The organism is Pseudomonas sp. NA-150 (genome assembly GCF_044336365.1).
GTDB lineage: Bacteria > Pseudomonadota > Gammaproteobacteria > Pseudomonadales > Pseudomonadaceae > Aquipseudomonas.
This window is the reverse complement of record NZ_CP172305.1, coordinates 3,591,590-3,698,773: the sequence shown is the minus strand read 5'-3', so window position 1 is coordinate 3,698,773 and position 107,184 is coordinate 3,591,590. Positions and strand designations below refer to the sequence as shown.

At 58.1% G+C, this 107,184-nt stretch carries 122 protein-coding genes, 1 tRNA gene, 5 pseudogenes and 1 riboswitch (1 of these 129 running past the window's edge); of the genes and pseudogenes, 84 read left to right on the top strand and 44 right to left on the bottom strand.

What is annotated here, in order from left to right; genetic code table 11:
* The first annotated feature begins 50 nt into the window (after positions 1 to 50).
* Complete coding sequence (locus ACF0H7_RS17520; protein WP_397448168.1) at positions 51 to 371, top strand: DUF1654 domain-containing protein; 321 nt, start codon at positions 51 to 53, stop codon at positions 369 to 371.
* A gap of 47 nt (positions 372 to 418) precedes the next feature.
* Here the strand turns inward: ACF0H7_RS17520 and ACF0H7_RS17515 are convergent, their stop codons facing one another.
* The 7 genes from ACF0H7_RS17515 to ACF0H7_RS17485 form a co-directional block, all read right to left on the bottom strand.
* Positions 419 to 997 (bottom strand): hypothetical protein, encoded by a 579-nt coding sequence (locus ACF0H7_RS17515; RefSeq protein WP_397448167.1) that lies wholly within the window; start codon positions 995 to 997, stop codon positions 419 to 421.
* A gap of 417 nt (positions 998 to 1,414) precedes the next feature.
* A complete protein-coding gene (locus tag ACF0H7_RS17510) occupies positions 1,415 to 1,786 on the bottom strand; it encodes an NUDIX hydrolase (protein ID WP_397448166.1) in 372 nt (123 codons plus the stop codon).
* Between the two features lie 698 nt (positions 1,787 to 2,484).
* Complete coding sequence (locus ACF0H7_RS17505) at positions 2,485 to 2,751, bottom strand: hypothetical protein (RefSeq protein WP_397448165.1); 267 nt, start codon at positions 2,749 to 2,751, stop codon at positions 2,485 to 2,487.
* 81 nt (positions 2,752 to 2,832) lie between these two features.
* Entirely contained in the window at positions 2,833 to 3,060 is a 228-nt protein-coding gene (locus ACF0H7_RS17500; protein WP_397448164.1) for a hypothetical protein, read from the bottom strand.
* Positions 3,061 to 3,108: 48 nt separating this feature from the next.
* Positions 3,109 to 3,348 carry a hypothetical protein gene (locus ACF0H7_RS17495; protein WP_397448163.1) on the bottom strand — a complete coding sequence of 80 codons (240 nt, stop codon included), beginning with the start codon at positions 3,346 to 3,348 and terminating at the stop codon, positions 3,109 to 3,111.
* Between the two features lie 26 nt (positions 3,349 to 3,374).
* Positions 3,375 to 3,845: an outer membrane protein assembly factor BamE gene (gene bamE, locus ACF0H7_RS17490; protein ID WP_397448162.1), complete on the bottom strand. Its 471-nt coding sequence runs from the start codon at positions 3,843 to 3,845 to the stop codon at positions 3,375 to 3,377.
* A 73-nt stretch (positions 3,846 to 3,918) separates the two neighbouring features.
* Complete coding sequence (locus tag ACF0H7_RS17485) at positions 3,919 to 4,794, bottom strand: S24 family peptidase (RefSeq protein WP_397453930.1); 876 nt, start codon at positions 4,792 to 4,794, stop codon at positions 3,919 to 3,921.
* A gap of 83 nt (positions 4,795 to 4,877) precedes the next feature.
* Between ACF0H7_RS17485 and ACF0H7_RS17480 the strand changes: the two genes are divergently transcribed.
* The 12 genes and pseudogenes from ACF0H7_RS17480 (at position 4,878) to ACF0H7_RS17425 (ending at position 11,321) form a co-directional block, all read left to right on the top strand.
* Positions 4,878 to 5,117 (top strand): hypothetical protein, encoded by a 240-nt coding sequence (locus ACF0H7_RS17480; protein WP_397448161.1) that lies wholly within the window; start codon positions 4,878 to 4,880, stop codon positions 5,115 to 5,117.
* Between the two features lie 29 nt (positions 5,118 to 5,146).
* Positions 5,147 to 5,350 (top strand): hypothetical protein, encoded by a 204-nt coding sequence (locus ACF0H7_RS17475; RefSeq protein ID WP_397448160.1) that lies wholly within the window; start codon positions 5,147 to 5,149, stop codon positions 5,348 to 5,350.
* 27 nt (positions 5,351 to 5,377) lie between these two features.
* Positions 5,378 to 5,620, top strand: a complete 243-nt coding sequence (locus ACF0H7_RS17470) for a hypothetical protein (protein WP_397448159.1) — start codon at positions 5,378 to 5,380, stop codon at positions 5,618 to 5,620.
* A 167-nt stretch (positions 5,621 to 5,787) separates the two neighbouring features.
* Positions 5,788 to 6,219 carry a phage regulatory CII family protein gene (locus ACF0H7_RS17465; protein ID WP_397448158.1) on the top strand — a complete coding sequence of 144 codons (432 nt, stop codon included), beginning with the start codon at positions 5,788 to 5,790 and terminating at the stop codon, positions 6,217 to 6,219.
* A 65-nt stretch (positions 6,220 to 6,284) separates the two neighbouring features.
* On the top strand, positions 6,285 to 7,088 hold the full coding sequence (locus ACF0H7_RS17460) for a phage antirepressor KilAC domain-containing protein (RefSeq protein WP_397448157.1): 804 nt from the start codon (positions 6,285 to 6,287) through the stop codon (positions 7,086 to 7,088).
* Positions 7,088 to 7,884: pseudogene (locus ACF0H7_RS17455) on the top strand (Pyocin large subunit-like protein). The gene ACF0H7_RS17460 and the pseudogene ACF0H7_RS17455 overlap by 1 nt, the downstream one beginning before the upstream one ends.
* Entirely contained in the window at positions 7,884 to 8,630 is a 747-nt protein-coding gene (locus ACF0H7_RS17450) for a replication protein P (RefSeq protein WP_397448156.1), read from the top strand. Before ACF0H7_RS17455 ends, ACF0H7_RS17450 begins: the two are co-directional and overlap by 1 nt.
* Positions 8,631 to 8,742: 112 nt before the next feature.
* Complete coding sequence (locus ACF0H7_RS17445; protein ID WP_397448155.1) at positions 8,743 to 9,207, top strand: hypothetical protein; 465 nt, start codon at positions 8,743 to 8,745, stop codon at positions 9,205 to 9,207.
* Entirely contained in the window at positions 9,197 to 9,667 is a 471-nt protein-coding gene (locus tag ACF0H7_RS17440; RefSeq protein WP_397448154.1) for a hypothetical protein, read from the top strand. The genes ACF0H7_RS17445 and ACF0H7_RS17440 overlap by 11 nt, the downstream gene beginning before the upstream one ends.
* Positions 9,667 to 10,266 (top strand): recombination protein NinG, encoded by a 600-nt coding sequence (locus ACF0H7_RS17435; protein ID WP_397453928.1) that lies wholly within the window; start codon positions 9,667 to 9,669, stop codon positions 10,264 to 10,266. Before ACF0H7_RS17440 ends, ACF0H7_RS17435 begins: the two co-directional genes overlap by 1 nt.
* The gene (locus ACF0H7_RS17430) at positions 10,263 to 10,808 is read left to right on the top strand and encodes a hypothetical protein (RefSeq protein ID WP_397448153.1); all 546 of its coding nucleotides are present in this window, start codon (positions 10,263 to 10,265) and stop codon (positions 10,806 to 10,808) included. Before ACF0H7_RS17435 ends, ACF0H7_RS17430 begins: the two co-directional genes overlap by 4 nt.
* Positions 10,809 to 10,985: 177 nt before the next feature.
* Complete coding sequence (locus tag ACF0H7_RS17425; RefSeq protein WP_397448152.1) at positions 10,986 to 11,321, top strand: hypothetical protein; 336 nt, start codon at positions 10,986 to 10,988, stop codon at positions 11,319 to 11,321.
* 228 nt (positions 11,322 to 11,549) lie between these two features.
* Here the strand turns inward: ACF0H7_RS17425 and ACF0H7_RS17420 are convergent, their stop codons facing one another.
* Complete coding sequence (locus ACF0H7_RS17420) at positions 11,550 to 11,837, bottom strand: DUF6555 family protein (RefSeq protein ID WP_397448151.1); 288 nt, start codon at positions 11,835 to 11,837, stop codon at positions 11,550 to 11,552.
* A 195-nt stretch (positions 11,838 to 12,032) separates the two neighbouring features.
* Here ACF0H7_RS17420 and ACF0H7_RS17415 point away from each other — a divergent pair, with 195 nt between their 5' ends.
* The 7 genes from ACF0H7_RS17415 to ACF0H7_RS17385 all read left to right on the top strand — a co-directional run bounded on the left by ACF0H7_RS17415 (position 12,033) and on the right by ACF0H7_RS17385 (position 14,220).
* Positions 12,033 to 12,323: a hypothetical protein gene (locus tag ACF0H7_RS17415; protein ID WP_397448150.1), complete on the top strand. Its 291-nt coding sequence runs from the start codon at positions 12,033 to 12,035 to the stop codon at positions 12,321 to 12,323.
* 202 nt (positions 12,324 to 12,525) lie between these two features.
* Positions 12,526 to 12,837 (top strand): peptidase M48, Ste24p, encoded by a 312-nt coding sequence (locus tag ACF0H7_RS17410; RefSeq protein ID WP_397448149.1) that lies wholly within the window; start codon positions 12,526 to 12,528, stop codon positions 12,835 to 12,837.
* Positions 12,837 to 13,097, top strand: coding sequence for a hypothetical protein (locus tag ACF0H7_RS17405; RefSeq protein ID WP_397448148.1), 261 nt, complete (start codon positions 12,837 to 12,839; stop codon positions 13,095 to 13,097). Before ACF0H7_RS17410 ends, ACF0H7_RS17405 begins: the two co-directional genes overlap by 1 nt.
* A gap of 55 nt (positions 13,098 to 13,152) precedes the next feature.
* Complete coding sequence (locus ACF0H7_RS17400) at positions 13,153 to 13,500, top strand: crAss001_48 related protein (protein WP_397448147.1); 348 nt, start codon at positions 13,153 to 13,155, stop codon at positions 13,498 to 13,500.
* A gap of 12 nt (positions 13,501 to 13,512) precedes the next feature.
* Positions 13,513 to 13,635 (top strand): hypothetical protein, encoded by a 123-nt coding sequence (locus tag ACF0H7_RS17395; RefSeq protein WP_397448146.1) that lies wholly within the window; start codon positions 13,513 to 13,515, stop codon positions 13,633 to 13,635.
* Positions 13,632 to 13,763 carry a hypothetical protein gene (locus ACF0H7_RS17390; protein ID WP_397448145.1) on the top strand — a complete coding sequence of 44 codons (132 nt, stop codon included), beginning with the start codon at positions 13,632 to 13,634 and terminating at the stop codon, positions 13,761 to 13,763. The genes ACF0H7_RS17395 and ACF0H7_RS17390 overlap by 4 nt, the downstream gene beginning before the upstream one ends.
* 13 nt (positions 13,764 to 13,776) lie before the next feature.
* On the top strand, positions 13,777 to 14,220 hold the full coding sequence (locus tag ACF0H7_RS17385) for a proteasome subunit beta (protein ID WP_397448144.1): 444 nt from the start codon (positions 13,777 to 13,779) through the stop codon (positions 14,218 to 14,220).
* A gap of 41 nt (positions 14,221 to 14,261) precedes the next feature.
* Here ACF0H7_RS17385 and ACF0H7_RS17380 read toward each other — a convergent pair whose 3' ends face one another.
* Complete coding sequence (locus ACF0H7_RS17380; RefSeq protein WP_397448143.1) at positions 14,262 to 14,651, bottom strand: DUF1413 domain-containing protein; 390 nt, start codon at positions 14,649 to 14,651, stop codon at positions 14,262 to 14,264.
* 89 nt (positions 14,652 to 14,740) lie between these two features.
* Here ACF0H7_RS17380 and ACF0H7_RS17375 point away from each other — a divergent pair, with 89 nt between their 5' ends.
* From ACF0H7_RS17375 to ACF0H7_RS17275, 21 genes and pseudogenes are all read left to right on the top strand, one after another.
* Complete coding sequence (locus ACF0H7_RS17375) at positions 14,741 to 15,364, top strand: putative metallopeptidase (RefSeq protein WP_397448142.1); 624 nt, start codon at positions 14,741 to 14,743, stop codon at positions 15,362 to 15,364.
* Positions 15,365 to 15,396: 32 nt separating this feature from the next.
* The gene (locus tag ACF0H7_RS17370) at positions 15,397 to 15,858 is read left to right on the top strand and encodes a DUF2280 domain-containing protein (RefSeq protein WP_397448141.1); all 462 of its coding nucleotides are present in this window, start codon (positions 15,397 to 15,399) and stop codon (positions 15,856 to 15,858) included.
* Entirely contained in the window at positions 15,845 to 17,143 is a 1,299-nt protein-coding gene (locus ACF0H7_RS17365) for a terminase large subunit domain-containing protein (protein WP_397448140.1), read from the top strand. The genes ACF0H7_RS17370 and ACF0H7_RS17365 overlap by 14 nt, the downstream gene beginning before the upstream one ends.
* Positions 17,143 to 18,606 carry a DUF4055 domain-containing protein gene (locus ACF0H7_RS17360; RefSeq protein ID WP_397448139.1) on the top strand — a complete coding sequence of 488 codons (1,464 nt, stop codon included), beginning with the start codon at positions 17,143 to 17,145 and terminating at the stop codon, positions 18,604 to 18,606. The genes ACF0H7_RS17365 and ACF0H7_RS17360 overlap by 1 nt, the downstream gene beginning before the upstream one ends.
* Entirely contained in the window at positions 18,581 to 19,669 is a 1,089-nt protein-coding gene (locus tag ACF0H7_RS17355) for a minor capsid protein (RefSeq protein ID WP_397448138.1), read from the top strand. Before ACF0H7_RS17360 ends, ACF0H7_RS17355 begins: the two co-directional genes overlap by 26 nt.
* 36 nt (positions 19,670 to 19,705) lie before the next feature.
* Positions 19,706 to 20,424, top strand: a pseudogene (locus tag ACF0H7_RS17350) (hypothetical protein).
* Positions 20,425 to 20,435: 11 nt separating this feature from the next.
* A complete protein-coding gene (locus ACF0H7_RS17345) occupies positions 20,436 to 21,404 on the top strand; it encodes a major capsid protein (protein ID WP_397448137.1) in 969 nt (322 codons plus the stop codon).
* A 43-nt stretch (positions 21,405 to 21,447) separates the two neighbouring features.
* The gene (locus ACF0H7_RS17340; protein ID WP_397448136.1) at positions 21,448 to 22,017 is read left to right on the top strand and encodes a hypothetical protein; all 570 of its coding nucleotides are present in this window, start codon (positions 21,448 to 21,450) and stop codon (positions 22,015 to 22,017) included.
* A gap of 28 nt (positions 22,018 to 22,045) precedes the next feature.
* Complete coding sequence (locus ACF0H7_RS17335; RefSeq protein WP_397448135.1) at positions 22,046 to 22,549, top strand: DnaT-like ssDNA-binding protein; 504 nt, start codon at positions 22,046 to 22,048, stop codon at positions 22,547 to 22,549.
* Between the two features lie 37 nt (positions 22,550 to 22,586).
* Positions 22,587 to 22,787 (top strand): hypothetical protein, encoded by a 201-nt coding sequence (locus ACF0H7_RS17330; RefSeq protein ID WP_397448134.1) that lies wholly within the window; start codon positions 22,587 to 22,589, stop codon positions 22,785 to 22,787.
* A 46-nt stretch (positions 22,788 to 22,833) separates the two neighbouring features.
* The gene (locus tag ACF0H7_RS17325; protein WP_397448133.1) at positions 22,834 to 23,202 is read left to right on the top strand and encodes a hypothetical protein; all 369 of its coding nucleotides are present in this window, start codon (positions 22,834 to 22,836) and stop codon (positions 23,200 to 23,202) included.
* Positions 23,199 to 23,855 (top strand): hypothetical protein, encoded by a 657-nt coding sequence (locus ACF0H7_RS17320; protein WP_397448132.1) that lies wholly within the window; start codon positions 23,199 to 23,201, stop codon positions 23,853 to 23,855. The genes ACF0H7_RS17325 and ACF0H7_RS17320 overlap by 4 nt, the downstream gene beginning before the upstream one ends.
* Positions 23,852 to 24,268 (top strand): phage tail terminator-like protein, encoded by a 417-nt coding sequence (locus tag ACF0H7_RS17315; protein WP_397448131.1) that lies wholly within the window; start codon positions 23,852 to 23,854, stop codon positions 24,266 to 24,268. Before ACF0H7_RS17320 ends, ACF0H7_RS17315 begins: the two co-directional genes overlap by 4 nt.
* Before the next feature lie 69 nt (positions 24,269 to 24,337).
* Positions 24,338 to 24,985, top strand: coding sequence for a phage tail protein (locus ACF0H7_RS17310; protein ID WP_397448130.1), 648 nt, complete (start codon positions 24,338 to 24,340; stop codon positions 24,983 to 24,985).
* A gap of 9 nt (positions 24,986 to 24,994) precedes the next feature.
* Positions 24,995 to 25,387 (top strand): phage tail assembly chaperone, encoded by a 393-nt coding sequence (locus ACF0H7_RS17305; protein WP_397448129.1) that lies wholly within the window; start codon positions 24,995 to 24,997, stop codon positions 25,385 to 25,387.
* Between the two features lie 17 nt (positions 25,388 to 25,404).
* Entirely contained in the window at positions 25,405 to 25,695 is a 291-nt protein-coding gene (locus ACF0H7_RS17300; protein ID WP_397453927.1) for a DUF1799 domain-containing protein, read from the top strand.
* Positions 25,696 to 25,705: 10 nt separating this feature from the next.
* Positions 25,706 to 28,909 (top strand): phage tail tape measure protein, encoded by a 3,204-nt coding sequence (locus ACF0H7_RS17295; RefSeq protein WP_397448128.1) that lies wholly within the window; start codon positions 25,706 to 25,708, stop codon positions 28,907 to 28,909.
* Between the two features lie 3 nt (positions 28,910 to 28,912).
* Positions 28,913 to 29,251, top strand: a complete 339-nt coding sequence (locus ACF0H7_RS17290) for a phage tail protein (protein ID WP_397448127.1) — start codon at positions 28,913 to 28,915, stop codon at positions 29,249 to 29,251.
* A gap of 11 nt (positions 29,252 to 29,262) precedes the next feature.
* The gene (locus ACF0H7_RS17285; RefSeq protein ID WP_397448126.1) at positions 29,263 to 30,018 is read left to right on the top strand and encodes a phage minor tail protein L; all 756 of its coding nucleotides are present in this window, start codon (positions 29,263 to 29,265) and stop codon (positions 30,016 to 30,018) included.
* 2 nt (positions 30,019 to 30,020) lie between these two features.
* Positions 30,021 to 30,776, top strand: coding sequence for a C40 family peptidase (locus ACF0H7_RS17280; RefSeq protein WP_397448125.1), 756 nt, complete (start codon positions 30,021 to 30,023; stop codon positions 30,774 to 30,776).
* Positions 30,777 to 31,366: 590 nt separating this feature from the next.
* Positions 31,367 to 31,696, top strand: a complete 330-nt coding sequence (locus ACF0H7_RS17275; RefSeq protein ID WP_397448124.1) for a helix-turn-helix domain-containing protein — start codon at positions 31,367 to 31,369, stop codon at positions 31,694 to 31,696.
* Between the two features lie 94 nt (positions 31,697 to 31,790).
* On the opposite strand, the gene ACF0H7_RS17270 is transcribed toward ACF0H7_RS17275, so the two are convergent.
* A complete protein-coding gene (locus tag ACF0H7_RS17270; RefSeq protein WP_397448123.1) occupies positions 31,791 to 32,528 on the bottom strand; it encodes an HIRAN domain-containing protein in 738 nt (245 codons plus the stop codon).
* Between the two features lie 44 nt (positions 32,529 to 32,572).
* Positions 32,573 to 32,941, bottom strand: coding sequence for an Arc family DNA-binding protein (locus tag ACF0H7_RS17265; protein ID WP_397448122.1), 369 nt, complete (start codon positions 32,939 to 32,941; stop codon positions 32,573 to 32,575).
* A gap of 121 nt (positions 32,942 to 33,062) precedes the next feature.
* Here ACF0H7_RS17265 and ACF0H7_RS17260 point away from each other — a divergent pair, with 121 nt between their 5' ends.
* The 13 genes from ACF0H7_RS17260 to ACF0H7_RS17200 all read left to right on the top strand — a co-directional run bounded on the left by ACF0H7_RS17260 (position 33,063) and on the right by ACF0H7_RS17200 (position 44,986).
* The gene (locus ACF0H7_RS17260; RefSeq protein ID WP_397448121.1) at positions 33,063 to 33,233 is read left to right on the top strand and encodes an Arc family DNA-binding protein; all 171 of its coding nucleotides are present in this window, start codon (positions 33,063 to 33,065) and stop codon (positions 33,231 to 33,233) included.
* A 65-nt stretch (positions 33,234 to 33,298) separates the two neighbouring features.
* The gene (locus tag ACF0H7_RS17255; RefSeq protein ID WP_397448120.1) at positions 33,299 to 34,165 is read left to right on the top strand and encodes a Rha family transcriptional regulator; all 867 of its coding nucleotides are present in this window, start codon (positions 33,299 to 33,301) and stop codon (positions 34,163 to 34,165) included.
* Entirely contained in the window at positions 34,162 to 34,662 is a 501-nt protein-coding gene (locus ACF0H7_RS17250; protein WP_397448119.1) for a KilA-N domain-containing protein, read from the top strand. The genes ACF0H7_RS17255 and ACF0H7_RS17250 overlap by 4 nt, the downstream gene beginning before the upstream one ends.
* Positions 34,663 to 35,176: 514 nt before the next feature.
* Entirely contained in the window at positions 35,177 to 35,788 is a 612-nt protein-coding gene (locus tag ACF0H7_RS17245; RefSeq protein WP_397448118.1) for a tail assembly protein, read from the top strand.
* A 57-nt stretch (positions 35,789 to 35,845) separates the two neighbouring features.
* Entirely contained in the window at positions 35,846 to 39,412 is a 3,567-nt protein-coding gene (locus ACF0H7_RS17240) for a host specificity protein J (protein WP_397448117.1), read from the top strand.
* On the top strand, positions 39,409 to 39,738 hold the full coding sequence (locus ACF0H7_RS17235; RefSeq protein WP_397448116.1) for a hypothetical protein: 330 nt from the start codon (positions 39,409 to 39,411) through the stop codon (positions 39,736 to 39,738). The genes ACF0H7_RS17240 and ACF0H7_RS17235 overlap by 4 nt, the downstream gene beginning before the upstream one ends.
* The gene (locus ACF0H7_RS17230; protein WP_397448115.1) at positions 39,738 to 40,415 is read left to right on the top strand and encodes a hypothetical protein; all 678 of its coding nucleotides are present in this window, start codon (positions 39,738 to 39,740) and stop codon (positions 40,413 to 40,415) included. Before ACF0H7_RS17235 ends, ACF0H7_RS17230 begins: the two co-directional genes overlap by 1 nt.
* A gap of 64 nt (positions 40,416 to 40,479) precedes the next feature.
* Positions 40,480 to 41,745 carry a hypothetical protein gene (locus ACF0H7_RS17225; protein ID WP_397448114.1) on the top strand — a complete coding sequence of 422 codons (1,266 nt, stop codon included), beginning with the start codon at positions 40,480 to 40,482 and terminating at the stop codon, positions 41,743 to 41,745.
* Positions 41,745 to 42,086, top strand: coding sequence for a hypothetical protein (locus tag ACF0H7_RS17220; protein WP_397448113.1), 342 nt, complete (start codon positions 41,745 to 41,747; stop codon positions 42,084 to 42,086). Before ACF0H7_RS17225 ends, ACF0H7_RS17220 begins: the two co-directional genes overlap by 1 nt.
* Positions 42,083 to 42,451, top strand: a complete 369-nt coding sequence (locus ACF0H7_RS17215; RefSeq protein ID WP_397448112.1) for a phage tail protein — start codon at positions 42,083 to 42,085, stop codon at positions 42,449 to 42,451. The genes ACF0H7_RS17220 and ACF0H7_RS17215 overlap by 4 nt, the downstream gene beginning before the upstream one ends.
* 58 nt (positions 42,452 to 42,509) lie before the next feature.
* Entirely contained in the window at positions 42,510 to 43,043 is a 534-nt protein-coding gene (locus ACF0H7_RS17210) for a glycoside hydrolase family 19 protein (protein ID WP_397448111.1), read from the top strand.
* Positions 43,040 to 43,585, top strand: a complete 546-nt coding sequence (locus tag ACF0H7_RS17205; protein ID WP_397448110.1) for a DUF2514 family protein — start codon at positions 43,040 to 43,042, stop codon at positions 43,583 to 43,585. The genes ACF0H7_RS17210 and ACF0H7_RS17205 overlap by 4 nt, the downstream gene beginning before the upstream one ends.
* A gap of 225 nt (positions 43,586 to 43,810) precedes the next feature.
* On the top strand, positions 43,811 to 44,986 hold the full coding sequence (locus tag ACF0H7_RS17200) for an EpsG family protein (RefSeq protein ID WP_397448109.1): 1,176 nt from the start codon (positions 43,811 to 43,813) through the stop codon (positions 44,984 to 44,986).
* A 135-nt stretch (positions 44,987 to 45,121) separates the two neighbouring features.
* Here ACF0H7_RS17200 and ACF0H7_RS17195 read toward each other — a convergent pair whose 3' ends face one another.
* Both ACF0H7_RS17195 and ACF0H7_RS17190 read right to left on the bottom strand, forming a co-directional pair.
* A complete protein-coding gene (locus ACF0H7_RS17195) occupies positions 45,122 to 45,352 on the bottom strand; it encodes a hypothetical protein (RefSeq protein WP_397448108.1) in 231 nt (76 codons plus the stop codon).
* A gap of 18 nt (positions 45,353 to 45,370) precedes the next feature.
* The gene (locus tag ACF0H7_RS17190; RefSeq protein ID WP_397448107.1) at positions 45,371 to 46,051 is read right to left on the bottom strand and encodes an SOS response-associated peptidase family protein; all 681 of its coding nucleotides are present in this window, start codon (positions 46,049 to 46,051) and stop codon (positions 45,371 to 45,373) included.
* A 90-nt stretch (positions 46,052 to 46,141) separates the two neighbouring features.
* Between ACF0H7_RS17190 and ACF0H7_RS17185 the strand changes: the two genes are divergently transcribed.
* Positions 46,142 to 46,438, top strand: a complete 297-nt coding sequence (locus tag ACF0H7_RS17185) for a hypothetical protein (protein ID WP_397448106.1) — start codon at positions 46,142 to 46,144, stop codon at positions 46,436 to 46,438.
* Positions 46,439 to 46,576: 138 nt separating this feature from the next.
* Here ACF0H7_RS17185 and ACF0H7_RS17180 read toward each other — a convergent pair.
* Together ACF0H7_RS17180 and ACF0H7_RS17175 are read right to left on the bottom strand one after the other, a co-directional pair.
* Positions 46,577 to 46,663 (bottom strand) — tRNA-Leu (locus ACF0H7_RS17180).
* A 277-nt stretch (positions 46,664 to 46,940) separates the two neighbouring features.
* Complete coding sequence (locus ACF0H7_RS17175; protein ID WP_397448105.1) at positions 46,941 to 47,276, bottom strand: helix-turn-helix domain-containing protein; 336 nt, start codon at positions 47,274 to 47,276, stop codon at positions 46,941 to 46,943.
* A 484-nt stretch (positions 47,277 to 47,760) separates the two neighbouring features.
* On the opposite strand from ACF0H7_RS17175, the gene ACF0H7_RS17170 reads away from it, so the two are divergent.
* Complete coding sequence (locus ACF0H7_RS17170) at positions 47,761 to 48,069, top strand: hypothetical protein (protein ID WP_397448104.1); 309 nt, start codon at positions 47,761 to 47,763, stop codon at positions 48,067 to 48,069.
* Positions 48,070 to 48,223: 154 nt separating this feature from the next.
* Positions 48,224 to 48,679 carry a carboxypeptidase regulatory-like domain-containing protein gene (locus ACF0H7_RS17165; RefSeq protein WP_397448103.1) on the top strand — a complete coding sequence of 152 codons (456 nt, stop codon included), beginning with the start codon at positions 48,224 to 48,226 and terminating at the stop codon, positions 48,677 to 48,679.
* An 11-nt stretch (positions 48,680 to 48,690) separates the two neighbouring features.
* Here the strand turns inward: ACF0H7_RS17165 and ACF0H7_RS17160 are convergent, their stop codons facing one another.
* The 3 genes from ACF0H7_RS17160 to ACF0H7_RS17150 all read right to left on the bottom strand — a co-directional run bounded on the left by ACF0H7_RS17160 (position 48,691) and on the right by ACF0H7_RS17150 (position 52,207).
* Positions 48,691 to 49,656 (bottom strand): GlxA family transcriptional regulator, encoded by a 966-nt coding sequence (locus ACF0H7_RS17160; RefSeq protein WP_397448102.1) that lies wholly within the window; start codon positions 49,654 to 49,656, stop codon positions 48,691 to 48,693.
* 173 nt (positions 49,657 to 49,829) lie between these two features.
* The gene (locus tag ACF0H7_RS17155; RefSeq protein ID WP_397448101.1) at positions 49,830 to 51,149 is read right to left on the bottom strand and encodes a voltage-gated chloride channel family protein; all 1,320 of its coding nucleotides are present in this window, start codon (positions 51,147 to 51,149) and stop codon (positions 49,830 to 49,832) included.
* Positions 51,150 to 51,232: 83 nt separating this feature from the next.
* Positions 51,233 to 51,301: riboswitch (Fluoride riboswitch) on the bottom strand.
* Positions 51,302 to 51,361: 60 nt separating this feature from the next.
* The gene (locus ACF0H7_RS17150) at positions 51,362 to 52,207 is read right to left on the bottom strand and encodes an oxidoreductase (protein WP_397448100.1); all 846 of its coding nucleotides are present in this window, start codon (positions 52,205 to 52,207) and stop codon (positions 51,362 to 51,364) included.
* A gap of 153 nt (positions 52,208 to 52,360) precedes the next feature.
* Here ACF0H7_RS17150 and ACF0H7_RS17145 point away from each other — a divergent pair, with 153 nt between their 5' ends.
* The 6 genes from ACF0H7_RS17145 (at position 52,361) to ada (ending at position 58,606) form a co-directional block, all read left to right on the top strand.
* A complete protein-coding gene (locus ACF0H7_RS17145) occupies positions 52,361 to 53,308 on the top strand; it encodes a LysR family transcriptional regulator (protein WP_397448099.1) in 948 nt (315 codons plus the stop codon).
* A 170-nt stretch (positions 53,309 to 53,478) separates the two neighbouring features.
* Positions 53,479 to 54,885, top strand: a complete 1,407-nt coding sequence (locus ACF0H7_RS17140; protein ID WP_397448098.1) for a nitrogen regulation protein NR(II) — start codon at positions 53,479 to 53,481, stop codon at positions 54,883 to 54,885.
* Entirely contained in the window at positions 54,882 to 55,517 is a 636-nt protein-coding gene (locus ACF0H7_RS17135; RefSeq protein WP_397448097.1) for a response regulator transcription factor, read from the top strand. The genes ACF0H7_RS17140 and ACF0H7_RS17135 overlap by 4 nt, the downstream gene beginning before the upstream one ends.
* 117 nt (positions 55,518 to 55,634) lie before the next feature.
* Positions 55,635 to 56,009 (top strand): response regulator transcription factor, encoded by a 375-nt coding sequence (locus ACF0H7_RS17130; protein WP_397448096.1) that lies wholly within the window; start codon positions 55,635 to 55,637, stop codon positions 56,007 to 56,009.
* 255 nt (positions 56,010 to 56,264) lie between these two features.
* Complete coding sequence (locus ACF0H7_RS17125) at positions 56,265 to 56,981, top strand: LysR substrate-binding domain-containing protein (protein WP_397448095.1); 717 nt, start codon at positions 56,265 to 56,267, stop codon at positions 56,979 to 56,981.
* A gap of 536 nt (positions 56,982 to 57,517) precedes the next feature.
* Positions 57,518 to 58,606, top strand: coding sequence for a bifunctional DNA-binding transcriptional regulator/O6-methylguanine-DNA methyltransferase Ada (ada, locus tag ACF0H7_RS17120; protein WP_397448094.1), 1,089 nt, complete (start codon positions 57,518 to 57,520; stop codon positions 58,604 to 58,606).
* A 28-nt stretch (positions 58,607 to 58,634) separates the two neighbouring features.
* Here the strand turns inward: ada and ACF0H7_RS17115 are convergent, their stop codons facing one another.
* Entirely contained in the window at positions 58,635 to 59,582 is a 948-nt protein-coding gene (locus ACF0H7_RS17115) for a diguanylate cyclase domain-containing protein (protein ID WP_397448093.1), read from the bottom strand.
* A 66-nt stretch (positions 59,583 to 59,648) separates the two neighbouring features.
* Positions 59,649 to 60,227: a DUF4337 domain-containing protein gene (locus tag ACF0H7_RS17110; RefSeq protein ID WP_397448092.1), complete on the bottom strand. Its 579-nt coding sequence runs from the start codon at positions 60,225 to 60,227 to the stop codon at positions 59,649 to 59,651.
* 206 nt (positions 60,228 to 60,433) lie between these two features.
* Here ACF0H7_RS17110 and ACF0H7_RS17105 point away from each other — a divergent pair, with 206 nt between their 5' ends.
* The gene (locus tag ACF0H7_RS17105; RefSeq protein WP_397448091.1) at positions 60,434 to 60,631 is read left to right on the top strand and encodes a hypothetical protein; all 198 of its coding nucleotides are present in this window, start codon (positions 60,434 to 60,436) and stop codon (positions 60,629 to 60,631) included.
* A 4-nt stretch (positions 60,632 to 60,635) separates the two neighbouring features.
* Here ACF0H7_RS17105 and ACF0H7_RS17100 read toward each other — a convergent pair whose 3' ends face one another.
* The 6 genes from ACF0H7_RS17100 to modA form a co-directional block, all read right to left on the bottom strand.
* Positions 60,636 to 60,875, bottom strand: a complete 240-nt coding sequence (locus ACF0H7_RS17100; protein ID WP_397448090.1) for a hypothetical protein — start codon at positions 60,873 to 60,875, stop codon at positions 60,636 to 60,638.
* A gap of 98 nt (positions 60,876 to 60,973) precedes the next feature.
* Positions 60,974 to 63,616 carry an excinuclease ABC subunit A gene (locus tag ACF0H7_RS17095; protein ID WP_397448089.1) on the bottom strand — a complete coding sequence of 881 codons (2,643 nt, stop codon included), beginning with the start codon at positions 63,614 to 63,616 and terminating at the stop codon, positions 60,974 to 60,976.
* A gap of 129 nt (positions 63,617 to 63,745) precedes the next feature.
* Positions 63,746 to 64,789 carry a DNA topoisomerase IB gene (locus tag ACF0H7_RS17090; protein WP_397448088.1) on the bottom strand — a complete coding sequence of 348 codons (1,044 nt, stop codon included), beginning with the start codon at positions 64,787 to 64,789 and terminating at the stop codon, positions 63,746 to 63,748.
* A gap of 65 nt (positions 64,790 to 64,854) precedes the next feature.
* Entirely contained in the window at positions 64,855 to 65,943 is a 1,089-nt protein-coding gene (gene modC, locus ACF0H7_RS17085; RefSeq protein WP_397448087.1) for a molybdenum ABC transporter ATP-binding protein, read from the bottom strand.
* A gap of 4 nt (positions 65,944 to 65,947) precedes the next feature.
* Positions 65,948 to 66,628: a molybdate ABC transporter permease subunit gene (gene modB, locus ACF0H7_RS17080; RefSeq protein ID WP_397448086.1), complete on the bottom strand. Its 681-nt coding sequence runs from the start codon at positions 66,626 to 66,628 to the stop codon at positions 65,948 to 65,950.
* Positions 66,629 to 67,396, bottom strand: coding sequence for a molybdate ABC transporter substrate-binding protein (gene modA, locus ACF0H7_RS17075; RefSeq protein ID WP_397448085.1), 768 nt, complete (start codon positions 67,394 to 67,396; stop codon positions 66,629 to 66,631).
* A gap of 297 nt (positions 67,397 to 67,693) precedes the next feature.
* Between modA and ACF0H7_RS17070 the strand changes: the two genes are divergently transcribed.
* The gene (locus tag ACF0H7_RS17070; protein ID WP_397448084.1) at positions 67,694 to 68,434 is read left to right on the top strand and encodes an SDR family NAD(P)-dependent oxidoreductase; all 741 of its coding nucleotides are present in this window, start codon (positions 67,694 to 67,696) and stop codon (positions 68,432 to 68,434) included.
* Positions 68,435 to 68,480: 46 nt separating this feature from the next.
* Entirely contained in the window at positions 68,481 to 68,687 is a 207-nt protein-coding gene (locus tag ACF0H7_RS17065) for a 4-oxalocrotonate tautomerase family protein (protein WP_397448083.1), read from the top strand.
* 99 nt (positions 68,688 to 68,786) lie between these two features.
* On the opposite strand, the gene ACF0H7_RS17060 is transcribed toward ACF0H7_RS17065, so the two are convergent.
* The gene (locus ACF0H7_RS17060; RefSeq protein ID WP_397448082.1) at positions 68,787 to 69,863 is read right to left on the bottom strand and encodes an NAD(P)H-dependent flavin oxidoreductase; all 1,077 of its coding nucleotides are present in this window, start codon (positions 69,861 to 69,863) and stop codon (positions 68,787 to 68,789) included.
* Positions 69,864 to 70,074: 211 nt separating this feature from the next.
* Between ACF0H7_RS17060 and ACF0H7_RS17055 the strand changes: the two genes are divergently transcribed.
* A complete protein-coding gene (locus ACF0H7_RS17055) occupies positions 70,075 to 71,058 on the top strand; it encodes an MDR family oxidoreductase (RefSeq protein ID WP_397448081.1) in 984 nt (327 codons plus the stop codon).
* Positions 71,059 to 71,083: 25 nt separating this feature from the next.
* Here ACF0H7_RS17055 and ACF0H7_RS17050 read toward each other — a convergent pair whose 3' ends face one another.
* The 9 genes and pseudogenes from ACF0H7_RS17050 to ACF0H7_RS17010 form a co-directional block, all read right to left on the bottom strand.
* A complete protein-coding gene (locus ACF0H7_RS17050) occupies positions 71,084 to 71,551 on the bottom strand; it encodes an RES family NAD+ phosphorylase (protein WP_397448080.1) in 468 nt (155 codons plus the stop codon).
* Complete coding sequence (locus ACF0H7_RS17045; protein WP_397448079.1) at positions 71,551 to 72,006, bottom strand: antitoxin Xre/MbcA/ParS toxin-binding domain-containing protein; 456 nt, start codon at positions 72,004 to 72,006, stop codon at positions 71,551 to 71,553. Before ACF0H7_RS17045 ends, ACF0H7_RS17050 begins: the two co-directional genes overlap by 1 nt.
* Positions 72,007 to 72,232: 226 nt before the next feature.
* Positions 72,233 to 73,108 (bottom strand): copper homeostasis membrane protein CopD, encoded by an 876-nt coding sequence (gene copD / locus ACF0H7_RS17040; RefSeq protein WP_397448078.1) that lies wholly within the window; start codon positions 73,106 to 73,108, stop codon positions 72,233 to 72,235.
* A 4-nt stretch (positions 73,109 to 73,112) separates the two neighbouring features.
* Entirely contained in the window at positions 73,113 to 73,490 is a 378-nt protein-coding gene (gene copC, locus ACF0H7_RS17035; RefSeq protein ID WP_397448077.1) for a copper homeostasis periplasmic binding protein CopC, read from the bottom strand.
* A gap of 121 nt (positions 73,491 to 73,611) precedes the next feature.
* Complete coding sequence (locus ACF0H7_RS17030; RefSeq protein WP_397448076.1) at positions 73,612 to 74,397, bottom strand: anti-sigma factor family protein; 786 nt, start codon at positions 74,395 to 74,397, stop codon at positions 73,612 to 73,614.
* Positions 74,394 to 74,879, bottom strand: a complete 486-nt coding sequence (locus ACF0H7_RS17025) for an RNA polymerase sigma factor (protein WP_397453926.1) — start codon at positions 74,877 to 74,879, stop codon at positions 74,394 to 74,396. Before ACF0H7_RS17025 ends, ACF0H7_RS17030 begins: the two co-directional genes overlap by 4 nt.
* Positions 74,880 to 74,989: 110 nt before the next feature.
* Positions 74,990 to 75,553 (bottom strand): tetratricopeptide repeat protein, encoded by a 564-nt coding sequence (locus ACF0H7_RS17020; protein WP_397448075.1) that lies wholly within the window; start codon positions 75,551 to 75,553, stop codon positions 74,990 to 74,992.
* 162 nt (positions 75,554 to 75,715) lie between these two features.
* Positions 75,716 to 76,303, bottom strand: coding sequence for a methyl-accepting chemotaxis protein (locus ACF0H7_RS17015; RefSeq protein ID WP_397453924.1), 588 nt, complete (start codon positions 76,301 to 76,303; stop codon positions 75,716 to 75,718).
* A gap of 549 nt (positions 76,304 to 76,852) precedes the next feature.
* A pseudogene (locus ACF0H7_RS17010) lies at positions 76,853 to 77,353 on the bottom strand (MCP four helix bundle domain-containing protein); the annotation flags it as partial.
* Positions 77,354 to 77,570: 217 nt separating this feature from the next.
* Between ACF0H7_RS17010 and ACF0H7_RS17005 the strand changes: the two are divergent.
* From ACF0H7_RS17005 to ACF0H7_RS16980, 6 genes are all read left to right on the top strand, one after another.
* Positions 77,571 to 78,173 (top strand): NADPH-dependent F420 reductase, encoded by a 603-nt coding sequence (locus ACF0H7_RS17005; protein WP_397448074.1) that lies wholly within the window; start codon positions 77,571 to 77,573, stop codon positions 78,171 to 78,173.
* A gap of 88 nt (positions 78,174 to 78,261) precedes the next feature.
* Entirely contained in the window at positions 78,262 to 79,179 is a 918-nt protein-coding gene (xerC, locus tag ACF0H7_RS17000) for a tyrosine recombinase XerC (RefSeq protein ID WP_397453923.1), read from the top strand.
* 256 nt (positions 79,180 to 79,435) lie between these two features.
* Positions 79,436 to 81,439, top strand: coding sequence for an aminotransferase class I/II-fold pyridoxal phosphate-dependent enzyme (locus ACF0H7_RS16995; RefSeq protein ID WP_397448073.1), 2,004 nt, complete (start codon positions 79,436 to 79,438; stop codon positions 81,437 to 81,439).
* Positions 81,440 to 81,544: 105 nt separating this feature from the next.
* A complete protein-coding gene (locus ACF0H7_RS16990; protein WP_397448072.1) occupies positions 81,545 to 82,333 on the top strand; it encodes a transporter substrate-binding domain-containing protein in 789 nt (262 codons plus the stop codon).
* Positions 82,334 to 82,380: 47 nt separating this feature from the next.
* On the top strand, positions 82,381 to 83,091 hold the full coding sequence (locus ACF0H7_RS16985; protein WP_397448071.1) for an ABC transporter permease: 711 nt from the start codon (positions 82,381 to 82,383) through the stop codon (positions 83,089 to 83,091).
* Positions 83,092 to 83,101: 10 nt separating this feature from the next.
* On the top strand, positions 83,102 to 83,803 hold the full coding sequence (locus ACF0H7_RS16980; protein ID WP_397453922.1) for an ABC transporter permease: 702 nt from the start codon (positions 83,102 to 83,104) through the stop codon (positions 83,801 to 83,803).
* 116 nt (positions 83,804 to 83,919) lie between these two features.
* On the opposite strand, the gene ACF0H7_RS16975 is transcribed toward ACF0H7_RS16980, so the two are convergent.
* Positions 83,920 to 84,555, bottom strand: a complete 636-nt coding sequence (locus tag ACF0H7_RS16975; RefSeq protein ID WP_397448070.1) for a TetR/AcrR family transcriptional regulator — start codon at positions 84,553 to 84,555, stop codon at positions 83,920 to 83,922.
* A 118-nt stretch (positions 84,556 to 84,673) separates the two neighbouring features.
* Here ACF0H7_RS16975 and ACF0H7_RS16970 point away from each other — a divergent pair, with 118 nt between their 5' ends.
* A complete protein-coding gene (locus ACF0H7_RS16970; protein ID WP_397448069.1) occupies positions 84,674 to 85,693 on the top strand; it encodes a succinylglutamate desuccinylase/aspartoacylase family protein in 1,020 nt (339 codons plus the stop codon).
* A gap of 79 nt (positions 85,694 to 85,772) precedes the next feature.
* On the opposite strand, the pseudogene ACF0H7_RS16965 reads toward ACF0H7_RS16970, so the two are convergent.
* Positions 85,773 to 85,856, bottom strand: a pseudogene (locus ACF0H7_RS16965) (oxidoreductase); the annotation flags it as partial.
* Positions 85,857 to 86,374: 518 nt separating this feature from the next.
* Here ACF0H7_RS16965 and ACF0H7_RS16960 point away from each other — a divergent pair.
* From ACF0H7_RS16960 to ACF0H7_RS16950, 3 genes are all read left to right on the top strand, one after another.
* Entirely contained in the window at positions 86,375 to 87,703 is a 1,329-nt protein-coding gene (locus tag ACF0H7_RS16960) for an OprD family porin (protein WP_397448068.1), read from the top strand.
* Positions 87,704 to 88,083: 380 nt separating this feature from the next.
* Positions 88,084 to 89,721 carry a 5-guanidino-2-oxopentanoate decarboxylase gene (locus ACF0H7_RS16955; protein ID WP_397448067.1) on the top strand — a complete coding sequence of 546 codons (1,638 nt, stop codon included), beginning with the start codon at positions 88,084 to 88,086 and terminating at the stop codon, positions 89,719 to 89,721.
* A gap of 10 nt (positions 89,722 to 89,731) precedes the next feature.
* The gene (locus tag ACF0H7_RS16950; protein ID WP_397448066.1) at positions 89,732 to 90,433 is read left to right on the top strand and encodes an NAD(P)H-dependent oxidoreductase; all 702 of its coding nucleotides are present in this window, start codon (positions 89,732 to 89,734) and stop codon (positions 90,431 to 90,433) included.
* Positions 90,434 to 90,435: 2 nt separating this feature from the next.
* On the opposite strand, the gene ACF0H7_RS16945 is transcribed toward ACF0H7_RS16950, so the two are convergent.
* The 4 genes from ACF0H7_RS16945 to ACF0H7_RS16930 all read right to left on the bottom strand — a co-directional run bounded on the left by ACF0H7_RS16945 (position 90,436) and on the right by ACF0H7_RS16930 (position 94,357).
* Entirely contained in the window at positions 90,436 to 91,260 is an 825-nt protein-coding gene (locus ACF0H7_RS16945) for a cupin domain-containing protein (protein ID WP_397448065.1), read from the bottom strand.
* A 67-nt stretch (positions 91,261 to 91,327) separates the two neighbouring features.
* A complete protein-coding gene (locus tag ACF0H7_RS16940) occupies positions 91,328 to 92,209 on the bottom strand; it encodes a LysR family transcriptional regulator (protein ID WP_397448064.1) in 882 nt (293 codons plus the stop codon).
* 52 nt (positions 92,210 to 92,261) lie between these two features.
* Positions 92,262 to 93,014 (bottom strand): Asp/Glu racemase, encoded by a 753-nt coding sequence (locus ACF0H7_RS16935; RefSeq protein ID WP_397448063.1) that lies wholly within the window; start codon positions 93,012 to 93,014, stop codon positions 92,262 to 92,264.
* A gap of 23 nt (positions 93,015 to 93,037) precedes the next feature.
* Positions 93,038 to 94,357 carry an MFS transporter gene (locus tag ACF0H7_RS16930; protein ID WP_397448062.1) on the bottom strand — a complete coding sequence of 440 codons (1,320 nt, stop codon included), beginning with the start codon at positions 94,355 to 94,357 and terminating at the stop codon, positions 93,038 to 93,040.
* Positions 94,358 to 94,718: 361 nt separating this feature from the next.
* Here ACF0H7_RS16930 and ACF0H7_RS16925 point away from each other — a divergent pair, with 361 nt between their 5' ends.
* From ACF0H7_RS16925 to pgm, 3 genes are all read left to right on the top strand, one after another.
* Complete coding sequence (locus tag ACF0H7_RS16925; protein ID WP_397448061.1) at positions 94,719 to 95,402, top strand: hypothetical protein; 684 nt, start codon at positions 94,719 to 94,721, stop codon at positions 95,400 to 95,402.
* A 192-nt stretch (positions 95,403 to 95,594) separates the two neighbouring features.
* Positions 95,595 to 97,871, top strand: coding sequence for a helicase C-terminal domain-containing protein (locus ACF0H7_RS16920; protein ID WP_397448060.1), 2,277 nt, complete (start codon positions 95,595 to 95,597; stop codon positions 97,869 to 97,871).
* Between the two features lie 135 nt (positions 97,872 to 98,006).
* Positions 98,007 to 99,653 carry a phosphoglucomutase (alpha-D-glucose-1,6-bisphosphate-dependent) gene (gene pgm / locus ACF0H7_RS16915; protein ID WP_397448059.1) on the top strand — a complete coding sequence of 549 codons (1,647 nt, stop codon included), beginning with the start codon at positions 98,007 to 98,009 and terminating at the stop codon, positions 99,651 to 99,653.
* Positions 99,654 to 99,729: 76 nt separating this feature from the next.
* On the opposite strand, the gene ACF0H7_RS16910 is transcribed toward pgm, so the two are convergent.
* On the bottom strand, positions 99,730 to 100,425 hold the full coding sequence (locus ACF0H7_RS16910; protein ID WP_397448058.1) for a pirin family protein: 696 nt from the start codon (positions 100,423 to 100,425) through the stop codon (positions 99,730 to 99,732).
* Between the two features lie 288 nt (positions 100,426 to 100,713).
* Between ACF0H7_RS16910 and ACF0H7_RS16905 the strand changes: the two genes are divergently transcribed.
* Complete coding sequence (locus ACF0H7_RS16905) at positions 100,714 to 103,203, top strand: UvrD-helicase domain-containing protein (protein WP_397448057.1); 2,490 nt, start codon at positions 100,714 to 100,716, stop codon at positions 103,201 to 103,203.
* 35 nt (positions 103,204 to 103,238) lie between these two features.
* Here the strand turns inward: ACF0H7_RS16905 and ACF0H7_RS16900 are convergent, their stop codons facing one another.
* Complete coding sequence (locus ACF0H7_RS16900; protein ID WP_397448056.1) at positions 103,239 to 103,496, bottom strand: DUF1652 domain-containing protein; 258 nt, start codon at positions 103,494 to 103,496, stop codon at positions 103,239 to 103,241.
* A gap of 419 nt (positions 103,497 to 103,915) precedes the next feature.
* On the opposite strand from ACF0H7_RS16900, the gene ACF0H7_RS16895 reads away from it, so the two are divergent.
* The 3 genes and pseudogenes from ACF0H7_RS16895 to ACF0H7_RS16885 form a co-directional block, all read left to right on the top strand.
* Positions 103,916 to 105,541, top strand: a complete 1,626-nt coding sequence (locus tag ACF0H7_RS16895) for a methyl-accepting chemotaxis protein (protein ID WP_397448055.1) — start codon at positions 103,916 to 103,918, stop codon at positions 105,539 to 105,541.
* A 132-nt stretch (positions 105,542 to 105,673) separates the two neighbouring features.
* A pseudogene (locus ACF0H7_RS16890) lies at positions 105,674 to 106,441 on the top strand (MCP four helix bundle domain-containing protein); the annotation flags it as partial.
* Positions 106,436 to 107,184, top strand: the 5' portion of a protein-coding gene (locus ACF0H7_RS16885) for a methyl-accepting chemotaxis protein (RefSeq protein WP_397453921.1). Its footprint extends 115 nt past the window's final position; only the first 749 of its 864 coding nucleotides appear in the window; its start codon is at positions 106,436 to 106,438; its stop codon lies beyond the right edge, outside the window. The pseudogene ACF0H7_RS16890 and the gene ACF0H7_RS16885, both read left to right, overlap by 6 nt.

Here is a 107,184-nt window from a genome sequence, read left to right as displayed (position 1 = left end):
TTATGCTCGACAAATAACTGTATATATATACAGCTTACATGGAGCGCAGTATGGGTAAGCAGCAGAGAGTGCCAAAGCAGCAGGAGAGGGTGGAGCTGTCCGGGATAGAGCGGCTAAATCTGCGTGTTTCGGGAATGATCAACCACCCGATCGCTCAGCTTCAACGATGGGTGACGATCCATCGCCTGGATACGGATGGCGACCGCGAGTGGGATGAGGTGATGGGGCTGCTAGCCGAAACGGACGGCCTGGAAACGTCGTTCAACGACGACGAATCGGTGACCGTCAGGTGGGAGAAGCTTGAGGATGATGATCGCGTGACAGAGGCAGCGGACGCGTTCGAGCGGGAAGAAGAGGAGGCGCCTTTCTGACAGGCACAAAAAAGCCCGCTCAGTGGCGGGCCCTTAGCTTGATGCAATCAGGCTGCCGGAGGTGGCATCCAGTAAGGGTCACCTTCTATACCTAGAGTGTCACGTATCCTTCCCGAGACATCTACCGCCGCCCTTTCGTTAGCGAAAGGTCCTGTGATCACGGTGTCCTTTTCCATCCCAATAATCGGCATTCCTAGCGTCACAAGCTGCTGCCGTATTTCGGCAAGCGCTTGAACGCCGGTAGATACGCGTACGGTCCAGCCGTGCCCAAGGGTCTGATCGATGGCTTCGTAGGTCGCAGGCGTGAAAACGACTGGCTCAACATCAGCGCCGCAGTGCCTGCACTTTATGGCTGCGTTTTTTATGATCTCGGCGCAGATGGGGCAGGGGCGCGAATCTCGAACTGGTTGATCGACAGCGGAGCTTTGCGCTTTCCCGCCGAAGATCACCATCAGCAGGCCGGCTATAACCGCCATGCCTGCGACCATAGTGAAGTTCTGTCGTTCTGACATCAGCCCGAGATTATTTACTCGGCCCACTCCAGTTGAAACCGATACATCCATGCTCAGCGCGCCGACTACTGCGATCAGCCCGATAACAAGTACGAAAATTCCAAATCCACGCACGCGTATCCCCTCCATAGTTGAGCGCTGATTCTACCTTGCCATCATTCTGGCGCCCAACAAAAAGCCCGCACATGGCGAGGGACATGGCGGGCGTTCTGCATTTCAGGTGTAGCTGATCCTTCAGCCCGGCCGATAGTAGGGCAGTTGATGCTGGTGCGATAGCGCAAAACCGCAGCGTGTCGGTACTAGCTACGGGGTACTCACCAGCGACAGTTAAGGTGGGTGAGGGTGTGACAAACAAAAGCCCGCCGAAGCGGGCTGGTGCCAAACCGAAGGGGAGCGGTTCGACCGGGTGAGCATAGACCAGATACGAAAAGCCCGGCGCTGGGCCGGGCTGATGCCGAACCTTTGGGGGGGCGATCCGACCAGATGAGCATAGACCAGATACATAAAGACCTGCTAACTGGCTCAATGGGATCAGCCTGGGAGCTTAACGCCAGCAAACGCGCCCACAATCGCTTTTGTAGCTGGGCTTGAATCCATATCACGAAACCTTTTACAGGGCCGCCACGTGCAAGCAGCGATTTCATTTGCAGGCAACGGCTTTCCGCGATCAGGAACAGAGGTGATGAACACGAAATGCGTCGTGTCACCCATCTCGAAACGAGCGAGGAAAATGAGGTCGTCCGCGAGCAGTCCGGTTTCCTCCTCGAGTTCCCGTACAGCGGCCTCGAATGGCGTTTCGCCTATTTCAATTTTACCGCCGGGCAACGTCCATTTTGACTTTGGTTTGCGCACGTAAAGGATTCGATCGTCCTTTCGGCATATCACTGTGGCCCTGGCCTTCATGCTGACCTCCGCTGCCCAGTAGTTCAAAATATGGCGATCTCAACAGGAGCCGCATACCTGTGAGACTTCTGTACCGACAAAACGTCACAATTAATGACCTGGCGAAGTACCCATCAGAATAGAGGGCGGGCGTGGCGGGGAAGGATGAGCCAGATACGAAAAGCCCGGCGCTGGGCCGGGCTCTAGTACGCAGGCGTTCTAATGTGCTCGCGCGTCATTTCTGACGTGAGTCGCAACTGTCGCCACATCACTGTAAAGCGAAGACGCGCTCGGGATAGACTTTAATCTGTTGGACACAATGCCAATGATTGTTAGTACCGCTACCAGCACCACGCAGATTGGCATGCATAGCAAAGACGTGATCGGGTTTTTTGCCACATACATCCTGACGGCAGACTCAATGATTTCGGAATGCCGAGCGGAAGCTTTTTTAGGAACGTACCCCGAACCTCGGAGGACGATACTCACAGCCAGCCAAATCGGCACCAGAATCGTCATGATTGGCATGAAGAACCAGGACCTAGCAAAACGATAGGTCCAATACGCTCCGTCCTTATCTTCTTCGGATACGCTTGAGTCAAGGAAGTAGGCTTCTAAGAGCTCAGACACCTTAATCTGATGTCTCAGTGCAGCGCGCCTGCAAATCACCCAATACAGGACGAGGGCGCCCGCAGCAAAAATTGATAGAGCGGTAGAAATCATCGCTTTTTACCTCCAGGGTTGCCCTTTATCCGCTTCTTAGCTGCTTTTCTTGAGCCTTGGATCCTTTTATCAATAGCTCTTTCGGGCTTATTGGCAATCATCCAGGTAAAAGCGATCCAGAAAGGTAGCAGCATCCCCATAACAATAACAAAAGATCCAAGGAACGGCGATTTGTCCCAAACAACCAGAAACAAATTTGATAAAGAGTCGAGGACCTTTTCGATACCCTCGAGCGATATAAATTTTCCTTCCTGTGATGCCATACTACTCCAATTCCTAGATTTTTCGATTCAATCAGACCCGTGGCTCTCGGGTGACAACCTAGGCTGGGATCGGCCAAAACATCAACCAACCATCCCCCGCACAATCCGCCCATCCTTCACTTCATCCGCCAGGGCCGCTATTCGATCCGCATCGTCGTAGAGCTTCGCAATCAGCTTTAGGACGGCTGCTACCTCGACACCTCGGCAGTCCTTTGTGATGTTGAGCACCTCGCTTGCGGCTTGCTCCAGGCCAAGCGATAAATCTGTGAGTTCGCGCCTCAGGTCTTGATTCGGTTTGGTGAGCCCCACGATAACCTCCTGACAGTCCGCGTTACGCCAGATGCCGCTACGGCACGCTCACTCAGACCTTAGTCGAATGATCTGCCCGGTATCCACCTCTGCGGCATACGCTGTCAGCCGATCCTCTGCCGAATGGAATACGACGCACATCTTCAGTACGGCCTGGGCGTCCGCCTCATTCCCGGCAAGACTCAACCGCTCAGCGACCCGCATCAGCTCGACGGCTGACCATTTGAAGTCGGAGGCGATGCCCTGAAGGTCGCGCTTGAGGTCTTGCTCGGGTTTATTCAGGCCCATAATCTCTCCAGTCACTGTCGCGTTAATCACTGCCCCATGATCGACTTGTACTGACGTTGATACTCGTCGTAGGGCAGATTTTTCTGCATCAACTGGCGGACCTGCTCATTTTTGTAGGCTTGCTCGCCAAGAGGCTGAGACGGCGCCGAAGTACTCGCAGGCGCCGGGGTGGGCAACGCATGGGTAATGGGCTCTTCATTCACATTATCAGCCAGGCTGTATCTCTCCACCCTGCCGGACTGATCGAATAGGACGGCAAGGTTCTGTTGTTTCATGCCCGCGCCGAATGGGCCGACTTGCACGTAGAACCAGACCGCCGAGAGCTTGCCCTCAGTGCCATAGGCCTGAGATAGAGGATTTCCGAACATCTGGATCATTTGTTCTTTAGTGGTGGAGCCAGGAACGATCAGACTTAGCGTTTCAGCATCCATGCGTTTTCCGCTATGGGCGCAGCCGGTGATGACCAGGGCAAAAAGTAGGGCGAAGACAGTACGCATTGAAAATCCTTTTCGTGAGTAGATGAATACAGCTTCCTTCTAGACTCGATGATTCAGCCAGGGGAGGTCGGCTTCAGACCAAGTGAGCATTCCACACCAGCAGCACGCGCGCCTGGATGTAGGTCTCATCTGCCCGGATATCCTCGGGCGGATGATTGGTGTTGTCCGAGATCATCTTGAAATGATCGCGGCCTTTCTTCTGGAGGCGCTTGATGTAGAGCAGATCGCCGTGGGAGAACAAATAAATTCCATCCCCCGAAAAGTCCCGGATGCTCACATCAACCAGCAGCGGATCACGGTGCTTGATCGTGGGCGCCATCGATTGGCCCCAGCCGGTTACCATCTTCAGGTGGAAGTGCTCTGTGAACTCGACGCCCATCTCGCGCAGGTGCTTTGGGCTGACCCGGATGTCCTGCAGCATTTCTGGGTAGTCGTGAGGCACCTGGCCGCCGCCCATTGCTGCGCGCACATCGTAGTGGGCAATCCATACCTCGTCGCCAACCTGCCCTGGGCGTGAGAAGTCGACGGTGATGACGTTTCCGCTTTTCACTCCTTCTGCCGTCTCCTGAACAGCATCCGCAATTTTCTGCCTAGCTTCCTCAGAAAGGTTTTTACCGTGCTTCATAAGCATTTGTTGAACGATATTGGCCGCTGAAGAAGTAACCGATGGATCGCTTTCGTCAGCAGTAGATAGCCGAGAAAAACCAGGTTCCTCGCCAGATCCGTGCTGGAGCCATTCAATCTTTACGCCAAGGTAGTCCGCGATTGCTCGCATCTTTACGGGGCCAGGCAATGACTCGCCATTCAGCCACTTACTGGACGCTTTTGGAGTGACCTTGGTTATTTCCGCGAGTCGAGCGCCCGCGCCCCACTGGTCAACACCGTGGGCAGCCAAGGATTTTTTAAGACGAGCCACGAAAGCTGCGCGTATTTCTTCGATTTGAACCATAGGTTCAATATCGCATGCGCTTGCATGTACTTTCAGTTCCGACATAATATGTACTGCAAGTTCGTATTTCACTCGGAGGCCTTATGCGGCCGCTAAAGAAATCGATTGATGATGCCGGTGGTGTACCAGTCGTTGCGCTGGCTTGCGGCAAGTCTCCGCGAGCCGTTTACAAGTGGCTCACCGCAGATTGCCTGCCACGCACCGAGTACACCGGCGAGACCCGTTATGCGGAACGTATCGCTGCCTTGGCTGCGGCGAAAGGAAAGCCTTTTGAGCCTTCCTGGCTGCTCGCGGAAGCGCACCCGAAGAAGTCTGCCGCCTAACCATCCCGCTCAAGACCGGAAGAACGCCCATGGGCTACGGAAAAAAAGAACACCGCCATGCACGCCAGGTAAAGGTTCTGCTCAACGACGAGGAGTTCATCCGGCTTCGGGAATACGCACACAGCGTCGGCACACAACACAGCCCGCTCAGCCGGGCAATTCTCAAGGCCGTTATCGAAGTCATCGAGCAGACAGGCGAATTGCCTGACTGGATCAAAGACAAGCTGGCTTAACGAACAACCCTCGCGTGAGGAAAGGCAATGAAGTTTCAAGAACCGGCAGTTCTCGTGGATCAGGAACAGATGGAAGTGCTTGAGCGGGTAGCAAACAACGCCGGCTACACAGGCGACGACCTCGTCAGGGAAGTCCTGAGGCGCGTTATGGATTCGCTTGAGCAGGCTCAGAAGGCCGGTGAGCTGGCCCATAAAAAGGCCTCGCACCTGCGAGTAGTCCGCAGCGACCTTGGCTGTAACAACGTAGTTCGTCTGCCTTTGAAGCGGTAGTACGAGTCCTTTATTGAGGACCGCAAGGTTTTCTGGGGCGAGTAGTAGGGGTCCTTTATTAGGGACCAAAACAGAAAAGTTCATGGATTCGTCCGTGATCAGTTGATGAACGAATGATCGCGGATGTGCTGGCACGGTGCCACGCGAGAAGAAGAGAGGTTTTCGCAATGGAAGAATTTGAAAGAACCCTGCACCGCGAAGTCAAGGCTGGCGGCGGGACCGCACTCGCTAAGCGCATCGGTGTGAACGAAACCCGATTGCTGGATTGCGCCAACCCAAATCGCGAAGCGCACCGCATGAATCTAGAGATGTTCGGCCAAGTCCTGACGCATCTTTCCGAAGAAGGTCGCCGCGCCGTTCTGTCCGCTCTTGCCAAAGAATTCGGCTATGACGTGATCGCTAAGGAGCGCCCAGCCCCGAAAGCCCTGACGGCTTCGATGATCAACGTCGGCAAAGAAGTCGCTGACCTGACCATCGCCGTTCATGAGGCACTGGAAGACAACCACGTATCCCAATTCGAGAAGTCGGCCATTGGCCGTGAGATCGGTCACGTCCGTGAAAGCCTGGACGTGATGGAAGCATCGGTACACGCAGCCTAAATCCCAGACACAAAAAAGCCAGGTTCGTGGCCTGGCTCATTGCTGCATCAAGTGAGGCAACTGTAATGCACCAGACAACCCAAGGCAATACCCCGCAACTCGCGCCACGTTTTGATAATTCGGAAAACGTGGCGCGCACAATTTCAATGAGCAGCATTGAGATCTCTGAACTGACCGGCAAGCAGCACAAGGATGTCATTCGCGACATTCGCGTCATGGTCTCCGCACTGAAAAATGATGGCGCAGATTTGCGCCATGTCCGCGAGGAGTACGACGGCAGGGGTTACACCTCGGTTTTTCATCTGAACAAGGAACTGACCGAGACGCTTCTCACCGGGTACAGCATACCTTTGCGTCATCGGGTTATCCGTCGCCTGGCAGAGCTTGAGCAAGCTGTAGCAATACCAGCGTTCGATATCAGCAGCCTAAACGACCCCAAGGTCCTGCTGGCCCTGCTGACCGACAACGTCCGCAAGGTCGTTGCTCTGGAGGCCGACAATACCGAGCTCAATCAGGAAAACCTGATGCTTGAACAGAAGGTTGCTGCCGACGCCCCAAAAGTCGGCTTCTTCGACGCCGTAACCGTCACCCACGAAACCTACTCGGTGGCCGAGGCAGTCAAGTTGATTGGTACCGGCCAGAACCGCTTGATGGCGTTCCTGCGCCAGCGCCGCTGGGTAACTGTCCGCAAAAACGAACCCATGCAATGCCTGATTGAGTCCGGCCACCTAACCGCGAAACTCGGCATCTTTGAGCATCCCGAGAACGGCAGGACGACTGTGTCCACGCCGCGAGTAACAGGGAAGGGGCTTACCAAGCTCCAGGCTTTGTGGGCGTGCCGGGATGCGGATCTCTTGAGGAATCAGTAATGGCCGGAGACTGGATCAAAATGCGCATCGAACTCGGCACACATCCGAAAGTTTTCCGCATGGTGTCCGCATTGAAAGCGGACAGACTTCGGATCATTGGCGGACTGCACATCGCCTGGAGCATCTTCGACACCCATTGTGATGACGGTGTGCTTGTCGGCTACACCACTGATGCGATGGATGCTGTCATTGGCTGGCCAGGCTTCACCCAGGCCATGATCGACGTTGAGTGGGCTGACCTTGATGAGTCGGGAAGCCTTGTAATGCCCCGTTTTGACGAACATAACGGGAAAAGTGCCAAGCGCCGCGCGAACGATAACGAGAGAAAGCGCACCTCTCGCACCTCTGGAAATGATGCAAAAATGTCCGCTAGTGATGCGGACAAAAAGCGGACTAGAGAAGAGAAGAGAAGAGAAGAGAAGATAAAGATCAAGAGCTTTACGGTGACGACGAGATCGATGTCGATTCTGCATTCGCAAGCTTTTGGAAACTTTACCCGCGCAAGGTCAGCAAGGACGCCGCACTCCGTGCCTGGGCAAAGCTCAAGCTGACCGCCGACCTGCTCAACACGATGCGCGCCGCGCTCGCCAAGCAATCCCTGACGACTGACTGGACCAAAGATGGCGGCCAATTCATCCCCCACGCCTCGACGTGGCTCAACGGCAAGCGATGGGAAGACGAGGTGTCTGAGCCTGTGGCGCCGGGTAGCAACGTTCACCAGTTCCCGCAGCGTCGCCAAGCCAACGGCCCCGATTTCAACGACACCACCTGGTCTGAAGACCTGGGGCCGATGTAATGACCGCCAAGGCGCCGATGAGCGCAAACAAACTCATGGCCACCATGGGCAACTTGCCGCCCGTAGTGCCGTCCATTCCCAAGCAGCTCCCGCCGGGCACCACCGACGTCGTCAACGCCTTGTTCAAGGAGCTGCAGGCGATCTTCCCTGCTTGGAGACAGGCATGGCCGGATGACGACGCCTTGCGCGCCGCCAAGCGCAGCTGGATCAAGGCCTTCATCGTCGCCGAGATCAACACTCTAGAGCAGATCCGCTACGGCCTGCAAAACTGCCGCCAGCACGGTAACGACTTTGCGCCGAGCGTCGGCAAGTTCATCAAGTGGTGTCTGCCAACGCCGGAGACGATGGGCATCCCGTCGCACGACAAGGCATTCCGCGAGGCGCTGCTCAACCTGCATCCGGCTCGCAGGACTTCGCGTGAGTGGTCGCACCCGGCTGTTCGCCACGCCGCGCTGCAATGCGAGATGCACAACCTTGCCGACCTGAAGTCAGACCAAGCCAGCAAGGTGTTCGACCGCGCCTACGACATCACCATCCGCAGACTGGTGAACGGATTGCCACTGGAAGACATCGCCATGGGCATCGGTCATGACGGCCAGAAAACCGAACTGGAGAGGGCAGAGGAATACGCCGCTCTGCGCCAGGCAAAGCTGTTGGAGATTCAGGGTATCCCATCCGCCGGCGGCGCTGCACGGGCGCAACTACTGGCCAAGTTTGGCAAAAAAACTTCGGAGCAGCGGCCATGAAACTCGCTATCGCAATACTCCTCAGCGGTTGGCTCTACACCATCATCGCCTTCAACGCTGCCGAGCGCCGCGCTGATCAGTGCCATGTGGCTGTGCAGGGTGAGGTGTTTCCATGACTGACTCCAGCGAAATCAAGCGGCTGGCTGAGGCGGCTGGCGGTGTGTCGTGGGAATGGTGGACGAGCAATTCCGTACTTCGGCTCACCACGGAGAAGATGGGTCGACACGGGCCTGACGGTGATGCGCTCAGTGCGCACGGGGATAACGTCGCTTGCCCTGAGGTATACCGCGACTTCATCGCCGCCGCCAACCCTGCCGCCGTGCTGGGGATGATCGCCGATCTGGAACGGAACCAGCGCATGTTGCTGGCTGCATGCCTGGACATGGGAGCGATTGGCAGTGCGCTTGGTGCTGACATGAACAGCGATGGTGAAGAGCTGTTGTCGCTGGTCGTGGACGTCAAGGCAGAGAACAAGCGGATGCGGTCGTTCCTCTCAGACATCAGCAAGACGTCCGGCGATAAGGGTGCGGTCATGGGTGCGCGCCAAGTGCTGAAGGAGTTTGGCTGTGACCGATAAAATCAGCATCAACTGCCAATCCAAGCTCACCGAAGCCATCACCAAGATGACCGCCATGTACCGCGACAAGAAATTCGTGGTGGTCAGCCTTCGTCCGGGCAAAGACCGCACGCTCGATCAGAACGCACTGTGGTTTGCGTTCTACAAGCGCATCGCAGAGATGACCCAAATTGGCGATGCGAGCGAGGCGCGCAAGTACTGCAAGCTTCACCACGGCGTTCAAATCCTCGTCAACGAGGACGAGGATTACCGTTCCGCATGGCACCGCACCACCAAGCACCTGTCGTACGAGGAAAAGTTTGACCTGATGGGTGACTGCAAGCTGCTTGGTCCTGACGGCTTTCCCGTAACCAGCCTGTTCAATCGCGCCCAGGGCATCCAGTACACCGACCGCATCCTGGCTGACTTCACGGCGAAGGGTGTGTTCTTCAGCGATTTGCTTGGGGAGAAGGCTGCTTGATGATTTCAGCATCCGCCAAACAGAAGTCGCCGCCGGCACGCAAGAAAAAGACCTGCGCCAACACCGCATGCGGTACTGCTTTCATTCCGGCTCAGCTCGGCCAGAAAGTTTGTGGTTGGGCATGCGGCCTGGCCATCAAAGACGTGAATCAGGAGCGGGCGCGCAAGTCGCTGGCACTGGTAGAGCGTAAGGCGATCCGCGCGGCAAAAGAGAAGGTCAAGACTCGCGCCGGGTACATGAAAGAGACGCAGACCGCGTTCAATACCTGGGTCAGGCACCGCGATGTAGATCTGCCATGTGTGAGTTGTGGCCGGCACCACAATGGCCAGTGGCATGCCGGGCATTACCGCACGGTCGGCGGCAATCCAGAGTTGCGGTTCGAGCCTCTCAACTGTCACCGCCAGTGCGCCCCCTGCAATAACCATAAGTCTGGCGACATCGTTAATTACCGCATCGAGCTGGTGAAGCGAATCGGCACGGACAAGGTTGAATGGTTGGAGGGGCCACATAAGCCGCAGCGCTACACGATTGAAGAATTGAAAACGATCAAAGCCAACTACCGGGCAATGACCAAAGAGCTGAAGGGGAGAGCGGCATGACTTATCGCAATGTGGTTGCAGCAGTAGTCCGGGCCTTGGCCGCCGAGACCATCAACAGCGCGGGTGGCTGCGATTTCGAACCGAAGGTGCAATGCGCCAAGCAAAAGGGCGAGATCGTCGGTAAGGAAGCGGCGCTTCTCACCGATTGCTGGGTATTTGGCCGGCTGCACAAGCAACTCGCCCCGCAGCTCTGGCGTGCACTGGTCGCCAAGTACTCGACGCATGATGAGCGCAAGCACTCAGCGATTCTCCAGCTGATCAATACCGTTCAATCGCCTGCGACGAAGCGCTTCCGTGAGTGCGCGGTGCTGACTTGGGCAATCCCACAGGTAGCTGGCATTCAAGGTAAGCGCTCAGCGGCCGTCTTGCCTGCAGGCTGGTACGACATTACAAATTGGGACAACGACGGCAAGCCAGAGTCGACGCGCTACCGGTGGCGTTCGAGCATTCGCAAAGCGCTGGATAACCAGGTAAACGAGGCGCTTGCTGCCGCTCATGAAATCCTTGAGGCGGAAGGCCTGATGGAAAGTTGCGCGGCGTAGCAAATACTCATTGCCAATAGTGAGAGAATGAGAGATTATTTACCCATCCTGTCGTACTTGCGCGTGTAGGTGCTCAAGACGACAAAAAGAACCCAGCCATCGAGCTGGGTTTTTTGTGCGCTTTCCAGCTGCGGGGATCAATGCGATAGTACCTTTTTGGGACCATTGGATTGTCAAATGGACTTTGCGTTTGCGTATCATGTTGCTGAGTCGTTGTCCTCTCAGTTTGGTACAGCGTACATCGCTGCAGGCATAACATATTTTTGCCTTTGGAGGCGTCATCAAACGCTCAAAAATCAGGCGGCATGGGCTGTCGCGATGATGATTGCTTTGGTGCTTGTAGCGGTCATTCCTAACGGTTTCCATGCAGCGTTCCCTACTACTGTGGCTCAGCCCGCTTTTCTTGAGGGCGCACCCCAAACGACAGATTATTCAGTGGTGTTTTTGGCTGATGTGATGTTGACGATTGGCGGCTCGATTGCAGCCAAGCTTCTTTGGGCGATCAACAATTGATCATTGATTAGCTCCGCCTAGGTGGAGATTTCAAATTTTTCAGGCCTCGCCATAGTGCGGGGTTTTTTATTGCCTACGATTTGAAGTGGACCATTGCCAGGGTGGCCTTCGGGATTCCTGGACACGGATCGACCGGTAGTGCCGCGTTTCGAAAGAGTGCCTGCAGCTGATGCGTCCGACTCCATGTGCAGCACGGGCGGCTTCGGCGATCTGGTGGAAACACATCCTTCATGGGGTGTCGAATCGGCGCGTGCGTGGACACAGGTTCCACCTGACCTTTGATACACCTTGGCTTTCAGCGGCGGTGATGATGACCGTGCGGAAATGCACAGTAGGAAGCGCGGAAAGTGGAACTCCGACCTCAACTGCCGCAATAACCCACGCATCGCAGTCGGTCATGCACTTGGCCCTATGCAGCATGACCTTCTTGGCCCCATGGAAAACGTAGTGGATCTCGTAGGTGTTGAGCTCATCCATTGCTCGCCACTCAAAAACGACTTCGGCATCTTTCGACATAGCACGCTCCATGAGCTGTTCGCTTTTTGTCCTTGAGCAAGCATATGTAGACGCCGTTTTCTAGGTAGTCAATCTGGCAACTTGCATGATGGGATTTTGAATGCCTTCGCCCGCAACACTCATTGCTCCGAGCTGGGAGTGCTGCTTGGGCCGTCTTAGTTCAACCAACGCCATCGATCTACCGGAGATTCAACCATGATGCGATTTTTCAAATACTGCGCGTTCGCGCTGTGTGCCTGTTTCGACTCCTCGGCCTTCGCTGGCGTGTTCGATCGGCCAGCTCAGGCCTTCACCAGCGTCTTCCAGCGCATCGGTGATCTGGCTGATGTCAGCTACACCCGCATGGAGCTGACGCTGGCCCAGTGGCGAACGGGTAGTGAACCCACCGATGAAGCCCTGAAGTCGAACCTGCGCGCATCCAGCAACCACTTTGAAATGGCATCGGCCAAGCCGTTGCCCGACAGCTACGGCCTGACTCCCTGCTGAATACACCTGGTTGCAATGGAAAAAGCCCGGACACGTTTCGGGCTTTTTTGTACCGCCGAGGAAAGCCGCTACCCCAGTGGATGCTTTCCCGGATGTACCGATTTCCCCAAGACCTCCAAGCCTCTGACTTGTCATGCGCAAATGGGAGGCGCCTAACTCCTTTGGCCGCTCACGGCGGTCCTTTTTATTCGATGAGGCCACCATGGCAGAACCCGCGAGCGCCGCCGCTGGCCTGATTCTGGCGAAGTACGGCGTTGCAATCGCCGGTTTTGCTGGGGCCATTCTCTCGCTGACATTCCTGCGCGGACTGACTCGGGGCCAGGCGGCCTCGGCATTCTTCACGGGCTTTGCATCAGCAATCTTCACTACTCCACTTGCCGTCAGCTTCTTCCACATCACCCCAGACGGTGAGACTCAATACGGAGTGGCGTTTCTGATAGGCCTACTGGCAATGAACATTATCCCCGGCCTCAAGGCTATGGCGGCTAAGTTCGGCGCCCAAGGAAGTGTCTGATGAACACCTTTCTCCAGATGATGGACACGGCGCTGTGCGTGCTGGTCGTATTCGCAGCTGTGGACTACCTGCGCAGGGTGCGGCCGATTGAACAGCCACTGCTGAGCATCTCGTTCTACTTGGTCGCCATCGCAGCATTCGGCGGCTTCGTGACCGCATTGCAAGGCGCTTCAGTGAGTCCATTTACCGTAACGATGCACATGGGCCTTGTGCTGTACGCCTGGGCACGTCGCGGTCATCTATTTGAGGCTTCGGCCTGATCCGCGCCACGATTTCAGATGCGCCTTTTCGTGGCGCGCGATTAAGGAGAGACCCATGACTCAAGAATATATCGGCACCAAGCAAGTAACTGCGTGGCCAGAGTTGAAAGACGCCATCGAAGGTTTCGCGGTCAAGTACGAAGACGGCTACACCAGCTGGAGCCCGAAGGATGTGTTCGAGAAGGCTTATATCGGCATCGGCCAGGTTAAGCAGCATCCGCCACACGTCCAGCGGATGATTGGCGAGAAGGCGCAGAACGATGACCGCCTGGTCAAGCTGAAGGAATTTATCGAAACTCCCGGCTTCCGCGAGCTGAGCTCCAAGTCGCAAGAGCTGCTGACGACTCAGGTCGGCGCTATGGGCGAACTGTCCGGGATCCTGGCTGAGCGTATCGCTCTCTGATTGGAGGCTCCAATGGATAACGACTGGACAGGCGCATTCGTCGTCTTCGGCATCATCTGCGCCTTAAGTGGCTGGGTCGTGATCGAAGCGGGTGTATGGATCTTCTCGCACATCAGCTTTGGCTGGATCGCATGAAGAAGAACTGGGCCGTCACAACACCAGGTCACGCACCATTCCCGATGATCTTGCTGCATGAAGCGCTCGACCATGCCGGCGCGCTGGCGTTTGCCCGCTGCATCTGGCCGAACTGCACAATTGAATAACCGAGGGGAACGCATGACGACCATTGCCTACAAAGACGGCGTGATCGCCTACGACTCTCGGGTTACTCGCGGCACGATCATTGATTACGACGACTACGAGAAATGCATCGAGGTCAAAGGCGTAAAATTCATCCTGACTGGTTCCTCTGCTGATTTTCCTGCGCTGGTTGATGCCTACTTCGGCGGTCCAATCGCACCTGTGTCGCTTGAGGCTGAAGCGCTCACTATCGACGCCGGGCAGATTTATTTCGTAGGGCACAACAAGGTTGAAGGCGCGTGGAAGTCTCTGGTACTTCCAGACAGAGCCTACGCCATTGGCTCTGGAACGTGCCACGCGCTGACCGCAATGGATATGGGTGCAACCGCCGCTGAAGCTGTCGAGATGGCGAAGAAGCGGGATAGCAGCACTGGCGGGCAGGTACGGACGTTGGTGGTGAGGGTCGCAGCTGAAGGGTAGGTGTGCCGCAGGTGAGTGCGGCACGGACGAGCATTTGTTTTTTATACTTCCCGGCGGACATAGATATTTTTGTTTTGCGGGGTTTTACGCTTTGTATGTACCACGCTACCTACGAAGCCTTCGCGAACGTTTTTGCTAAAGCTGCGGCCTACAGATTTGCGTGTTGCCGGGGATACTCGCAACCACTCAGCGGGTTCGGCAAGGTCGCGTGTAGTGAATTCAACATTGACTGCCTTCTTCTTCGCCCGCGCAACGATTGCGGCGAGCAAGACGTCGCCCATTGCGGCGTCCTCCGCATCGGCGGAAAGGGAGCTTGCACCAAGCGAGAGGAGGGCCAAGGCGGCCTCCTCAAATTTCTTGCCAGTAAGCTGAGCCTTGTTGCTGATGGTGGAAAAAAGGTCTTCTGGGATATCAATAACTACTTGGGTCATGGTAAGCCTCTGTGAATGGGTGGAAATCAAGAACTGTAAGAACATTATAAGAAATGCGTTCTTATGTAAAAAGAACTTTGGAGTTCTCGATGGGAAGGCCACATCCTCCAGCATCACTGCTCGAGCTATCCGAGATTTCCGACTCTGGTATCCGCCTTACTCCAGCCCCAGAGGTGTGGGAGTGGCTGAGCGCCGAGATCCTCGCCGACACCGGAAGCATCCACAACGAAGACCATGCTCATCTACTGGATGCAGACATCCATGTCATGTGGGCGTCATCGCACTTCGAGAAGCAGGGGCGCACGGTTCTCGGTCAAGCCGAACAGGTCGCGTTCCGCGCGGGAGGTTGGCAGAAAGCTCGGATGGAGCAACAGATGCGTGATTGGTTCGGCGATGTGCCGGCCTTCATCATCACCTTGGCCGCTGACTACTGCGCCGAGTGCAGCGACACCAACTTCTGCGCCCTGGTCGAACATGAGCTTTATCACCTGGCACACGCCAAGGATAAATATGGTCAACCAGCCTTCACCAAGGAAGGCGCACCCAAGATTGAGATGCGTGGACACGACGTCGAAGAGTTCGTTGGAGTGGTTCGCCGCTACGGTGCGAGCCCTGACGTTCAAGCGTTGGTCGACGCTGCAAACAAACCTGCCGAGGTGGGGAAATTGAATATTTCGAGGGCCTGCGGAACCTGTCTGCTCAAGTCGGCCTGAACTTCTGACAGGTTTTGACGGATGACAACCATATGGCAGCACTACGAAGCGAGGTCAAAGCCTTCATCGTTCAGGCTTTGGCCTGCTTTGATACGCCTTCCCAGGTGGTCGAGTCGGTCAAGAAAGAGTTTGGGATTGAATTGAGCCGGCAGCAGTGCGAATCCCATGACCCGACGAAGTTCGCCGGCCGAGCCCTTGGGGCCAAGTGGGTTGAGCTGTTTCATGCTGCTCGCAAGCGATTTCGTGAAGAGACCGAAGACATCCCGATCGCCAACAGAGCGTATCGACTCAGGGCACTTGGTCGCATGGCCGAGAAGGCTGAGAACTCAAAGAACATGGCGTTGACCGCCCAGTTGCTGGAGCAGGCCGCCAAAGAGGTTGGCGATATATACGTCAATCGCCAGCGTAAGGCTGATACCGAAGATGAGGTGATCACTCCGAGCCGTATTCAGGTCGATGTGGTCGATGCGAGGAAGCCGAATGCCGAGCCTTAATGTTCCGCAGGCTCAGTTTCTCCAGCTACCTCACAAGTTCCGCGCTTTCGTTGCTGGCTTCGGCTCTGGTAAGACGTGGGTCGGCTGTTCGGCGCTGTGCAAGCACTTCGCGGAGTGGCCAGGCGTCAACGCGGGTTACTTCGCGCCGACATACCCGCAGATCCGCGACATCTTCTACCCGACCATTGATGAAGTGGCTTATGACTGGGGTCTAAAGACCAAGATCAACCAGGCGAACCACGAAGTTCACATTTATAGCGGTCGACAGTATCGCGGGACGACGATTTGTCGGTCCATGGAAAAGCCGCAGACAATCGTAGGCTTCAAGATTGGCCATGCGTTGGTCGACGAATTGGATGTTCTGACGTCGATCAAGGCGCAGCAGGCTTGGCGCAAGATCATCGCGCGGATGCGTTACAACCTGCCCGGGCTGAAGAACGGCGTCGACGTAACCACAACGCCGGAAGGCTTCAAGTTCGTCTTCCTGCAGTTCGTGAAGCAATTGCGTGACAAGCCCGCGCTGAACGAGATGTATGGCTTAGTCCAGGCCAGCACCTTCGACAATGAATTGAACCTGCCGGACGACTACATCCCATCGCTGATGGAGTCGTACCCCGAACAACTGATCCGCGCGTACCTCAATGGCCAGTTCGTCAACCTGACTTCTGGATCGATCTATCACGCGTATGACCGCAAGCTGAACCAGTGCTTCGACACCGTGCAGCCGAACGAACCTCTGTTCATCGGCATGGACTTCAACGTCGGCAAGATGGCTGCGATCACTCACGTCAAACGCGAGGGATTGCCCAGGGCTGTGGATGAGTTGATGGATGGCTACGACACGCCGGACATGATTCGCCGAATTAAGGAACGGTATTGGCGGCACAACGGCAACGATTACGTGAAAGATCGTGAGATTCGCATCTACCCGGATGCCTCCGGTGATTCGCGCAAGTCAGTGAATGCCAGCTTGACCGACATCGCCATGCTCAAGCAGGCCGGGTTCGCAGTGATCGCTCCGGCGGCAAACCCACCCGTAAAAGACCGCATCAACGCAATGAACGCCATGTTCTGCAACGCGCAGCGTGAGCGCCGCTACCTGGTCAACCCGTTTACCTGTCCGACCTATGCCGATGGCCTGGAGCAGCAGGTGTGGGCAGCCAATGGCGAGCCGGACAAGTCGCAGGGCAACGATCACGCGAACGACGCCGGCGGTTACTTCATCCACAAAGAGTTTCCGATCATTAAGCCGGTTACTTCACTCAGCATGGGATTCGCACGCTAATGGCAAACGATGTCACTTTCACCCGTCCGGAATACGACGCGGCGCAGTCCCGTTGGCGGCTGGTGCGTGACGTCTGCAAGGGTTCTGAGACCGTTAAGGCAGCTGGCGAACTGTATTTGCCCCGCCCAAATGCTCACGACACCAGCAAAGAGAATAAGGAGCGGTACAGTTCTTACAAAGAGCGCGCCGTCTTCTACAACGCCACAGGGTTCACGAAACGCAGCCTGGTCGGAGCCGTCTTTCGCACCTGGCCAACACTTACTGTTCCCCCCGGCCTCGACTATGTGTCGAAGGACGTCGACGGGCAGGGCGTGAGCATCTACCAGCAGTCGCAGTCAGTCATTGGGCATGTGCTTGAGCTCGGCCGACATGGTTTGCTGGTCGATTACGCAGCCGTCCCGGGTGGCAGCGTCAGCAAGGCCGATGAACAAGCAGGTCGAGCGCGCGCCAACGTAAGCAGCTATCCGGCTGAGTCCATTATCAACTGGAAGACACGGCAGATCGGCGGCCAGCACCTGCTCAGTCTGGTCATTCTGAGAGAGACAGTTGACGTCGACACCGACGATGGTTTCGGTAGCGAGCAGGTCACTCAGTTCCGCGCCCTGCGATTGGATGCTGCCGGCGTTTACACTCAGGAGGTATGGGAAGAGGGAAGCAGCGCTACCAGCATGGTCACTGCACCTTTTGCTCCGCTGGATGGCAGCGGCCAACCTTGGCGTGTCATCCCGTTCCAGTTCGTTGGTAGTGAAAACAACGACACCAGCATTGATGAATCACCGCTGTACGACATGGCCGAGGTTAACCGTGGTCATTACCGCAACAGCGCTGACTATGAAGAAGCAGCCTACCTAGTCGGCCAGCCCCAGCCGTGGATGTCGGGCCTTGATGAGCAGTGGCGCGACCATCTTGAAAAGACAGGGATATTTTTGGGTTCGCGCGCTCCTTGGCTGCTCCCTGTTAATGGTGCATGCGGGGTGTGGCAAGCGCAGCCAAACACGCAGGCCAAAGAGGCGATGGATGCCAAAGAGGCGCAGATGGTTGCTCTTGGCGCTCGCCTGATCGAGCGTGGCAGCGCAGTGAAGACAGCCACCCAGGCCGACAACGACAGCGCCGCCGAACACAGCGTCCTTTCACTGGTCGTCAGCAACGTCAGCGAGGCCTATGTGCAGTGCCTGACATGGATGGCACTGTTCGTGGGCGCCATAGGTACGCCGGTCTACAAGCTCAATCAGGACTTCAGCCAGATCAGTCTGGACGCGAACATCATGGCCGGCCTGTTCAATGCGGTGCAGGGCGGCAAGCTGCCTGAGTCTGATTTCTGGCAGTACCTGCGAGACCGTGGCGTGATCGATCCGGAGAAGACCGACGACGAGATCCGCGGGGAAATTGAGACGCAGAGCCTGGGTCCTGGATTCGATAACATTGAGGTAATCCCGAATGGCAGCAAACCAAGCAATCCTTGATGCCACCATTCGGCATGCGGTTTTTCTCGAAAAGCTGAAGTCGGGCGAGGTGCAGAAGTTCGCGCCTTTCCTCAAGGAGATCGACCGCACGCTTCGGGAACGATTGACCCGAACCGATCTGACGGACTTCACGACCAAGCGGCTTGAAGCGTTGCTGAGCGACGTAGATAGCCTGCTGCTGGGCATCTTCAACCGGTATTCGGACAAGCTGAATCTCGACCTGATCGACATTGCGAACTACGAGGCGCAGTTCGAGGCGACCAATCTGACCAATGCGGCGCCGACAAGCGTTACGTTCGACGCCGCGTTGCCAAGCATCACAGCAATCAGGGCTGCCATCCTCACCAACCCGCTCAGCGTGCGCGGTGCGGACGGCGGTAAGTTGCTCGAAACCTTCATCGAGGGATTCACCTCGACCGAGCGTCAGCGGCTCACCGGAGCGATTCGCCAAGGCTTCTTCGAAGGCCAGACGAACTTCCAGATCATCAAGAGCATCCGTGGCACCAAGTCGCTCAACTACAACGACGGCATCTTGGCTACCACCAACCGTAACGCTGGTGCAGTCGTTCGAACAGCGGTCCAGCACGTCGCCACTCAGGCGCGCATGGAGACGTTGAAAGAGAACTCCGACGTCGTGCAGTCGGTCGAGTGGGTCAGCACCCTTGATTCAAAGACCACCGCACAGTGCCGGACGCTCGATAAGCGTCGCTTCAAGCTTACCGAAGGGCCTCGGCCGCCGATCCACATCAACTGTCGCTCGACAGTGGTGGCGGTGACCGACTTCAGCGCTTTGTTCGCCAAGGACGCCACACGCGCATCCGTTGGCGCGTTGGGCGGCCAGCAGGTGAGGGCAGACCTCTCGTATTACGACTGGCTCAAGCAGCAACCCGCAGCATTTCAGGACCAAGCCATCGGCCCAGTCCGCGCGAAGCTGTTCCGCGAAGGCGGGCTCAGCGTCGAACGATTCTCCGAGCTACAGCTCGACCGTAATTTTTCACCTCTGACTCTGGACCAGATGAAGGTTCTCGAACCTCTGGCGTTCCAGCGCGCAGGCATCAACTAGCCGACCGGGTCGGCACTACGTCTCTGGGAGACAACAATGGGCTTGAAATACCAGCTGGACACCCTTGAAGGGGTGGATGACGCCGTGCGCGCGCTCTACACCGAAGTGGACGGAAAGTTTGTCCTCGGTATTGAGGGGCTGCCGGAAGTTGAAGATGTATCAGGGCTCAAAACGCAGCTTCAAACCCTGCTCGACGAGACCAAAGAAGCCAAGCGCTTGAAGCGCGAAGCTGAAGAACAGGCACAACGTGACCGAGAAGAGATCGCCCGCAAATCCGGCAACGTCGAAGAGATTGAAAAGTCGTGGTCCGAGAAATTCAATCGCCGCGAAGCTGAGCTGAACGGTTTGCTTGAGCAGGAGCGTGGCAGTTTGAGCGGGCAGATCCGGGATCTGACTGTTGGCCGCACCGCTACCGACATCGCGTCTGCCCTGGCAATCCCAGGCAGCGCAAAGGCCCTGTTGCCGCACATCGAACGCCGTCTGAGCGTCGAGCAGCGGGACGGCAAGCCGGTCGTGGTCGTGCTCGACCAGTTCGGCAAGCTCTCGGCGGCAACGCTGGAAGAGCTGAAAGCAGAAATCGCTGGCGACTCGGCGTTCGCGCCGTTGATCGCAGGCAGCAAGGCATCTGGCGGCGGGGCTGCGGGGCTGCGGGTGCTGGGAATGGCGGCGGGGCCGCAAAAGGCAACATCGGCGGCACCAAATCAGAACGTACGGCCGCAATTGGCTCGCGCTTTCCCGATCTCCCCCTTAAGTAAGGAATTGATTCATGTCCTTGTCCCAAATGCAGGTTTTTAACGATTACATCATGCCGGCGACTCTCGAGACGCTGGATCAAATGACTCAAGCGTTTAACGAAGCCAGCAATGGCGCGATTGTTCTGTCTCCAGACGGTTTCACTGGCGACTTTTTGCAAGAGTCGTTCTTCCAGAACCTGGGCGCCGCTCAGCGCCGCGTTGACCGCTACGGCACTAACGCCGTGGTTACTCCAGTGGATCTGACCGAGTTGCAGAACAACACCGTCAAGGTTGCTGGTGGTTTCGGCCCGCTGCGTTACGAGCCGTCTCAGATGACCTGGTTGCAGCGTCCAACTCAGCAAGGGGTTGAAGTTGCGAGCCGCGCATTCGCCGAGGTCCTTCTGAAGGATCAGTTGAACACCGCCATTGCAGCTCTGGTTGCCGCGATCACCGCTCAGGCCGCGGCCACCAATGACGTATCAGCGACTGCCGGCATCACCCAGGCCGCGCTGAACAACACTCATGCGAAATTTGGTGATGCGAGCCAGAACTTGGTTGCCCAGGTAATGCAGGGCAGCACCTGGCACAAGTTGGTAGGGCAGGGCTTGGTTAACAGCAACAACCTTTTCCTGGCTGGCAACGTTCGTGTCGTCGACATTCTCGGCAAGACCTCGATCGTCACCGATGCGCCGGCGCTCGCGCAAACCGGCACGCCAAACAAGGAAATCATCCTTGCTCTGGCTACAGGCTCTGCACTGGTGCACGACAACCGCGACATCATTTCGAACGTGTCTACCGACAACGGTAAGGCTCGAATCGAGACGACCATCCAGGTTGACTACACCTTCGGTGTCGGCCTGAAGGGTTACACCTGGGACATCATCAACGGCGGCAAATCGCCAACCAGTGCCGCGCTTGCAACGGGCACCAACTGGGACAAAACCGCCGCCAGCATCAAGAACACCGCCGGTGTTGCTCTGATCGGTGACGCTGCCAAGTAACCCAATGACTGCGCCGTGAAACACCGGCGCAGCGGAGATGATCATGGAAAAGAACACCTGGTACTTGGCCGGTCCATTCCATCGCTACGAAGACGACATCAAGGCGATCGCAAAGAAGAACGGCCTGCGCATCGTCGACGCGAACGCGACTGACTTCCGCGAGGATGAAACCGAAAACCCACCCGAGGTGACGCTGCGGCAATTGCTGGAAGCTCACTCAGGTGTTGCCGGCGAGGTTTCCGGTAGTCCTCAGGTTGGCTTCGATGTTCTTGTGGCGGATAACAACGCTGTTCAAGTGCTTGTCGCAGGATTGGAAGCTGGCACCATCGAACTTCCCGACTCTGGTGAGCTGGCATTGCGTCTTTACGGCGCCTTGGCCAACATTCGCGACGGCATGGTTGAGCTTACGCGCAAACACGATGATCTCGCCGCCGAGAATCAAAGGCTCACTGACCAGATTGCAGCATTCAATCAAGCCGAGGCGCTGCGTGTTGCTGAAGCCACCGAAAGCGAAGGCCTGAAGGCTAAACTCGACGCAGCGGGCGTATCCTATCGCTCCAACGCCTCGAAAGAGTCGCTGGAAAAGCTCGTTGCTGAGCTGCCCAAGCCGTAACGCCAACCCCACACCTGCGAGTTGATTCATGACCTTGATCATCGAGGACGGCACCGGCAAGCCAGATGCCGAAAGCTACGCGAGCGCCGACGACCTGACCCTGTACGCCGTGAAGTTCGGCATGGTCATTCCGGCGGACGCGGCTGCGCAGGAAGCGCTGCTGCGCCGGGCCACCTTGGCGATGGATGGCATGAAATGGAAAGGTCGCAAGATGGACAGCGATCAGGCTTTGGCTTGGCCGCGCCGAGGGGTTGAGATAGATTGCGAGATCAAGCCTGACAACTATCTTCCTGCGCGCATCGAGTACGGCCAGATGGCGTTGGCCGGCGAGATTTACGCTGACGACATCGATCCTGTCGACCAGCGCAAAGGCGCGGTGATCCTTGATCGAGTTGAAGGCGCAGTAACGCGCGAGTACGCCCAGATAAGCAACACCAGCGGCCGACTGTTGCCGGCGGCGCCGGATCGGCCGAGCGCAACGCAGTTTGCCGATTACCTGCTCAAACGAGGGCTGTTCGCCGTCCGCGCATAATGCTAGGTTCGTCGTTTCAGCACAGATGGATATCGATATGACAGGGATTGAAGACCACGAAGACGGTGATAATGAGTGGGCCAAAGAGGAGCGGAATGCCTGGGACCGCTACGCGGCTGCCTTTGCCGCCGGCACAGCTCGCGACTGGAGTGGCGAAAGGAAGTCAGAGTTCGTCGCGCGGTTTTCGGCGGACTTTGCGGATAAAATGATTGAAGAGAGGCGGAAGCGCTTCGAATAATTAAGAGCCCAGCCATCGCGCTGGGCTTTTCACATATGGAGCCACCATGGCCTTCTACGACGATATGGCCGTGATGGCTCTGGAGCTGATCACAGAGTTTGGCCAGCCTGTAACCCTGCAAGACACAACCAAAGGCGAATACGATCCTGACACCGGATCGACACCGACAGACACGGTGACCGAGCGAATCGCCCAAGGCATCCTGCTCGACTTCACCGGTCAAGAATTTCAAACGAACACGCTGATCAAGGTTGGCGACAAGAAGCTCAAGATCGCCGCGCAGGGGCTTGATGCTCCGCCTTCGCTGCTGAGCAAAGTCGTTGTCCAAGGTCGCACCTGGTCTATCGTTCCGCCCCTGAAGGAGATCAGCCCCGCCGGCACGCCTCTGCTCTATGAACTTCAGGTGAGATCGTGAGCCGGGCCGGCGCCGGTCAGTCCGGTAGCTTCGCGCTGAGCCTTGCCAAATTTGCCGAGCAGGCTACACAGGCCATCGACGCCAGTGTGCGCGAGATCATCATCGAGATCGGCAACAGCGTGATTCGCATGTCGCCCGTGGGTAACCCTGAAATATGGGCAGCCAACGTGGCACACCGATCGGCCAACAAAGCATCTGCTGATGCCTATGACTTCAATGTGGCAATCCGCAACACGGTCATCAACCTTACAGACAGCAACTTCACTAAATCGGGCAAGCTGAAAGCTGGCGTGAAATACGCCAAGCCGTTGACCAAGGCCGAGCGTGTCCAGAACTTTAATGTGAACGGCCTTGTTTCCGGCAACGGTTACGTCGGCGGCCGTTTTCGCGGCAATTGGATGTTCAGCATCGGTGCGCCGGACGAAACCACGACAGATGAGGTCGACAAGTCAGGTTCAAAGTCGATGGCGCGCATCCGCGATGGAGCCATTGAGTTCAGCGCCGGCGATATCGCCTACATCACCAACTCGCTGCCGTATGCCATCCCGCTGGAGTTCGGCCATTCGACCCAGGCACCCAGCGGTATGGTCCGCGTGACCGTGGTCCGCTTTCAGCAGATCGTGCTGGAGGCCATCAGGAACAACCAGATATGAGCCACAAGATCATCAGGTCGCTGTTTGAGGCCCGTCTCGCGACTTGGGCCAAGACCAGATCACCAGTGCTGCGCATCGCCTATCAGAACGTGGCATTCACTCCGGCAGCGAACGAGACCTACCTTCAGGCGTTCACCATCCCGGCCGGTACCGACAGCAGCACGCTGGCCGGTGACCATCGGCTATACACCGGCCTGTTTCAGGTGAGCATTGTCACGCCTTCTGGCGCTGGTCCGGGCGCGGCGGATGGTCTGGTGGACGAGCTTGCCGCTGTGTTCCCCCTCAACGACAGACTGATCAAGGCGCCGCTGGCTGTGCTGATCATGACGCCGGTTGAGCCGGGGCCGCCTGTTCCGGACGATTCAACCTACACCGTCGCAGCGAGCTTCCAGTACCGCGCTGACACCACCTAATTCGCCCATTGGGCAACCCTGAACCCGCCATCGTGCGGGTTTTGTCATTTCTGCAAAGAGGAAACACCAATGGGATATAAATTGCCGAATGGCGGCACCATCCAGCACGCCGCGACTTATGCCGCAGCGCTCGCGTTCACCGCGCTGTCCAACGCCTCGGAAGCAATCGCGACTGTGGCTGCCAGTACGCTGGCCGCCGGCGACATCGTGCTGCTGACCTGCGGCTGGAGCAGCCTGAACAACAAGGTGGTACGGGTAAAGCTCGCGACCGCCACGGCCATCACCCTGGAAGCGATCGATACCACTGACCCATTGATTTTCCCGGTAGGCGGTGGCGTCGGCACCATGAAGAAGGTGCTGACCTGGGTGCAGATCCCGCAAGTGACCGACGTGTCGTTCTCCGGCGGAACGCAGAACTACACCGACGTGAACTTCCTCGAAAACGCCCAGGGCTTCCAGATTCCGACCGACAAGTCTGCCGCGAGCATGGTCCTGACCATCGCCGACGACCCGACCCAGGCGTTCAATCCGATTCTGCAGGCCGCTGATGCTGGTAAGCAGATTCAGGCTGCACGTATGAACCTGCCGGGCGCCGATACGATCCTCTACGGTACCTATACCTCGTTCTCTACCCAGCCGACGGTCTCGCGCAACAACCTGCTGACTCGCACCGTCAACCTTGCGTTGCAGTCCCTGCCAACCCGCTACCTGTCGTAAGGGAAACCCATGCCTAAGACATTCAAGATTGCCCAGGCCGCGACGTTCGCGGCTGAGGTGGGCATCCCTCGCGCGGGCGGCTCTGTGATCTCCGTTCCCTTCGAGTTCAAGTATCGCGACCGCAAAGAGCTGGCGGCGCTGTTCTTAGGTTGGCAGGAACGCATCAAGGCTGATCAGGAGGCGTTCGCTGCAAAAGGTGAAGAGCTGACGCTGGTCGAGGTGACTGACGCCGATATAGAGCGCCAGATTGAGCAAGTGCAGGCACTGGTCGCTGGCTGGGGCTTTGACGACAAGCTTACCGACGAGAGCATTCGCGCCCTGGTCGAAACCTCCTCCGGCGCCGGTCAGGCCATCGTCGATGCCTATCAGAAGGCCTTCGCCCCGGCCCGACTGGGAAACTGATAGCCGCGGCGCGCGGACTGTACGAGCCCAGCGCGTCTGCCGAGCAGGTTTCTCTGTTCGGCCTGTCTCTTGCTGAACTTGATGAAGACGTGGAGATCTGGCCGGACAACTGGCCAGCCTTCCGTCTATTCAACGCGCTATCGACTCAATGGCGTACAGGGGCTTTCGGCGCAACTGGGCTCGATTACACCGCTATTCGCGACGTAGCGGCCTTCCTCGGCATCAAGAAAAAACAGATTCAAGAAGTCTTTCCGGACCTTCAGGTCATGGAGGCCGAAGCCATGCTCGTCATGAGCGAATCGAAGTAAAGGAACACTCATGTCGGGAACAATCGCGCAGTTAGGCATTGCCGTAGATTCGGGTGATGCCGTCCAGGCCGCAACCGATCTGGATAAACTGGCACAGGCAGGCGTCAAGGCTGAGGCTGCTGCAGATGGAGTTGCCACCGGCTTTACCAAGGCAGAGGCCGCTGCCGCTGCATTGGCTGCTACTGAGGCCAAGCTGGCTCAGGCAACCGAGGACGCCAAAGCCCGGCTGTTGGATATGGCGAAAACCTCGCTCGATGCCAGTCAGTACGTGCAAAAGCTGAAAGAGAGCACGACCAGCAGCGCGACCGCCATGGATGTTAGTGGGGCATCTGCCGCAAGCCTTGCTGCTTTGCAGAAGCGCCTACAAGCTGAATCTGATGCACTGGCGGGCACTACTGAGCGTACCGTTCAGGCCACAAAGCAGGCGGCGGCAGCAACGGGCGTCCAGGCTGAAGGTCTCCAGGCGCTGCTGGCCAAGATCAATCCAACAGTCGCCGCGCTTCAAAAGCTGGACGATCAACAGGCACAGCTTCAGAAGTACAAAAAGGCCGGACTGGTTGACGCCGGCACCTTCGCTGACTTTTCTGCACAGATCGAAGCGTCTCGGCAAAAGCTGTCCGGCTTCAGCGATGACACCCAGAAGACCAAGACCGGGCTGTCCGGTTTGGCGCTCGGATCGAAGCAGGCCCGTGAAAACGTCCTGCAACTCGGAAACGCCCTGGCCGAAGGCAACATCCGCATTGCCGCGCACAATATCCTGGAGATTGGCACCAACGCAGGGGCTTCCGCTTTGCGCTTGGCTGCTATCGCCGCGCCTATCGCGTTGGTAGCTGGCGGGCTGCTGGCCTTGGGTCTGGCTTACAGCAAAGGCAGCGCGGAAGCCGACGAATACAACAAGTCTCTGATCCTGACCGGCAATTATGCAGGCGTGAGCTCAGGTCAGCTTGGTGAAATGGCCAAGCAGGTAAGCGCAACCGTCGGCACCACCGGAGCCGCCGCCGCCGCGCTGGCGACCCTGGCCGGCAATGGCAAAATCGCTGGCGGAGCATTCGTAGAGGTCACGCAGGCGGCAGTCTCCATGCAGGAGGCTACCGGCAAGGCAATCAGCGATACGATTGCTGAGTTTGTGAAGATCGCCGATGACCCAGTCAAAGCATCGATTGCGCTAAATGAGCAGTATCACTATCTGACTCAGTCGGTCTATTCGCAGATTGCCGCGCTTGAGCTGCAGGGCGATCACGCTGGCGCGGTGAAGCTGGCCACTGACCAGTATGCTGACGCGATCAACCAGCGTACTCCGAAGATTCTTGAAAACCTGAGCCTCTGGGAAAAGGCATACAACGCTGTGGCCAGGGCCGCCGACGGCATCAAGAATGTCGGCCGCACCAATATTGACGATGAAATCGAGACTGCAAAAAATAATCTCGTCGAGGCTCAGAACACAGACGGCTTATTTCAAAGCAAAAAATCCAAGGATGCTTTGGTTGAGTTCAGGCGCGACCAGCTGACATTTTTGCAGGACAAAAAAGCCGCTCAAATTGAAAGCGCCAAGCTGGATGGCGATGAGCTTCTCGCACGGGATAAGGCAACTGCTGCCTCCGTGAAGATCGATGCTGCTGATCAGGCTAATCTTTCTACCGCCAATAAGCGCAACAAGCTGCTCGATGACTACCAGAAGCAATTAGCCGATATCCGAGCTGTAAACCCTTCTGACAAACGATTGGCTCCTGATGCGGTGACTGCACACATCCAGGACATCAACGACAAGAATAAAGACCCTAAAGCCGCTGCTGGCCAGGTCGATCTGACCGGCTTCAATGATGCGCAGAACGCACTGAAGACCCTTCAGGATACTTATTCGAATACCGAAAAACAGCTTGAGGCCAGCCAGAAGGCCGGCTTGATCTCTGCAGGTTCGTACGCAACTCAGCGAGCAGTGCTGATCAGGGCTGAAAAGGAAGAGGTCACGGCCGGCTACGAGGCTGAGATTGCCGCGCTGGAAGCCATCAAGGCAAAGTCCAGCACCACTGCCGAGCAGCGCATCTCGCTCGACCAGAAGATCGCTGACTCGCGCACCAGCATGGTCAAGGCTCAGAAAGACGCCGACACCCAGCTTGAGGTGATCGCAACCAACGAAACTGGGCGCCTGAAGAAGCAGGCTGAGGCCGTGAAGGTCTACACGGATGCGCTGCAGCAGCAAGTTATCACCCTGCGCAATCAGGGCCAGCGGGCAGCCAATGGATTGGGGCAGGGCGACCGTGAGCGCGGGCTGACGGATCAGCAGAACTCCGTTGACGACCGCTTCAACCAGCAGAAGCTGGAACTGGCGAACCAATACGGCGATGGCTCGCGCGGCATGAGCATCGACGAGTACAACGCCAAGCTGAAGGCGCTGACTGCGACACAGGATGACCTGCACAAGACGGTTCAGTCGAACTTCGACGACATGACCAAGGCCCAGGGCGATTGGAGTGCCGGGGCTTCCTCGGCCTACCAAAACTACCTTGATTCGGCGAAGGACGTTGCCGGACAGACCAAAAGCCTGTTCACGGATGCGTTCGACTCAATGGATGACGCGCTCGCCAATTTTGCCCTGACCGGGAAGCTGTCGTTTTCAGACTTCGCCAAATCCATCATCGCGGACCTGGCCAAGATCGCAGCCAAGCAAGCCAGCTCCGCTGTGCTCAGTTCTATCTTTGGGCTGGCCACTTCTGCCGCAAGCTCCTATTTCGGTGGAGGCTCAAGCAGCGGAGGGTCGGCTTCGGATTACAGTTCTGGCCAGCTTTCCGGTTGGGCCGGGGTGCATCAGGCCACGGGTGGCGCCTGGGACTCGGGCGTGCAGATGTTCGCCAATGGGGGTGCCTTCTCCGACTCAGTAGTCAGCACTCCGACAGCGTTTGGCATGGCCGGCGGCCGCACAGGTGTGATGGGTGAGGCTGGGCCGGAGGCAATTATGCCGTTGACGCGAGGCTCGAACGGGAAATTGGGCGTGCAGGCGGTAGGTGGTGGCGCGGGACAAGGAACTACCACGCAAGTCAGTGTAGTGGTCAACGTCGCGAGCGACGGTTCGGCCCAATCCACGACAGACACTGCAGGATATGAGCAGTTCGGAAAGGACCTAGGTCAGTTCATCGAGCAGAAATATCAAGAACTTATGAAGAGGGATCTTGGGAACGGCGGTCGCATCAGGATGCTGGCGGCAGGAGGGCGATGAGCTATGGCGATTGAGCGTTTCACTTGGCCGACGCAGAGCGGCGACTCCCCGGATATCAGCTATCGGGTTCGAACCTCCCAGTTTGGCGACGGTTACAAGCAGGATGTCGGGGACGGACCAAACAACAAGGTCCAGAGTTATCCGATTACATTCACCGGGACCAAGCAACAGGTCCTTGAGGTGATGGGCTTTTTCGACAGGCATGCCGGGTCGAAAGCGTTCTTATGGGCCACACCGCTTGGCGATGTGTGTCTGTTCACCTGCAAGAAGCCTATCCCCACTCCCATGGGCGGAGGCGTATTCAAGATAACGGCGACGCTTGAGCAAGCATTTCAGCCATAGAGAGCAGCCCAATGGCATTTATTACTGACATCCAGAAACTTGAGCCTGGGGCTGAGGTGCGCCTGTTTGAAATAGACGGGACCGAGTTTGGCGCGGACATCATTCGCTTTCACGGGCACGCAATTCCACACACCTCAGAAGAGCTTTTATCTGCTGAAGTGGCGGTCGCCGACTTGCCGGCAAAGTCCATCATTTGGCAAGGCAGCGAGTACGCAGCGTGGCCTGTGCAGATTGATGGTGTTGGCGCAAATGGGGACGGCACATCTACTAATCCTAAGTTTACTGCTGGCAATGTAAACGGGCGCATCACCGCTTTGTGCTTGGCCTTTGAAGACTTGGCGATGTTCAAGCTGACAATTCACGACACAACAGCGACATACCTTGATGCAGTGAATTTCCCTGGAGGAAACCCTACGGCAGATCCTTCTCAGGAAGGTGTTGACGTCTGGTATTTCGGCCAGAAGACCGGCGAGGACAGCGAACGCGTTGAGTGGGATATGGCGTCGCCGGGCGAGGTTGATCCTAACGAGGGGTTGCCGGGCCGCCAAATGACAGCTCTTTGTCACTGGGCGCTTACGAACGGTTATCGAGGCCCTGATTGCGGCTATACAGGGCCATACGTGGATATCGACGGCAATCCTACTGATAACCCGGAGCTTGATGATTGCAGTGGACTGGTGAATACAGGCTGCAAGGCTCACTTTGGCGCGAACAATGAATTGTCCCACGGCGGATTTCCTGCTGCATCCCTGATTGCCCGGAGTTGATCATGCTGAACCATATCCTGCTGTCTGTGCAGGCGCACGCCGCGGCTGAATATCCTCGCGAGTGTTGCGGCCTGATCGTTACCGTCGGCAAGGACGAGAAATACATGCCTTGTCGGAACGTCGCATCGAACCCGGGCGATGAGTTTCAGCTTGAACCAGAGGATTACGCTGCAGCGGAAGACCTAGGCGAGATAATCGGCATTGTGCACTCGCACCCCGACGCCAGCAGCCGGCCGTCACCGCGCGACCTGGCGATGTGCGAAGCGACCGAATTGCCGTGGCACATCTTGAGTTGGCCTGAAGGCGATCTGCGAACGATTGTCCCGACGGGCAACACGCCACTGCTGAAGCGTCCCTTTGTGCACGGCGCGTGGGATTGCTGGCAGGTCTGCGCGGACTGGTACAGGCGCGAGTGGGGGCTGGGGTTCGAAACCTTCAAGCGCGCCGACGGTTGGTGGGAAGACCCCAGCGGTCCGAGTCTGTACGAGCAAGAGTTCCAGGTGGCAGGATTTGTGCTGGTCGACCAGCCTCGCCGTGGAGACCTGGTGGTCATGGCGATCGGTAAGACCGCCCACCCGAATCACGCAGGCGTATTTCTTGGGACTGATCCAGAGCTGCCTGAAGAGGAGGCTGGTGTGTTCGGCCCTGGACCGTTTCTACTGCATCACCTATATGGGCGACCGTCGGAGATCATCGTCTTCGGCGGCCCATGGCATGCGCGCACGCGCTTAATCCTGCGTCACCGTGACGCAAAATAACCACATGATGCGGCTTGGCCGCGGAAGATAATTATGAATCAGCCCTTTGAAGTTACTGAAGATGGAAAAGTACGCATTGTCGGAGTTGTAATTCGCGACAATGCGCCTCACGGGATTAGCGCTGAGTAGCGCCTACGCCGCTTTTAATTGCGTCTTGAACGTTGCTCAAGTCACCTCCAACGGCATCAAGAGCAAGATTGAACGCTCCCGCATCTGCTCCAGGTTGGCGAGTGTTTTTGAAGAAGTTCACGTACTTCTGCAGTTCAGCCGCGTCATAGTCTGGACGCGAGCGCAGATACAGGGAAATAGCCCCGAGAGCAGCAATTACGCCGGCTTCAGTCGAGCTTACAGGGGTAGCGCTTACATTGACCTCCTAGGTCATAAATCGCGCCGAAATTGGCGCACCCCAGTCCTTGGGCTTGCAGGCAAAGGACTGAGGATCCATTGCATGGAGGCAAGAAGCTACTACGGTGGAAGAGCAGTGCGTTACTGAGGATTTGTACAGGCGATATGCCACACCAGAACGAGCGCACTAGCATCTCTTGGATGGGCGTATGGTGGTCTTACGCTCACCAAAAGAGGATTTCCTCATGGACGATAAATTGGGCGCTCGGCTAAAAGCGGAGCGCAGGAGATTAAAGCTTTCACAGCAAGAATTCGGAGCCAGTGGGGGCGTCGCCGCTAATGCCCAAGGGAACTATGAGAAGGGATGTAGGATGCCTACATCGAAGTACTTAATTGGTATTCGAACCAAAGGCGTAGACGTTTTATATGTATTAACCGGCGAACGCACCGCGATGAGTCCAGAGGCTTTTAGCGCTGAGGACACGGTGATTTTTCATCACTACCGAACGCTGGATGTACTAGATCAAAAGGCGATTGCTCAGATTGCTTTTTCTTTGTCGAAATCTGAGATCTAGTACACGGCAGACTCGCAATGAGCCCAGCCCCGCGCTGGGCTTTTTTGCATCTGGATGCGTGAAAATCAGGTTGGCTGGGCATGGGCTGAGTCGCTTACGATTTAGGAAGGCCCAGTAATACCCCAACCATTGGGCGATCGCCCCAGCCTCCGGTAAGTTTGGCTTTGGTCTGGAATCGCCAGATTCCAGTGACGCCCATGTCGGTGATTTGCTGGAAAAAATCGGCGGCTGCACTGCGGGGCAGATATCCGACCTTCGAGCCCTCGATATAAACGGCGCATGCGTTTTGGTCGAAAGGGTTGTCTGGTTCGGCGACAATGTCTGCGACGAAATCATTGTCGGTAGCCATGTGGCGACCGTTTCGTAGTTTTCGAAGGGCTGGCTGATAGTGCGATTCTCCGACAACGTCGAATTCACACGCATGCCCCCCAGTAATGTTGCCGGTAAGTGGTGGAAGATTTACTTTGGCTGGAGCCGCTTTCTTGAGGCGCTTCTTTTTTGGCTCCTGCACCAGAGGCTCAGCTGCCATTTTTAGAGGCGCTGCATCAGGCTGTCGACTTCCGGTATCGGAAATAGGAGCTTTCGTAGCTTGAGGACGCTGGGCGTTCGTGGCTTCGGCCAGTCTAGCGGCCGTTGTATGACGAATCCTCAGGAGTCGAGAAAGTTCGTAAGGCGTTTTGGGGCCGGATATAGCTACGAGGCTCCTAACTTTTACGAGTAAGTCGTCCTCCAGATCATCAGCGGGGGCGAGGGTTATAGGGGAAGGCTGAAGAACTGCCACTGTCGGCTGCTCTCTAGGGTGCTGCGAGAAAATACATTTCCACCACGACATTCAACGCTCCTTGATAGACAGCCCAGGCTGTCTGGGCTTTGGAGTTATTTTCTCTCGTAACTTTTTACAATATTTCCATGTTCGTCGGCGGTTATTGTGTGCTCGCCAGTTTTTTCATCGTACAGACGCTCCACCTTCCTAATCCCATCCTCGGCACTGGCTAGTAGAAATCTGAGCTGGCTCAGGGCGAGCACGATGCTTTGGTCTGCCGACTCGACCGAATTTTCTTTCGCCCAGAGCTCGTACGCTTCTTGGTTAATAATCGCTTGATCGTGGGAATAAGACTCCTCAAGCCGAGCAATTATTTCAGCGTTGAGGCTCCGCTTTGCGTGTTTCGAGGATGACTCAAGCATTTCACGAAGTGATGGCGGCATCCGCAGCGGGTAAGCGGTTGGCTGGGTCTTCTCGCTCATCTTTGTCCTAGGGGTAAAGGTGTATGTCCAGTATGCGAAAAGAATCTGTTTGAGATCAATGAATCTATTTGGCATCTATTTTTTAGTGGCATCTAATAGATTCACAAGCGCGGAGGTGTGTATGCAAAAAAAACAGAAGCAGTCTTATCCATTGCGATTAGAGAGCGATACCAGAGGCAAGGCAGAGAGTGAGGCGCGCAGTCACCACCGGAGCCTCAATGTTGAATTAGGCCTGCTGATCGAGGATGGCTTGAAATGGCGGAAAATGCAGAGCAAGCAGGCAGTAGCCTAAAACGAAGAAACCCCGGCTTGCAGGCCAGGGCTTCAGATGTGAAAACTTTCGACGGAGTTCACGAGATGAATACTAACACAGTGGTTGACATGCGCAAATTCGTGGAGGCTCGCAATGGCGAAGCTTTCACTAACACTCAAAATGTCGCAGAGGCTTTCGGGAAGCTGCACAAAGACGTGCTGCGGAAGGTCGACGGGCTTGAATGCTCGACGGAATTCACTGAGCGCAATTTTACGCTCAGTTCATATATTGATGGATCGGGCCGCAGTCTGCCGCAGTGGACTATGACGAAGGACGGTTTCATGTTCCTGGTCATGGGCTTCACTGGCAAGAAAGCTGCCGCGATCAAAGAGGGCTACATCGCGGCGTTCAACTGGATGGCTGATCAGCTTGGTCTGTCAAGCAAGACCCTGGTTGCGAAAGCTGTTGAGGCAGCGCTTGGTTCTGATGGCGCACAAATTATCAGCAATATCCTTCGTTGCCGTGTAGCGAAGCTGGATGCGGAGCATCAGCGAAGTGCGGTGATGAAAATGTCATCCGCTTTGCATGCCCGTTTTGGTGTTCCCCGCATTGAGTTGATCCCGGCGAGTCAGATGGATGCAGCCTGTAATTTCGTCGCAAGCTATGCGATTGAAGGCGAATACCTGCCAAAGCAGGAAGAGGGCGGCCTACACTTCAGCCGGTCCGAGGTTGGCGCTATTTACTCGATGATGTCGCATGTCTCCTACCTGCTTAGGTTCGGGGCAAGCATTCATAGCGCAGCCAGCACGCTGAATTCTCGCCCGATGATGGATGTCGCCGACCATATCGACGGCTCTCGCATCCCCTTTGTTGCCCTGGATAAGCGCCGCAAAGAGATTTACCGCATGTACAGCTCCGGTGGTTGCGAGGGTGGTTACGCGATGGCGGGCTCGAAGGCGGTGGCGGCATGAATTCAGCGATCATCCCTTTTCATTACGAAGGCCAAGCCGTCCGCTTCAACAGTGACGGCTGGATCAATGCTACTGACGTGGCAAAGCGGTTTGGCAAGAAGCCAGCGGAATGGCTACGGCTGCCAGACACATCAAAATATATGGACGCGCTTGCGAGGCATTTAAATGTGGGGGAATCCCACCTTTTAACTCAAAGCTCAAAAGGCAGGTCTGGCGGGACGTGGTTACACCCAAAGCTGGCGGTGTCATTCGCCCGATGGCTGGATGTAGATTTCGCCGTTTGGTGTGACCTTCATATCGATGCACTGCTTCACGGAGAGCTAAACGAAAAGCAGCAATTCGAGCGCGCGTGTCGCGTGCTTGAGGATGCGCAGCAGGTTGCTAGTCTTGGAGGTAGCGCGCTCTCCAAGTTTCGCTGGAAGAAGCCTCGCCTTGTTCACGATGTAGATCACTGGCGTGAGCAATTACAAATGACGCTCGGCCTCGACGCAGCCTAAACGACCCACCCCACGAAGAGCCCCGCCATATGCGGGGCGTTCGTGTTTCCATTTTTCATGACTCTCGTTGATGCTAAAGTCCCGCGAAATCTCAACGAGGGAACACCATGAGAGTTTTCGTAGGGGCTCTGACACTACTGCTTCTGTCTGGATGTATGGCGCCAACCATGAACGAGGCGAGATCGGAAGGTCCGCTTAAGATCCTATATTCAAAAAAAGCAGATAAGGACATTGCACAGTGCACTCAGTATGAGTGGCAGAACCAGTCTCTTTTTGGTGTGGTGCCTGAGGCGTCGCTCCAGCCTGGACGAAGTGGCGGGTATACCGTGTTCACTCCGGGTCCTGATTATTTCGTTGATATCCAAACCGGGGCATCCGGTTCGGTGGCGAAGTATTACGCGGTGGTGGATAACTGGATCTCAAAGCGAAGACTTGAGGCTTTAACGAGCTGTCTTTAACCGTAAATCCCAATGAAACCCGCCATGAGCGGGTTTTTTTATGACGCGAGGAACGTATGGCGGCAAGTGCAATCGAGTACATCCCCATGACCACTATCAAACTTTACGGGCTACTGCGTCGTTTTGGTCGGGAGTTCAGGCTTTCTGTTCGCTCGCCGGCGGAAGCGATTCGCGCTCTCTGCGTTCAGATTCCCGGTTTCGAGAAGTTCCTTTCGTCCAGCAAAGAGGCTGGGCTTGAGTACGCCGTGTTTCGCGGGAAACAGAATCTTGCCGAGGGCGAACTCGGCTTCCAGGGCCAAGGTGAAATCCGTATTGCGCCCGTAATGGCCGGTAGTAAGCGCGGAGGGGCATTGCAAACAATTATCGGGGCCGTTTTGATTGTCGTCGGCCTTGTCATCACCGGAGGCACGTTCGGTGCGGGCGCCCCATTCGGATCTGCTCTGATTGCAATGGGCGCATCGATGGCGCTAGGTGGCGTTATCCAGATGCTGAGCCCGCAAGCCAAGGGTTTGAAGACTAGTGCTGCGCCAGAGAACACACCTGGCTATGCCTTCGGCAGCGCCCAGAACACAACCGCGTCAGGCAACCCGGTGGCGCTTGCGTGCGGCAATCGGCGCTGGGGCGGAGCAATCATTAGTGCATCCATCTACGCAGAAGACCAGGCCTAATCAAGGCCCGCTGATCACCGCCGCCTTGAGGCGGTTTTTTATTGCCTGGAGAAAAGCATGGGTGCAGTTCAGAAGATCGATATTCATGGCGCCAAGAGTGGAGAGTCAAACCCCAAAACCCCAATCGAGGCACCGGATAGTCTGCGCTCGGTGGCGATTGCCAAGATTTTGATTGCCGTGGGGGAAGGCGAGTTCGCCGGAGTACCTTCGGCGCAGGACATCTATCTCGACAATACCCCACTCGCTGATGCCGAGGGAAATATCAACTTCCCAAACGTGACATGGGAGTGGCGTAGCGGCGCGGTCGACCAATCTTACATCCCAGGAATTCCGTCGATTGAAAGCGAAACTAGCGTTGGCGTCGAACTGCGCGGCGGCACTCCATGGGTAAAAGCCGTCACCAATATTCAACTGTCTGCGGTGCGTCTTCGATTCTCCTGGCCCGCACTTCAGTCGGTAGATGATGAAGGCAACATCAACGGGTATCGCATCGAGTATGCGGTCGACATCGCCACGGATGGCGGGGCATATCAGGAAGTGCTTAGCACTGCGGTCGACGGCAAGACCACTACCGTCTACGAGCGCACCCATCGCCTTAATCTGCCTCCAGCTACAAGCGGCTGGTTGGTTCGCGTCCGGCGCATTACGGCAAATCAGAACAACAACAAAATCGCAGACACAATGCAGGTCGCCGGCTACACCGAAGTGATAGACGCAAAGCTTCGCTATCCGAACACCGCTCTGCTTTACATAGAATTTTCAGCCGAGCAATTCAGCAGCATCCCTGCGGTGACAGTGCAATGCAAGGGTCGAAAATGGCCAGTTCCAAGCAATTACGACCCCGAACAGCGGACGTATACCGGGATATGGGATGGCACTTTCAAGGACGCCTGGACTGACAACCCGACCTGGATGACATACGGAATCTCGGTGAATGATCGCTTCGGGCTAGGCAAGCGCATCAAGGCGTTCATGCTCGACAAGTGGGAGCTTTACCGAATCTCGCAGTACTGCGATCAGCTTGTTCCGGACGGCAAGGGCGGTACCGAGCCGCGTTTCAAGTGCGATCTATACCTTCAGTCAAAAGCTGATGCGTGGAGCCTGCTGCGCGACATCTCGGCCATTTATCGGGGGATCACTTACTGGGCTCAAGGTCAAGTCTTCACGCTTGCTGATATGCCGCGCGAGCAGGACTTTGACTTTGCTTACACACGAGCCAACGTGATCGATGGCAAGTTCGAAACCACCGGCGCCGAGCCTCGCACGATTTACAGTCGTGCACTGGTCAGCTACGACAATCCAGGCAACAACTACGACACGGATGTCACTGCCGTAACTGACTTGGCGTTGCAGAGACGATTCAGGGATAACCCGGTCGAAATCGCTGCTATTGGCTGCACCCGTGAATCTGAGGCGCAGCGCCGAGGTAAATGGGCTTTGCTGACCAACTCGAAAAACAGGGGCATCACTTTTCGCGTCGGGATGGATGGCCGTATTCCGCTACCTGGTTACGTCATTCCGGTAGCCGACTCACTGGTTGCTGGTCGCGAGATTGGAGGGCGCATCTCTGCTGTGTCCGGGCGCACGATTACTCTTGACCGTGATACTGCTGCGAAGGCCGGGGACTTGTTGATCCTGAACTTGCCAGCCGGTACTTGTGAAGGCAGGACCGTGCAGTCTGTGAGCGGACGCGACGTTACGGTCACCACTGAGTATTCGGTAGTGCCAGAGTCTGAGTTGGTCTGGTGCCTGGATGCCGACGATTTGGCCGTTCCGCTTTACCGCGTCACAAGCGTGTCGCGTCCGGAGCCTGGAATCTTTGAAATCACCGCGATCCAGTACGATCCGAGCAAGTTCGCTCACATCGATACTGGCGCCAAACTCGAAGATCGCCCGATCAGCGTTATCCCGATCAGCGTCGTTCCGCCGCCGGCCAGCGTCTCGCTGAGCTCAAGCACTGCCATCGCCCAAGGCCTGGCCGTCACCACCATGACGATTGCCTGGCCAGCGGTGACTGGCGCCGTTGCGTACGACGTCCAGTGGCGCAAGGACAGCGGCAACTGGATCAGTGTGCAGCGCACGGGTACCGCGAGTGTCGATATCGTCGGCATATACGCTGGCGCCTATCTCGCTCGAGTACGCGCGGTGAGTGCCTTCGATATCTCTTCGATCTGGGCTAATTCAATACTGACTCAGTTGAAGGGCAAGGAAGGCCTGCCTCCAGCGGTCACCAGCCTGACGACCACCAGCCTGCTGTTCGGCATCGGTCAGAAATGGACTTTCCCAGCTGGTGCGGAAGACACCCAGCGCACCGAGATCTGGTACGGGCCAACCGACGACCTGACGGCGGCTACCAAGCTCAGCGACTTGGCCTACCCGCAGAACGACTACGTGATGCAAGGCCTGCTGGCGGGTGTTCGTTTCTTCTTCTGGGCGCGCCTGATCGATCGGACTGGCAACATCGGTCCGTGGTATCCAGCCGTGCACGGCGTGCAGGGTTCGTCCAGCGCAGATGCCGGTCCGATCCTCACCATGATCGCCGGACAAATCGGAAAAACTGAACTCGGGCAGGATCTCAACGACCAGATCGATAAAATCCCTGGTCTACAGAATCAGATCGACGCACTTGATGGGCTGAAGGGTTACGACCCGGACCAGACCTATACCAAGGGTCAGATGATCGTCGTTGATGGCCGTATTTTCCAGGCGGAGCAGGCCGTTCCAACCAACACGCCACCGCCCAACGCTTTGTACTGGGATGACGTTGGCGATTTGCTCGAGACGGCCAATGCGCTGGCTGAGCAGGTGGCAACCAACACGACGGACATCACTGAACTCGACGGCGTCGTGACAGCGCAGGCCTCGAGCCTTCAGGCGTTGCGTGCTTCATTCCGTAGTGACGACGGCTCTGGCGATATGGCCGATGCCCTCAAAGGGTGGAACAACACGGCTAGCATTGCGCAGGAGACCAGCGTCAGGGCGTCACAGGATCTGGCGACCGCGCAGCAGCTCACCGTTGTTACGGCTTCGGTAAACGACAACAGCGCGACGGTCACCAACCTGGTGCAGTCGGTAGCCACGGACAAGGCAGCCACTGCCACCCAGATCACCCAGCTCAACGCGACGGTAGGGAAGAACACCGCTGACATCCAAACCACCGCCACGGCCTACGCGGATACCTCGGGCAAGCTGACCACCATGTGGTCGGTGAAAATGCAGGTAAATGCGAATGGGCAATACATCGCGGCAGGTATCGGGCTTGGCATTGAAAACACGGATGCCGGGCTGCAAAGCCAGTTCCTGGTGTCGGCAGATCGGTTCGCAATCGTGAATACCCTGGCCGGCGGCACCACCTTCGTTCCGTTCGCGGTGCAGGGTGGGCAGGTGTTCATCAACCAGGCGTTCATTCAGGACGCCAGCATCAGCATGGCCAAGATCACCACGGTGTTGCAGTCGGACAACTACGTTGCAGGGCAAACCGGCTGGGCAATCACCCGAGCGGGCAACGTTGAGTTCAACAGCACGGTTTCTGGTGGTGGGCGCCTGACGATGAACAACCGGGCAATCAAGGTCTTCGACGCAAATGGCGTGCTCCGCGTTCAGTTGGGAGACCTATCAGCATGAGTTTTGGCTTGAGGATGTGGGGGGCTGATGGCTCCCTCCAACTTGATGAAACCTCGTTCACCATGAGGGTGGTGCTGTCGACAACGGTCAACTTTCCCGCTTCTGGCGCGAAAGCCGTTCAGTCGTTTTCAGTGCCTGGCTGTAACGCTTCCAACTCGGTGGCCATCGTTGTCCCGAACGGGAGCTACACAACCAACTTGTCTACCCAGTATGAAACGGAAATGGTCAATGACGTGGCCAATGTCTACAACTACAACCGGGGGTTCGATGCGAGCCTGACTTCGAATGTCACCTCCATGCGCCTCTACGTTATAAGGTTTGCCTGATGACCTTCGGCCTGCAATTCACCAACAACAGCAATGTGGTAACGCTTGATTCTGAGTTCGCCCGACTGAGCCTTATTTGTAGTGGGAGATACGCACCGACAGAGGAATCGGGGCTGGGGTCAACAACCAACTTTCCAGTGGTGCTCACTTCGCAGGAGCCGCCACTGATATTTGTCAGGCCCGATACCGTGAATGCGCAGGCAGGCCTGTCACTTGCGCGGGTCAATGGCAGTCCCGGGGCATGGACTGGGTTTTATGTGCGGGCCTTCAACGTGAACACGGCTCAGCCGAATGGTCGCTACTTCGCCGCTGCATTCAAGGCTCAGCCGGTTGCGACATTTGGAATGCGGCTGTGGGATGCGGCGGGGTCGCTGATCTTTGACTCAGGGACAAACGCCGCGCTATTCACCAGGGCTTTCCAGAATTGGACGTATAGCAACACCGTTTTTATATCGCCAAACTACTTCAACTATTACACGGTGGATTTCAACTTTCCCGTGAACGAATACATGATGGTTAATAACTTCGGCATGAGCCTGACTGCCGGTGGAGCTTCGGGGAGGCTTGTGTCCTGCTTATGGGATTTTCCTGCTGGTAAGCTGTGGGCGGTAACAGTCGCGGCATCCAATCCATATGCTTTCTATCTTCCGGCGCTATTTGCAAAAATGGCTGTGTAGATAAACGAATCAATCATAACCCGCCGAGTGCGGGTTTTTTATTGCCCAAGATAAGGGATAAACCATGGCGTGGTATCGCACCGGCACGATTGGCGTGACCATCAATTCAAATGCGGTGATCGGCACTGGAACGGCTTTCATTGCGAACAGCCGGGTAGGGGATGGCTTCCTCGGTCCTGATGGGCGCTGGTACGAAGTTACCAACATCGCCAGCGACACGGCGTTGTCGATTGCGCCGAACTTTCTTGGGGCGACCGGTACCACGGGGACGTTTGCAATTGCCCCGCTTCAGGGTTACCCAAAGGCCTTGGCAGATGGATTCAACGCGCTCAATAACCAGTTTGGTGCGACCTTCGCGGCGCTGGGATCGAGCGGTACCGCAGCAGGCATCAAAGTCGCGCTCGGTCTGAACACTACAGATGGCATCGCTGAAGGTTCGATAAACCTCTACTTCACCGGCGCGCGTGCCATAGGAGCGGTACTCCTGGGGCTGGATGTCACGCTGATCACGCCAATCACAGCGGCAGATTCTTTGCTGGTTGCCGCGGGCAAGCTTCAGGGGCAAGTGAGCGCCCGACTGAAATTAGCGGGCGGCTCCATGGCTGGCCCAATCAATGAGGCGACGGCACCTACAATCGCTTCGGCTGCCACGACTGATATCGGTGCTGCGACCTCGAATGTGATCGATATCAGCGGTACAACGACGATCACTTCGCTGGGGACTATTGCGGCGGGCGCTCGACGCAGCGTCCGTTTTACTGGCGCGCTGACGCTGACCTATAACCCGGCCACCATATTGTTGCCTGGCGCAGCTAGTATCGTGACCGCTGCAGGTGACACTGCCGACTTTCGGAGTTTGGGCGCAGGCGCGTGGGTTTGCTTGAACTTCACGCGCTTCAGCGGCAAACCGGTGGCGTATGTGTTTGATCGTTCGAACATCGTGGGTACTGTTAGCCAAGTAAGTGGTGTGCCGACGGGGTCAGTTGTGGAAACTGGATCCAACGCGAGCGGCCAATACGTAAAGCTTGCAGATGGCACTCTTATCTGCACTTCTCTGACGAACTACCCCGCGCTCTCGACTCCAACCGCGTACGGCACGGCATTCACTGGCCCTCAAGCCCCTGCTCTTACATATCCTTATCCGTTCATCGCCATTCCCAAATCTACACAGAACTTCGAGTTTGCGGGATTCAATGTTTGGTCATCCACGGTGATGGCGGGTAACCCTTTAATTGGGTGGGGACCTGTTTATCCAATGAGCCCTGTGACGTCGGGTTCATCAACCTTTAACGCCTTGATTTATAGAACAGCGATCGGGAGATGGTATTGATGAGAATTAGACTTGCCCCGCAGCGGCGCGATGACTCGCTCGAAGTGGTTCGCGCCGGAGACACGCTTTTGATCAATGGCGAGACATTCGATTTTTCCCAGATGCGTGATAGCGACACCCTGCCTCAAGGGGCAATTCAGTCCCGGTGGTTTGTCAGTGACATCGACAAGGCGGATGGTGAGTTGACGCTAACCCTACTATTCCCTAATCCATGGAACTACAGCCCAGAGCAGGCATTTCCTGCTGACTTGGTCGATGTGCCTGATGGTCCTGTCGTGTTTCCTCAGCCGCTGCCAACGCCGGCGCCGGACACCGATCCTATCGGGGAGAACGCCCAATGAGTAATATCGACTGGAGTCAACTCGTCACAAAAGCCATGAAAGATTCCGCCGCTGCCGCGCAGTTACTAGCGGCCATGAAAGCTGATATGGCTTCACGCAATACAGCCGCTGCCACGCAGATAGCCCGCATTCAGGATCGAGTCGACACGCTGGGGTATGGCGTCGACAGCGGCGAAGCGACAGCCGAGGATGAATCGGAGTTGGCCGCGCTTACCGTCAACCTCAAAGCCTGGAAGGCCTACAAGTTCGCGCTGGGCAAGGTGGCCGCGCAAACGACCTGGCCGACGGCGCCGGTGTGGCCCGTCATCCCGGCAAACCCGCTCATTGCAGCAGATCCTGAGTCGGTATCGCCAGAAACCGCGTAGCGAACTCGCGATCACCGATACCCGCCTTGAGCGGGTTTTTTATTGCCAGGAGAAACCCATGCCCATCACCACGCAGCAATTGCTACAGATCCTCCCGAACGCCGGCGCCAAAACCGGTATTTTTGCACCTGTACTGAACACGGCCATGGGCCGTTACCAGATCATTGGCCCCCGGCGCGCGGCTGCGTTCATTGCCCAGATCGGCCATGAGTCCGGTCAACTGGTTTACGTTCGAGAGTTGTGGGGACCAACCCCGGCGCAGGCCCGGTACGAGGGTCGTGCAGACTTGGGCAATACCGTAGCTGGGGATGGCAGTAAGTACCGCGGGCGCGGCCTGATCCAGATCACTGGCCGAGCCAACTATGCGGCGTGCGGCGAAGCGCTGGGCCTGGACCTGATCAATCAACCCGAGCTGCTGGAGCAGCCGCAGTACGCGTGCTTGTCGGCCGCTTGGTTTTGGTCGACCCGAGGGCTGAATACCCTGGCTGACTCCGGCAGCTTCGACAAGATCACTCAGCGAATCAACGGTGGCCAGAACGGCGCTGCGGACCGGCTGGCCCTCTATAACACCGCGCTGAAGGTGCTGGCATGACGTTCGCTCTCGACCTACTAAAGCGCTTCTGGCCGGTGCTCGTGATCATAGCCCTGCTGCTCGGAGCGGCTTACGGCCTGAACAGCCTCTATGACCACATCTATGACCAGGGGCAGGCGGCGGCCAATCTGGCTTGGCAGGACAAATGGGATAAGCGCGACAACTATGATAAGGCCGCAGCTCGGGCAAACGAAAACACCGAGCGGGCCAAAGAACAGGAACGTCAACTCTCAATCAACAAGGTGGTGGAAAGTGGTCAACAACTTCTCGATGCAGCGCAAGCTGCTGCTACTGCCTCTCGTGCTTCTGATGACAGCCTGCGCGCAACAGCAGATGACCTTGCCAATCGCCTCGCAGCCAGTCAAGCCAGCGGTAATTCCTGCACTGCCGCCTCAAGCAAGGCAGCTGCCCACGCCGCCAGAGTGTTGGCCGACGTGTTCAAGCTGGCTGACCAAGCAGCGGGAACAATGGCAAATGCTGCTGACCAAGCCCGAGTAAGGGGTGCGACGTGTGAGCAGGCCTATTACTCTATAGGGCAATAAAGGGAGCCCGTGCTCTTAATCCGGGTCGCGATCAATGCCGACCAAGGTCCGACAAGGCTACAGGCCCACCAAAAATTCGCCAGGAAGATCATAAGCTTAGGCGTTTGTACATACCACTAAGGAAGAGGGTTCGCACTCGATTGCAATGTACAGGTTAAGCAATCATAATGGCCCCCGGAAATTTACCGCCTTCAGTTGTGAAGGTGCTGCTTAAAGGGATTTAAAGTGTATTTTTATCTTATTATAGGTCTTCTCCTATGGGTCGCATCAATTCCAGGTTTGTTTTTAAAACAAGTATCTGATAGCAGGATTTTAAAGCTGCTACTTATTTCGGTATTAATTTTTTGGGGTGTTTGTTCATTTCGTTTTGAAACCGGCTTTGACTGGGTGGTCTATGAGCAATATTTTGATGATGTTGGCAAGGCGCCATTTATGCGGTTGCCGGCTGGCGTTGTTTCAATGGAGCCGCTTTTTTACTTGCTAAACTATGTAGTTGCTCTGGTTGGCGGATTTCAACTTCTATTGTTCGTGGTCGGGACGTTCAATACATATTGTGTTGCTAAGTTTTTTTCGGAATTTGAAGTTGACGGATCTTTTGGGCTTGCATTTTGTTTCTGCTGGATATTCCTGCCGCTTCAGATGGGCACTATAAGGCAGTCAATTGCAATTTCCTTTGTTCTACTAGCTATGTGTTATGCATTAAGCAAGGAAAGCAAAAAATCAATCGCATTTTTTGTAGTGGCGGTAGGGTTTCAGTATTCAGCCTTGTTGTATGCGTTTGTGTTTTTTGAGCGAGTGATTAAGTTTTTATTAGAAAAAATATGGTGGTTTACTTCAATTTGTGTCGTGTTTTATCTTTCAGGGGTTGGGTTGGGCCAGGTAGTTCCTTTGCTTAGTAAAGTCATACACATTCCATTCCTATCTGAAAAACTGGCAGTTTATGTTGATTTTGGGTTATCAAAAAGGACTCTGCTAGGGGCGGGATTTCTGTTTCTAAATTGTTTTATCTTGATTGCCGCAAAAAAATACATAACCGAAGTTGGCCGTCGAGAGTTGATGGTGATAGGTGCTTTAATTTGTTTGGTTGCCGCCCAGGCGCTATTTTTTGATTTTGCGATTATATGGAATAGGATTCAATATCTCGCCTGTTTTTCTCAGGCGGCAATCATATATTGGATCATGATGGGGTTTAGTGAAAAGCATCGAGTAGCTATCGCAATGGGGGTAATCCCGATAAGCTCATTAGCCTTATTCCTTTTCGTGTCATCCCCGTCGGCGTCTATTTTTATTCCCTATCAGTCATATATACAACATGCGATAACAGGCGAGCCCGGAGATGGTCGGTCTAGGACATTTCAATATTACAAACGCTTTCTTGAACAAAACGGGAAATCATTTTAATTACTTGCCGTCGATGTAGAGATAACGTCCGCATGCGTGTGCCAGAGCGGCACGACAGTTGACGATTTTTCGGGTGTCTGCGCCTTTATCACCGTCGACCAGGATCCTATGAGATGAATGCGTGTCGATAGCGGCTTATCTCAGCGTCGCCATCTTCTTATCAGTTGCCTGGCTGAAAAGGATTTCGAGCTCATCGATGTCCTTGGCGCGCATAGCCTCCAGGCAGATGATCGCAAGGACAAAGCCCTCGGCGATCCCTCCGGCCATTGTCGCATCAATGACTCCAGTTGCCTGCTCAATCCGTTTGATGATATCTGCGGCTTCAGTCTTGATCGCTTGTGGAATGATCATTTCTTCAAGGGTCATATCGTTCGCTCGTATGATCTAAAGCTCGACCGGCTGAATCAATTCTACCCCCTGATTCCGCACATTCCCCACCGCCAGGCTGACCTTGAACCACTCGAACACCTCTGATGGCTCACCCTGGTGGAGCGCCATCTGCTCGGCGCGTTCTTTGGGCGTGGCCGGGTCAAGCCATTCCCGGGCGAGTTCTGGCGTCAGCACAACCGGCCGCCGATCGTGAATGTCGACCATGCCGCCGGCGCTGTCTGCGGTGATGATCACGAAACCGTCGTTGCTTTTCTCTTCTCGGCCGTCGGCGGGATATTGGCCGATGGATGCGCAGAGGATCGGAGCCTGGTCTCGCCGGCGGATCAGGTAGGGCTGCTTCCTCGGACCGCCTTCATCAACCCATTCAAACCAGTTGTCGATGGGCGCGATGGCGCGGTGTGGCCAGATTGGCCGGTAGTACGGGTTGTGGGCGACCTTCTCAACTCGACCGTTCGGATGTGGCTGGCGATCAGTCCACTCTGGCCGCCAACCCCAGCGCACCGGATCAACCCGCAGAACCTCTCCATCCAAGTGGAGCAGGGCAACCCTGGTTGTCGGCGCGACGTTGTACCGCGCGAGGCGCAAATCGGTGGCCGCATCTACGACGGCGTTGGGCATGCTCAGCGCCTCGACAAAGTCGTGAATGCCTCGGTACTGCGAAAGTCTTCCGCACATGGTGTCACCCGTCGAATTTGCCGTATCCGTGATTGACCGCAAGTCTAGACGAAAGTTAACTGTATGCATGTACAGTTAAAGGTCACTTCCATGATGTATTTGATCGTTCAGCGCCGGCGCCTCGGCGTTGCACTGGATAAGAGGGCGCTCCATCGAGCGGATCCAGTTCGCGGTGATATTCAGATCGCCGAGAACCATAGCGCCCAACTCGGCAGGGTCACGGTTGAAGCCTGGATATTTACCAGCGCGCCGGGCGCTATAGATGTGTTGCCGAGGCTGCACGACGTTAGGGTGACCAACATGGGCTCGATTGGCATGAACCTGACGGGTATCGAACGGATCGGCGACGCCTTCTATTCGCAGTCGTGGTGGTGTCGGTTGGAGTGATGCATTCAGGGGATTTTGTTTGTTCGGCAGGACGCCGGGGGAGGGGTAAGAAAACCGAATTGCGGACCATGATTGTTTTTGCGGACCGGAAAACAACAAAGGCTTGAATGAGAGCCTCATGCAAGCCTTTGTATTATATGGTGCCCGAAGCCGGGGTCGAACCGGCACGTCCTTACGAACGAGGGATTTTAAGTCCCTTGCGTCTACCAATTTCGCCATTCGGGCGGCAGCGCCAAGAGCAGGGAGGATATACATCCCGACTCAGTGAAGCAAGGTCGCTGGACCAGTTTATGCGACAAAATTTTTCTTGAGGCGCCGAAAAAAAGCTCGGTAAATCATGGGCCTGTCGTCGCGTTTCGGTAAGTGTCATGCCTGAAGGCGACGCCGTGATGAACCGGTGGTAGCCCTATGATATCGTAGGCCTCACGTTCACTTGGCATCTATGTCAGAGAAAATAGAAACCCCGGCAGGGCCAACCGCCGGGGTTTTGCTTTTCCTGGGCTCAGTCCGCAGCGAGATGCATCTGCGCTAACCTGACGATTAGCGAGGTCATGGCCTGGTGCGTATCAAGCGGGATTAACTGCAAGTGATGCAACAGGGCGTATTCACTATCGTGAAGGTCGCACTTGCGGATGAGGGTCGGTTTGCCCGTGACCACGTATACGACATCGACACCGACCTCGGCAGCCCGCACCAGATAGAGTGCGTTGGGAGAACGTCGATCGTTTTCATAGTTCATCTGTGCATTGGCTTCTACGCCACAGCGCAACCCCAGTTCGCGTTGCGAAAAATTCAGGCGGATTCTCTCTTGTCTTAAACGACAACCGATGGTGTTCATGGGCCTACCTCCAGCGGCATCAGGGCCAGCAGCCAGCTTCTAAGATGGGACGTTTTCCACTTTCAAGGGTTCCACGCTATTGGGGCTGATTTCACGGTTCGATGCGAGTTTGCGGCGGCAAAATTGCTGTATCGATACAGCCGTTTCTACGCTGGCAACCCCAAAAAAAATCGCGGTGATTCTTGACCTTGCCGCGCAACGAGGTTGAACTAAGTTGTATGGTATTGAACCAAAGGATTAGGCGCGGTTGGTCTCCCATCAGTTGGCGAATACGAACATGAATACCAAAACGTTTGTTGCTGTGCTGTTTGCAATGGGTGCGGTATGGATCGCTGTCGTTTGGGGCGCGATGAGGTATATGGAGCTCCAGGAACCCCTGGCTATGCCTCCGTCGTTAATGAGCAGTGAGTCAAGTGGTCACTGACGATCGCCGGGGTGCTACCGCTGATGCGGCATGCGCCAGAAACCAGTGACGGAGTGAGAAATGAAGGATCTGCATACACCTTATGGCGTTCTCCGACCGTCCAATGCCGCTGAAATTATCAGCCAACCCTTGGATCATCGGATTTTGAAGCATGCACGCCGATGGCATCTAGTCGGGGTCTTTCTGCGCTGTTCGATCTGCGGCGAAGCACAGCGAGCCAGCCAAAGCGCTATAGCATTTTCCCACTTCGCGGGCTGTGAAGCGGCTCTTGACGGGGATGTTTATCCTTGGCGCGAGCTCGCCGACATTTTGCTGGATTTGCCGACAGCGGATGCAGGCAACAGCTCCTCCCCAGAGGTCGAAGGATGACCCCTAAGGGAAACGGGCCATCTATCGGGTATGGCTGAACGGCCCAGGCCTGCTCGCGTCAAATCCAGATAGAGGATTGCCGAATTACCGTTGGCAATGTGCAGGCGCAGGATTTGGCAATCGATGGTTCGATAAGAACCAAGGAGTGCCTATCATGTTTACCCTTCGCCCCCTGGCGGTCTTGATCGCCTCACTGACCCTTATGATCAGCAGTGTTCCGGCGTTGGCCGTGCAATCGCCGGCGGACCCTATTGATCCGTCTGCGGTGCAACTCAATCCTGGGGAACAGAACGGTGTCACCTATCTGTCGGGTGGTATCGGTCAGGATGAAGCCCAGGCGATCCGTCAAACCCGAGGCTATAACCTTCATCTCGAGTTTTTCGCCGGGCCGACCGATGAGTTCACCTCGGACGTTGATGTGTCGATTCAATCCCCGAATGGCAAGCAGTGGCTGATGCTCAATCAGACGGGTCCGATTGTGTTGGTAAAGCTGCCGCAAGGGCAGTACCAAGTCACCTTAAGTCGCAACGGGAACGTGAAGAAGGAGAATGTCACGATCAGCGCCAGCGGCGCCAAAACCGTCAATGTGCACTGGAACAGCTTGAACTAACGGCTGTTACGTCAGCGAAGGTCGGCGCGCAGTTCGCGCACGCCACGTCCCAGACGACGGCGCAACAAGGTGCGTAAGGTTGCGCCGTCGACATAACCGACTTCCGCGGCAATGGCCTCAATATCCAGCTTGCTGGTGCGTACCAAATGTTGCGCACGCTCGACGCGCAAGTCCTGGAAAAACTCCAGCGGCGACTTGCCCAGCACCGCCTCGGTGCGACGCTGCAACGTGCGTGAGCTGGTGGCCAACGCCTGTGCCGCTTTCTGCAAGGAAAACCCTGCTTTGAGCTGACCGCGGGCCCAGCGCTCGAAGCGTTCCATCAGCGGATCGGCGTGGGCCATGTGTTCCGGAATGATGTAGGGCGCTTGCGACGAGTGAATGTCGGCGAGCATGTAGCGCGCGACCAGGGTCGCCAGTTCGGGGCTGGATTTACGGATCAGCCACAGCGCGAGATCAAGATGCCCCATGGCCGCACCGGCCGTGACCAGCGTGCCGGCCGGCACCAGCATGCGCGACTCGTCGAGTCGAATGGCCGGGTAACGCTGACGAAACAACGGCCCCAGCCACCAACTGCAGGTGGCTTCCTGGCCATCGAGCAGTCCGGTTTCCGCCAGCAAAAAAGTGCCGATGCACGAGGCCGCGATCTGCGCGCCAGCGGCATGCCACGCCAGTAATTGCGCTTTGGCCTCCAGCATGTCCGCGCGGCTGAGTGATTGCACCAACGGCTCGGGCATCTTGGTGTTGAGTGCGGGGATGATCACCCAGTCGGGGACCGAGTCGGTACTGACTGCCTGAACGGGCACTTCCAGGCCGAGACCGGTATGCACGGTCTGCCGCACGCCAACCACACTGATCTCGAAACTCGGCGCGCCATCCAGCAACATCGCGCCCAGCTCGTTGGCGGTGGTGAAGGCGTCCAGCAACACGGTGAGTCCGGTGTCGAAGACGCCCTCAACGGCCAGAATGGTGAGTCGCATGGTTAGGGCCTTAAAGTCGAGTCGCGGGTCAACAACTTAGCAAACTTGTCGGGGGAGATATATGAGCGTCGTCATAAGAAGTAAGTGATTTCCTGACACACCGCGTCAAGCCATTCGCTAGCACGTTGGCACCACACAGTCTACACAAAGATCTAGTACAGCCTCACCTCAGCCTACCGCTCCTGCTTATCCTCAACAGCCACATTCACAGCGTTTTTGGCCTCGAACTGCTTGAGTTCCGACAAACGCAATTCTTCCGGCAACGTCGGACGATGTTTGCTGCGACCCACGCGCTGGGCGTGATAGATACCGGTATGGCCAGATACCAGGTAACTGGCGATACAGGCGATAGCCGCCAATGGGCCAATCTCCGGGCCAAACAGTTCCATGGCCATGACGATGGTGGCGAGGGGCGTATTGGCTGCGCCGGCGAACACCGCGACAAATCCGATACCGGCCAACATCGCGAACGGCAGGTGCAGCAGCGGGGCGAGGGCGTTGCCCAGGGTGGCGCCAATGTAGAACAGTGGAGTGACTTCGCCGCCCTTGAAGCCGGTGCCCAGCGACACCACGGTGAACGCCATCTTGCCCAGCCAGTCCCACGACGCCATGGGCATTTCGAATGACTGAACAATGCTTGGAATTCCCAGCCCGATGTATTGATACGTACCCAGGGTCCAGACGGCAATGGCAATCACGATGCCGCCAATAAAGGGTCGCAGCGGCGGGTAGACGATCAACCTTTTTACCCAAGCGCCGAGGGTGTGGGTCGCCGTGGCGAAGATCAGCCCGACCAGCCCGAAAATCACCCCGGCCACCACCACCGACAGCACGCTCCAGAACTGCACCGGGACGATTTCGCCCATCGGGTAGTGGGTGTGAATCACCCCCCAGGCCAGCCCCACTTGATCGGCGACGATGGCCGCGACCATGCATGGGAACAAGGCGTCGTAGCGCATGCGCCCGATCGCCAACACTTCAAGACCGAACAACGCACCGGCCAGCGGCGTGCCAAACACCGAGGCAAAGCCGGCGCTGATGCCCGCCATCAACAGGATCCGCCGGTCTTCACGGCGCAGGCGGAAAACGTGGGTGAGCTGGTCTGCCAGCGCGCCGCCCATTTGCACGGCGGTGCCTTCACGGCCCACCGATGCGCCGAACAGGTGCGAAATCAACGTACCGCCGAGCACCAGCGGCACCATGCGCAGCGGGATAACCTTCTTCGGGTCGTGAATTTCATCGATGAGCAGGTTATTGCCGGCATCCACCGGTTTGCCGATCAGGTGATACACCCACCCGACCGCGAAGCCGGCCAGCGGCAGCAAGGCAATCATCCAGCGATGGCTTTCTCGCCACTGGGTGGCGTGGTCGAGGGCGAACAGGAAGAACGCGGACGCACAACCGGCCAGACTTCCGACCACGCACGCGATGATCAACCACTTGCCCATGTAGGGCAGCAGGTCGAGTTGCTCGGGACGACGAAATTTAAACATGTGATCAGCCACGAAAAGGACAAGGTGGGTCTGACCAAAAAGGGGGTTCTGAGGGCAAGCACCTACAGACCTGTTTTGATCAGGTGTCTGTAGGCATCATCAGTTGCGGCCAGCGCAGCGGTTAATGGAGGAATGCCATCTCCAGTGCGTCGATCATAGCCAGCCGCCACGGGGATGTAAAACTTTGTGACACCCCCGGGCAAGCTTCAGCACTATTCGGTGACGTCAGTGCTCAAGGTCAAGGCTTTCCACTGTTCGATCTCCGCCTGCAACTGCTCGAGTTTGGCCGAGACAAACTGCAGCGCATCGGAACCCAGCAGTAAATGTGCCGGCGGCTCTTTCGCCGCGACCACCGCGATCATCGCCGCAGCCGCCTTGACCGGATCACCGGTTTGATGCCCGCTACGTTTGGTCCGAGTTTCCCGGACCACGTTAAAGGTGTCGTCGTAATCGGCGATGCTGCGGGGCGCGCGAACCATCGAGCGGCCGGCCCAGTCGGTACGAAAACCACCCGGCTCGATGGCGGTGACGAAGATCCCCAGAGGTTTGACCTCTTTGCCCAATGCTTCGGAAATGCCTTCCAGGGCAAACTTGCTGCCATGGTAATACCCCAATCCCGGGAAGGTGGTGATGCCGCCCATGGAGGTGATGTTGAGGATGTTGCCGCGTCGGCGTTGGCGCATGTACGGCAGCACCGCTTTGGTCACCGCCACGGCGCCGAACACGTTGACGTCGAACTGCTGGCGCAGCTCCTCGAGGGAGGACTCTTCCACCAGCCCTTCATGGCCATACCCGGCGTTGTTGACCAGCACATCAATCGCGCCGACCTGCTGCTCAACATCAGCCACCACCGCGTCGATGGCGGCGAAGTCCGTGACATCCAGGAGGCGCCCGAACGAAAACCCTGGCTTGAGTTGATCGAAGTCGGCCCGGGCCGCTTCATTGCGCAAGGTGCCGACCACGCGTTGTCCGCCTTCCAGCAGGGCATCCGCGAGGGCCTTGCCAAAACCGGAGCTGACACCGGTGATGAACCAGGTTTTTTGCGTGGTTTGGGTCATGGCGTGTTCCTCGAAAGTCAGTGGCATCGTTTTTACGTGGGCTGTCACTGTTCAGACAATCCACATAATGGTTAAAAGGCTTTGAAGCCCATCTTCACAATGTTGAGTGCTATAAATGAGGCACTTTGAGTGCATCACCGTGAAGGACATCCCATGCGCCAGGATCAACTCGACGGTCTCGTGACCTTTGTCTGCGTCGCCCAATTGTCCAGCTTCACCGCGGCGGCCACGCGCCTGGGCGTCAGTCCCTCGGCGGTCAGCCAGGTCATTCGTGGTCTGGAGCAGCGCCTGGGCACGCCGTTGTTCAACCGCACTACTCGCAGCGTCGCCCTGAGCGAGGCGGGTGCGCGATTTCTGCAACGGGTGGAACCCGCCGTGCTGGAACTGACCACGGCCGCCGAAGAGTTGAACGATAGCACCGGCGAACCCTCCGGGTTGCTGCGTCTTAATGTGCCCCGGGCGGCGTACATGACGGTCCTGCAACCGGTATTGGCAGATTTCCTCACGGCGTATCCAAAGATAGACCTGGAACTGACCCTCGACGGGTCGCTGGTCGATATCGTGCGCCTGGGTTACGACGGCGGCATTCGTTTTGGTGAGTTCGTCGAACGCGACATGGTGGCGATTAAACTCGGCCCGGCCTTGTTCGCCCATGTCGTGGCGTCTCCCGACTACCTGGCGCGCCACGGCACCCCCTCGCACCCGCGAGAACTGGTGGAGCACAACTGCATCGGCTTTCGCCATTCCAGCAGTGGCGTGGTCGAGCGCTGGGAGTTCGACAAAGGCGAGGAGCACCTGCAACTGGCGTTGAGTGGCCGCTTGATCCTCAACGACTCTGCGGCGCTGGTGCAGTCGGCCCTCGATGGACTGGGCATTGCCTACATGATCAATGGCTACATCGAACACTTCATCGCGCAAGGCCGGCTGGTCCGGCTGCTGGAAGACTGGAGTCCGGCCTTGCCCGGCTACACCCTGTATTACCCGGATCGCCGCCGCGTGACTCGCAAGTTACGCGCGCTCATCGATTTTCTGCGTGACGTCGAGTGGTCGCAACCGGCGGATGCCGGCGCGCTGTTCGTGCTGCCGACTCAACACGATTAGCGAGATTTCAGACTGAGAGAATGTCCTGCCCCGTGCGGTCCATCACACTGAGGGCCGACGAGATTCAGTCGATGAAGGCCCCGTGCTATCGTGTGTCACCCATAGAGTCTCAGGCTCGATGTTTTCCCCCAAAACAAATCCGGACCAGGTCCGGAAAAGAGCGCATTACCGTGACGAATTCGTCCCATGCGATGCGCGTAGGCGCGATCACCCTGGCGTTGGTGATTTTCATCATCGACGCCGTGACACCGATGGATATCGCCATTGCTGTGCTGTACGTGCTGGTGGTGCTGATGGCCGCCAACGCGTTCTCGCGCATCGGTCTGATCACCGTGACCCTGAGCTGTATGGGGCTGACGCTGCTGGCGTTTTTCATCGACCACGACGTGTACATGGTGCCGCCGCTGGGGCGCTGCCTGATCAGCATCGCGGCGATCAGCATCAGTGGCGCGCTGGCGCTGCGAAACAACACGATCAACAGCCAGTTGCAGGAGCAGGTCAAACTGCTGGCGCAAACCCACGATGGAGTGATCGTGCGCGATATGCAGCACCGGATTCTCAGTTGGAACGCCGGTGCCGAAGTCCTGTATGGGTGGTCTGCAAAAGAAGTGCTCGGTAAAAAAATCACCGACCTGCTGCAATCGAAAATCAGCACCTCTTTCGATGAAATCATGCAAATCATGCTGGCCGAAGGTGCATGGGAAGGCGAGATTTCCAGCACTTGCAAGGATGGCAGGCGCGTCACCGTGACCTCGCGCTGGTCGTTATCGCGCGACCGTGATGGCAACCCCCAGACAGTGCTGGTCACCAACAACGACATCACTGCAGCCCGGCAGGCCGAGGAGGCGCTGCATCGGTCGCAGGTCGAGCTGGCGCACATCACCCGGGTCACGACCCTGGGCGAACTGGCGGCGTCAATTGCCCATGAAGTCAATCAACCGCTGGCAGCGGTCACCACCAACGCGGAGGCCGGGCTACGCTGGCTGAACCGCGACGTGCCGGACCTGGGCGAAGTGCGCAGTGCGATCGGCCGCATCGCAGGCGAGGCCCAGCGCGCCAGTGAAGTCATCAAGCGGATTCGCGAGTTGTCGCGAAAATCCGAGCCGCAGCATCTGCCCCTTGATCTGGGCGAGGTCGTCGAGGAATCGCTGGGGTTGCTCAAGCGCGAGCTGGCGCAACAGAACGTTGCCCTGCGCCTGGACCTGGGCAGCGATTTACCGGCGGTGCAGGGCGATCGTGTGCAATTGCAGCAGGTGATCATCAACTTGGTGATGAACGGCATTCAGGCCATGGCCAGGGTCAACGAGACGCAACGGTTGATGGCGATCACCCTGGCGCAGAACGCCGATCAGCTGATTCTGCAGGTACAGGACAGCGGTCCCGGGATTCGTGAAGAGGACATTGCTAAACTTTTCACGGCATTTTTCACCACCAAAACAGAAGGACTGGGCATGGGTTTGTCGATTTGTCGCTCCATCGTCGAAGCCCATGGCGGGCAGATCGGCGCGCACAACCTGCCAGACGCCGGCGCGGTGCTGAAAATAGCGCTGCCGCTGCCTGAGGAGCAGTGCGCATGAGCCTGTCTGACGACAAACCGGGTGAAGGCCGGCAGGTGTTCATCGTTGATGACGATGGGGCGTTGCGAGAAGCCTTGAGCAGCCTGTTTCGTTCCGTCGGCATGAACATCGAAACCTTCGCCTCGGCCGATGAGTTTCTCGCTCATGCGTTGCCGGCGGTACCGTCGTGCCTGGTGCTCGATGTACGCCTGCAATACACCAGCGGCCTGGAATTCCAGACCCAGCTGGCAGCCTCTGGCATTGAGATGCCGATTATCTTCATCACTGGCCACGGCGACATCGCCATGACCGTCAAGGCGATGAAAGCTGGCGCGGTGGATTTCCTCGCCAAACCGTTCCGCGATCAGGATCTGCTCGACGCGGTGTCGGTGGCGCTGGAGAAAGACCGCAAGCGCCGTGAAGGTCAAAAGCAAACGGTGCAACTGCAGCAGATCTACGCCACGTTGACCGCTCGCGAACAAGAGGTCATGGGTTATGCGGTGAGTGGGCTGATGAACAAGCAAATAGCCGGTGAAATGAACCTGAGTGAAATCACGGTGAAAATACATCGGGGGCATGCCATGAAGAAAATGCAGGCCAAGTCATTTGCCGAATTGGTACGCATGGCTGAACTGTTGGGCGTTCGCAGATAAGGATGAAGAAACATACTTGGGTATTATTTATTTAACGGTCGACGTTTTTTATAGTGGGGCATGCCTAAGAAATACCTGCCAACCGGGCGGTGTGCTGACGTTGAAGGTAGATAACCCGTGTCGTTGAATCCCGTGATATCCATTGTTGATGACGAAGAGTCGGTTCGCGTCGCCATCGACAGCCTGGTGCGGTCGTTGGGTTATGAGTCCTGCATCTTTTCCAGCGCGGAGGCTTTTCTTGCCTCCGAGCAACTATCGACCAGTGCCTGTTTGATCACCGACGTGCAAATGCCCGGTATGAACGGCCTGGAGCTACAGCGAGTGATCGTCAAGAGTGGGCGCAAGTTACCGATCATTTTCATGACCGCTTTTCCAGAAGCCGGCATCAAGGCCCGCGCTGAACAAGAGGGCGCCAGCGGTTTCCTGAGCAAACCGTTCGATGGCCAGACCATGATCAACTGCATTGAGCAGGCCCTCGACAGCCATCATTGATCGCTGCCGGAGGTGAGTGTCAATCTCGTCTTTTTTAAGTTCACCGGCGATGGTTAGTCTTCGATTGATCGTCATCGGGCAGTGCTCTGCGCGGCTGTTTCTGACGGAGCGACCATACAAAGGTTTATCGCCGCGACGCCCAGGTATTAATCCACTACACCGATGTACAGCTGTTGGTCGATACCGCGCTGAATTAAGGTATTTCTCAGACGCGAAGTTGTTCAATCATACACTTCATAAGAAGGATTACTGATCATGGCGCTGGCCAAACGCACTGTTTCTGGTTTCACCCAAGAAGCTCAAGGCAGTGTGTTCGAGCCGCGCACGGTGCCGTTCAATCCGGGGCAGTGCCGGACCGAGTTTCGCATTGGCCTGTGTGGCGACGTCGAGTACGCCTTGCTGCCACAACTGTTGCGTCGACTGCGGTTGGACACGCCGGGCGCCACCCTCAAGGTGCAACGGCTCGACGGTGAGCAACTGACTGGCTTGCTGAACAGTGGCGAGATTGGTGTCGGCCTTGGTTACCATCAGCCATCGGACGGCGGCGTGCACAGCCAGGCGCTGTGCACGTTGAAGCTGAACGTGTTGCGCAGTGACCGTGCGCCCGGAACCATCGATCTCGACCAATATTGCGCCCGACCCCACGCACAGGTGAGCTACTCCAGCGACGTCACCGCGCACATCGACAACACGTTGAAAGCCCAAGGGCGCCAGCGCCGGGTGGAAGTGTCGGTGCCGCAGTTCAGCACCTTGCCGATATTGATGGCCAACTCAGATTTGATCGCCACGGTGCCGGATTATGTGGCCAAGGCGATGATCGCCCTGGGCGGCCTGCGCAGCGAACCCATGCCGCTTGACGCACCGGACCTGCTGCTCTCCATGACCTGGGGGGCCGGCAGCCAGGCTGACCCCGCGCAGCAGTGGCTGCGGTCGCGGATCAGGATGTTGTTGCAGGATCAGGCTGATGACTAAACCGATCTCACCGTACTTAACCAAGGATTGACCCTGTATATCGTGAACCTGTCTTCGTGCATGGCATTGCCAGCTACTCCATCACCGAGTTCACGCCGCTCAAATTCCATCCGGCGTTAGCCGAGATTGTGTAGGCGCGGGGCGTTTCTCTGAAGTCTGGCCCGTCATTAGTCCGGCGCAGATGCCCTGTAGGAGCTGCCGAAGGCTGCGAAAATGCCAGAGCACTCACCGCGCTCGAGTGCCAATCGCAGCCTTCGGCAGCACCTACAGGTCTGGCGTCGTACGCTGAATCTGTGGGAGGCAGGTGTCGAGGTCGGCATGCTGGGTCTCTGTCGCCAGAACGTCTGCGTACAGGATGACGAGGGCAGGGCCATCAGGGCCAAGACCGGTTTATGATGCGAGTCATAGGCAATGCTTATGGCTTATCCGATGGATGAAGCCCGATCGAGTTTGAAAGCAAGACCCGGAGTGTGACGGCGCGTGCTGTTTGCCAAGGTAACCACTGGCATACTCACGCACTGCATGGAGTGATCAGCATGAACCTGGCGCACAACCCTCAGAACAGTCACGTTACGACCACCACGGAAAACGATCCCCGTTGGGCGCGCATCGTGGCGCGCGATCCCGAGTCCGATGGACAGTTTTGGTATTCGGTGAGCACCACCGGTATTTACTGCCGCCCGTCGTGCCCGTCTCGGGCAGCCCATCCGCACAATGTCCGCCTGCACGACAGCCTGGAACAAGCCCAGGCCACTGGATTTCGCGCCTGTAAACGCTGTAACCCAGACGGCATTTCCCCAGGTACGGCCAATTCAATTCTGGTGGCCAAGGCCTGCCGCCTGATCGAGCAACAGGACGCGCTGCCATCGCTGAGCAACCTGGCGCAAGCGGTGGGTCTCAGCGCCAGCCACTTTCACCGGCTGTTCAAACGGGAAACCGGTTTGACCCCTAAAGGTTACGCTGCCGCACATCAGGCCGGGCGGGTGCGCGAGGAGTTGCTCAGCAGCCAGTCCATCACTGAGGCGATGTACGACGCCGGGTTCAATTCCAGTGGGCGCTTCTACGAAAAATCCACCGGCATGCTGGGCATGACCCCGAGCCAATACCGGGACGGCGGGGCGGATGAGGTGATTCGCTTTGCCATCGGCCAGTCGTCCCTCGGCGCGATTCTGGTGGCCTCCAGCGCCAAAGGCGTGGTCTCAATTTTGCTGGGCGATGATCCCGCCGAGCTGTTGTGTTCGTTGCAGGACCGCTTCAGCAAGGCACGGCTGATGGGCGGCGACGCCGAGTACGAATCGCTGGTGGCGCAGGTGGTGGGCTGTGTCGAAGCGCCAACGCAGGGGCTGGATTTGCCGCTGGATGTCAGGGGCACCGCCTTTCAACAACGGGTATGGCAAGCGCTGCGGGACATCCCGGCGGGGACGACGGTGACCTATTCGGACATCGCCCGCGCCATCGGAGCGCCGACCTCCATGCGCGCCGTCGCCGGAGCCTGTGCTGCGAACAACATCGCGGTGGCGATTCCTTGCCACCGGGTGGTGCGTCACGACGGTTCACTGTCGGGTTATCGCTGGGGCGTCGAACGCAAACGTGCCTTGATCGAGCGCGAGGCGGTGGTCAGTTGAAACGCCGTTCCTTGCTGTTGAATTCAGGTCAAGCGCTAAAGTCAGCGTACTCGGCGCCCATCCGACCGTTGCGTTTGACCTGATACAGCAACTTGTCGACCTTCTCGACAAACTGCAGGGCCGTCATTTCGGCTGTCGGGATGAGGGTGCCAACGCCGAGGCTCAGGGTCAGTAGCGGCGAAATTTCCGACTTCTCATGGGGAATTTGCTGTTGACGGACCAGTTGCAAACATTTTTCCGCCACGCGCTGTGCCTTGTAGGCGTCCGTCTCGGGCAGTAGCCAGACGAATTCTTCGCCACCGATACGGGCAATGAAATCCTGGGGCTGGTTCGCCGCCTGGGACAGTGTTCGCGCCACCTGGCGCAAGGCTTCATCGCCTTTCATGTGCCCGTAGTGGTCGTTGTACTGCTTGAAAAAGTCGATATCGAGGATGATCAGCGACAGCGCCGTCTGACCAGCCTGGGCGGCGGCCCATTCGCGCTCCAGCACGGTGTCGAACATGCGGCGATTGGCGACCCCGGTCAGCCCGTCCTGGAACGAAAAGGCTTCCAGTTGTTTTTGCAGGCGAATCAAATGCTCTTCGGTTTTCTTGCGTTCGCTGATGTCGAACATGAAACCGACCAGCGCCTCGACTTCGCCATCCTTGCGCACTACATGGACCACATCGCGGATCCACACGTAGTCGCCTTCCTTGGTCAGCGCCCGATAATCCGCCTCATGATCGACCCCGGCCTGGGATTGCGCGACGCAAAAGTTGACCACGTAATCGCGATCATCCGGGTGCATGCGCTCGACCCAGTCATTGATCCCGCCCCAACTGTCCTGCTGCCAGCCCAGCAGCTGTTCAATCTGTGGCCCGATGTAGCTGAAGGTCATGGTTTTCCAGTCGATCCGCCAAGGGATCGCCTTGGTCGACTCCAGCAGGGTTTTATAGACAGTGTTGTCGGACTCAGCAGGCAGGTTAGCGTCGTGCATGGTTCAACCCGGTGTCGATGGCGAAGGTGCGCGGTAGCATGTTGCCAGTTACGGCGCAGCGCAAGATCAAATATGCAACCACGCCATCGTGCCCAACACCACGCTGACGCTGGCCGCGCCGTAGGCCAGTTTTTTCATCCATTCGCGACGCGTGAGCAGGGTAATCGCTGCCAGCGAGATGGCGATCTGAATCACGGTCATCGCTTGCGCCCAGCGATGGTGCCGGTGCAGGGCCACTTCCGATTTTTCATCCCATTCCTTGGCTTCGGTTTCCAGGCCTTCGGCGACTTTGCGTACGTCTTCTTTCTGAGCCTTGTAGCGCTCGGCTTCGGCGACGTAATGCGCAGCGTCAACACCGGGAATGTGGGTCGCCAATTCGGCCAGGTTTTGTCGGCTGGACTTGGCCTGGTAGTAGTTCCACTGGTTGGAGGCTTCGGTTTTCTTGATCGCGGCGTTGTTTTTGTCCATTGCCGCTTCGCTTTCCGTGGACCCTGCCTGGTAACTGAGCAAGGCACCGACGGTGGCCATGATTGCGGTCATCACCGCGATTCGGCCGGCGAAATTGTCGCGGCTACCGTGGGCGTGATGGGTAGCGTGTTCGACGTGTTCTTCGTGAGGACTGGGGACTTCAAAGTCTTCAGACATGGACGCTTCATCTGTGGGGGGAAATAAGCGGCGGAGTGTAATGGGCGCGCGGTGTAAAGGCTCTAGTTGTATCAAAGGTTTTCATGAATTTTCTGCGCTGGCGTGGTGAGGTGCCCAATCCGCCCGTCCTGTCGAGCGAACCCGCCGGTCTTAGTCCACTCTATAGTGTGGGTCCGCTCCGGTGCGTGGCCCGTAACGAGGTGCTTATGACCACCGATCGAAGATTCCCCGGCAGCAGCCAACAATCCCCGGACCCCGCCAGCCCGGCACCCGTCGAGGACATGCCCGGCGAAGACCTGGGGCCACCGACCGAAGATGACACTCCGCCACCACAAGACTGGAAACATCCGGATGACGGCAAGAGTCTGTCGGAGCGGGATATCGAAATCCCACTCAAGCCATAAATCGTTACTTCTTCGCGGCAGTGGCTTCTGCCGCCAGGCACTCAAGGGCGAACTGCTCGGTGTAGGTCATCTGGATCGGGGTGGTTTCGCCCTTGACCGTGCGTTCGCCGTCAAGGATGTAGCGGATGCGCTTGTCGGTGACGCCGATGCGCTTGGCGATCCACGTCGGGGTTTGCCCGATGCGTGTGATCAGCTTGTCGGCGTAATCGGTTGAAGGGTTGTAGCGTTCTGCGTTAGGGGTCATGTGACGTCCGGAGAAAAAAGTGACGCGGGGATCTCAGTCCCGGCGGTACATGATGAACCTATGCCGTGAACTGTAACAGTGCGGTGTATCCGGGATCGTTATTTCCCGCTTAACACCTGCCGTAAAAACGGTGCGGTACGGCTGGCCTTGACCTTGATCACCTCCTCTGGCGTGCCGCAAGCCACCAGCGTTCCGCCTTGATCGCCGGCTCCCGGCCCAATATCGATCACCCAGTCACTTTGTGCCACCACGCGCATTTCATGTTCGACCACGATCACGCTGTGGCCGGCATCCACCAGGCTGTTGAGTTGTTTCAAGAGTCGGTCGACATCGCATGGGTGCAAGCCGGTGGTGGGTTCGTCGAGCACATACAAGGTGGCGCCGCGTTGGGTACGTTGCAGTTCGGTGGCGAGTTTGATGCGTTGCGCTTCGCCGCCCGACAGCTCGGTGGCCGGTTGCCCCAGGCGCAGATAGCCCAGGCCGATGTCGCGCAGCACGGTCAAGGAACGCAACACGCCGGGTTGTTGGGCAAACACGCTGACAGCGTCGTCGACGGTCAGTTGCAGCACTTGGGCAATGTTCAGACCCTGCCAGATGACAGCAAGGGTGTCCTGGTTATAGCGCGCTCCATGGCAGGTCGGGCAGGGCGCATAGACGCTGGGCATGAACAGCAATTCGACGCTGACAAAGCCTTCGCCTTCGCAGGTCGGGCAGCGACCTTTGGCCACGTTGAACGAGAACTGACCGGCGTCGTATTGTTTGTCTCGCGCCTCGGGCGTCGCGGCGAACAGCTTGCGCACGTTATCGAACAGCCCGGTGTAGGTCGCCAGGTTCGAGCGCGGGGTGCGGCCGATGGGTTTCTGGTCGACCTGCACCAGACGCTTGATCGACGCCAGTCCGGCCGCGACCTGGCCACCGCTGGTCTGCGGCGCGTCGTCTTCCAGGCTCGGTGCTTCGCTCTCCGTTTCGGTAACGGTGCGACCCAAATGTGCGCCGACCAACTCCAGCAGCGCCTGACTGACCAGGCTCGACTTGCCAGAACCGGAGATCCCGGTGACTGACGTAAAGCATCCCAAGGGAAACGCGGCGGACAGGTCGTTCAGGTTATTGCGGGTCACACCTTCCAGCTTCAGCCAGTCTTTGGCTGTGCGGCGGGTGTGCGCTTGAACGGTGTGTCTGGCAAACAGATGCGCGCGGGTTTGCGACGCTTCAACGTCCGCAAGCCCGGCCGGAGGCCCGCTGTACAACACCCGACCGCCATGCTCGCCAGCCGCTGGTCCGACGTCGACCAGCCAATCGGCGCGGCGCATGGTTTCCAGATCATGCTCGACCACGAACAACGAATTGCCGGCCGCTTTCAGCCGCTGCAACGCGCCGAACAACGCTTCGCCGTCAGCGGGATGCAGGCCGGCCGAGGGTTCGTCCAGCACATAAATCACCCCGAACAGTTGTGAGCCCAATTGCGTGGCCAGGCGCAAGCGCTGTAATTCGCCGGAGGACAGGGTCGGCGTGCTGCGGTCCAGGGCCAGGTAACCGAGGCCCAGATCGGTCAGGGTGCTGACCCGGCCCAGCAGGTCCTGAGCAATACGTTGCGCCGCCAGGCGTTTTTCCACGGACAGGTTGGGTGTGTGTCGAACATCGGTTGATCCTTCATGGGCGGCACCGCCCTGGGCGATACGCTGCTCACGCGCTGCGGCGATCTGCTGTTTGCTGAGGATGTCGTCGCCTTCGTGCTGGCCTTCGACATACTCATGGGCCGCCACCGGGCGCAACACTTCGGCCAGACGCAGCAAGGGCATTTGCGACAGCTCGCCAATGTCGAAACCGGCGAAGGTCACTGACAGCGCTTCGTGCTTCAGACGATTGCCAGCACACAGCGGGCATTGGCTGCCGATCATGAATTGCGCCACACGTTTCTTCATCAGCGCACTTTGCGAGTGGGTGAAGGTGTGCAGCACGTAGCGTCGGGCGCCGGTAAAAGTGCCCTGGTAACTCGGTTCGAGCTTGCGTTTCAGCGCGTCGCGGGTTTGCGTTGGGGTCATGCCGGCGTACACCGGCGCGGTCGGGGTTTCTTCGGTGAACAGAATCCAGTTGCGTTGTTTTTTCGGCAGATCACGCCACGGGATGTCGACGTCATAACCGAGGGTCACCAGAATGTCGCGCTGATTCTGGCCTTGCCAGGCGGTCGGCCACGACGCCACCGCGCGCTGGCGGATGGTCAGCGAATCGTCGGGCACCATGGTCTTTTCGGTGACTTCATACACCCGACCCAGGCCATGACACTCCGGGCAGGCGCCTTGCGGGGTGTTCGGCGAAAAGTCTTCGGCGTACAGCATCGGTTGCCCGACCGGGTAACTGCCGGCCCGGGAATAAAGCATGCGGATCAGGCTCGACAAGGTGGTCACGCTGCCCACCGAAGAGCGGGTACTTGGCGTACCGCGTTGTTGCTGCAAGGCCACGGCGGGTGGCAAGCCTTCGATGGAGTCCACGTCCGGTACGCCCACCTGGTCGATCAAACGCCGCGCATAGGGCGCCACTGATTCGAAATAACGGCGTTGCGCTTCGGCGTACAGCGTCGAAAACGCCAGCGAAGATTTGCCCGAGCCCGACACCCCGGTGAACACCACCAGCGCGTCGCGGGGGATGTCGACGTCGACATTCTTCAGATTGTGCTCCCGAGCGCCGCGCACGCTGACAAAGCCTGAGCGAGTGGTCTGTGGGTCGTTGCGCTGTGAAGTCATGATCAAACCTTGAAAGAGTGCCGGGGTATCGTGCAGCGGGAGAATCTAAGGGGTAATGGGGCGAAAGCCAACCATGGTTCCCCTGTAGGCGTTATCGCAGCCTGCGGCAGCGCCTACAGAGATCGCATTTCATCCCACAGAAATTTCGGATTTCTCCGCCAAAACTTGCAGAAAACTCGCCAACGCCACTTCCTCCACCCGCAGCCCTTTACGTTGCCGGGCTCTCGGCAGTTTCGCCAGTTCGCCCAATAGAAACGCCTCCAGCACCGCCGGGTGGATGTAGCAGCGTCGGCACACAGCGGGCGTGTTGCCCAGTATTCGGGCGACGTGTTTGACCATGTCGACGATGTGCTTTTTAGCCTCGGCTTCTTGCTCCCATTGCAATTTACGCAAGGTCGCCAAGGCCAGGGCGCTGCCGGCCCAGGTGCGGTAATCCTTGGCGGTGAAGTCGGCGCCGGTGAGGTCCTGCAGGTAGGCGTTGATATCGGAAGAGCTGACGGTGTGGCGTTCGCCATCGTCGTCGAGGTACTGGAACAGGTTCTGGCCGGGTAATTCCATGCAGCGTTTGATGATCCGCGCCAGACGCCGGTCCTTGATGCTGACCTGGTGCTCGACGCCGCTTTTGCCGCGAAACTGAAAGAGGATGGCGCTGCCTTTGATTTCCACGTGTTTGTTGCGCAGGGTGGTCAGACCGTAGGAGCGGTTGTCCCGTGCATACTGGCTGTTGCCGATCCGAATCAGCGTGGCGTCGAGCAGCGAGACCACGGCGGCCATGACCTTGTCGCGGCCCATGCCCGGCGCAGCCAGTTGTGCTTCCAGCTGTTTACGGACCTTGGGCAGGGCGAGGCCGAATTGCAGCATGCGCGCGTATTTGTTCTCGTCGCGAATCTCCCGCCAGCGCGGGTGATAACGGTACTGTTTGCGCCCGCGCGCGTCGAATCCGGTAGCTTGCAGGTGCCCGCGCGGGTCGGCACAGATCCACACCTCGGTGTAGGCCGGCGGGATCACCAGTGCGTTGATGCGCTTGATTTCGGCCTCATCGCGAATGCGTTGGCCCTGGGTGTCGAAGTAGGCAAATTTGCCGCGCAAGATCCGGCGCCGGAACCCGGGCTGAGTATCGTCGACGTAGTGCAGGTCGGACGGCAGGTCGGCGATGAGCATTGAGTCGGGCATGGCTGAAGATCCTCAGTCGGTATCTTCATTGACCACTGCAATCGGCAGTCGTGCCGAGCTTGATCTCAGGCGAGTACCGCCACGGCTTTGATCTGCGCCCACAACGGTTGGCCGGGATGCAGGCCCAGTTGATCGCGGGAGTACCGGGTGATCCGTGCCAGCAACGGCGTGCCGGCGACATCAAGGCGCACCAGCACATGGGCGGTGTTATCGGCGCTGATTTCTTCAGTCACGGTGACCTGCAGGCGATTGAGGATGCTGCTGTGCTCGTCGGGTTGCAGGTTCAGGCTGACGTCCCGGGCCTGAACCTTGAAACGCAATGTCCTGCCATTGGCCATGGGGGCGTGGGCGACGCGAACCTTGAGGTCGCTGCCGGGAAGATTCAACGTCAGCAACTGATAGTGGGCGTCATAACCACTGACCACACCCTCGATCACCACTCCCGCGTCGTCGCCAGTGGCCATCGGCAGGTCGAGGCGGGCCAGGGTCTCGCCGATCGGACCGCTGGCCAACGCTTTGCCCTCGCTGAGCAACACAATGTGATCGGCCAGCCGTGCGACTTCATCCTGCGAGTGACTGACGTACAGCATCGGGATCTCCAGCTCGTCGTGCAGGCGTTCCAGATAGGGCAGGATTTCGCTTTTGCGTTTGGCATCCAGCGCCGCCAGTGGTTCGTCAAGCAACAGCAGGCGCGGGCTGGTCAGCAAGGCGCGAGCAATGCCGACCCGTTGCCGTTCGCCGCCAGAGAGTTTGTCCGGAGGGCGTTGCAGCAGATGATCGATGCCCAGCAGCTCAGTGGCATGCTCCAGCTGCACCTTGCGCTGCGAACGGGGGATGCGTTTCAGGCCGAACTCCAGATTGCCGCGCACCGACAGGTGCGGGAACAGACTGGCTTCCTGAAACACGTAACCAAGGGCGCGTTTGTGCGGGGCGAGGAAAACCCCTTGGCGACTGTCCTGCCAAACCTCGCCATTGATCTGGACAAAGCCTTCGCTGGCTTGTTCCAGACCTGCAATGCAACGCAGGCAGGTGGTCTTGCCGGAACCGGAATGGCCGTAGAGCGCCGTCACCCCGCGCCCGGGCAGCGTCAGGTCGACGTCCACGGCAAAGTTCGGGTAAGTCATCTGCAGGCGAACCTGAATCTGCGAGGTCATCCGTTCAGCTCCAGCCAGCTTTGTTTTTACCGCTGGTGTACAGCGCCAGCAACACGAGGAACGAAAACACCAGCATCGCGCCGGCCAGCCAATGAGCCTGGGCGTACTCCATGGCCTCGACGTGATCGTAGATCTGTACCGAGACCACGCGGGTCTTGCCGGGGATATTGCCGCCAATCATCAGCACCACGCCAAACTCGCCCACGGTATGGGCAAACCCCAGAATCGCGCCGGTGATAAAGCCAGGCCGAGCCAGCGGCACGACCACGCTGAAGAAGGTGTCCCACGGGTTGGCACGCAAGGTCGCCGCGACTTCCAGCGGCCGGGTGCCAATCGCGGCGAAGGCATTTTGCAGCGGCTGTACGACAAACGGCATCGAGTAGATCACCGAACCGATGACCAGACCGGGGAAGCTGAAGGTCAGGGTGCCGAGGCCGATCTGTTGCGTGAAATGACCGAAGAAGCCGTTAGGCCCCATGCTCAGCAGCAGGTAAAACCCGATCACTGTCGGCGGCAGCACCAGGGGCAGGGCGACCACCGCACCCACCGGGCCTTTGAGCCAGGAGCGGGTGCGGGCCAGCCATAACGCGATGGGGGTGCCGATCAGCAGCAGGATGACGGTGGTCAATGACGCCAGTTTCAGCGTCAGCCAGATCGCCGCCAGGTCGTCACTGCTCAGCGGCATTTACAGCTCGTAGCCGTAGGATTTGATCACCGCAGCGGCTTTCGGTCCTTTCAGGTACTCCACCAGCGCCTTGGCGGCGGCGTTGTTCTTGCCTTTGTTGAGGATCACCGCGTCTTGCTTGATCGGGTCATGCAGGTTGGCCGGCACCAGCCAGGCGGAACCGCTGGTGACTTTGCCGTCCTTGTAGATCTGCGACAGGGCGACGAAGCCCAGTTCGGCGTTGCCGGTGGAGACGAACTGATAGGCCTGGGTGATGTTCTGCCCGGTGACGATCTTGTCTTTGGTGGCTTCGGTCAGTTTGAGTTTTTCCAGTACCTGGGTCGCGGCCAGGCCATACGGTGCGGCTTTCGGATCAGCGATCGACAGGTGTTGGAACTGATTGGCCTTGAGCACTGCGCCTTGGTCGTCGACGTAACCCTCTTTGGCCGACCACAAGGCCAACTTGCCGGTGGCGTAGGTGAAGCGCGAGCCAGGAACGATGTCGCCTTCTTTTTCCAGCTTGGCCGGGGTGGTGTCATCGGCCGCGAGGAATACCTCGAACGGCGCGCCATTCTTGATCTGGGTATAGAACTGGCCTGTGGCGCCATAAGCCGCCACCAGCTTGTGTCCGGTGTCTTTTTCGAAGTCTTTGGCAATCGCCTGGATCGGTGCGGTGAAGTTGGCAGCGACCGCAACCTGAACTTCATCAGCGAGGGCCGAGCCCATGGCCAAGGTGGAAACCACGGCGGCGAGGGAGGAAAGAGTGACGCGGAGTAGACCCTTCTGCATAAAGGCTTCCATTGTTTTGAGAGGGAAACGGGAGGGTGGCCAGTGGGGTAAAGGCCAATCGCTATGTAGTGGAATATATAGCGGGTCACCCGGACGGGGAAGCGTCGCCCTCAACAAAAGTCATCGTAGCCCTGTGACTGGTTGTTTCAATTGCTTACACAAGGTATCAACTGAATTGATAAAAGCGGTATTTATCGAATGAAAGAACACGAATAAAGTTCGTTCCAGCAGAGCAACTTCGCTCGAACAGACGGGCCCTCGCTGGCTTGATCATGACTCTCTTTACAGGTGAACGACATGAGCAACAAAGGCAGCAAGACCGTAGTGATTACCGGCGCCTCCAGCGGCATTGGCTTTGCGTTGGCCGAAGCGTTTTTGGCCCGTGGTTACAACGTGGTCGGCAACGCCCGCACTCTGGAGCGTCTGCAAGCCGCTGCCGAGCACTTCACCAATTCGCAAAACTTTCTCGCCGTCGCCGGTGACATCTCCAAGCCAGCGACCGCCACCGCCTTGTTCGAACGTGCGATTGCAGCCTTCGGCAAAGTCGACGTGCTGATCAACAACGCAGGTATCTTCAGCTCCAAGGCCTTTATCGACTACACCCCTGAAGATCTGGAGTCGCAACTGGACACCAACCTGCGTGGTTTTGTGTTTCCGAGCCAGGCTGCTGCGAAACACATGAGCGAGCGCAAACAGGGGCATATCATCAGCATTTCCGCCGCCGTGGCTCTGCAGCCAAACCGCAATACTCCGGCGACGTTGCCAGTGCTGATCAAAGGCGGTATCAACCAGGCAGTACGCGCCCTGGCGCTTGAGCTGTCGCCGCATAACGTCAAGGTGACTGCCGTGGCACCGGGGATTATCGATACCCCGCTGCACGATCCGCAGCACGCTGAGTTCCTGAAATCGCTGCAACCGGTCGGCCATGTCGGCCAGGTGCGGGATATTGTCGACGCGGTGCTGTACCTGGCCGACGCCGAGTTCACCACCGGGGTTGTGCTGGCCGTCGATGGCGGCATGAGTTCCGGTACCTGGTAAGTTGTAACACCGCGCAAACAACACTAATCAATGTGAGGAATAAAACATGCCTTTCGTCAGCGTACGCATTACCCGTGATGGCGTGACCCGCGATCAGAAAGCCCAGGTCATCAAGGAAATCACCGAGACGCTGGAGCGTGTCCTGGGTAAAGACCCGGAACTGACGCACATCGTCATCGAAGAAGTGGACACCGATAACTGGGGGTACAAGGGCATCACCACCACCGAGTATCGACAGAATCTGAAGAAGTAATGCGCACAATCCTGTAGGAGCACCGAAGGCTGCGATAAAACCGGACCACTCACCGCGTTTGAGTGCCAATCGCAGCCTTCGGCAGCTCCTACAGGTTTTTCACTTGCCGGTCAGCTTTGCCAGCGCTTGCGCAGCCAACTGCCGCGTCAATTCTTCAGCCGCCAATTCATGTTTCAAGCCCACCGCCTGACCTGCCCACAGGTTCATGAAGTCGCCATTGCCTTGTGGCTCAGCCTTGGCACGTAAGGGCAGCAGCGCACCGCCAGCCAGTGGAAACGCGGGGGCGATGGCGCTGATGGGGCCTTGTTCGCGCATCACCCGATTGACGATGCCTCGCGCCGGCCGGCCGGTAAACAGGTTGGTCAAGGCGGTGTCGCTGGCCTGCGCACTGCGCAAGGCTTGGTGGTGCGGCGCACTGACGTTGGCTTCGGCGCAGAACAAATAGGCCGTACCGATTTGCACGGCCGAGGCTCCCAGCACAAAGGCCGCGGCAACCCCGCGTGCATCACCAATACCCCCGGCAGCAATCACCGGCACCCGGACCGCGTCGGCGATCTGCGGCACCAGCGCCAGGGTGCCGATCTGGGTATCCAGCGATTCACCGAGAAAAATCCCGCGATGGCCGCCGGCCTCATAGCCCATGGCGATGATTGCGTCGCAACCGTGCTGTTCCAGCCAGACCGCCTCTTGCACTGTAGTAGCGGAAGAAATGACTTTCGCGCCGGTGGCTTTGACCCGATCCAGCAAGCCTTGCGCGGGCAAGCCGAAGTGAAAGCTGACGACTTCCGGTTTGAGCTCTTCGACCAATGCGCAGTTGGCCTCATCGAACGGCGCGCGGACCGACACCGGTGTCGGTGCATCGAAGTCGGCGCCGAGTTCGAGGTAGTAATGCTCGAGGCTTTGTTTCCAGCGCGCTTCTCGCTCGGGATCGGCCGCGGGTGTCTGGTGGCAGAAGAAATTCAGGTTCAACGGGGCCTTGCTCTGTTGGCGGATCAACGCGACTTCGGCGCGAATCTGTTCCAGGCTCAACATGGCGCAGGGCAGGGAGGCGAGGCCGCCGGCCTTGGCGACTGCAATGGCCATCGCCGAGCCGCTGGCGCCCGCCATGGGGCTTTGCAAGATAGGCAGGGCTATATTGAACAGGTCAAGGATACGGCGGTCGGGCCAGGTGCTCATGCTTGTTATTCTCCGTTCGTTGCGGGGTTCAGGTGCTGAAACGTTGACTCACTTTGCCCTATAACCGCTGAGCCAGGCGTATATCCAAAAGTCTTATGATATTTAAATACGATCGGTCTATTATTGCCGAGCGAGGTTTTCGTGGCCACTGGCCCGGGCAGTAACCGCAAACGGCTGTGCATTGATTCTAGGGTCTAAATCGGAGGCGAACATGTTCAAGGGCATTTTGATCGAGAAAGACGACAACGGTTATCGGGCCACGCTGAGTGAGATCAGCGAAGAACAACTGCCGGCCGGCACGGTCACGCTGGATGTTGCTTACAGTACGTTGAACTACAAGGACGGTCTGGCCATTACCGGCGCCGGCCCGGTTGTGCGCAAGTTTCCGATGGTGCCGGGCGTCGACCTGGTCGGTACGGTCAGCGACAGCAGCGACCCGCAGTTTCAAGTCGGCGATCAGGTGTTGCTCAATGGCTGGGGTGTCGGCGAAGGGCATTGGGGTGGCCTGGCGCAAAAGGCGCGCCTTGAAGGCAAATGGCTGATCCCGCTGCCCAAGGCATTTACCCCGGCGCAGGCCATGGCGATTGGCACCGCGGGCTACACCGCGATGCTCGCAGTGATCGCGCTGGAAGAACATGGCTTGACCCCCGACAAGGGCGAAGTGCTGGTCACCGGCGCCAACGGCGGCGTCGGCAGTTTCGCCATCGCGATTCTGGCTAAGCTGGGGTATCGCGTGGTCGCCTCCACCGGTCGCGTCGCTGAAAGCGCTTACCTTGAACAACTGGGCGCTGCCGAGATTATCGACCGCGCCACGCTGTCCGAGCCGGGCCGTCCGTTGGCCAAGGAGCGTTGGGCGGCGGCGATTGACTCAGTGGGCAGCCATACGCTGGCCAACGTCTGCGCTGCCACCCGCTATCGCGGCACCGTGGCCGCCTGCGGGTTGGCGCAAGGCATGGAGTTTCCGGGATCGGTGGCCCCGTTCATTCTACGCGGCGTGACCCTGGCCGGTATCGACAGCGTGAACCGCCCGCGCGCTGACCGGATACAGGCTTGGGAGCGTCTGGCGACTGATTTGGACCTGTCGCTGTTGCCACTGATCAGCCGCGAAATCGGTCTGAGCGAGGTGATTGAAGTGGGTGCTCAACTGATCGCCGGTAAAGTACGGGGACGGGTGGTGGTTGACGTCAACCGTTGACGGTTGACGTGACAGGTTTCAACGATCAGTTACGCTGGGCGAACATCCGGCTGTCGTAGGCGAAGTCGCAGACGCTGAGGATCTTGATCTGGCTGGCCGCCGGGTGATCGGGATTGATCATGACCGTGCGCTCGTAGACCATGACCGATGACGGCAGGATCAAGCCCAGTTGTTGCCGTTGCTCCAGCCAGCGAGAACCGAAATCCATGCTCGGGCTGTCGGCAGGTTTGGCATCCCAGCCATCAGGCAATTGCGCGAGCGAGGGCTCCCGGTATAACTCGGGATCATCCGGCAGGCTCAAGCGGATGATCTTGAGCGGGAAGCGCGGAACCTCGGTGGCATGAATGAAGGTTTCGAGCGCGCAAATGGCCGGTGTCAGACCGAAGTACATCGCTCGTTGTTCGATATGATTCCAGCGCCCACCGAACAAGGCCGCACCTTGTCCCGACAAATCGCTGGCGAATCGCGCCTTGGCGATTCTCCAGACCTGCATCAGACAACCCCGCCGTATTCCATGGCCGCCAATACACGACGCACTTGCCGTGCTCCGATTTCGCTCTCGCACAGGTGCAGGGGCGTGGCGTCGCCCAGCGCGGCATTGGCGGTGACCATCCAGCGACTGGCTTTGTCCGGCGCTTCGAAAACCTCTGCGGCCTGGGTCGCGATGATGGCGACGCGATCGAGGCGCTCGGAGGCTACCGAGTCCAGTGGTTGCTGCTGCTTTTGCCGACGCTCGAGGGTTGAGATCGAGGCGTTGAACAAGGATTCCAGCAGTTCATTGCTGAGCTTGAAGGCTTCGCGAGTCGCGCGCACCCAGGTGGCCGGAAAGCCCGTCTGGATGTGTTTGAGGCGCTCGCTCTCGGAGCGGTCGCGCAGCTCGTGGGCGATCAGCCAGAAGGTTGGCAAGGGGGTGGCCAGCGCAGAGTAAGAGGTAGTCACTGCTTCCATGACGCTTGAATCTCCGGGTTTAGAGGGGCTGTTCAGGGGCACGACTTTTTTCGTGGGTTTACCTGAAGCAGGGGGTTTGTCGGAATCACCTGGTTTTTTGATGATGGACATAACGGCTCCCATGTCATCTTTTGACGTTAAATACTGATCAAAAGAGGCTACTCTAAATCCCGATCTCATCAAGCACCAAGTTGTTACGGTGCATTGCAAAGCGGTGGTCGCCGGCTCAGGCAAGGGCCATCGGCGGCAGGGTGCCCAGCAGCGACACCGCTGCCACCGCCGCCATGCCAAACAGGCACTCGAGGGTGACGCTGGTGCGTAACAGATGAAGGCGGCCGGCGTTGCGGTTGAGCATTATCCGATTGAACAGCGCCAGCCCCAGCATGCATAACACCAGGCATACCTTGATCAGCAGGATCAGACCGAACCCGGACAGCGCCGGAACCGGCCATATCGAACCGCTGAGGACCCTGACATTGATTAGGCCGGTGATGATGATCGTCGCCACCAGCAGGTAACCGATGCCGCTGAAGCGCAACAGGATCCGCTCGGTATTGCCGGAGGCCGGAGGCATCAGCAGCAACACCAGCATCAATAAACCACCGAGCCAGGCGCCAATGCCGCACAGGTGTACCAGTTGATTGAGCATCATCAGGTCGCCCAGCAGGCCGTCGAACATCGCGCCATGGCCGACCGGCGCCAGGCTGCCCAGTAACAACGCGGCCAGCGTCAGCCGCCGCCACGGCGACGATAGGCCCGGTAACCATAGACCGAGCATCAGCAGCCCGCTGAACAGCAAATGCGTGCTCCACACCTGACCGAAGAAGGTGCTGCCCAGCACCATCAACAAGGTCGGCGGATCCAGCCCGTCTTGCCATGAGTCGGCCATGGAGCCCGTGGTCAGCACCAGCCATGCCAGGGCACTGAACAACGCCACGGGAATCAGCAGGCGCGTCAGCCACGTGAGCTTCTGGTCCAGTGTCCGCAGGTCTTCACTGTTCAGTAGAGGCCGGAACAGCCAGGTGCGGAACAGGCAGGTACCGAACAGCAACAGCACGGCGGCAAAGTGGATGAAGCGACACAGGATCAACGCGCTCTGCATGGCGTTACGGGCTTACCTTGAAGGAGTAAGAACCGTTGCTCTTGTGGGTGTCGACCGACACGGCATGCCAGACCACCTTGTATTGCCCGGCAGCCAGCGGTGTGGCGGGGATTATGATCAGGATTTTTTTGTCGCCCGTTGCCGTGGCCATGCTTTTCACCGAGACCAGCGCACCACTTTCGGTGGTGACGTCGACCTTGGTGAATTTCACTTCGACACCCTCGGAGAAGTTCAGGCGCAGCTCTTTGGGGGCGGTCACGGTGCTGCCGGATGCCGGGGTTTCGCTTTGCAGGTGCGCGTGGGCAAACACCGAGGTGACAGTGGCCAGTGAGGCAAGCAGGGCAAACGAGGTCAGGACGTTCTTCAAAGGGTTCGCAGACATTCGAATTTATCTTCCTATGGGCAGTGGCGTCTGAGGACGCACGCTAATAGACCAGAAAGCCGCGAGGGACTCCAGTCACAAACATCGCTCAGCCTGCGGATAAATGTCGCAGCCAGCTAGATCACACCGAAAGCCGGCTGCGGACCAGTTGCGCCATGGCGCCCAGTTCATCAGGCGGGTTGTGCCCGATCAACATGTACGCGTGAGTCGCATCCGCCCAGAACACCACATTCATGCTCAGCCGCTGCTCTACGGCTGGTGCCGTTTCGCCACTGTCCGAGCGAGTGATACATAGCGCCAGAGGACCGTGCTCGGGGTCGAGGTACGTGATCTGGGCGATGGGCACGCCGTCGTATTCGAGAATTTGCGCGCGCTTGAGTTCGGGGCGCGGCAGCGCTACCAGCGAGGCAGTCAGCGACAGCCCCAGACGCTCATTCACCGCCTCGAGCTGCGCGTCTTGCAGGCTTGAATCATTGCCTAGGTTGTCCAGCGTTTGCCGGGTGTACAGCGCCATGTATTCAGCCACCAGCGCGCGCCAGCCGTGGGTCGTGGTCGGCGTACGCCAATCGAGGTAAACCCGGTCGGCGATGACCCCGGCGATCATGAAGCTGGCGGCTGCGGCGACAAAGCCCCGGCGACTGAGGTTGCGTTGGCGGACTTGGGTCGGGGTGGGCAAGGCGGCCAGCATCGCCTGCAGTTTCTCGGTTGGCGCCTGTTCGAGCAGGGTGCCAAAGGCACTCTGAAACGGCAGATTGCTGCGGCAAAATATCTCGAAACGCTCGGCCAGCGCCGAGTCTTCCTGCAGGGCGATTTCGATCTGGATGCGTTGTTTTTCGTCCAGACGTCCATCGAGGTAGGCGACCAGGTTTTCGTCTGACGGCACCGGCTGCCGATTGTGGTCGTTCATCGCCTGTCTCCTGTCGATGCGCTCGACGCGGCGTGGGGTGTGGCGGTTTCGGCGAGTTTGAGGCGGGCGGCGGCCAGGCGGCTCATGACGGTACCGATGGGCACCTCGAGCAGATCGGCCACTTCGCGGTACGACAGTCCCTCGACGTATGCCAGGAACACCGTTTCGCGCTGCGCTTCAGGCAAGGCGTTGACCCGCTTGATGACCTGTCCGGCCAGCACGTGGTTCAGTGCCTGATGCTCGCCGTCGAACGACAACGTGCTCTCGGCGTCGACGAAGCCCTGGCCCTGACGCACACGCCGGGAGCGGATCTCGTTAAGCCAGATCGAATGCATGATCGACAGCAGCCAGCGATCGAGCCGGGTACCGGGCACGAACTGCCCGGCACGCTCCAACGCGCGGACACAGGTGGCCTGCACCAGGTCTTCGGCGACATGCTTCTGATGGGACAGCACCAAACCATAGCGCCACAAGCGCGCCAGATGCTGGCCAAGTTCGGCCCTGATGTCGATATCGCTCGCGATGACAGCCTCCGCAATGAAGAGGGCAAGACTAGCCCGGTTTGACCTGGGCCAGAGGTGCCCGTGGTCAGTTACGTACCCGAAGAGTGATTGATCGCATGGGCCAGATCACGATATTCCTCGCAGGACGTGCCGCACAGGGTTTTGATGGTTTCCAGTTGCTCTTTTGCCAGGTCTACCTGGCCTTTGATCACATACGCTTCGCCCAGGTATTCGCGCACCTGCGCGTATTTGGGGTCCAGTTGTACAGACTTCAGGTAGTAGCTGATGCCTTCATCGGTGCGCCCCAGTTTGCGTGTGGCATAACCACGATAGTTGAGCGCGCGGGCAGTGTTCGGCTCCTGGAGGGTGTCGAGCAATGTCAGCGCTTCATCATAGCGACCGGCCTTGGCCAGACGGTAAGCGTAATCAGTGCGGTCGGCATCGGGGGTAATGCTGCTTTGCTGGTCGGTGCAGGTTCGGGTCCGCGAGTCGTAGACCTGGCCTTTCGGGCAATTGGGTTTCGACGGCGCGCTGCTTCCGCCGCCACCGCCGGAGGCCAGTGCCGAGCCGCTCAACAGGGTGGCCGCCAGACAGCCGGCCAGGGCCCAGGCGGAAGAGTGACGAATCAGAGGTGTGGCGTTGCGGGTCTTCATCTGCATTGCTCCTGAATTAAGGCACGGGACAGTGACAACCAGAGAACACCTGAAAGCGTAGATTTATTCATCGAACCTGAAAAAAAATTTTGCCTGGTCGGGCCCTTTCGCCAACGTGTTGGCGAAGGCGGTTAACCAGGCAAAAGAAATTTCCATGGATGCTTACACCTTAAAGAAACTCACCTTCTCGGTCAGCACATCGGCCAGGCCCGCCAGTTCCTTGCTGGAGCGTGCCACCTGGTTCGAGCCAACGGCGGTTTCCAACGCGGATTCATGGATACGGTTGATATTCTGGCTGACGTCCTCGGCGGCAACCCGTTGCTGGGCGGAAGCACTGGCGATCTGCGCGTTCATGTCATTGATCGCGCCCACTTCATGACGAATCTTCACCAGGGCCGCTTCTGCCAGGTGCGTCTGCTCCACCGTGCGCTGGGCCCGTTCTCGGCTGTCGCGCATCAGGTCGGCGGTCACGCCGGCGCCGGTCTGCAATTGCCCGACCATGGTGCGAATTTCCTGGGTCGATTCCTGGGTCCGGGTGGCCAGCGAGCGCACCTCGTCGGCCACCACGGCGAAGCCCCGGCCGAATTCGCCGGCACGGGCGGCTTCGATGGCGGCGTTGAGCGCCAGCAGGTTGGTGCGTTCGGCGATGGCGTTGATCACCGTGACGATCGCCTCAATCGCTTTGCTGTCCTGTGCCACCTGGCCCACGGAGCGCGCGGCGTTCTCCAGCACATCCGCCAGTTCGTGCATGGCGACGGCCGTGGTTTCCACCACCTGCTTGCCTTTCTCCACTTCCAGGTCGGCGGTTTGCGTGGCTTTCGCGGCGGTGGCGGCATAACCGGCCACTTCATTGACGGTCGCCGCCATTTGCGAGATCGCCGAAGCCATGCGTTCGGTTTCACCGGTTTGTACGCGCATTTGCTCGCTGTTGCTGTCCGAACTGGCGAGTAGTTGTGAGGACGAGCCCATCAGTTCGACGGCCACCGCACGCACCTGGGTCATGGTGTCGGCCAGGTGCACATTGGTGGTTTTCAAGGCGCCCATCACGCTGTTCGGGTAATGGGTCTCGATGGTGTCACTTAAATTGCCGCTGGCCATGTGGCGAATCAGTCGTGCCACTTCGTGGGGTTCGGCGCCCAGCGTCGACTTGACACTGCGAATGATCAGCAGCGACGCCACCACGCCCAACAACACGGCAATGGCGGTGGCCAACAGCATCAGCCAGGAGAAGTTGCTCGCTGTGACGCGGACGAAGTTGATGTCTTTGCCGATCGCCACTTCTTCCCAGTCGATCATACCGTTGACCTGTTTCAGCCATTCTTTGTAGGCCGGCGAGACCTGGGTCAGCAGCAGGGTTTGTGCCTGTTCGATATCGCCTTGCTGGCGCAGGCGCAACAAGCGGTCGGTCAGGGCGAGGGTGGTGCGCTCGCTGGCCTTGATGCCCTCCAGCATGGTTTTTTCTTCGCTGCTGGCGCCCTTGTCCTGATAGAGCTTGTCCATCGGTTGCGCCGAGGCCTGGTACAACGCATTGAGGCGCGAAATATCACTCAGAATGCTCGCCAGCCCCTGTTCATCACGCACTAGCACCGCGTCGCGAATGGTGATGGCACGGTCATGCACACTGCCGCGGAAGTTGATCGCATAGCGCTGTTTGATTGCGGCGTCTTCGCTGACGCTGGTAAGGCGCGCTTCGATCATGCCTACGCGCTGTACGCCGATCAGGGTGATCAGCATCATCAGCGCCAGCACCAGGCCGAAACCAAGGCCGAGCCGTTTGGCAATCGTGAGGTCTTTAAACATTGTGGTACCTGAACCTTAGGTCGGAAGCCGGCGTTGATGCCATTGAGCTATTACGTGGGGGCTTTTTAACACCCTCGGCAGGTGCGGCAGAATCATATTTATGTATAGGTTTCATAAAGAAAAAGCGGTTCCCGCCCGGCTGGGCAATGGATTAGTCGTTCCACGGCTATAATTTTGCCGCTGGCAATTCAGTTATGGACAGTCGTGAGGTCATGCTATGAACATCGGGATTCTGGGCGCTGCAACCGTCGGTGAAACGCTGGCGGCGGAATTCATCCGTGCCGGGCACGAGGTGCTGCTGAGCAATCGTCGCGGTCCTGGAAGCCTGTCGTTGGTGATTCATCGATTGGGCTCGCAGGCGAGGGCGGTGACGCTGGAACAGGCGGCGGCCTGCCCGATCGTGGTGTTGGCGATTCCTTGGGTCAGCGTCAAAGAGGCGCTGGCCAAGTTGCCCAAATGGGAAGGGCGGATTCTGATCGACGCGACCAATACCTTTCTCAACTACGTGGACTTCACGGTCGACCATTTGGGTGACGACAGCGGCAGCGAAATCATTGCACGCCTCGCTGCCGATGCCAGGGTGGTCAAGGCCTTCAATACCTTGCCCATTGCCGGATTCTTTAACGCGGCTCCCGAGGGTCATAAACGTGTGGCGTTCATCGCGGGCGACGATGCGCAGGCCAAGGCGTCGGTGGCGGAACTGATCAGGTCCCTGAACCTGGTGCCCATGGACCTGGGTACCCTCGGCAGTGGCGGGCGATTTATGCAATTGGGAGGGGTGTTCAGTGGCGCCGAACTGCTGAAGACCAATGATCTTTAGTGGCAATAAAATGTCTGTGGGTTCAATTGGTTAGCCGCTGACGATGTGGTGTAGAGTGGCTGTTTTTATCACTCTGGGCAGGTCGTTCATGTCGCTGCGCGAGGTGCAGAATCCGTTGGCGCTGTATCTGGCGCGCCTGGCGCCGTCGAGCCGCTTGACGATGAAGTACGTGCTGCAGGACGCAGCGGATCGTCTGGGGTTTGTCGACATGGCTATCGGCGAAATTCCCTGGCACCAATTGCAGCCCGGCGACGTGATCGCGCTGGTCGCCACGTTGCGTGAAGACGGTTATGCGCCGAACACCTCGTCGTTGTACGTCAACGCGATTCGCGGTGTGACCAACGAGGCCTGGCGCCAAAGCCTGATCAGCCACGAACAGTTGTTGAAAATGCGTTCGGTAAAGCCAATCGCTGGCACGCGCCTGGGCAGAGGCAAGAATATTCGCCGCACGCTGATCAAGGAGTTGATGGACGTCTGCGCCGCTGACCCGCGCCCCCAGGGGCGTCGTGATGCGGCGATCATTGCGATTCTGTACGGCTCCGGCATGCGCAAATCGGAATCGGTGAACCTCGACCTGGCGCAGGTAGATTTTGCCGAACGTAGCTTGCAGGTCACCGGCAAGGGCAACAAACAACTGATCAAATATGCCCCGACCTGGGCATTCAGTGTGCTTAACGACTGGCTGGAATTGCGTCGCTCCTGCCTGCCCGAGGGGCAGGGTGACGATCCCTTTCTGTTCAATCGCATCCGCCGCGGCAGCCATATCACCCGTGAGCGCATCACCAAACACGCCATCTACTTTATCGCCAAACAGCGCGGGCGGCAGATCGGCATGGACATCATGCCCCACGATTTTCGTCGTTCATTCATCACGCGGGTCATCGAAGAACATGACCTGTCGATTGCGCAAAAGCTGGCGCACCACACCAACATCGCCACCACCGCCAGCTACGACATGCGCGACGACAACGAACGCCGCCGGGCGATTGACCGGTTTGATCTGTAGACCACCGATCACCTTTAGGAGCTGCCGAAGGTTTGGGCCGCACTCGGACGATAAAGGCGGTACGACTTTGCCGTGATTTGAAATTCACTCCCTTGCCAGTGCTTTGCACTGGATCGCAGCCTTCGGCAGCTCCTACAAAAAAGTGGCCACATCACACCCCCATGAATAATTTTCGCCAGCGTTGAAAATCGCTATTGAGCGACTGTTCAGTTTCGCTTATGGTGGTCCTCACCGAAACATCATGGGAGGTCCTGGCATGCGCTTTTCCCCTTTCGTTGAACGAATAACCGGCCATGGCGTGGCGGCCTGGGACATTCACCATGCGGCCTTCGACGCCCAGCGCAACGGCGAGGACGTGATCATTCTCAGTGTCGGTGACCCGGACTTCCCCACCCCTGACTTCATCACCGATGTTGCCGTCGACGCCCTGCGCGGCGGCGACACCCACTACACCGACATCGCCGGCCGGCCGTCGTTGCGCGAGGCAATCGCTCAGCGCTATGCCACCTGTCTGGGGCGTCCGGTTCAAGCAGAAAACGTGATCACCGTCGCCGGGGCGCAGAACGCGCTGTTCGTCACCTCGATGTGCCTGTTGCAGGCCGGTGACGAAGTGATCGTACTGGACCCGATGTACGTCACCTACGAAGCCACGCTGAAAGCCTCCGGCGCGAGTTTGGTGCGGGTGACCTGCGACGCCGGGGCTGGTTTCCGCCCGGATGCGGCGCGTCTGGCCGCCGCCATTACCCCGCGCACTCGGGCGATTTTCCTCTCCAACCCGAACAATCCCACTGGCGTGATGCTCAACGTCGAAGAGCTGCAAGCGATTGCCGACCTGGCGATTGCCCACGACCTGTGGGTGGTGGTGGACGAGGTGTACGAAAGCCTCTGTTATGAACGCGAACACGTCAGCCTCGCCAGCTTGCCGGGCATGGAAAAACGCTGCGTGGTGGTCGGCAGCTTGTCGAAATCCCACGCCATGACCGGCTGGCGCATCGGCTGGATTATCGCTGAGCCGACCTTGATCGGCCACGCGGAAACCCTGCTGTTGAGCATGCTCTATGGGTTGCCTGGTTTTGTGATGGAAGCGGCGCTGACGGCGGTGTTGGCTCACGATCAAGTGACGGCCGGCATGCGCGACATCTATTGCCGTCGCCGCGACCTGGTAGTGGGCGCATTGGGCGATTGTCCGGGGCTCACGGTACTCAAGCCGGAGGCGGGCATGTTCGTGCTGGTGGATGTGCGCGCCACCGGGCTCAGCTCGCTGGACTTCGCCTGGCGCCTGTTTCGTGAAGCCGGCGTATCGGTGCTCGACGCCGCCGCGTTTGGTGAGCCGGCGCAAGGGTTTGTGCGTTTGTCGTTTACGCTCGGCGAAGAACAACTGGCCAAGGCCTGCCAACGCATCAAGGCGTTCGTCCAGGGGTTGCAGCCGCAAGCGCCACGCAGCCTGTCCGCCGCTGCGGTCAGCCCGATCAAGGTCGAAGCCAGGCCGGTAAAAAAGATGATTGAGGTCGAGGGCGTCCACAAGGCCTTCGGCGCGGTGAAAGTGCTCAAGGGCGTGTCATTGACTGCCCGCGAAGGTGATGTGATTTCGCTGATCGGCGCCAGCGGCTCCGGCAAGAGTACGCTGCTGCGCTGCATCAATATGCTGGAGGTGCCGGACCAGGGCCGGGTGTGCGTCGACGGTGAATGCATTGACCTCGGGCGCGACCGTTATGACCAGCCGCATGTGGTCGATCCGAAACAGCTGATCCGCATACGCTCAAGCCTGGGCATGGTGTTCCAGAGCTTCAACCTGTGGCCCCATCGCACCGTGCTGGAAAACCTGATCGAGGCGCCGATTCAGGTGCTGCGCGAGAGTCGCGCGGAAACTATCGAGCGGGCCGAAGCTTTGCTGCATCGGGTCGGGATGTTCGAGAAGTGCCATGAATACCCTGCGTTCTTGTCCGGCGGTCAACAGCAGCGCGTGGCGATTGCCCGGGCCCTGGCCATGCGGCCCAAAGTCATGCTGTTCGACGAACCGACCTCGGCCCTCGACCCGGAGTTAGTGGGTGAAGTGCTGAAGGTCATTCGCTCGCTGGCCGAAGAAGGCCGGACGATGATTCTGGTCACCCACGAAATGGCCTTCGCCCGCGATGTCTCGTCGCAAGTGGCGTTCCTGCACCAAGGGCTGATCGAGGAAACCGGCAGCCCCAACGATGTCTTCGTACACCCGGACAGCGAGCGCTGCCGGCAGTTCGTCAACGCGCAACACACTCGTTAATGCTACACACCCGTTAATGCTTGCCTCGATTCACACTGGGTCACAACGACCACGGGTATATGAAAAACAACAACAAAAATAGCGACAACAACCAAGGGGATCGGCATGAGCAATCGAACACTCGCACAATGGCTGGGTAGCGCAACGTTGTTATTCCTGGCTGGCACCGGCATGGCGCAGGCACAAACCCTTCACTTCGGCGTGGCAGCCGAACCTTATCCGCCCTTCGCGGAAAAGCGACCGGATGGGCAATGGCAGGGCTTTGAAATCGATCTGATCAAAAAGCTCTGTGAAGAAATGAAGAGCCAATGCGAGATCGATGAAATCGCCTGGGATGGGATCATCCCATCGTTGTTGGCGAAAAAGATCGACGTCATTTTCGCTTCGATGTCAGTCACCGATGAACGTAAAAAACAGATTGCCTTCAGTGTTCCTTACTACGACTCGGCGATCGGGATTGTCGGCCGCGAGGGCACTAAAGTCGAGGTCACTCCAGAAGGTCTGAAAGGCAAAACCGTTGGCGTACAGATCTCCACGGTCAGTGCCAATTTCATGAAAGCGAAATATGAACATATTGCCGATGTAAAATATTACGACACTCAGGATTCGGCGAACGCCGATCTGCTGGCGGGCCGGATCGATCTGGTCATGGCTGACGGCACGGCGGTCGATGCGTTTGTCAAAACGCCTGATGCCAAACAAGCAAAACTCGCCAACCTGGCGACCGCTCCGCATGACCCGATATTCGGCGAAGGCGTTGGTGCGGGCATGCGCCAAGGCGACACCGCGCTCAAGGCTCAGCTCGACACGGCGATTACCACACTGTTGAAAAGCCCCGATTACGACAAGATTTCCGGCAAGTACTTCGATATCAGCGTCAAGCCGAATTTCTAACGTCGTAGCACCGCTCCGCAAGGGGCGGTCACCAGGGGGACGTGCCTATGGCATCGGCATTTGAGTTGATCGGTCTCGGCTCCCAAGGCTGGGGTCACGCATTGCTTCAAGGGTTAGGGGTCACGCTGCAGATATCGGCGGGCTCGTTTGTGGTCGGTATCGTGCTCGGGCTGTTGCTCGCCTGCGGCAAACTCAGTGGCTCACGGGCGCTGGCCGTGCCGATGAGGATCTACACCACGCTGTTTCGCGCAGTGCCTGAATTGTTGATGATTCTGATCCTGTATTACGTGGGTTCCATGGGGCTGAACGCGGCCCTGGACTGGGCTGGATTCGCCCCGATCAATGTCAACGGTGCATGGGTTGCCATCGTGGTGTTGGGCATGGTGCAGGGCGCCTACGCCTCAGAGATCTTTCGTGCGGCGATCCTGGCGATTCCCCATGGGCAGATCGAAGCCGCCCGTGCGTTTGGTCTGTCGGGGATCGGTTTGTTTCGTCGGGTCACGTTGCCGATGATGGCGCCGTTCGCCCTGGCCGGCATGGCCAATCTGTGGATCAACCTGATCAAGGACAGCGCGCTGATCAGCGTGGTCGGCACCAACGAACTGCTGTACACCGCCAAGCAAGCCGCCGGTTCCACGCGTCAGTATTTGCTGTTTTACCTGTCGGCGGCTGCGCTGTATTACCTGGTGACGCTGTTTTCCAACCATATGTCGGGGCGGCTGGAACGGCGCATCCGGCGCTGGATGCCTTTGGTCTGAGTGAATGTCGATGATGCCAACCTGGATGCTCGAATACGTCGGCCTGTTGCTCAACGGGCTGAAGACTACAATCTCGATCCTGCTGATTGCCAGTGTGTTCGGCTTTGCCCTGGCGATCCTCACGGCGTTGGCGCGGCTGTCGCGCAATCGCCTGCTGGCCCATGCCAGTCTGGGCTACACCAGCGTGATCCGTGGCACGCCGCTGCTGATCCAGATCTACATTTTCTATTACGGGCTGGGCAGCCTGTTCGCGCAGTTTCCGTGGGTGCGCGGCAGTATTTTCTGGCCGTACCTGCGTGACGGTTACTGGTACATCGTCTTTGCCCTGGTGCTGTCGGTAGGCGCCTATGTCGGTGAGGTGGTGCGTGGCGGGCTGATGGCGGTGCCCAAGGGCGAGATGGAAGCCGCGTCGGCCTTTGGCATGACGCCGCGTCAGACGCTGCTGCGGGTGCGCTTGCCACGGGCGTTGCGTCTGTTGCTGCCGACGCTGGCCGGCGAGAGCGTAATGCTGCTCAAGTCCACCGCGCTGGCCTCGACCATTGCCGTGATCGACCTGCTGGGCGCGGCCAATGTGGTGCGGGCGCAGACCTTCCAGATCTATCAGCCGCTGCTGTTGGTGGCGCTGATCTACGTGTGCCTGACGTTTATCATCGAGGGCCTGTTTGCCCTGGGTGAGCGACGCGGCACACCGCTGCGCCGGTCGTTGAAGTGAATCGGCGGGGCATCGATCGTTCGTTGCAAGGCGTTCTGTTTTGCTTGCTGGCCTATGGTTTTCTGGCGTTACAGGATGCCGCGTTCAAACGGGCGATGGTGTTTGGTCGAAGGACTTCAAGGGTTGTCGTTGCCGCCGAAGGCGCCGCGCCGTAGACCGTTGACCCAGCGCCGGCAAATGTCGAGCGCGTCGTCGGCGCCAAAGGTGGTGGGGTTCAGACACCACTCCAGCCACAGGCCGTCGAGCATCGCCGAGAGGCCGATGGCGGCCAGCGAGGCGTTGTTGATCTGGAAGTTTTCTTCGTCGGCCAGTTCATTGAGCAGGCGTTCCAGCAAGTTGCGATAAGCACCGTAGCCTTGTTCATGGGCATTGCTGACGTGCGGGGAATGACGAACCAGGCTCCAGAACACCACCCAGACGCTGAGCAGGCTGGGGTCGAGCACTCGGGGTGAAAACGAGCCGACCAGAAACGCGTCCATGCGCTCGGCAGCGTTGCCGGCTTGATCGACTTCCAATTGCAGGGCATTGGTCATGCCCAGCGAGAGCTTCTGATAGGCATCGGCAATCAACACATCGATGCTGCCGAAGTGATGATTGACCAGGCCGACAGAGACCCCGGCTTCCTTGGCAATACGGCGGACGGAAATGCCGGCATGGCCTTCTTCGGCCAGGCACTTGAGTGCGGCGCTGATCAACAGCTCGCGGCGTTCATCCGGTTCGGCGCGGCGAAATTTACGGCCATCGAGTTCCACAGTAGTTCCTTTAGGAGTGGGCCCCGTAGGCAGGGCTTAGGAGTGGCGTAGATGTCGAGAGTAATTGAGCGTTCGTTCAATTTCCACTAGTGGTTCGATGATTCACCGGGAGTAGGGTATGGCTGACGATATTTCTGTGAAAGTGCCCGGCGATTCCGGCGAGCCTGTGGCGGTCGCCGCCTGGCGTTTTCAGGGGCAGGGCAGTGCACCGTCGGTGTACCTGCAAGCCGGCCTGCACGCCGATGAAATTGCCGGGATGCTGGTCTTGCACCTGTTGTTGGAGCGGCTGCATCAGGCTGAATACGAAGGGCGCATCAACGGCACGATCACCGTGGTGCCCCAGGCCAATCCGCTGGGCATCGGACAGTTCCGTTGGGGCCGTGGGGTGGGTCGTTTTCATGAGTCGAGCGGGCAGAACTTCAACCGGCATTTCGATCATTCGCTGTCGCTGACCCGGCCGACCGGCAACTTTGCCCTGTGGCAGCGGGCGCTGGTGGGGCTGGCGGCGGAGGCCGATTATGTCCTCGACCTGCACACCGATGACGAGGCCTTGCCTTATCTGTATATGCATCGCAGTTGCTGGCCGGCAGGCGCGGATTTGGCGGCGGCGTTGCACGCTGATGTAGCGATTATCTGGGACGATGGTGGCGACGGTTCATTCGAGGAAGTGATCATCGCGCCGTGGCTGGCACAGAACAGCGTGGGCAAACTCGCGGCGACCATCGAGCTGCGCGGGCAAGGGGATGTCAGCGATGCACTGGCCGAACAGGACGCCCAGGGCTTATACGATTGGCTGTGCCACCGTGGGGTGGTCGCGGCAGATTCGACCACGCAGCAACTGTCGCCGTGGCAGGGGGTGGCGGTGGAAATGGGGCACATGGAGTCGATCTTCGCGCCAGTGCCGGGAGTGTTGATTTTCGAGAAAGAGTTGGGCTGTTACGTCGAGGAAGGTGAGCGCTTCGCGCGGATTATCAAGCGTCCGGGCGACCCGACGTCAGAGGTGGTGTTGCGAGCGCCGCAGGCCGGGCGTTTCGTCACGCGCTATCGCGATCGGCTGGTGCCACAAGGCGCGGTGGTGGCCAAGTTTACCGGAAGCAAACCGTCGGAGAGCTGGAGTGGCGGGGTGCTCGATCCTTGAGCACACGCTGGTCCCCGGTAGGAGCTGCCGGAGGCTGCGATAAGGTTCGAAGAACCTCGGCGAGGCATAGGCAATCGCCCGCGCTGATGTTGATGAAATACCCGCTGTTCTGCTGCTGAAACACTGGCAAGGCAGCGGCGACGCCATACATCAGGCCTTTAATATATGACGGATTGGTTGTGGGTTTGAGCACGCCCGAGGGTATTCCGGCGCAACTCTGAATAGCTGAATTTCAGGCAGAAAAAAGCCACCGCACATGAGAAGTGTGGTGGCAAAAAAAACGTTACCAAAGGAATGATGAAGTAGAGCAGCCAATCGGAACCCTCTGATGCGGAGTCAGAAGGCGGTCGAGGCGTGATCAATCATCGGGAGTTACCTTAACATCGGATTAATCGGAGCGACTATTATGAAGGTCGATAGTGACTATCATGATAATCGACGTAACCGTTTGATCCCGAAGTGTTAAAAGTTTCCGACGTGAGGGAACAACCCACGCTTGAAGATATAAAAAGACAGGGCGCCAAAGCCCTTAATATCACCGTGGCTAATAACGCGGTTTCAATGTTTTAAGACCATCTGCCAAAACTCATCTATTGTTAATTATTCGCCTGAACTCAGGGGGACTCTCTGTAGCTCATGTGTTTATTGGCGATGGCTAATTAGAATCAGGGGAGTCAAAAAATGATACCTGTTAAGTGGAATCTCGTGACCCTTGCAGTTTCTCTCGGTGTTTGCCAAATGGCATCGGCAGGGGTTGTCTCGGATCAAGCGGATGCAAAAGGCTTTGTCGAGGACAGCAGTCTCACTGTCCACCTCAAAAACTACTACTTCAACCGGAACGTTAAAGATGGCAAGAACGATCGCATCGACTGGACGCAAGGTGTGTTGGCCAGCTACAGCTCGGGGTTCACTCAGGGCACCGTGGGTTTTGGTGTAGAAGCCTTCGGTGACTGGGCGTTCAAACTGGACGGTGGCAAAGGCACTGCGGGCACGGGCAACCTGCCGGTAAAGGGCAATGGCGAGACGGAAGACGAATACGGTCGTGCGGGCGGCGCGTTGAAAGTGCGTGTGTCCAAGACCGAATTGCTGTGGGGTGACTTGCAGCCGACGGCCCCGGTATTTGCTGCCGGTGGTACGCGTTTATTCCCGCAAACGGCCACGGGCTTCAACCTGCTCAGCAGCGACATCAAGGACCTCGAACTGGATGCCGGTCACTTCACGGGCGGTGACGGTCCCGTGACCACCAACCACGAGCATGATCTGTTTGCTTCATACGCCAATGTGACAGCCAACAGCATCAGCTACGTGGGTGGTAAATACGCGATCAGCGACAGTCTGTCGTTCAGCCTGTACGGCTCCGAACTTGAAGATGTCTGGCATCAGTACTACACCAACGCCAACTACACCTTGCCGATCTCGGACAAGCAATCGCTGAACTTTGACCTCAACCTTTACCGCACCCTCGATGAAGGGTCGGCCAAAGCCGGTGCCATTAACAACACCGCTTACTCCATGGCTGTTGCGTACAGCTTCCTGACGGCGCACACCGTGACCATCGCGTACCAGAAGGTGCATGGCGATACGCCGTTCGACTACGTGGCATTCGGCAAGAACGGCCCGGGCGATACCGCTGACTCGATCAACCTGGCCAACTCGATCCAGTACTCGGACTTTAACGGTCCTGGCGAGAAATCCTGGCAGGCGCGTTACGACATCAACCTGGCCAGCTACGGCGTTCCGGGCCTGAGCTTCATGGCGCGGTATGCCCACGGTGATGACATCGACGGCTCGCATATCGCGATCGACAACCCGTATCACAACTATGGTTACGGCGAGGACGGCAAGCACCACGAAACCAACGTCGAAGCCAAATACGTGGTCCAGACCGGCCCGGCGAAGGACTTGTCGTTACGCATGCGTCAGGCGTGGCATCGGGGCAACGCCGATCAGGCTGAAGGCAACATCGACGAATTCCGTCTGATCGCCGACTACCCGATCTCGATCTTCTAAGCAGGCGTTTTTGCAATTAAACAGTCCGACGAGGCGATGAGCCGAGTCGGACTTTTTGTTTGTGTGGTCTAGGACTTGCAATTTCGCTTCTGCCCGGAGGGCGTAGGAGCAAGCTTGCTCGCGATCTGCTGCGAAGCGGCAGTAAAACCAGACGACGCGCAGTGTCAGTCACACCCGAAAACTCGTATTTACGACCGCTACGCGCTCGATCGCAGGCAAGCCAGTTCCTACGCCCTCCGGGCAGAATCAAAAACACGATCCGAGCCCTCAATGCTTGCTGGACAGTCGTTCATTAGTGCCTTGCTGTCGTGCTGAACAGTCGTTTAGTATGGCCATCAATCGTTTCCTTGACTCACGACAACAACCGTTCGAGGACTTGTATGGCTATCGAAACGTCTCTGCTCAGCCCCGTTGCAGTCACGCCCTTGACCGGCGGCCAGGCGTTGGTGCGTCTGTTGGCCAATTACGGGGTCGACACCGTCTTCGGCATTCCGGGTGTGCATACGCTCGAGCTGTACCGTGGTTTGCCCGGCAGCGGTATTCGTCATGTCCTGACCCGCCATGAGCAGGGCGCCGGCTTCATGGCCGACGGTTATGCGCGGGTCAGCGGCAAGCCGGGGGTGTGTTTTGTGATTACCGGCCCCGGCGTGACCAACGCCGCCACGGCCATCGGCCAGGCGTATGCCGATTCGATTCCGCTGCTGGTGATTTCCAGCGTCAACCACAGCGCCAGTCTCGGCAAAGGCTGGGGCTGCTTGCATGAAACCCAGGACCAGCGCGCCATGACGGCGCCGATCACGGCCTTTTCTGCCGTGGCCTTGAGCGCAGAAGACCTGCCGGAATTGATAGCCCGCGCCTACGCGGTGTTCGACAGCGAGCGCCCACGCCCGGTGCATATCTCAGTGCCGCTGGACGTGCTCTCGGCAACGGTGGCTCGCGACTGGAGCCACGAAGTCGTGCGCCGTCCCGGACGTGGCCTGCCGTCGGCGGAGGCCTTGCAGCAAGCCGCCAGCACGCTGCAAGCGGCTAAGCGGCCGATGATCATTGCCGGCGGTGGTGCGTTGGACGCCGCTGCCGGGCTGCACGCCCTCAGTACACGACTGGCCGCGCCGTTGTTCACCAGCGTCGCCGGTAAGGGGTTGTTACCCGCCGATGCACCGCTGAATGCCGGGTCGACCTTGTGTATCGAGCCCGGTTGGAAGCTGATCGCAGAAGCCGACGTGGTGTTGGCGGTCGGCACCGAAATGGCTGACACCGATTACTGGCGCGAGCGTCTGCCGCTGAATGCCAGGCTGCTGCGTGTCGACATTGACGCACGCAAGTTCAACGATTTTTACCCGTGTGCCGTAGCACTCCAGGGCGATGCACGGCAGACCGTCGACGCTTTGCTCGCGTTGTTGCCCACGCAACCGCGAGACGCCAGCGCGGCGACTCAGGCGGTGAGCAAACTGCTGGAAGCGGTCAGGTCCGGCCACGGCCCGTTGCAGTTAATCCACCAAGCGATTCTCGACCGGATCTCGGCCGTGCTGCCGGACAACACCGTGATCAGCAGCGACATGACGCAACTGGCCTACACCGGCAACTACGCCTTTATCAGCCATGCCCCGCGCAGTTGGCTGCACCCCACCGGCTACGGGACCTTGGGTTATGGCTTGCCGGCGGGGATCGGCGCCAAGTTCGGTGCACCGCAGCGGCCGGGCCTGGTGCTGGTCGGCGATGGCGGTTTTCTCTACACCGCGCAGGAATTGGCCACGGCGGTGGAGGAGCTGGACAGTCCGTTGGTGGTGTTGCTGTGGAACAACGATGCGCTGGGCCAGATCCGCGACGACATGCTCAGCCTCGATATCGAACCCATCGGCGTGCTGCCGCGTAACCCGGATTTCGCCGCACTCGGTCGTGCCTTTGGTTGCACGGTCAAGCAGCCGCGTTCCCTTGAGGCCTTACAGGAAGACCTGCGCATCGGCTTCGGGCATGCTGGCGTGACCCTGATCGAACTCAAGCAGGCCTTTGCCCATTAAGGAAATATTGATGAATGTATTGATCATCCACGCTCATCCGGAGCCGAAATCGTTCACCGCCGCCTTGCGCGACCAGGCGCTGGAAACACTGCAAGCGCAAGGGCACACGGTGCAGGTCTCAGACCTTTATGCAATGAACTGGAACCCGGTGGCCGGCGCTGATGATTTCTCCTCGAGGGAAGATCCGGAGTATCTGGTCTACGCCCTGGAACAACGCCTCGGGGTGAAGAAACAGTCGATTGCCGCGGACATCCAGCAGGAATTGGACAAGCTGTTGTGGGCCGATTTGTTGATTCTGAACTTCCCGATTTTCTGGTTCTCGGCACCGGCCATGCTCAAGGGCTGGATCGACCGGGTGCTGGTGTCCGGCGTCTGCTATGGCGGCAAGCGCTTCTACGACCAAGGCGGCCTGAGGGGCAAGAAAGCCCTGGTCAGCGTCACCCTCGGCGGGCGCGAACACATGTTCGGTGAGGGCGCGATTCACGGTCCGCTGGAAGACATGCTGCGCCCGATCCTGCGCGGGACTCTGGCGTATGTCGGACTCGACGTGCTGCCACCTTTCGTGGCCTGGCACGTGCCTTACATTACCCAAGAGGCGCGGCAAGATTTCCTGCGTGACTATGAACAGCGACTGATCCACCTGGCAGACGATCAGCCGCTGGTATTCCCACGGCTGAACCAGTTCGACGACGCGCTCTATCCGTTGGCGTGACTTCAGGCGGTCTGGGTCTGGCTGCGCAACCAGTCCCGCGGGCTGGTGCCGGTCTTGCGGCGGAAGGCGCGGGCGAGGGCAGACGGGCTTTCGTAGCCGACTTCATCGGCGATCAGTGCGATGGGTTTGCCGTCGCGCAGACGCTTCTGCGCCAGGCTGATGCGCCAGCTCATCAAATAATCTGCCGGCGGCTGCCCTAGCACGGCATGAAAGTGTGCGGCGAAACTGGCGCGGGACATGTTGGCGGTGGTGGCGAGGTCGGCCACGGTCCAGGCTTGCTGCGGGTTCTCGTGCATCTGGTTCAAGGCGCGCGACAGGCGCGGATCGGCCAACCCGGCCATCATGCCGCTGGCCATGTTATGGGTGGCCAGCAAGTAGCGCAGCAGTTGAATCACCAATAACTCGAACAGCCGGTCCATGGTCGCGTCGCGCCCGCATTCATCGGCGCTGGCTTCGCTGAACAGCCACTCCAGGGTGGTGCCCAGCATCGGCATGTCCTTGAGTGGCAGCAGCAGGTAATCAGGCAACGCCGCCGAGAGTGGATTATTCACCCCGCCATTGAAATTCAGCGTGGCGCAGACCAGTTGCGTGAAGTCGGTTTCGATGGCGCTTAAGCGGTGGTGGTACGGGCGAGGGAAAAAGATCAGGGTCGGCTCGCTGATCAGGTGTTCGCTGTTATCCGCCAGGCGAATCTGCACCTGACCGCTTTGCAGCAAATGAATGTGGCCGCAGGGTTCGTCGAACGCGGTCACCCCGCAGTAATCACCGCTGAAAAACGTCCCGGCACGCACGCCAAAGTGGGTGAGCAGGGCAGACAGGCGATCCATGGGTAAACCTCCAAAAAAAACAGCGTTTTAGACGTTTGAGGGATAAGTATCAAAAACCCTACGACTATTACGAAGCCAACATATGATCAAACAACAACCGCGCCGTAATCGACAACGCCTCCCGCGAACGCACGCACAAGGTCAATTCCCGTAAAGCCCATGGCTCATCAAGTGTCAGGGTTTTCGCATGCTGAATGTTGTAAATATCCACACTGCCCTGAGGCAGAATCCCAATCCCGATACCGGCCTGAACCATCAGACACAGCGCGTCATAGCTGGACACTTCCATACGCAACTTGAGCGAACGCCCAACGTCGCTGGCGGCTTTGATCATCTGGAAATTTAAATGCGTGCCGCTGCGCAGGGCGACGTACTCATGGTCGAGGGTTTCGGCAAAGGTCACGCTGTCACGACCGGCCAACGGGTGGCCGTCGGGCACCAACAACACCAGCTTGTCAGTACGAAATGGATAGACCTCAACGTCGGAACCATGAGGCAGTCGGGTGAAGATCCCGATGTCCGCGCGGTTCTCCGCCACGCCTTTGGTAATGGCGACGCTTTCTTTTTCTTCCAGGGTGATTTTGATCTGCGGGTACAAGTCCATGAAGGACTTGAGCAGCGGCGGCATGAATTGGGTGATGGCCGAGATATTCGCCAACACATGAATGGAGCCACGCCGCCCGTGGGAGAAATCGTGCATCTGCACCACGATTTCATTCAGGTTGTTGAGCACGCTGCGGGCCATGTACAACAGGGAAATACCTGCTGCCGTCGGCGTGATGCCTTTGTTGGTGCGCACCAGTAATTGCGAGTCGAGCAGCTCTTCCAGCTCACTCAGGCGTTTGCTGACCGCTGCCGCAGCGATGTGTTCGCGTTTGGCTGCGGCCGCAATCGTGCCTTCTTCAATGACACTGACGAACAGGCGCAGGGATACAGGATCGAGTTTCATAAGGGGCATCATCAATCGAGACTCCGCCGATAGTACCCCTTAACTCAAGGTGTCAGAACTTACCGGAGAGCAGATGGCCAGCATTTGGCACCTGCGCTTTCAGGCCCAAGGTTTTGAGGATCTGATACACGGTGCTGACCGAGGCCGACAGCACGGGCATGTCGAGGCGATCCTGAACCACTTGAATCGCTGGCAGCGACGGCATTTGCACGCAGGCAGAGAGCACCACGCCATCGGCCTGACCGATGTTCAGGCGATCAGCGTGACCGACCAGGTTCATCGGGTCGAGGCGACCGACTGCCAGGTTATCCGACACTTCCAGGCTGATGGAATCGGTGACTTCGATACCGGCGGCTTCGATGTAGTCGATCACTTGCTGAGTAAGCGGCTTCATGTACGGGGTGATCAGCGCGACTTTTTTGTAGCCCAGCACGTTCAGGCTGTCGATCAGCGCACCGGCCGAGCTCAACACCGGCGTCGGTGCGTTGTTGCTTTCGACGGTCTTGCTCAGGCGCGCCTGGGATACTTTGTGGTAACCCGCGCCTTGGCACATGATCGCCACCAGACAGGCGTAGGCCATGACGTCGACGCGGGCGTCACTCAGTTCCAGCGCGCAACGGTCGCTGTCCACGTCCATGCGTTTCAGCTCTTCGGAGCTGACGTTCATCATGCGCATGCGCGCCGAGTGGAAGGTGAAGCGTTCTTCCGGGAACAGCTCGTAACGCGAGGTCAACATCGCCGGAATTTCGGTTTCCATGGTGGTGTTGGAGCTAGGAACGATTTGCCCGATACGGAAATTTTTCATGAGTCAGTCCTTACTGGTAGAGGTCAGTTGCCGCTGGTCAGTTGAACGCCTTTGGTTTCCTGCAGCGTGAACACCATGACGGCGGCAATCGCATAAGAAACAGAGGCCAGGGAAATGGTCGCGGTGAAGCCCACCAAGGGGATCAGGACCGGCACCAGCTTGATCCCGGCAATCGCCCCGACACGACCGAAGTTGAAGCAGAAACCCGACGCGGTGGAGCGGATGCTGGTCGGGAACAATTCCGAGTACCAGGCACCGAAGCCGCTGAAATAACCGGTGAAGAAGCCCAGCAATGCCGCCAGCGAACCGAGGGTGATGATGTTCTGTGTGGTGAACAGCAGCTTGCCGTCAGTCAATGGCATCAGGGTGGCCGAGTAGGCAAACACCGGCACCATGATCGCCATGCCGGCGAAGAAGATCGCGAACGACAGCCGACGCCCGATGGCTTCTGCCAGGTAACCGTAAGCCAGGTAACCGATGGTGGCGCCGATGCCGATCCAGATCACGAACACCGGGGCCTGATCGATGCGCACATTGAGGATGCTTTGCAGATAAGCCGGCATAAAGGTGGTGATGATCCAGTAGCCGTACATGCCCAGCACCGAGATGCTCAGGCCCAGCAGGGTCATCTTCAGGTACTGCGGACGGAAGATTTCCATCATCTGACCTTTGTTGCTGTTCTGGCGCATGAACTCGCGGTTGGCCAGCCATACCGGCGATTCCTTGACGAACAGCATGATGAACACCAGGGTGAAATACGCCGGGATCGAGGCGTAGATGAACAGCGAGCGCCAGGATTCAGGGTCATCGGTCTTGAGGAAGGTCCAGGCAAACACCGCCGCCAGCAAACCACCGCCCGACCAGCCGGTCTGCATCACGGCGAAGGCTTTGGCGCGACCGGCCGGTGGCCAGATTTCCGAGACCAACGCAGCCGCCGCGGACCACAATCCGCCGACGGCGATACCGACGCAGAAACGGAAAATATTGAGTTGCAACACGCTGTCGGCGTAGCCGCAGAGCAGGGTGCCGGTGCCGTAGACAAACACCGAAATCATCATGGTTTTCTTGCGGCCGATCTTGTCGGAGATATTGCCGAGGAAGAAGCCGCCAATGCCGGTGGCCAGCAGGAACCAGGCGACGGTGGAGACCACGTCGCCCATGCCGACGTTGAAGGTTTTGGCGATGGCCAGCAGCACGAAGCCGAAGACCGTGGCGTCCAGCGCATCGAACAGCCAGGCTGCCCAGGAGCCGCCGAGGGTCAGGTAGCGCTGGCCCGACGTCAGGCTGTTGTCGCTGGTCGTGGAAGAAGGTCCCGTCGTGGGGCTAGCCGTTATGGTCTTCATCGCATTCTCTCGTCGTGTTCGACTTATTGTTGTACGGACCCAATCGACACCGGACAGCGGCGTGAGCGAGTAGTCATTGGCAGGAATACTAGGAGCGCCGGTTGGCGGACGTAAATCAGGCATTGACGAGCTTGCCATCGCGAACGGCGATGGCTGGGGGAGGCTGGGTCGAGACAGCACATGGCAAGCCCTTGCCGACGACGGCAAGCCACTGCCCTTTTTTTGTAAGCTTTTGTGTCGTTTTTGGGTTGCAGGCCAGACGATACGTGGCTCTTGGCGCCATTCGATGAGCTGGCACGCGCCTTGCTGCGAAGGCTTCAGCTGTGTTCCCACAATGCGCTATCTATTGGAGTAACTGAATATGAGCTTCGTCAGTGGGCTGGGTAGGCCCGACTATACGATTCCGGTACAACGCACTACGGCAACCGCTGCACCTGCTCCGGCCGCTGATTTCCTGAGCCTCAACGACTCGACAGTACAGGGCAGCCCGGCGAACCTCGCTGCCGTGGCCAATCAGTCGAGTGGCACCAGCCAGCAATCGGAACAGGAACGCGAAGAAGCGTTCGCCAGGCTGATGGTTAACCTGCAAAGCCAGAACGTGGCCCAGCAGACCCCGGCAAGCAGCACTGCTGGCACCAGCAGTAGTGCGTTGACCGCTGTTGCCGGTGCAGCTCCCGCTGCCGCTGCGTCGTCTTCTTCGACCACCGCGAGTGATCCGCTGCAGGATTTCCAGGATTACATGAAGCTGTCGCCGGCCGAGAGAATGCGCGCCAATATCCTGAAAGGCATGGGTCTGACGGACGCTGACGTAAAAGCCATGTCGCCTGCCGACCAGGACAAGATCAACGCCAAGGTGGCGGACATCATCAAGAAGCAGACCGAGCTGCAGGCTAACGCCAGTGGTACGGCTGCACCGTCCGGCTCCGCAGACAGCTCGGGCACCGGTTCCAGTGCTGACAACAAAGCTCCATCGTTCCTGAACAAGGCGTTGTCGGCGCTGACCCAGTCAGCCAACGACGCAACGGCCAATCTCAACGTTGCTTGATTGACCACCCCTGTAAGAGCTACCGAAGGCTGCGATTAATCGCTATCACGAAGGTCGCTCCGACCTTATCGCAGCCTTCGGCAGCTCCTACAGGGGATTTGTGCACTTTTCCACTGATCCATTTCCATTTGCTGCCCCGGCCCAGACCTGCTATCTGTACGCCCATCCAGTACTCACAGCCTACAACGCCCCGTGACCCAGACTTCCCCCAGCGATCCGACCTACACCGTGGCCGTGCGCGCCTTGTGCGAGTTTACGGCCAAGGCGGGTGATCTCGACTTGCGTTTCACCCCGTCGCCCACGGCGCTGGAAGGGATTGCCGGGCATCGCACAGTCGCCGCCCGACGCGGCGAGGGCTATCAAACCGAGGTGGCGCTGAGCGGCGAGTACCAACAACTCAAGGTCCGGGGCAGGGCCGACGGTTATGACCCGGCGCTCAATCAACTCGAAGAAGTGAAGACCTACCGTGGCGACCTCAACGCGATCCCGGCCAACCACCGTCAGTTGCATTGGGCGCAGGCGAAAATCTACGGCTGGTTGCTCTGCCAACACTTGCGGTTGACCGACGTCAGCCTGGCGCTGGTGTATTTCAATGTCGTCAATGAACAGGAAACCCTGTTTCGCGAGCAACACCGCGCGGACTCGCTGAAACAGTTCTTCGATCACCACTGCGCACTGTTCCTCGACTGGGCCCGCCAGGAAATGGCCCACAATCGTGAGCGAAATCAGGCGCTGACGAGACTGGCATTTCCGCACGTTAGTTTCCGCGTCGGCCAGCGCACCCTGGCGGAGTCAGTCTACAAAGCGGTCAGCACCGGCCGTTGCCTGATGGCACAGGCGCCGACCGGCATCGGTAAAACCGTGGGCACCTTGTTTCCGATGCTCAAGGCGGCGCCGACCCAGCAACTGGACAAGGTGTTTTTTCTCACCGCCAAGACCCCAGGCCGCAAGTTGGCTTTGGATGCGCTGCAGGTGATCCGCCACAGCGCGCCGCACCTTCGCCTGCGTGTGCTGGAAATGGTGGCCCGGGACAAGGCGTGCGAGTACCCGGACAAAGCCTGCAACGGCGACTCCTGTCCATTGGCCAAGGGTTTTTATGATCGACTGCCCGCCGCTCGCCATGCGGCATTGCTTAGCCCTCGACTGGATCAGGCCGGGCTGCGTGAGGTCGCGTTGCAGCATCAGGTCTGCCCCTATTACCTGAGCCAGGAACTGGCCCGTTGGGCGGACGTGGTGATCGCCGATTACAACTATTATTTCGACCTCAGCGCCTTGCTCTTCGGCCTGTGTCAGCTCAACCAATGGCGGGTCGCGGTGTTGGTGGACGAGGCGCATAACATGGTCGATCGCACGCGGCAGATGTACAGCGCCAGTCTCGACCAACAAGGCATGAACACCGTGCGCCACAGCGCGCCGGAAACGCTGAACAAGCCGCTGCAACGGCTCAATCGTGACTGGAACGCGCTGCACAAAGAGCAAGTCGGTGACTATCAGGCCTACAACAGCCTGCCGGCGCGGTTTTTACAGAGCCTGAACCTGTGCATTGCGGCGATGGGTGATTACTTCAACGACCATCCCCATGCGGTGGACGGCGATTTACAACGCTTTTATTTCGACGCCATTCAGTTCGGCCGCATCGCTGAACTGTTCGATGAACATTTCGTTTTCGACATCAATAAGCGCGAGTGGGGCGGTAAGCGCGCGTTGTCGCGCCTGAGCTTGCGCAATGTGGTGCCTGCCAGGTTTGTCCGTCCGCGTCTGACCGCCGCGCGCAGCACGGTGCTGTTTTCCGCGACGCTCAACCCTCGGCATTACTACCGTGACTTGCTGGGGCTGCCGGACACCACGGCCTGGGTCGACGTCGAGTCGCCGTTCTCCCGCGAACAACTGGACGTGCGCATCGTCAGCCAGATCTCCACCCGTTATACCCATCGTCAGGCGTCATTGGCGCCCATTGTCGAGCTGATGGCAGAACAGTTTCAGACGGCGCCGGGCAACTACCTGGCGTTTTTCAGCAGCTTCGATTACCTGCAACAAGTCGCCGAATTGATGCGGCAGCGTTACCCGCAGATCCCGTTATGGTCGCAAACCCGCGGCATGGCCGAAGGTGAGCGTCAGGCGTTTCTTGATCAATTCACCTTGAGCAGCCAGGGCATCGGCTTCGCGGTGCTCGGCGGTGCGTTTGGCGAGGGCATCGATCTGCCGGGGGCGCGCTTGATCGGGGCCTTTATCGCGACCCTGGGGCTGGCGCAGCTGAACCCGGTCAATGAACAGCTCAAGCAACGCATGAGTGCCTTGTTTGGCGCCGGCTACGATTACACCTATCTTTACCCGGGCCTGCAGAAAGTCGTGCAAGCCGCCGGGCGAGTGATTCGGGGTCAGGATGATCGCGGCGTGGTGATGCTGATCGACGACCGTTTCGCCGAGCGCAAGGTGCAAAATTTGCTACCCGGCTGGTGGCAGCTATAAATAGCGTCAATGCGTTAGGGATAGATAGCTTAGCGTTGCGGTCAAACTGCCAGTAAACTGCCGCGCCATGGCCTGCCTTACCCTTAAGTCGGCAATGTTGTGTTCATTTCTTCTTTCCTCCATGGAGGTTTTCGTATGAGTCTCAATCCATTAGCGGGCAAACCAGCGCCTCTTGAATTGTTGGTCGATCTTCCGCGATTGGTGACGGCCTATTACACCGGCCGGCCTGATGCCTCCGTCGCCACCCAGCGCGTGGCCTTCGGCACCTCCGGCCACCGGGGCAGTTCATTTGATTTGAGCTTCAACGAATGGCACGTGCTGGCCATCAGCCAGGCGATTTGTCTGTATCGGCAAGCCAACGGTTTCGACGGCCCGCTGTTCCTCGGCGTCGACACTCACGCACTGTCGACCCCGGCTGCGGCGAGCGCGCTGGAAGTGCTGGCGGCCAACGGCGTCAACGTGATGATCGCCGAGCACGACGAATACACCCCGACCCCGGCGGTGTCGCATGCGATTCTCTGCTACAACCGTGGCCGCACCACCGGGTTGGCCGACGGCATCGTCATCACCCCGTCGCACAACCCGCCGGAAAGCGGTGGCTTCAAATACAATCCGCCGAACGGCGGCCCGGCCGACTCGCACATCACCAAATGGATCGAAGCCAAGGCCAACGAATTGCTGGCGGAAAACATCGCTGGCGTCAGTCGTATCAGCTACGAAAGCGCTCTGCGTGCTGACACTACGCATCGCCATGACTACATCAACACCTACGTCGCCGACTTGAAAAACGTCATCGACATGGACGCCATCCGTGGCGCCAACCTGCGTCTGGGCGTTGATCCGCTGGGCGGTGCCGGGGTGCGTTACTGGTCGGCGATCGCTGATCACTACGGCCTGAACCTGGACGTGGTGAATAAGCACGTCGACCCGACGTTCCGCTTCATGACCCTGGATTGGGACGGCCGCATCCGCATGGACCCGTCGTCCACCTACGCGATGCAAAGCCTGATCGGACTCAAGGATCGCTTCCAGGTGGCCTTCGCCTGCGACCCGGACCACGACCGCCACGGCATCGTCACCCCGAGCGGCGGCCTGTTGGCGCCGAATAACTACCTGGCGGTGTCCATCGATTACCTGTTCCAGAACCGTCCGCTGTGGCGTGCCGATGCGGCCGTGGGTAAAACCGTGGTCAGCAGCGGCATGATCGACCGCGTGGCCAAGCGCCTGGGTCGTCGTCTGTACGAAGTACCGGTGGGCTTTAAGTTCTTCGTGGAAGGCCTGTGCGACGGCTCGCTCGGCTTCGGCGGCGAAGAGAGCGCCGGTGCCTCGTTCCTGCGCAAGGATGGCAGCGCCTGGAGCACGGACAAGGACGGATTGATCCCGGGTCTGCTGGCTGCCGAAATCACCGCCCGCAAAGGTCGTGACCCAAGCGAGCTGTATCAGACCATGACCGAAGAACTGGGCAAACCTTACGCGACCCGCGTCGACGCCAAGGCCAACCCGGCTCAGAAAGCGTTGCTGGGCAAACTGTCGCCGGATCAGGTCAAGTCCACGGAACTGGCGGGTGAAAAAATCCAGGGCATCCTCAGCCACGCGCCGGGTAACGATCAGGCCATTGGTGGCTTGAAAGTCATGACCGAAAACGGCTGGTTCGCCGCGCGCCCATCGGGCACGGAAGACATCTACAAGATTTACGCCGAAAGCTTCATTGGCGAGGAGCACCTCAAGCGTTTGGTGTCTGAAGCGCAGGTGTTGGTGGATTCGGCCATTTCGCCGCGTTGATCGACTAGAGCACCGCAGAAACAAAAAAGGGACGGCCAATGCCGTCCCTTTCTGTTTTCTACAACCAGCGTTTAGATCAAGCCACGTCAACCAAAACGATCTCGCTGTCCTCGATAGCTGTCACACGCAACACCAGCTCACCCTCGACCGCCACGCCGTCACGCGCCGATGCACGCAGGCCGTTGACTTCGATCACGCCGGTGGCCGGCACCAGATAAGCACGACGTCCGGCGTCCATCACGTACTCGGCGGTTTCGCCGGCTTTCAGGTTGGCCGCCACCAGACGCGCATCAGCACGTATCCGCAGGCTTTGGTCGTCGCCGTCCTTGCCGCTGGCCAAGGTGACGAAACCTTCACGCTGGCCTTTCGGGAACGGCTTGGCGCCCCACGAAGGTGCCGAGCCGGTTTCGTTTGGCATGATCCAGATCTGGAAGATCCTGGTTTCTGTCGATTCCATGTTGTATTCGCTGTGGGCGATCCCGGTGCCAGCGCTCATGACCTGAACGTCACCGGCTTCGGTGCGGCCTTTGTTGCCCAGGTTGTCTTCGTGGCTGATTGCGCCTTCACGGACGTAGGTGATGATTTCCATGTCGCGGTGCGGGTGTTTCGGAAAACCGGTACCGGCAGCGATCACGTCATCGTTCCACACCCGCAGTTGACCCCAGTTCATGCGTTTCGGGTCGTAGTACTCGGCGAAGGAAAAGTGGTGATGGGCGTTCAGCCAGCCGTGGTTCGCGCCGCCCAAGGTGTTGAAAGGTCTTAATTCAAGCATTTGTGGCCTCCAGAGCAGGACCGGATAGGTGACACCCGAACTGCTGAACGTTGATAGGTGGTTGATGGCAAGCATCATCTATCAACAACAGATCAGTAAAAAGCGTAAAAATCGCGCCAAAACAATCGATTTTGTAGATTGGTTTTTCCGGGCATCTGCGAGGGGTATTTAGATTGCACATGCAATTGATCGGCTAACGCGCTGACGGCAAAGCATTTCACTAGAACTCTGCGGTAAATCCGGCGACCATAGCGGCTTCTTCGCTCACAACTGACACCTGGAGCCTGCGTGCCGCATCAACTGCCTGACGATCTGTACCCGCCCGAACGCTTGCCGTGGATCAAGCGCCTGTTGGCCCGCCTGGTGGGCCGTGGCCTGACAGGGTTGGGTGCCCAGCACGTGCCTTCTTTTTCCCAGGGCTATTCCGACGGCTACCTGAACGGACACGGCGAGGGCATGAACGAGGGCTACGCGGAAGGGCGCTTCGACGGTATCGAGGAAAGCCGACAAGTGCTGTTGATCCGCGATACACGGCCCACGGAACACCGAGGCCCGCGCATTGATGATCATCTGTTCGATGACTGGCGCCTGGCCCTGACTCCGGAATTGAAGAAGCGCATCAAGGCTGATGTGGCCCTCAAGCTGCCAGTGCATGCCCAGCCCAGTGCGGCGCAGTGGAAGATGATTTTCAGCGATACGCCGTCGACCTATGTGGTGGCCGGGGCCGGGGCGGGTAAATCCACCTCACTGGTGCTGCGTATCCTGATGCTGACGCATTACCTGGGCTTTGAACTCAACTCGTTGACCGTGGTGACGTTCACCCGCGAGTCGCGCAAAGACTTCATCAACAAACTGATCGCAATCATGGCGCTGTGGGGCCACAGCATGAGCCTGAAAGAAGGCCGTGAACTGGTGCGCACCTTCCATTCGCGCATCTTGCCACTGGTGCGCAGCCTGCCCGGTTTCAGCGAACTGCGCGCATTCGAGAACCTCAGCAACCAGGCGGCGACGACCACGCTGGAAGAGGGCGCGGACAGCAACCCGTTCGATTTGCGTATCAACGATGCGCAGCGTCAGCAACTGAACCGCTGCTATCACGACCTGTATACGAGCAACCAGCGCTTTCGCGAAGTCATGGCGCCGTTGTATCGCCATTCCTTGCAACTCAAAGAACTGGACCGCGATCACCCTGACGTACAAAAGCGCATCACCGTGATGGGACTGTCGTCCACCCGTGACGAAGAACTGTGCGACACCATTGAGGACCTGTGGATTCGGGCACAGGCGTGGCCGATAAAAGGCATTGAGCCTATGCGGCAAACCGTTGAAATCAATGGGCTTGCCTTCCACTTTCACGGCTATATCGCTGAACTGGATGCCTGGGTGGTGCTGGGGTTCGATCCATCGGAAAACCAGCAAATGAAGCGTCCGGGAGCCAAGTTGCCGGTCTGGGCGGAATGGGTGATCAAGCGCACCCTGTTTCAAGCTTTCTGCCGTAAGCCTGTGATTTGGCTGGAAAACTATGATTCAGCCAGTCGCGTTTTGCAATCGCTTGCCGGGTCAGCCGTGGCCGGACCAGGGTTTGATTACAAGGTGAAGGGTGAGCTTGGCGCGGCACCCTTGCTCGATGCCTTCGTCACGGCCGCCAGTTTCATCGAGAACCTGGGCCTTGATGTGTCGGCGGCGGTAGCGCAGATGAGTTTTGCCGCCAATGATCCCGACCGCTATTTCTTCGAAGCCCTGAGCCTGTTCTGGAAAGCCTTCGAAGCGCATTTGCTCGCGCAATCACCGCCGGTGATGACCTACAACCGCATGTTCGCGTTATTCGGTGAAACCTCGCCGGAAAACCTCAAGTTTGTCAGCGATGAACTGCTGCGACCCTTGTCACACCTGATGATCGACGAATTTCAGGACGTCTCGCCGCAAATTGTCTCGTGGATTCGCGCCAGCCTGCGGGAGATCCGCAGCCGTGGCCCGGCCATGCACATCGGGCGGGTGGCGCAGCGTTCATCCTTGTTGTGCGTCGGCGACGATTGGCAGTCGATCTATGGCTGGCGTGGCAGTTCGCCGAAATTCTTTATGGAGTTCGCCAAAGAGTTCTCCTCGCCGGCCACCACCAAAGTGATGCTCAGCGACAACTTCCGCAGCCACCAGCACATCATCGATGCCGCCGAGCATATCGTGCGTGCCGCCCCGGCGATTGCCGGCAAGAAGGCCAAGGCCGGTGGCGTGGCGCAGGAACTGTTGCCGGTGACCATACTCGACCGCAACGATGACGAGCTGACCGTGCGCTTGATCCAGCACTATAACGACGGTGACTCGGTGTTGCTGCTGTACCGCAAGAGCAGTGAAAAAGCTAATTTTTCCGAGGACTTACAGCGACTTGTTAATTACGATTATGGGTTGCCCGCTGAGTCGCGTCGCTTCAAGCAACTGACCTATCACAGCGCCAAAGGCTTGCAGGCGGATGCGGTGTTTTTGCTGGGTGACTGTCAGCACCTCACGCAATCGCCTTATAAAAACCAGGTGTACCGCATGGCCGGGTTGGGCAAGGATGGCGATGCGGACCCGTTCGACAGTGCGCAAAAGGATGAAATCCTGCGCCTGGCGTATGTGGCGATCACCCGGGCGGTGCGGCACTGTTATTGGTACATCGACGCTAACGGCGTCGGCGCCGCCAATGGCAGCGACAAGGCCGCGATGCCTAAGGCCTCCGACCGGATTGCCGGAGACAAACCGTTTTTCGAAGACCTGCGTGGGCAGGGAATCAAGCAATAGGGGTAGACAGGAAGCAGGTCAGCCTGCTTCCCGGCTCAGGAAACCTTGAGCGTCAGCGACGGGACAAACGACTCGAGTTCGTCCTCGATCGCTTCGATGATCCGCTCCACATCGGTGGCGTTCATCACCGTTGCACACGGGATCGCCGCAATAGCGATCAGCGTCTCGCCACTGGCGCGATCAAACAGCCGCGCCACCATGCTACTGGGCGCGTCCATCGAGGCTTCAAAACCGACCGGGTGAAAATGCCAGCGCATCAGCTGACAGGCATTGGGGAACGTGACTTTATTCATGGGCTCACCTTGTTCAATCGAGCACCGCGAGTAGCTCCAATGGGAAGGGGACGGATCAACTGCATGGATCCTTCACGACAGTAAAAGTAGCACTCCAATCGGTCGGTTTGAATGATTTTTTGTGACCAGGCGATAACTTTTACAGTTCTTTGACGTAGGTCATGTCCGAGTACTGGTTAAGCGATTTCCTACAACGACGAATGGTACGAAAGCAGGGTCTCTCGCCTGAAAAAATGCTGGCATTTAAATGTTAAGAAATATTTCGTAATCGTCCTGAATAAAAGCGCAGGCCCTGCCGATACAGGCTTAGTGAGTGGTACGACAACCTTTGTCGGCCGCGTAATTATCGATTGAGCACCTGTGTGTTAAGTGCTTGCTGCATGGACGCTCCGGTTTCTTTTATTTTTGAGAGCAACTCCATGTCATTACGAAACATGAACATTGCCCCGCGCGCTTTTTTTGGATTCGCGTTCATTGCCCTGCTGGTTATCGTGCTGGGCGTTTTCGCCCTGAATCGCATGTCGGTGATTCGTCAGGCTACCGTCGAAATTCAAACCAACATGCTGCCCAGCGTGAGCTATCTGGGTGACGTCAACGAAGGTCTCCTGCGTCTGCGCCTGCTGGCTTTTCGCGTGTTGTTCAGCCGCGAACCCGCCGACCTGAAAGATGCGTCCGTAAAGATCTCCGAGTGGGTAGACAAGCTGCAGAAAGCCAAAAAAAGCTATGCCAACCTGCCCGCTGATGGAGGCGAGCGTGCGCTCTATAGCGAGCTTTCCACCACCTTCGACCGCTACCTGACCGAACAAAGCCGGATGCTGGACCTGTCGCAACAAGACAAGGTTGACGATATTCGCACGCTGGTGAATATCCAGATGAAGGCTGAGTTTGAGTTGATGACCAAACAGGTCCAGGGGCTGGTGGACATCAACGAGAAGGCCGCGACAGAAGCTTCGGGGGTATCGAGCAGTCAATACGACGCGGCTAACGTGGCCATCGTGAGCATGTCGCTCCTCGCCGCCGCGTTGACCGTGCTGCTGGCCTGGCTGTTGACCCGCAGTATTGTTACGCCGCTGGCCACCGCGTTGCGCGCCGCGGAAGAGATCGCGGGCGGCAACCTGACCAAGCACATCGAAGTCGAGGGCAAGGACGAACCGGCCCGTCTGTTGGGTGCGTTGCGGGTCATGCAGCAAAACCTGCGCAAGACCATCGAGCAAATCTCCGGCTCGGCGACCCAGTTGGCCTCGGCGGCCGAAGAGTTGAGCGTGGTGACCGATGAATCCTCTCGCGGGCTGCAACAACAGAACAACGAAATCGACCAGGCGGCCACCGCCGTCAACGAAATGACCGCCGCCGTGGAAGAAGTCGCGCGCAACGCGGTATCGACCTCCGAAGCCTCGCAACAGTCCAACCACACCGCCCGCGAAGGCCGTGATCGGGTGGTTGAAACCGTGACCGCAATCCAGGCGATGTCCCACGATGCGCAGGCTACTTCCAAACTGGTGGAAGGCCTGGCCGAACAAGGCCGTGACATCGGCAAGGTGCTGGACGTGATTCGCTCTATTGCCGAGCAAACCAATTTGCTGGCATTGAACGCAGCCATTGAAGCCGCGCGTGCCGGCGAAGCCGGTCGTGGCTTTGCGGTGGTGGCCGACGAAGTGCGGGCATTGGCTCATCGCACGGCGCAGTCCACCAGCGAAATTGAACAGATGGTCGCCGGGATTCAGACCGGTACGGGGCAGGCGGTGCAATCGATGCAGCTCAACACCAACCGCACTCAGTCCACCCTCGAACTGGCGCAGGCCGCCGGGGTAGCGCTGGAACAGATCACCGGGGCTATCTCGCAGATTAACGAGCGTAACCTGGTCATCGCCAGTGCCTCTGAAGAACAGGCGCAAGTGTCGCGAGAAGTGGATCGCAACCTGATGAACATCCGAGACCTGGCGACTCAGTCCGCCGCCGGGGCCAACCAGACCAGCGCCGCCAGCAATGAGCTGTCGCGTTTGGCGGTGGACCTCAACGGCATGGTTTCAAAGTTCGTGATTTAACCGCTGCACGCTGTAGGAGCTGCCGAAGGCTGCGATTGCGTTGTGTCATAAGAATCGTTTCGCAGCCTTCGGCAGCTCCTACAAAGTTTCAATGTTAGCTAGTCGTTCTGTCCCTTCCTGGAGTACAAAAACATGTCGCTAAGAAACATGAATATTGCCCCGCGTGCCTTTCTCGGATTCGCCTTCATCGCGGTGCTGGTCATCGGGTTGGGGATCTTTGCCCTGAACCGCATGGCCGTCATTCGCCAGGCCGCCACCGATATGGAGGTGACTGTGGTGCCGGGCATCAGTTACCTGGGAGACATCACCGAGAACGTGTTGCGCTTGCGCGTGACGTCGTTCCGCGTATTGGTCAACCGCGAGCCTGCGATGCTGCAGGAAAGTACCGGGCGCGTTGATGACCTGGCCAACAAACTGCAAAAAGCCAAGGCTAATTACGCGGCATTGCCTGCAACGCCCGAAGAGGTCGCCTTGTATAAGACCTTCAGCGCCACGCTGGAGAGTTACCTGTCTGCGCAAAGCCGCATGCTGGAATTGTCGCGGGATAACCAGCTGGAAGAGATGCGCAACGTGCTCAACACCCGCATGAAGTCCGATTCCGACTTGATGGGTGAGCAACTTAAACAACTGGTCGCCATGAATCGTGACGGCGCGAAGAAGGCCTCGGGATTCGCCGGCGAGCAATACACCAGCGCCAATCTCATGGTCATCATCGTGGCGGTGAGCGCGGTGCTGCTGACGGTGATCCTGGCGTTGTTGCTGACCCGCAGCATCGTCACACCGTTGAATCGTGCCCTGCGCGCCGCCGATGAAATTGCCGGTGGCGACTTGACTAAAGCCATCGAGGTCGACGGCAAAGACGAGCCGGCACGTCTGTTGGCGGCATTGCGCAGCATGCAGCAGAACCTGCGCAAGACCATCGAGCAAATCGCCGGCTCGGCCACCCAGCTGGCGTCTGCAGCCGAAGAGCTGAACGTGGTGACCGAAGAAGCCTCGCGCGGTCTGCAACAGCAGAACAACGAGATCGAACAAGCGGCGACGGCGGTCAACGAGATGACCGCAGCCGTGGAAGAGGTCGCGCGTAACGCAGTCTCGACTTCCGAAGCGTCGCAGCAATCCAATCACACCGCCCGCGCGGGCCGTGACCGGGTGGTTGAAACGGTGTCGGCGATTCAGGCCATGACCCACGACGTGCAGACCACTTCAAAACTGGTGGAAGGCCTGGCGACCCAAGGCCGTGATATCGGCAAGGTACTGGACGTGATTCGTTCGATTGCCGAACAAACCAACCTGCTGGCGTTGAATGCCGCCATCGAGGCGGCGCGCGCCGGTGAAGCAGGGCGCGGCTTTGCGGTGGTCGCCGACGAGGTGCGGGCACTGGCCCATCGCACCGCGCAGTCAACCAGTGAAATCGAACAGATGGTCGCCGGCATTCAAAAAGGCACTGGCGACGCGGTGCAATCGATGCAGCTCAATACCGATCGTACCCAATCCACACTGGACCTCGCCCGGGCAGCCGGTGAAGCGCTGGAACAGATCACCGGCGCGATTTCGCAGATCAACGAACGCAACCTGGTGATCGCCAGCGCCTCCGAGGAACAGGCGCAGGTGTCGCGAGAAGTGGATCGCAACCTGGTGAATAT

What these genes read in the sequence shown, in the direction of transcription:
- ACF0H7_RS17520 (WP_397448168.1), top strand. Translation starts at nt 51, where the DNA reads ATGGGTAAGCAGCAGAGAGTGCCAAAGCAGCAGGAGAGGGTGGAGCTG.
- ACF0H7_RS17510 (WP_397448166.1), bottom strand. Translation starts at nt 1,786, where the DNA reads ATGAAGGCCAGGGCCACAGTGATATGCCGAAAGGACGATCGAATCCTT.
- ACF0H7_RS17505 (WP_397448165.1), bottom strand. Translation starts at nt 2,751, where the DNA reads ATGGCATCACAGGAAGGAAAATTTATATCGCTCGAGGGTATCGAAAAG.
- ACF0H7_RS17495 (WP_397448163.1), bottom strand. Translation starts at nt 3,348, where the DNA reads ATGGGCCTGAATAAACCCGAGCAAGACCTCAAGCGCGACCTTCAGGGC.
- bamE (WP_397448162.1), bottom strand. Translation starts at nt 3,845, where the DNA reads ATGCGTACTGTCTTCGCCCTACTTTTTGCCCTGGTCATCACCGGCTGC.
- ACF0H7_RS17485 (WP_397453930.1), bottom strand. Translation starts at nt 4,794, where the DNA reads ATGGTTCAAATCGAAGAAATACGCGCAGCTTTCGTGGCTCGTCTTAAA.
- ACF0H7_RS17480 (WP_397448161.1), top strand. Translation starts at nt 4,878, where the DNA reads ATGCGGCCGCTAAAGAAATCGATTGATGATGCCGGTGGTGTACCAGTC.
- ACF0H7_RS17475 (WP_397448160.1), top strand. Translation starts at nt 5,147, where the DNA reads ATGGGCTACGGAAAAAAAGAACACCGCCATGCACGCCAGGTAAAGGTT.
- ACF0H7_RS17470 (WP_397448159.1), top strand. Translation starts at nt 5,378, where the DNA reads ATGAAGTTTCAAGAACCGGCAGTTCTCGTGGATCAGGAACAGATGGAA.
- ACF0H7_RS17465 (WP_397448158.1), top strand. Translation starts at nt 5,788, where the DNA reads ATGGAAGAATTTGAAAGAACCCTGCACCGCGAAGTCAAGGCTGGCGGC.
- ACF0H7_RS17460 (WP_397448157.1), top strand. Translation starts at nt 6,285, where the DNA reads ATGCACCAGACAACCCAAGGCAATACCCCGCAACTCGCGCCACGTTTT.
- ACF0H7_RS17450 (WP_397448156.1), top strand. Translation starts at nt 7,884, where the DNA reads ATGACCGCCAAGGCGCCGATGAGCGCAAACAAACTCATGGCCACCATG.
- ACF0H7_RS17445 (WP_397448155.1), top strand. Translation starts at nt 8,743, where the DNA reads ATGACTGACTCCAGCGAAATCAAGCGGCTGGCTGAGGCGGCTGGCGGT.
- ACF0H7_RS17435 (WP_397453928.1), top strand. Translation starts at nt 9,667, where the DNA reads ATGATTTCAGCATCCGCCAAACAGAAGTCGCCGCCGGCACGCAAGAAA.
- ACF0H7_RS17430 (WP_397448153.1), top strand. Translation starts at nt 10,263, where the DNA reads ATGACTTATCGCAATGTGGTTGCAGCAGTAGTCCGGGCCTTGGCCGCC.
- ACF0H7_RS17425 (WP_397448152.1), top strand. Translation starts at nt 10,986, where the DNA reads ATGGACTTTGCGTTTGCGTATCATGTTGCTGAGTCGTTGTCCTCTCAG.
- ACF0H7_RS17420 (WP_397448151.1), bottom strand. Translation starts at nt 11,837, where the DNA reads ATGTCGAAAGATGCCGAAGTCGTTTTTGAGTGGCGAGCAATGGATGAG.
- ACF0H7_RS17415 (WP_397448150.1), top strand. Translation starts at nt 12,033, where the DNA reads ATGATGCGATTTTTCAAATACTGCGCGTTCGCGCTGTGTGCCTGTTTC.
- ACF0H7_RS17410 (WP_397448149.1), top strand. Translation starts at nt 12,526, where the DNA reads ATGGCAGAACCCGCGAGCGCCGCCGCTGGCCTGATTCTGGCGAAGTAC.
- ACF0H7_RS17405 (WP_397448148.1), top strand. Translation starts at nt 12,837, where the DNA reads ATGAACACCTTTCTCCAGATGATGGACACGGCGCTGTGCGTGCTGGTC.
- ACF0H7_RS17400 (WP_397448147.1), top strand. Translation starts at nt 13,153, where the DNA reads ATGACTCAAGAATATATCGGCACCAAGCAAGTAACTGCGTGGCCAGAG.
- ACF0H7_RS17395 (WP_397448146.1), top strand. Translation starts at nt 13,513, where the DNA reads ATGGATAACGACTGGACAGGCGCATTCGTCGTCTTCGGCATCATCTGC.
- ACF0H7_RS17390 (WP_397448145.1), top strand. Translation starts at nt 13,632, where the DNA reads ATGAAGAAGAACTGGGCCGTCACAACACCAGGTCACGCACCATTCCCG.
- ACF0H7_RS17385 (WP_397448144.1), top strand. Translation starts at nt 13,777, where the DNA reads ATGACGACCATTGCCTACAAAGACGGCGTGATCGCCTACGACTCTCGG.
- ACF0H7_RS17380 (WP_397448143.1), bottom strand. Translation starts at nt 14,651, where the DNA reads ATGACCCAAGTAGTTATTGATATCCCAGAAGACCTTTTTTCCACCATC.
- ACF0H7_RS17375 (WP_397448142.1), top strand. Translation starts at nt 14,741, where the DNA reads ATGGGAAGGCCACATCCTCCAGCATCACTGCTCGAGCTATCCGAGATT.
- ACF0H7_RS17370 (WP_397448141.1), top strand. Translation starts at nt 15,397, where the DNA reads ATGGCAGCACTACGAAGCGAGGTCAAAGCCTTCATCGTTCAGGCTTTG.
- ACF0H7_RS17365 (WP_397448140.1), top strand. Translation starts at nt 15,845, where the DNA reads ATGCCGAGCCTTAATGTTCCGCAGGCTCAGTTTCTCCAGCTACCTCAC.
- ACF0H7_RS17360 (WP_397448139.1), top strand. Translation starts at nt 17,143, where the DNA reads ATGGCAAACGATGTCACTTTCACCCGTCCGGAATACGACGCGGCGCAG.
- ACF0H7_RS17355 (WP_397448138.1), top strand. Translation starts at nt 18,581, where the DNA reads ATGGCAGCAAACCAAGCAATCCTTGATGCCACCATTCGGCATGCGGTT.
- ACF0H7_RS17345 (WP_397448137.1), top strand. Translation starts at nt 20,436, where the DNA reads ATGTCCTTGTCCCAAATGCAGGTTTTTAACGATTACATCATGCCGGCG.
- ACF0H7_RS17340 (WP_397448136.1), top strand. Translation starts at nt 21,448, where the DNA reads ATGGAAAAGAACACCTGGTACTTGGCCGGTCCATTCCATCGCTACGAA.
- ACF0H7_RS17335 (WP_397448135.1), top strand. Translation starts at nt 22,046, where the DNA reads ATGACCTTGATCATCGAGGACGGCACCGGCAAGCCAGATGCCGAAAGC.
- ACF0H7_RS17330 (WP_397448134.1), top strand. Translation starts at nt 22,587, where the DNA reads ATGACAGGGATTGAAGACCACGAAGACGGTGATAATGAGTGGGCCAAA.
- ACF0H7_RS17325 (WP_397448133.1), top strand. Translation starts at nt 22,834, where the DNA reads ATGGCCTTCTACGACGATATGGCCGTGATGGCTCTGGAGCTGATCACA.
- ACF0H7_RS17315 (WP_397448131.1), top strand. Translation starts at nt 23,852, where the DNA reads ATGAGCCACAAGATCATCAGGTCGCTGTTTGAGGCCCGTCTCGCGACT.
- ACF0H7_RS17310 (WP_397448130.1), top strand. Translation starts at nt 24,338, where the DNA reads ATGGGATATAAATTGCCGAATGGCGGCACCATCCAGCACGCCGCGACT.
- ACF0H7_RS17305 (WP_397448129.1), top strand. Translation starts at nt 24,995, where the DNA reads ATGCCTAAGACATTCAAGATTGCCCAGGCCGCGACGTTCGCGGCTGAG.
- ACF0H7_RS17295 (WP_397448128.1), top strand. Translation starts at nt 25,706, where the DNA reads ATGTCGGGAACAATCGCGCAGTTAGGCATTGCCGTAGATTCGGGTGAT.
- ACF0H7_RS17290 (WP_397448127.1), top strand. Translation starts at nt 28,913, where the DNA reads ATGGCGATTGAGCGTTTCACTTGGCCGACGCAGAGCGGCGACTCCCCG.
- ACF0H7_RS17285 (WP_397448126.1), top strand. Translation starts at nt 29,263, where the DNA reads ATGGCATTTATTACTGACATCCAGAAACTTGAGCCTGGGGCTGAGGTG.
- ACF0H7_RS17280 (WP_397448125.1), top strand. Translation starts at nt 30,021, where the DNA reads ATGCTGAACCATATCCTGCTGTCTGTGCAGGCGCACGCCGCGGCTGAA.
- ACF0H7_RS17275 (WP_397448124.1), top strand. Translation starts at nt 31,367, where the DNA reads ATGGACGATAAATTGGGCGCTCGGCTAAAAGCGGAGCGCAGGAGATTA.
- ACF0H7_RS17270 (WP_397448123.1), bottom strand. Translation starts at nt 32,528, where the DNA reads ATGTCGTGGTGGAAATGTATTTTCTCGCAGCACCCTAGAGAGCAGCCG.
- ACF0H7_RS17265 (WP_397448122.1), bottom strand. Translation starts at nt 32,941, where the DNA reads ATGAGCGAGAAGACCCAGCCAACCGCTTACCCGCTGCGGATGCCGCCA.
- ACF0H7_RS17260 (WP_397448121.1), top strand. Translation starts at nt 33,063, where the DNA reads ATGCAAAAAAAACAGAAGCAGTCTTATCCATTGCGATTAGAGAGCGAT.
- ACF0H7_RS17255 (WP_397448120.1), top strand. Translation starts at nt 33,299, where the DNA reads ATGAATACTAACACAGTGGTTGACATGCGCAAATTCGTGGAGGCTCGC.
- ACF0H7_RS17250 (WP_397448119.1), top strand. Translation starts at nt 34,162, where the DNA reads ATGAATTCAGCGATCATCCCTTTTCATTACGAAGGCCAAGCCGTCCGC.
- ACF0H7_RS17245 (WP_397448118.1), top strand. Translation starts at nt 35,177, where the DNA reads ATGGCGGCAAGTGCAATCGAGTACATCCCCATGACCACTATCAAACTT.
- ACF0H7_RS17240 (WP_397448117.1), top strand. Translation starts at nt 35,846, where the DNA reads ATGGGTGCAGTTCAGAAGATCGATATTCATGGCGCCAAGAGTGGAGAG.
- ACF0H7_RS17235 (WP_397448116.1), top strand. Translation starts at nt 39,409, where the DNA reads ATGAGTTTTGGCTTGAGGATGTGGGGGGCTGATGGCTCCCTCCAACTT.
- ACF0H7_RS17230 (WP_397448115.1), top strand. Translation starts at nt 39,738, where the DNA reads ATGACCTTCGGCCTGCAATTCACCAACAACAGCAATGTGGTAACGCTT.
- ACF0H7_RS17225 (WP_397448114.1), top strand. Translation starts at nt 40,480, where the DNA reads ATGGCGTGGTATCGCACCGGCACGATTGGCGTGACCATCAATTCAAAT.
- ACF0H7_RS17220 (WP_397448113.1), top strand. Translation starts at nt 41,745, where the DNA reads ATGAGAATTAGACTTGCCCCGCAGCGGCGCGATGACTCGCTCGAAGTG.
- ACF0H7_RS17215 (WP_397448112.1), top strand. Translation starts at nt 42,083, where the DNA reads ATGAGTAATATCGACTGGAGTCAACTCGTCACAAAAGCCATGAAAGAT.
- ACF0H7_RS17210 (WP_397448111.1), top strand. Translation starts at nt 42,510, where the DNA reads ATGCCCATCACCACGCAGCAATTGCTACAGATCCTCCCGAACGCCGGC.
- ACF0H7_RS17205 (WP_397448110.1), top strand. Translation starts at nt 43,040, where the DNA reads ATGACGTTCGCTCTCGACCTACTAAAGCGCTTCTGGCCGGTGCTCGTG.
- ACF0H7_RS17195 (WP_397448108.1), bottom strand. Translation starts at nt 45,352, where the DNA reads ATGACCCTTGAAGAAATGATCATTCCACAAGCGATCAAGACTGAAGCC.
- ACF0H7_RS17190 (WP_397448107.1), bottom strand. Translation starts at nt 46,051, where the DNA reads ATGTGCGGAAGACTTTCGCAGTACCGAGGCATTCACGACTTTGTCGAG.
- ACF0H7_RS17185 (WP_397448106.1), top strand. Translation starts at nt 46,142, where the DNA reads ATGATGTATTTGATCGTTCAGCGCCGGCGCCTCGGCGTTGCACTGGAT.
- ACF0H7_RS17175 (WP_397448105.1), bottom strand. Translation starts at nt 47,276, where the DNA reads ATGAACACCATCGGTTGTCGTTTAAGACAAGAGAGAATCCGCCTGAAT.
- ACF0H7_RS17170 (WP_397448104.1), top strand. Translation starts at nt 47,761, where the DNA reads ATGAAGGATCTGCATACACCTTATGGCGTTCTCCGACCGTCCAATGCC.
- ACF0H7_RS17165 (WP_397448103.1), top strand. Translation starts at nt 48,224, where the DNA reads ATGTTTACCCTTCGCCCCCTGGCGGTCTTGATCGCCTCACTGACCCTT.
- ACF0H7_RS17160 (WP_397448102.1), bottom strand. Translation starts at nt 49,656, where the DNA reads ATGCGACTCACCATTCTGGCCGTTGAGGGCGTCTTCGACACCGGACTC.
- ACF0H7_RS17155 (WP_397448101.1), bottom strand. Translation starts at nt 51,149, where the DNA reads ATGTTTAAATTTCGTCGTCCCGAGCAACTCGACCTGCTGCCCTACATG.
- ACF0H7_RS17150 (WP_397448100.1), bottom strand. Translation starts at nt 52,207, where the DNA reads ATGACCCAAACCACGCAAAAAACCTGGTTCATCACCGGTGTCAGCTCC.
- ACF0H7_RS17145 (WP_397448099.1), top strand. Translation starts at nt 52,361, where the DNA reads ATGCGCCAGGATCAACTCGACGGTCTCGTGACCTTTGTCTGCGTCGCC.
- ACF0H7_RS17135 (WP_397448097.1), top strand. Translation starts at nt 54,882, where the DNA reads ATGAGCCTGTCTGACGACAAACCGGGTGAAGGCCGGCAGGTGTTCATC.
- ACF0H7_RS17125 (WP_397448095.1), top strand. Translation starts at nt 56,265, where the DNA reads ATGGCGCTGGCCAAACGCACTGTTTCTGGTTTCACCCAAGAAGCTCAA.
- ada (WP_397448094.1), top strand. Translation starts at nt 57,518, where the DNA reads ATGAACCTGGCGCACAACCCTCAGAACAGTCACGTTACGACCACCACG.
- ACF0H7_RS17115 (WP_397448093.1), bottom strand. Translation starts at nt 59,582, where the DNA reads ATGCACGACGCTAACCTGCCTGCTGAGTCCGACAACACTGTCTATAAA.
- ACF0H7_RS17110 (WP_397448092.1), bottom strand. Translation starts at nt 60,227, where the DNA reads ATGTCTGAAGACTTTGAAGTCCCCAGTCCTCACGAAGAACACGTCGAA.
- ACF0H7_RS17105 (WP_397448091.1), top strand. Translation starts at nt 60,434, where the DNA reads ATGACCACCGATCGAAGATTCCCCGGCAGCAGCCAACAATCCCCGGAC.
- ACF0H7_RS17100 (WP_397448090.1), bottom strand. Translation starts at nt 60,875, where the DNA reads ATGACCCCTAACGCAGAACGCTACAACCCTTCAACCGATTACGCCGAC.
- ACF0H7_RS17095 (WP_397448089.1), bottom strand. Translation starts at nt 63,616, where the DNA reads ATGACTTCACAGCGCAACGACCCACAGACCACTCGCTCAGGCTTTGTC.
- ACF0H7_RS17090 (WP_397448088.1), bottom strand. Translation starts at nt 64,789, where the DNA reads ATGCCCGACTCAATGCTCATCGCCGACCTGCCGTCCGACCTGCACTAC.
- modC (WP_397448087.1), bottom strand. Translation starts at nt 65,943, where the DNA reads ATGACCTCGCAGATTCAGGTTCGCCTGCAGATGACTTACCCGAACTTT.
- modB (WP_397448086.1), bottom strand. Translation starts at nt 66,628, where the DNA reads ATGCCGCTGAGCAGTGACGACCTGGCGGCGATCTGGCTGACGCTGAAA.
- modA (WP_397448085.1), bottom strand. Translation starts at nt 67,396, where the DNA reads ATGCAGAAGGGTCTACTCCGCGTCACTCTTTCCTCCCTCGCCGCCGTG.
- ACF0H7_RS17070 (WP_397448084.1), top strand. Translation starts at nt 67,694, where the DNA reads ATGAGCAACAAAGGCAGCAAGACCGTAGTGATTACCGGCGCCTCCAGC.
- ACF0H7_RS17065 (WP_397448083.1), top strand. Translation starts at nt 68,481, where the DNA reads ATGCCTTTCGTCAGCGTACGCATTACCCGTGATGGCGTGACCCGCGAT.
- ACF0H7_RS17060 (WP_397448082.1), bottom strand. Translation starts at nt 69,863, where the DNA reads ATGAGCACCTGGCCCGACCGCCGTATCCTTGACCTGTTCAATATAGCC.
- ACF0H7_RS17055 (WP_397448081.1), top strand. Translation starts at nt 70,075, where the DNA reads ATGTTCAAGGGCATTTTGATCGAGAAAGACGACAACGGTTATCGGGCC.
- ACF0H7_RS17050 (WP_397448080.1), bottom strand. Translation starts at nt 71,551, where the DNA reads ATGCAGGTCTGGAGAATCGCCAAGGCGCGATTCGCCAGCGATTTGTCG.
- ACF0H7_RS17045 (WP_397448079.1), bottom strand. Translation starts at nt 72,006, where the DNA reads ATGGAAGCAGTGACTACCTCTTACTCTGCGCTGGCCACCCCCTTGCCA.
- copD (WP_397448078.1), bottom strand. Translation starts at nt 73,108, where the DNA reads ATGCAGAGCGCGTTGATCCTGTGTCGCTTCATCCACTTTGCCGCCGTG.
- copC (WP_397448077.1), bottom strand. Translation starts at nt 73,490, where the DNA reads ATGTCTGCGAACCCTTTGAAGAACGTCCTGACCTCGTTTGCCCTGCTT.
- ACF0H7_RS17030 (WP_397448076.1), bottom strand. Translation starts at nt 74,397, where the DNA reads ATGAACGACCACAATCGGCAGCCGGTGCCGTCAGACGAAAACCTGGTC.
- ACF0H7_RS17020 (WP_397448075.1), bottom strand. Translation starts at nt 75,553, where the DNA reads ATGAAGACCCGCAACGCCACACCTCTGATTCGTCACTCTTCCGCCTGG.
- ACF0H7_RS17015 (WP_397453924.1), bottom strand. Translation starts at nt 76,303, where the DNA reads ATGCACGAACTGGCGGATGTGCTGGAGAACGCCGCGCGCTCCGTGGGC.
- ACF0H7_RS17005 (WP_397448074.1), top strand. Translation starts at nt 77,571, where the DNA reads ATGAACATCGGGATTCTGGGCGCTGCAACCGTCGGTGAAACGCTGGCG.
- xerC (WP_397453923.1), top strand. Translation starts at nt 78,262, where the DNA reads ATGTCGCTGCGCGAGGTGCAGAATCCGTTGGCGCTGTATCTGGCGCGC.
- ACF0H7_RS16995 (WP_397448073.1), top strand. Translation starts at nt 79,436, where the DNA reads ATGCGCTTTTCCCCTTTCGTTGAACGAATAACCGGCCATGGCGTGGCG.
- ACF0H7_RS16990 (WP_397448072.1), top strand. Translation starts at nt 81,545, where the DNA reads ATGAGCAATCGAACACTCGCACAATGGCTGGGTAGCGCAACGTTGTTA.
- ACF0H7_RS16985 (WP_397448071.1), top strand. Translation starts at nt 82,381, where the DNA reads ATGGCATCGGCATTTGAGTTGATCGGTCTCGGCTCCCAAGGCTGGGGT.
- ACF0H7_RS16980 (WP_397453922.1), top strand. Translation starts at nt 83,102, where the DNA reads ATGATGCCAACCTGGATGCTCGAATACGTCGGCCTGTTGCTCAACGGG.
- ACF0H7_RS16970 (WP_397448069.1), top strand. Translation starts at nt 84,674, where the DNA reads ATGGCTGACGATATTTCTGTGAAAGTGCCCGGCGATTCCGGCGAGCCT.
- ACF0H7_RS16960 (WP_397448068.1), top strand. Translation starts at nt 86,375, where the DNA reads ATGATACCTGTTAAGTGGAATCTCGTGACCCTTGCAGTTTCTCTCGGT.
- ACF0H7_RS16955 (WP_397448067.1), top strand. Translation starts at nt 88,084, where the DNA reads ATGGCTATCGAAACGTCTCTGCTCAGCCCCGTTGCAGTCACGCCCTTG.
- ACF0H7_RS16950 (WP_397448066.1), top strand. Translation starts at nt 89,732, where the DNA reads ATGAATGTATTGATCATCCACGCTCATCCGGAGCCGAAATCGTTCACC.
- ACF0H7_RS16945 (WP_397448065.1), bottom strand. Translation starts at nt 91,260, where the DNA reads ATGGATCGCCTGTCTGCCCTGCTCACCCACTTTGGCGTGCGTGCCGGG.
- ACF0H7_RS16940 (WP_397448064.1), bottom strand. Translation starts at nt 92,209, where the DNA reads ATGAAACTCGATCCTGTATCCCTGCGCCTGTTCGTCAGTGTCATTGAA.
- ACF0H7_RS16935 (WP_397448063.1), bottom strand. Translation starts at nt 93,014, where the DNA reads ATGAAAAATTTCCGTATCGGGCAAATCGTTCCTAGCTCCAACACCACC.
- ACF0H7_RS16930 (WP_397448062.1), bottom strand. Translation starts at nt 94,357, where the DNA reads ATGAAGACCATAACGGCTAGCCCCACGACGGGACCTTCTTCCACGACC.
- ACF0H7_RS16925 (WP_397448061.1), top strand. Translation starts at nt 94,719, where the DNA reads ATGAGCTTCGTCAGTGGGCTGGGTAGGCCCGACTATACGATTCCGGTA.
- pgm (WP_397448059.1), top strand. Translation starts at nt 98,007, where the DNA reads ATGAGTCTCAATCCATTAGCGGGCAAACCAGCGCCTCTTGAATTGTTG.
- ACF0H7_RS16910 (WP_397448058.1), bottom strand. Translation starts at nt 100,425, where the DNA reads ATGCTTGAATTAAGACCTTTCAACACCTTGGGCGGCGCGAACCACGGC.
- ACF0H7_RS16900 (WP_397448056.1), bottom strand. Translation starts at nt 103,496, where the DNA reads ATGAATAAAGTCACGTTCCCCAATGCCTGTCAGCTGATGCGCTGGCAT.
- ACF0H7_RS16895 (WP_397448055.1), top strand. Translation starts at nt 103,916, where the DNA reads ATGTCATTACGAAACATGAACATTGCCCCGCGCGCTTTTTTTGGATTC.